This window comes from Streptomyces sp. NPDC046909 (assembly GCF_040644695.1).
Classification (GTDB): domain Bacteria; phylum Actinomycetota; class Actinomycetes; order Streptomycetales; family Streptomycetaceae; genus Streptomyces.
The window spans coordinates 621,544-736,886 of the sequence record NZ_JBEYXC010000005.1; the positions used below are offsets into that span (position 1 = coordinate 621,544).

The 115,343-nt window shown below is 68.3% G+C and carries 89 protein-coding genes and 12 pseudogenes (1 of these 101 running past the window's edge); 47 read left to right on the forward strand and 54 right to left on the reverse strand.

Annotated features, from left to right (window positions below):
- The 7 genes from ABZ928_RS19900 to ABZ928_RS19930 form a co-directional block, all read right to left on the reverse strand.
- Positions 1-255, reverse strand: the beginning of a protein-coding gene (locus ABZ928_RS19900; RefSeq protein ID WP_361520288.1) for an alpha/beta hydrolase. The gene continues 543 nt to the left of window position 1, outside the view; only the first 255 of its 798 coding nucleotides appear in the window; the start codon lies at positions 253-255; its stop codon lies beyond the left edge, outside the window.
- Positions 252-1,850 carry a glycoside hydrolase family 43 protein gene (locus ABZ928_RS19905; protein WP_361520291.1) on the reverse strand — a complete coding sequence of 533 codons (1,599 nt, stop codon included), beginning with the start codon at positions 1,848-1,850 and terminating at the stop codon, positions 252-254. Before ABZ928_RS19905 ends, ABZ928_RS19900 begins: the two co-directional genes overlap by 4 nt.
- 11 nt (positions 1,851-1,861) lie before the next feature.
- Positions 1,862-3,010 (reverse strand): alginate lyase family protein, encoded by a 1,149-nt coding sequence (locus ABZ928_RS19910; protein WP_361520294.1) that lies wholly within the window; start codon positions 3,008-3,010, stop codon positions 1,862-1,864.
- A 98-nt stretch (positions 3,011-3,108) separates the two neighbouring features.
- Positions 3,109-6,063 carry a Tat pathway signal sequence domain protein gene (locus ABZ928_RS19915; protein ID WP_361520297.1) on the reverse strand — a complete coding sequence of 985 codons (2,955 nt, stop codon included), beginning with the start codon at positions 6,061-6,063 and terminating at the stop codon, positions 3,109-3,111.
- A gap of 10 nt (positions 6,064-6,073) precedes the next feature.
- Positions 6,074-6,940: a carbohydrate ABC transporter permease gene (locus ABZ928_RS19920; RefSeq protein ID WP_361520300.1), complete on the reverse strand. Its 867-nt coding sequence runs from the start codon at positions 6,938-6,940 to the stop codon at positions 6,074-6,076.
- The gene (locus tag ABZ928_RS19925; RefSeq protein WP_361520303.1) at positions 6,937-7,890 is read right to left on the reverse strand and encodes a sugar ABC transporter permease; all 954 of its coding nucleotides are present in this window, start codon (positions 7,888-7,890) and stop codon (positions 6,937-6,939) included. The genes ABZ928_RS19920 and ABZ928_RS19925 overlap by 4 nt, the downstream gene beginning before the upstream one ends.
- A gap of 73 nt (positions 7,891-7,963) precedes the next feature.
- The gene (locus ABZ928_RS19930; RefSeq protein WP_361520306.1) at positions 7,964-9,292 is read right to left on the reverse strand and encodes an extracellular solute-binding protein; all 1,329 of its coding nucleotides are present in this window, start codon (positions 9,290-9,292) and stop codon (positions 7,964-7,966) included.
- A gap of 363 nt (positions 9,293-9,655) precedes the next feature.
- Between ABZ928_RS19930 and ABZ928_RS19935 the strand changes: the two genes are divergently transcribed.
- Entirely contained in the window at positions 9,656-10,669 is a 1,014-nt protein-coding gene (locus ABZ928_RS19935; protein ID WP_361520309.1) for a hydroxyacid dehydrogenase, read from the forward strand.
- Positions 10,670-10,756: 87 nt separating this feature from the next.
- Positions 10,757-12,712, forward strand: coding sequence for a beta-L-arabinofuranosidase domain-containing protein (locus ABZ928_RS19940; RefSeq protein WP_361520721.1), 1,956 nt, complete (start codon positions 10,757-10,759; stop codon positions 12,710-12,712).
- Positions 12,713-12,928: 216 nt separating this feature from the next.
- Here the strand turns inward: ABZ928_RS19940 and ABZ928_RS19945 are convergent, their stop codons facing one another.
- On the reverse strand, positions 12,929-13,063 hold the full coding sequence (locus ABZ928_RS19945; protein WP_361520312.1) for a hypothetical protein: 135 nt from the start codon (positions 13,061-13,063) through the stop codon (positions 12,929-12,931).
- A gap of 341 nt (positions 13,064-13,404) precedes the next feature.
- Here ABZ928_RS19945 and ABZ928_RS19950 point away from each other — a divergent pair, with 341 nt between their 5' ends.
- The 9 genes and pseudogenes from ABZ928_RS19950 to ABZ928_RS19990 all read left to right on the forward strand — a co-directional run.
- Positions 13,405-14,424 carry a LacI family DNA-binding transcriptional regulator gene (locus tag ABZ928_RS19950; protein WP_361520723.1) on the forward strand — a complete coding sequence of 340 codons (1,020 nt, stop codon included), beginning with the start codon at positions 13,405-13,407 and terminating at the stop codon, positions 14,422-14,424.
- Positions 14,425-14,556: 132 nt separating this feature from the next.
- On the forward strand, positions 14,557-15,534 hold the full coding sequence (locus ABZ928_RS19955) for a WYL domain-containing protein (protein WP_361520315.1): 978 nt from the start codon (positions 14,557-14,559) through the stop codon (positions 15,532-15,534).
- Positions 15,535-15,749: 215 nt separating this feature from the next.
- Positions 15,750-16,703: a PDR/VanB family oxidoreductase gene (locus ABZ928_RS19960; protein ID WP_361520318.1), complete on the forward strand. Its 954-nt coding sequence runs from the start codon at positions 15,750-15,752 to the stop codon at positions 16,701-16,703.
- 30 nt (positions 16,704-16,733) lie between these two features.
- Positions 16,734-17,492, forward strand: a complete 759-nt coding sequence (locus tag ABZ928_RS19965) for a dienelactone hydrolase family protein (protein ID WP_361520321.1) — start codon at positions 16,734-16,736, stop codon at positions 17,490-17,492.
- The gene (locus ABZ928_RS19970) at positions 17,489-18,445 is read left to right on the forward strand and encodes an MBL fold metallo-hydrolase (protein WP_361520324.1); all 957 of its coding nucleotides are present in this window, start codon (positions 17,489-17,491) and stop codon (positions 18,443-18,445) included. Before ABZ928_RS19965 ends, ABZ928_RS19970 begins: the two co-directional genes overlap by 4 nt.
- Before the next feature lie 135 nt (positions 18,446-18,580).
- Complete coding sequence (locus tag ABZ928_RS19975) at positions 18,581-19,966, forward strand: DHA2 family efflux MFS transporter permease subunit (protein WP_361520726.1); 1,386 nt, start codon at positions 18,581-18,583, stop codon at positions 19,964-19,966.
- Positions 19,967-20,036: 70 nt separating this feature from the next.
- Positions 20,037-20,534: an EVE domain-containing protein gene (locus ABZ928_RS19980; RefSeq protein WP_361520327.1), complete on the forward strand. Its 498-nt coding sequence runs from the start codon at positions 20,037-20,039 to the stop codon at positions 20,532-20,534.
- 143 nt (positions 20,535-20,677) lie between these two features.
- The gene (gene uvrA / locus ABZ928_RS19985) at positions 20,678-23,530 is read left to right on the forward strand and encodes an excinuclease ABC subunit UvrA (protein WP_361520330.1); all 2,853 of its coding nucleotides are present in this window, start codon (positions 20,678-20,680) and stop codon (positions 23,528-23,530) included.
- A gap of 47 nt (positions 23,531-23,577) precedes the next feature.
- A pseudogene (locus ABZ928_RS19990) lies at positions 23,578-24,531 on the forward strand (RNA polymerase sigma factor); the annotation flags it as partial.
- Positions 24,532-24,556: 25 nt separating this feature from the next.
- Here the strand turns inward: ABZ928_RS19990 and ABZ928_RS19995 are convergent.
- Positions 24,557-25,558 carry an AraC family transcriptional regulator gene (locus tag ABZ928_RS19995; RefSeq protein WP_361520333.1) on the reverse strand — a complete coding sequence of 334 codons (1,002 nt, stop codon included), beginning with the start codon at positions 25,556-25,558 and terminating at the stop codon, positions 24,557-24,559.
- Between the two features lie 284 nt (positions 25,559-25,842).
- Between ABZ928_RS19995 and ABZ928_RS20000 the strand changes: the two genes are divergently transcribed.
- From ABZ928_RS20000 to ABZ928_RS20010, 3 genes are read left to right on the forward strand one after another with little or no spacing between them, the layout of a single operon-like run.
- Positions 25,843-26,826 carry an AraC family transcriptional regulator gene (locus ABZ928_RS20000; RefSeq protein ID WP_361520336.1) on the forward strand — a complete coding sequence of 328 codons (984 nt, stop codon included), beginning with the start codon at positions 25,843-25,845 and terminating at the stop codon, positions 26,824-26,826.
- Positions 26,827-26,880: 54 nt separating this feature from the next.
- Positions 26,881-28,113, forward strand: a complete 1,233-nt coding sequence (locus ABZ928_RS20005) for a CoA transferase (RefSeq protein ID WP_361520339.1) — start codon at positions 26,881-26,883, stop codon at positions 28,111-28,113.
- A 22-nt stretch (positions 28,114-28,135) separates the two neighbouring features.
- The gene (locus ABZ928_RS20010; protein ID WP_361520342.1) at positions 28,136-29,065 is read left to right on the forward strand and encodes a hydroxymethylglutaryl-CoA lyase; all 930 of its coding nucleotides are present in this window, start codon (positions 28,136-28,138) and stop codon (positions 29,063-29,065) included.
- Positions 29,066-29,209: 144 nt separating this feature from the next.
- Here ABZ928_RS20010 and ABZ928_RS20015 read toward each other — a convergent pair whose 3' ends face one another.
- Entirely contained in the window at positions 29,210-29,752 is a 543-nt protein-coding gene (locus ABZ928_RS20015) for an NAD(P)H-dependent oxidoreductase (RefSeq protein ID WP_361520345.1), read from the reverse strand.
- Positions 29,753-30,054: 302 nt separating this feature from the next.
- Here ABZ928_RS20015 and ABZ928_RS20020 point away from each other — a divergent pair, with 302 nt between their 5' ends.
- Complete coding sequence (locus ABZ928_RS20020) at positions 30,055-31,533, forward strand: aldehyde dehydrogenase (RefSeq protein ID WP_361520348.1); 1,479 nt, start codon at positions 30,055-30,057, stop codon at positions 31,531-31,533.
- Between the two features lie 111 nt (positions 31,534-31,644).
- On the opposite strand, the gene ABZ928_RS20025 is transcribed toward ABZ928_RS20020, so the two are convergent.
- From ABZ928_RS20025 to ABZ928_RS20035, 3 genes are all read right to left on the reverse strand, one after another.
- Positions 31,645-32,097 carry an ATP-binding protein gene (locus tag ABZ928_RS20025; RefSeq protein WP_361520351.1) on the reverse strand — a complete coding sequence of 151 codons (453 nt, stop codon included), beginning with the start codon at positions 32,095-32,097 and terminating at the stop codon, positions 31,645-31,647.
- 384 nt (positions 32,098-32,481) lie between these two features.
- Positions 32,482-33,747 carry a low temperature requirement protein A gene (locus tag ABZ928_RS20030; RefSeq protein ID WP_361520354.1) on the reverse strand — a complete coding sequence of 422 codons (1,266 nt, stop codon included), beginning with the start codon at positions 33,745-33,747 and terminating at the stop codon, positions 32,482-32,484.
- A 251-nt stretch (positions 33,748-33,998) separates the two neighbouring features.
- On the reverse strand, positions 33,999-34,130 hold the full coding sequence (locus ABZ928_RS20035) for a hypothetical protein (RefSeq protein ID WP_361520357.1): 132 nt from the start codon (positions 34,128-34,130) through the stop codon (positions 33,999-34,001).
- A gap of 288 nt (positions 34,131-34,418) precedes the next feature.
- Between ABZ928_RS20035 and ABZ928_RS20040 the strand changes: the two genes are divergently transcribed.
- The 4 genes from ABZ928_RS20040 (at position 34,419) to ABZ928_RS20055 (ending at position 39,732) form a co-directional block, all read left to right on the forward strand.
- Positions 34,419-35,294: an NAD(P)-dependent oxidoreductase gene (locus ABZ928_RS20040; protein ID WP_361520359.1), complete on the forward strand. Its 876-nt coding sequence runs from the start codon at positions 34,419-34,421 to the stop codon at positions 35,292-35,294.
- A 227-nt stretch (positions 35,295-35,521) separates the two neighbouring features.
- Positions 35,522-36,082 carry a flavin reductase family protein gene (locus ABZ928_RS20045; protein ID WP_361520362.1) on the forward strand — a complete coding sequence of 187 codons (561 nt, stop codon included), beginning with the start codon at positions 35,522-35,524 and terminating at the stop codon, positions 36,080-36,082.
- A 68-nt stretch (positions 36,083-36,150) separates the two neighbouring features.
- Positions 36,151-38,451 carry a pyruvate dehydrogenase gene (locus ABZ928_RS20050; protein WP_361520729.1) on the forward strand — a complete coding sequence of 767 codons (2,301 nt, stop codon included), beginning with the start codon at positions 36,151-36,153 and terminating at the stop codon, positions 38,449-38,451.
- 153 nt (positions 38,452-38,604) lie between these two features.
- Positions 38,605-39,732 carry an LLM class flavin-dependent oxidoreductase gene (locus ABZ928_RS20055; RefSeq protein ID WP_361520731.1) on the forward strand — a complete coding sequence of 376 codons (1,128 nt, stop codon included), beginning with the start codon at positions 38,605-38,607 and terminating at the stop codon, positions 39,730-39,732.
- 361 nt (positions 39,733-40,093) lie between these two features.
- Here the strand turns inward: ABZ928_RS20055 and ABZ928_RS20060 are convergent, their stop codons facing one another.
- Positions 40,094-41,332, reverse strand: coding sequence for a helix-turn-helix domain-containing protein (locus tag ABZ928_RS20060; RefSeq protein WP_361520365.1), 1,239 nt, complete (start codon positions 41,330-41,332; stop codon positions 40,094-40,096).
- Between the two features lie 689 nt (positions 41,333-42,021).
- Here ABZ928_RS20060 and ABZ928_RS20065 point away from each other — a divergent pair.
- The 5 genes from ABZ928_RS20065 (at position 42,022) to ABZ928_RS20085 (ending at position 47,020) form a co-directional block, all read left to right on the forward strand.
- The gene (locus ABZ928_RS20065; protein WP_361520368.1) at positions 42,022-43,161 is read left to right on the forward strand and encodes an ABC transporter substrate-binding protein; all 1,140 of its coding nucleotides are present in this window, start codon (positions 42,022-42,024) and stop codon (positions 43,159-43,161) included.
- A 249-nt stretch (positions 43,162-43,410) separates the two neighbouring features.
- Positions 43,411-44,082 carry an aquaporin gene (locus ABZ928_RS20070; protein ID WP_361520371.1) on the forward strand — a complete coding sequence of 224 codons (672 nt, stop codon included), beginning with the start codon at positions 43,411-43,413 and terminating at the stop codon, positions 44,080-44,082.
- 612 nt (positions 44,083-44,694) lie between these two features.
- Positions 44,695-45,705, forward strand: a complete 1,011-nt coding sequence (locus tag ABZ928_RS20075) for a zinc-dependent alcohol dehydrogenase family protein (RefSeq protein WP_361520374.1) — start codon at positions 44,695-44,697, stop codon at positions 45,703-45,705.
- Positions 45,702-46,532, forward strand: coding sequence for an LLM class F420-dependent oxidoreductase (locus ABZ928_RS20080; RefSeq protein WP_361520377.1), 831 nt, complete (start codon positions 45,702-45,704; stop codon positions 46,530-46,532). Before ABZ928_RS20075 ends, ABZ928_RS20080 begins: the two co-directional genes overlap by 4 nt.
- Before the next feature lie 164 nt (positions 46,533-46,696).
- Positions 46,697-47,020 (forward strand): EthD family reductase, encoded by a 324-nt coding sequence (locus tag ABZ928_RS20085; RefSeq protein ID WP_361520380.1) that lies wholly within the window; start codon positions 46,697-46,699, stop codon positions 47,018-47,020.
- Positions 47,021-47,192: 172 nt separating this feature from the next.
- Here the strand turns inward: ABZ928_RS20085 and ABZ928_RS20090 are convergent, their stop codons facing one another.
- The 4 genes from ABZ928_RS20090 to ABZ928_RS20105 all read right to left on the reverse strand — a co-directional run bounded on the left by ABZ928_RS20090 (position 47,193) and on the right by ABZ928_RS20105 (position 52,021).
- Positions 47,193-47,768, reverse strand: a complete 576-nt coding sequence (locus ABZ928_RS20090; protein WP_361520734.1) for an MBL fold metallo-hydrolase — start codon at positions 47,766-47,768, stop codon at positions 47,193-47,195.
- 90 nt (positions 47,769-47,858) lie between these two features.
- Complete coding sequence (locus ABZ928_RS20095; protein WP_361520383.1) at positions 47,859-48,863, reverse strand: zinc-dependent alcohol dehydrogenase family protein; 1,005 nt, start codon at positions 48,861-48,863, stop codon at positions 47,859-47,861.
- 478 nt (positions 48,864-49,341) lie between these two features.
- Positions 49,342-50,316, reverse strand: a complete 975-nt coding sequence (locus ABZ928_RS20100) for an Lrp/AsnC family transcriptional regulator (protein WP_361520736.1) — start codon at positions 50,314-50,316, stop codon at positions 49,342-49,344.
- A 127-nt stretch (positions 50,317-50,443) separates the two neighbouring features.
- Positions 50,444-52,021 (reverse strand): MFS transporter, encoded by a 1,578-nt coding sequence (locus ABZ928_RS20105; RefSeq protein ID WP_361520739.1) that lies wholly within the window; start codon positions 52,019-52,021, stop codon positions 50,444-50,446.
- A gap of 600 nt (positions 52,022-52,621) precedes the next feature.
- Between ABZ928_RS20105 and ABZ928_RS20110 the strand changes: the two genes are divergently transcribed.
- The 6 genes and pseudogenes from ABZ928_RS20110 (at position 52,622) to ABZ928_RS20135 (ending at position 57,499) form a co-directional block, all read left to right on the forward strand.
- Positions 52,622-54,169 (forward strand): NAD(P)/FAD-dependent oxidoreductase, encoded by a 1,548-nt coding sequence (locus ABZ928_RS20110; RefSeq protein WP_361520386.1) that lies wholly within the window; start codon positions 52,622-52,624, stop codon positions 54,167-54,169.
- Between the two features lie 110 nt (positions 54,170-54,279).
- A complete protein-coding gene (locus ABZ928_RS20115; protein WP_361520389.1) occupies positions 54,280-55,101 on the forward strand; it encodes an alpha/beta hydrolase in 822 nt (273 codons plus the stop codon).
- Positions 55,098-55,952 carry an SDR family NAD(P)-dependent oxidoreductase gene (locus tag ABZ928_RS20120; RefSeq protein ID WP_361520392.1) on the forward strand — a complete coding sequence of 285 codons (855 nt, stop codon included), beginning with the start codon at positions 55,098-55,100 and terminating at the stop codon, positions 55,950-55,952. Before ABZ928_RS20115 ends, ABZ928_RS20120 begins: the two co-directional genes overlap by 4 nt.
- Positions 55,953-56,018: 66 nt before the next feature.
- Positions 56,019-56,861, forward strand: coding sequence for an SDR family NAD(P)-dependent oxidoreductase (locus ABZ928_RS20125; protein ID WP_361520395.1), 843 nt, complete (start codon positions 56,019-56,021; stop codon positions 56,859-56,861).
- Between the two features lie 15 nt (positions 56,862-56,876).
- Positions 56,877-57,134 (forward strand): annotated as a pseudogene (locus ABZ928_RS20130) (glycoside hydrolase family 3 C-terminal domain-containing protein); the annotation flags it as partial.
- Positions 57,131-57,499, forward strand: a complete 369-nt coding sequence (locus tag ABZ928_RS20135; protein WP_361520742.1) for a fibronectin type III-like domain-contianing protein — start codon at positions 57,131-57,133, stop codon at positions 57,497-57,499. The pseudogene ABZ928_RS20130 and the gene ABZ928_RS20135, both read left to right, overlap by 4 nt.
- 84 nt (positions 57,500-57,583) lie before the next feature.
- Here the strand turns inward: ABZ928_RS20135 and ABZ928_RS20140 are convergent, their stop codons facing one another.
- Both ABZ928_RS20140 and ABZ928_RS20145 read right to left on the reverse strand, forming a co-directional pair.
- On the reverse strand, positions 57,584-59,023 hold the full coding sequence (locus ABZ928_RS20140; protein ID WP_361520398.1) for an aldehyde dehydrogenase family protein: 1,440 nt from the start codon (positions 59,021-59,023) through the stop codon (positions 57,584-57,586).
- The gene (locus ABZ928_RS20145; RefSeq protein WP_361520401.1) at positions 59,020-60,555 is read right to left on the reverse strand and encodes a GMC family oxidoreductase N-terminal domain-containing protein; all 1,536 of its coding nucleotides are present in this window, start codon (positions 60,553-60,555) and stop codon (positions 59,020-59,022) included. The genes ABZ928_RS20140 and ABZ928_RS20145 overlap by 4 nt, the downstream gene beginning before the upstream one ends.
- 180 nt (positions 60,556-60,735) lie before the next feature.
- Between ABZ928_RS20145 and ABZ928_RS20150 the strand changes: the two genes are divergently transcribed.
- On the forward strand, positions 60,736-60,963 hold the full coding sequence (locus ABZ928_RS20150) for a hexameric tyrosine-coordinated heme protein (RefSeq protein ID WP_361520403.1): 228 nt from the start codon (positions 60,736-60,738) through the stop codon (positions 60,961-60,963).
- Here the strand turns inward: ABZ928_RS20150 and ABZ928_RS20155 are convergent.
- The gene (locus ABZ928_RS20155; protein ID WP_361520406.1) at positions 60,951-61,907 is read right to left on the reverse strand and encodes a helix-turn-helix domain-containing protein; all 957 of its coding nucleotides are present in this window, start codon (positions 61,905-61,907) and stop codon (positions 60,951-60,953) included. The two genes, ABZ928_RS20150 and ABZ928_RS20155, sit on opposite strands and share 13 nt — an antisense overlap.
- A gap of 130 nt (positions 61,908-62,037) precedes the next feature.
- On the opposite strand from ABZ928_RS20155, the gene ABZ928_RS20160 reads away from it, so the two are divergent.
- On the forward strand, positions 62,038-63,297 hold the full coding sequence (locus tag ABZ928_RS20160) for an acyl-CoA dehydrogenase family protein (protein WP_361520408.1): 1,260 nt from the start codon (positions 62,038-62,040) through the stop codon (positions 63,295-63,297).
- A gap of 329 nt (positions 63,298-63,626) precedes the next feature.
- Here the strand turns inward: ABZ928_RS20160 and ABZ928_RS20165 are convergent, their stop codons facing one another.
- From ABZ928_RS20165 to ABZ928_RS20210, 10 genes are all read right to left on the reverse strand, one after another.
- Positions 63,627-64,379 (reverse strand): VOC family protein, encoded by a 753-nt coding sequence (locus ABZ928_RS20165; RefSeq protein WP_361520411.1) that lies wholly within the window; start codon positions 64,377-64,379, stop codon positions 63,627-63,629.
- Between the two features lie 86 nt (positions 64,380-64,465).
- Positions 64,466-64,774 carry a putative quinol monooxygenase gene (locus ABZ928_RS20170; protein WP_361520413.1) on the reverse strand — a complete coding sequence of 103 codons (309 nt, stop codon included), beginning with the start codon at positions 64,772-64,774 and terminating at the stop codon, positions 64,466-64,468.
- Positions 64,775-64,818: 44 nt separating this feature from the next.
- Entirely contained in the window at positions 64,819-65,127 is a 309-nt protein-coding gene (locus tag ABZ928_RS20175) for a putative quinol monooxygenase (protein ID WP_361520416.1), read from the reverse strand.
- Between the two features lie 499 nt (positions 65,128-65,626).
- Complete coding sequence (locus ABZ928_RS20180) at positions 65,627-66,574, reverse strand: helix-turn-helix domain-containing protein (protein ID WP_361520419.1); 948 nt, start codon at positions 66,572-66,574, stop codon at positions 65,627-65,629.
- 36 nt (positions 66,575-66,610) lie between these two features.
- The gene (gene hpaD, locus ABZ928_RS20185) at positions 66,611-67,606 is read right to left on the reverse strand and encodes a 3,4-dihydroxyphenylacetate 2,3-dioxygenase (protein ID WP_361520422.1); all 996 of its coding nucleotides are present in this window, start codon (positions 67,604-67,606) and stop codon (positions 66,611-66,613) included.
- Positions 67,603-69,084, reverse strand: coding sequence for a 5-carboxymethyl-2-hydroxymuconate semialdehyde dehydrogenase (hpaE, locus tag ABZ928_RS20190; RefSeq protein WP_361520425.1), 1,482 nt, complete (start codon positions 69,082-69,084; stop codon positions 67,603-67,605). The genes hpaD and hpaE overlap by 4 nt, the downstream gene beginning before the upstream one ends.
- Positions 69,081-70,013, reverse strand: a complete 933-nt coding sequence (gene dapA / locus ABZ928_RS20195) for a 4-hydroxy-tetrahydrodipicolinate synthase (RefSeq protein WP_361520428.1) — start codon at positions 70,011-70,013, stop codon at positions 69,081-69,083. The genes hpaE and dapA overlap by 4 nt, the downstream gene beginning before the upstream one ends.
- Entirely contained in the window at positions 70,010-71,443 is a 1,434-nt protein-coding gene (locus ABZ928_RS20200) for a fumarylacetoacetate hydrolase family protein (protein WP_361520430.1), read from the reverse strand. Before ABZ928_RS20200 ends, dapA begins: the two co-directional genes overlap by 4 nt.
- A complete protein-coding gene (gene hpaB, locus ABZ928_RS20205; protein WP_361520433.1) occupies positions 71,443-72,894 on the reverse strand; it encodes a 4-hydroxyphenylacetate 3-monooxygenase, oxygenase component in 1,452 nt (483 codons plus the stop codon). The genes ABZ928_RS20200 and hpaB overlap by 1 nt, the downstream gene beginning before the upstream one ends.
- Before the next feature lie 30 nt (positions 72,895-72,924).
- Positions 72,925-73,428 (reverse strand): flavin reductase family protein, encoded by a 504-nt coding sequence (locus ABZ928_RS20210; protein WP_361520436.1) that lies wholly within the window; start codon positions 73,426-73,428, stop codon positions 72,925-72,927.
- 169 nt (positions 73,429-73,597) lie between these two features.
- Here ABZ928_RS20210 and ABZ928_RS20215 point away from each other — a divergent pair.
- The 3 genes and pseudogenes from ABZ928_RS20215 to ABZ928_RS20225 all read left to right on the forward strand — a co-directional run bounded on the left by ABZ928_RS20215 (position 73,598) and on the right by ABZ928_RS20225 (position 75,922).
- A pseudogene (locus ABZ928_RS20215) lies at positions 73,598-74,741 on the forward strand (adenosine deaminase).
- A 61-nt stretch (positions 74,742-74,802) separates the two neighbouring features.
- Positions 74,803-74,937 (forward strand): annotated as a pseudogene (locus ABZ928_RS20220) (glycerophosphodiester phosphodiesterase family protein); the annotation flags it as partial.
- 445 nt (positions 74,938-75,382) lie between these two features.
- The gene (locus ABZ928_RS20225) at positions 75,383-75,922 is read left to right on the forward strand and encodes a MarR family transcriptional regulator (protein ID WP_361520439.1); all 540 of its coding nucleotides are present in this window, start codon (positions 75,383-75,385) and stop codon (positions 75,920-75,922) included.
- Between the two features lie 176 nt (positions 75,923-76,098).
- Here ABZ928_RS20225 and ABZ928_RS20230 read toward each other — a convergent pair whose 3' ends face one another.
- Positions 76,099-76,710, reverse strand: a complete 612-nt coding sequence (locus ABZ928_RS20230) for an NAD(P)H-binding protein (protein WP_361520442.1) — start codon at positions 76,708-76,710, stop codon at positions 76,099-76,101.
- Between the two features lie 95 nt (positions 76,711-76,805).
- Here ABZ928_RS20230 and ABZ928_RS20235 point away from each other — a divergent pair, with 95 nt between their 5' ends.
- The gene (locus tag ABZ928_RS20235; RefSeq protein WP_361520445.1) at positions 76,806-77,225 is read left to right on the forward strand and encodes a helix-turn-helix domain-containing protein; all 420 of its coding nucleotides are present in this window, start codon (positions 76,806-76,808) and stop codon (positions 77,223-77,225) included.
- A 116-nt stretch (positions 77,226-77,341) separates the two neighbouring features.
- On the opposite strand, the gene ABZ928_RS20240 is transcribed toward ABZ928_RS20235, so the two are convergent.
- From ABZ928_RS20240 to ABZ928_RS20265, 6 genes and pseudogenes are all read right to left on the reverse strand, one after another.
- The gene (locus tag ABZ928_RS20240; RefSeq protein ID WP_361520448.1) at positions 77,342-78,577 is read right to left on the reverse strand and encodes an FAD-dependent monooxygenase; all 1,236 of its coding nucleotides are present in this window, start codon (positions 78,575-78,577) and stop codon (positions 77,342-77,344) included.
- A gap of 17 nt (positions 78,578-78,594) precedes the next feature.
- Entirely contained in the window at positions 78,595-80,472 is a 1,878-nt protein-coding gene (locus ABZ928_RS20245; RefSeq protein WP_361520451.1) for a SpoIIE family protein phosphatase, read from the reverse strand.
- A 193-nt stretch (positions 80,473-80,665) separates the two neighbouring features.
- A pseudogene (locus ABZ928_RS20250) lies at positions 80,666-80,962 on the reverse strand (PAS domain S-box protein); the annotation flags it as partial.
- Positions 80,963-81,102: 140 nt separating this feature from the next.
- Positions 81,103-81,651 carry a MerR family transcriptional regulator gene (locus ABZ928_RS20255; RefSeq protein WP_361520453.1) on the reverse strand — a complete coding sequence of 183 codons (549 nt, stop codon included), beginning with the start codon at positions 81,649-81,651 and terminating at the stop codon, positions 81,103-81,105.
- 109 nt (positions 81,652-81,760) lie between these two features.
- On the reverse strand, positions 81,761-82,531 hold the full coding sequence (locus tag ABZ928_RS20260) for an SDR family oxidoreductase (protein ID WP_361520455.1): 771 nt from the start codon (positions 82,529-82,531) through the stop codon (positions 81,761-81,763).
- Between the two features lie 27 nt (positions 82,532-82,558).
- Positions 82,559-83,968, reverse strand: a complete 1,410-nt coding sequence (locus tag ABZ928_RS20265; protein ID WP_361520458.1) for an FAD-binding oxidoreductase — start codon at positions 83,966-83,968, stop codon at positions 82,559-82,561.
- 410 nt (positions 83,969-84,378) lie between these two features.
- Between ABZ928_RS20265 and ABZ928_RS20270 the strand changes: the two are divergent.
- A pseudogene (locus tag ABZ928_RS20270) lies at positions 84,379-84,648 on the forward strand (aldolase/citrate lyase family protein); the annotation flags it as partial.
- A 382-nt stretch (positions 84,649-85,030) separates the two neighbouring features.
- Here ABZ928_RS20270 and ABZ928_RS20275 read toward each other — a convergent pair.
- Both ABZ928_RS20275 and ABZ928_RS20280 read right to left on the reverse strand, forming a co-directional pair.
- A complete protein-coding gene (locus tag ABZ928_RS20275; RefSeq protein ID WP_361520745.1) occupies positions 85,031-85,345 on the reverse strand; it encodes a helix-turn-helix domain-containing protein in 315 nt (104 codons plus the stop codon).
- 170 nt (positions 85,346-85,515) lie between these two features.
- Complete coding sequence (locus ABZ928_RS20280) at positions 85,516-86,511, reverse strand: zinc-dependent alcohol dehydrogenase family protein (protein ID WP_361520461.1); 996 nt, start codon at positions 86,509-86,511, stop codon at positions 85,516-85,518.
- Positions 86,512-86,706: 195 nt separating this feature from the next.
- On the opposite strand from ABZ928_RS20280, the gene ABZ928_RS20285 reads away from it, so the two are divergent.
- Both ABZ928_RS20285 and gndA read left to right on the forward strand, forming a co-directional pair.
- On the forward strand, positions 86,707-87,705 hold the full coding sequence (locus tag ABZ928_RS20285) for a TIGR03571 family LLM class oxidoreductase (RefSeq protein ID WP_361520464.1): 999 nt from the start codon (positions 86,707-86,709) through the stop codon (positions 87,703-87,705).
- 146 nt (positions 87,706-87,851) lie between these two features.
- Entirely contained in the window at positions 87,852-89,291 is a 1,440-nt protein-coding gene (gene gndA / locus ABZ928_RS20290; protein WP_361520467.1) for an NADP-dependent phosphogluconate dehydrogenase, read from the forward strand.
- 582 nt (positions 89,292-89,873) lie between these two features.
- Here gndA and ABZ928_RS20295 read toward each other — a convergent pair.
- Both ABZ928_RS20295 and ABZ928_RS20300 read right to left on the reverse strand, forming a co-directional pair.
- Positions 89,874-89,990, reverse strand: a pseudogene (locus ABZ928_RS20295) (IS5/IS1182 family transposase); the annotation flags it as partial.
- 106 nt (positions 89,991-90,096) lie between these two features.
- On the reverse strand, positions 90,097-90,747 hold the full coding sequence (locus tag ABZ928_RS20300) for a YbhB/YbcL family Raf kinase inhibitor-like protein (RefSeq protein WP_361520469.1): 651 nt from the start codon (positions 90,745-90,747) through the stop codon (positions 90,097-90,099).
- A 147-nt stretch (positions 90,748-90,894) separates the two neighbouring features.
- Between ABZ928_RS20300 and ABZ928_RS20305 the strand changes: the two genes are divergently transcribed.
- A complete protein-coding gene (locus ABZ928_RS20305) occupies positions 90,895-91,746 on the forward strand; it encodes a helix-turn-helix transcriptional regulator (protein WP_361520472.1) in 852 nt (283 codons plus the stop codon).
- Between the two features lie 264 nt (positions 91,747-92,010).
- Here the strand turns inward: ABZ928_RS20305 and ABZ928_RS20310 are convergent, their stop codons facing one another.
- Positions 92,011-92,847, reverse strand: coding sequence for an aldo/keto reductase (locus ABZ928_RS20310; protein ID WP_361520474.1), 837 nt, complete (start codon positions 92,845-92,847; stop codon positions 92,011-92,013).
- Between the two features lie 418 nt (positions 92,848-93,265).
- On the opposite strand from ABZ928_RS20310, the pseudogene ABZ928_RS20315 reads away from it, so the two are divergent.
- Positions 93,266-93,490 (forward strand): annotated as a pseudogene (locus ABZ928_RS20315) (transposase); the annotation flags it as partial.
- 695 nt (positions 93,491-94,185) lie between these two features.
- On the opposite strand, the gene istB reads toward ABZ928_RS20315, so the two are convergent.
- Positions 94,186-94,977 (reverse strand): IS21-like element helper ATPase IstB, encoded by a 792-nt coding sequence (gene istB, locus ABZ928_RS20320; protein ID WP_361520477.1) that lies wholly within the window; start codon positions 94,975-94,977, stop codon positions 94,186-94,188.
- Complete coding sequence (locus ABZ928_RS20325) at positions 94,974-95,849, reverse strand: hypothetical protein (RefSeq protein ID WP_361520480.1); 876 nt, start codon at positions 95,847-95,849, stop codon at positions 94,974-94,976. Before ABZ928_RS20325 ends, istB begins: the two co-directional genes overlap by 4 nt.
- A gap of 269 nt (positions 95,850-96,118) precedes the next feature.
- Here ABZ928_RS20325 and ABZ928_RS20330 point away from each other — a divergent pair, with 269 nt between their 5' ends.
- Entirely contained in the window at positions 96,119-96,946 is an 828-nt protein-coding gene (locus ABZ928_RS20330) for an acyl-CoA thioester hydrolase/BAAT C-terminal domain-containing protein (protein WP_361520483.1), read from the forward strand.
- Positions 96,947-97,276: 330 nt separating this feature from the next.
- Entirely contained in the window at positions 97,277-98,548 is a 1,272-nt protein-coding gene (locus ABZ928_RS20335) for a tyrosine-type recombinase/integrase (RefSeq protein WP_361520486.1), read from the forward strand.
- A gap of 217 nt (positions 98,549-98,765) precedes the next feature.
- Here ABZ928_RS20335 and ABZ928_RS20340 read toward each other — a convergent pair whose 3' ends face one another.
- From ABZ928_RS20340 to ABZ928_RS20350, 3 genes and pseudogenes are all read right to left on the reverse strand, one after another.
- Positions 98,766-99,788, reverse strand: coding sequence for a tyrosine-type recombinase/integrase (locus ABZ928_RS20340; RefSeq protein ID WP_361520489.1), 1,023 nt, complete (start codon positions 99,786-99,788; stop codon positions 98,766-98,768).
- Between the two features lie 816 nt (positions 99,789-100,604).
- A complete protein-coding gene (locus ABZ928_RS20345) occupies positions 100,605-100,895 on the reverse strand; it encodes a hypothetical protein (RefSeq protein ID WP_361520492.1) in 291 nt (96 codons plus the stop codon).
- A 250-nt stretch (positions 100,896-101,145) separates the two neighbouring features.
- A pseudogene (locus ABZ928_RS20350) lies at positions 101,146-101,334 on the reverse strand (IS5/IS1182 family transposase); the annotation flags it as partial.
- 13 nt (positions 101,335-101,347) lie between these two features.
- On the opposite strand from ABZ928_RS20350, the pseudogene ABZ928_RS20355 reads away from it, so the two are divergent.
- Positions 101,348-101,815, forward strand: a pseudogene (locus tag ABZ928_RS20355) (transposase family protein); the annotation flags it as partial.
- A 108-nt stretch (positions 101,816-101,923) separates the two neighbouring features.
- On the opposite strand, the gene ABZ928_RS20360 reads toward ABZ928_RS20355, so the two are convergent.
- Positions 101,924-102,469 carry a YbhB/YbcL family Raf kinase inhibitor-like protein gene (locus ABZ928_RS20360; RefSeq protein ID WP_361520495.1) on the reverse strand — a complete coding sequence of 182 codons (546 nt, stop codon included), beginning with the start codon at positions 102,467-102,469 and terminating at the stop codon, positions 101,924-101,926.
- Positions 102,470-102,600: 131 nt separating this feature from the next.
- Between ABZ928_RS20360 and ABZ928_RS20365 the strand changes: the two genes are divergently transcribed.
- Positions 102,601-103,464, forward strand: a complete 864-nt coding sequence (locus ABZ928_RS20365) for a helix-turn-helix transcriptional regulator (protein WP_361520747.1) — start codon at positions 102,601-102,603, stop codon at positions 103,462-103,464.
- Positions 103,465-103,716: 252 nt separating this feature from the next.
- On the opposite strand, the gene ABZ928_RS20370 is transcribed toward ABZ928_RS20365, so the two are convergent.
- The 3 genes and pseudogenes from ABZ928_RS20370 to ABZ928_RS20380 all read right to left on the reverse strand — a co-directional run.
- Positions 103,717-104,691 carry an Lrp/AsnC family transcriptional regulator gene (locus tag ABZ928_RS20370; RefSeq protein ID WP_361520497.1) on the reverse strand — a complete coding sequence of 325 codons (975 nt, stop codon included), beginning with the start codon at positions 104,689-104,691 and terminating at the stop codon, positions 103,717-103,719.
- Between the two features lie 203 nt (positions 104,692-104,894).
- Positions 104,895-106,475, reverse strand: coding sequence for an MFS transporter (locus ABZ928_RS20375; protein WP_361520750.1), 1,581 nt, complete (start codon positions 106,473-106,475; stop codon positions 104,895-104,897).
- Between the two features lie 318 nt (positions 106,476-106,793).
- Positions 106,794-107,325: pseudogene (locus ABZ928_RS20380) on the reverse strand (ISKra4 family transposase); the annotation flags it as partial.
- Positions 107,326-107,724: 399 nt separating this feature from the next.
- Between ABZ928_RS20380 and ABZ928_RS20385 the strand changes: the two are divergent.
- Positions 107,725-108,961, forward strand: a pseudogene (locus ABZ928_RS20385) (transposase).
- 91 nt (positions 108,962-109,052) lie between these two features.
- Here ABZ928_RS20385 and ABZ928_RS20390 read toward each other — a convergent pair.
- Both ABZ928_RS20390 and ABZ928_RS20395 read right to left on the reverse strand, forming a co-directional pair.
- A complete protein-coding gene (locus ABZ928_RS20390; protein ID WP_361520500.1) occupies positions 109,053-109,343 on the reverse strand; it encodes a DUF4193 domain-containing protein in 291 nt (96 codons plus the stop codon).
- Between the two features lie 78 nt (positions 109,344-109,421).
- Entirely contained in the window at positions 109,422-111,578 is a 2,157-nt protein-coding gene (locus tag ABZ928_RS20395) for an AAA family ATPase (RefSeq protein ID WP_361520503.1), read from the reverse strand.
- 803 nt (positions 111,579-112,381) lie between these two features.
- Between ABZ928_RS20395 and ABZ928_RS20400 the strand changes: the two genes are divergently transcribed.
- A complete protein-coding gene (locus tag ABZ928_RS20400; RefSeq protein WP_361520505.1) occupies positions 112,382-113,857 on the forward strand; it encodes a M4 family metallopeptidase in 1,476 nt (491 codons plus the stop codon).
- Positions 113,858-115,343: the final 1,486 nt, after the last annotated feature.

The window sequence follows — 115,343 nt, forward strand, 5'->3', positions numbered from 1 at the left end:
GCCCAGGCACCCCAGCAGCGAGGCAAGGTCGTCGGCCATCTCCACCGGGGTGTTGCCTTCATCGGGTACTTCCGAGCGGCCGTGTCCGCGCAGGTCGGGGACGATCACTCGGAACCGGTCGGCCAGGGTTTCGGCGTGTACGGACCATTCCCGTCCGTCTCCGCCCCAGCCGTGCACGAGGAGCAGCGGGGCCGCCTGGTCGGGTCCGAGGACGGTGCAGAAGAGGCGGATACGTTCCAGGTCGATGAGCATCATGCCAGGCCGCCCGGGTTGGTCTGGTACGTGGCGTAGGCGAAGTCCGCGTGGACACCGGAGCCGTCGAGGTCCTGCGCCCACAGTCCCAGCATGGCTCCGGTGAAACCGAGAACCCGCAACTGCCCGTCGTGGAATTCGTCGGCGTGTTCGTCCGAGAGGACGGTGGCGTCGAGTTCGACCGGCAGCTCTCGCATCCCCCGGCCGGTGTCGTACGAGAAGCGCAGGACGGGCACGTCGAGTTCGGCGTGCAGGAGGACCGGGTGTCCGGGCTCGAGTGGGATCGTGGGCTGGTGCGCGATGAGGCGGCCGGCTTCGCAGCTCATGGCTCGCAGGAGGGGGGAGCCGTCGTCCTCGGCGGTGACGTACAGGTAGTGCCAGTTGCGGGTGTTGTAGTAGGCGGCGAGTCCGGCCAGGTGGTCGGGGGTGCGGGGGGCGAAGGTAAGACTGGTTTCGAAGGAGCAGCGTGTGGCGGTCATCCGCCGGGCGAGCAGGCTGGGGGCACGGCGGCCGACCGGTGACTGGCCGCCGCGGATGCGCAGCCGTCCGGGCGCCGGTGCGATCCAGTCCTCTGAGGCCGGGCGGCGCAGCGTGGACCAGTCGGGACCGAGGGTGGGACCCTCGAAGAGGTCGGTCGCCTGCGGGTGAAGAACGGGTGCGGGCGGGAGGGCGGGTGCCGGTACGGTGGCGGCGGGGACGGCTCCGGCGATGCGGGGCCAGCCGTCTTCGGTCCAGGCCACGGGCTGCAGCGCGGTTTCCCGGCCGAGCACGCACCGGCCCCGCTCGGTGTGCGGGCGGGCAACGATGTGGGCGGCGTACCACTGACCCGACGGCGTCTGGACCAGGGAACAGTGCCCGGCCTTCTGCAGTTCCAGGGACGGGTCGTGCCGGGAGGTCAGCAGTGGGCCGGCCGGGTCGGCTTCGTACGGGCCGTGCAGGTTCCGGGAGCGGGCCACCGCCGCGCCGTGTTCGTAGCCGGTGCCGCCTTCCGCGTGCACCAGGTAGTACCAGTGGTCCCGCCGGTAGAGGTGCGGGCCTTCCGCGACTCCGGCGGCTGTCCCGGTGGAGATGGTGCGGGGCTCGCCGAGCAGGGTGCAGGTCTTGCGGTCGTATTCCTGGATCTCGATCCCTGCGAAGCCCTCATGGTCCGGGCGCCAGTCGAAGCGCATGTTCAGCAGCCAGCTTCGTCCGTCACCGTCCTCGTCGTGGAACAGGGACACGTCGAAGCCCCGGCTGTGCAGGGGGACCGGGTCGGACCACGGGCCCTCGATCGAGGGGGCGGTGGTGACGTAGTTGGGGAGGTCCTTCCAGCCCTCCGCGTAGGTGTCGACGACGGTGAACACGAGGTGGAACAGGCCGTCCGTGTAGGACAGTCCAGGGGCCCAGATCCCGCCGGAGTCCGGGACACCCGTGAGGTCGAGCAGCCTGAGACTGTCCAGAACCCCGCCCAGCGGCCGCCAGTTGACCAGATCCCTGGAGTGGTGGATCCGGACGCCCGGATACCACTCGAAGGTGGAGGCGGCGATGTAGAAGTCGGCGCCGACCCGCAGGATCACGGGATCGGGTTCGAAGCCGCGCAGGACGGGGTTGTGGATCACGGATACTCCGCTCAGAGGGTGAACAGCAGGGTGCCGAAGCCCACGTGGTCGCACTGGAATCCGGCGCCTTCCGGCTGCAGGCGCTGGACAGCGGTATAGGTCCAGGGAGTGGGCAGGCTGCGGCGCTTGACGTAGTGGTTGAAGGCCATCTCGTAGATCGGGCGCAGGTTGCCGCGCTCGATGGTGGAGATCGAGTTGAAGGTGAGTTTGCAGGAGCCCCACACGGTGTACGGGACGTCGTTTCCGGTGTTGTACTTCGCGGTGTACTCGAAGCCGGCCAGCAGCCGGTTGCCGGAGGCGCTGTAGAGGTCCTGGCCCTGGACCCAGGCGATCTCGCAGGCCTCGGCCATGCTGCCCAGGATGAGCTGGGTGTGGGCCTGGTCACGGCCGCTGTCCACGCACTGGCCGGTGTCCATGAGCACCCTGCTGATCCTGCAGCAGGTGTGGTTGTAGAAGGCGTCGACGGCGGCGTTGTAGACGGACGTGTCGTTGGTGAACACCCCCATGGCCATCATGGCCTTGATGCAGTTGGTGCCCCATCCGGCGTCGCCGAATGTGTTGATCAGCGGGATGAAGACGTTCTTGAACAGGTTCTCGGTCTGGGTGATCTCGGCCGCCGACCAGCTGCCGGCCGGCGCGGTGTAGCGCATCAGCTCGGCAGCTGCCGCGAGCTTGAACCCGTAGATGGAGGCGGCGAGTTGGGCGTCCTTGCCGGTGATGGAGGTGAGGGTGGAGGACCAGGCCTTGATGATCTGCAGGGCCTTGGTGGCGTGTGCGGTCGTCCCGGTCAGGTTCCACATGAGGGCGTTCTGGTAGGCCGCGTTGCAGTCGTTCCAGAACTCCCAGTTGTGCACCTCGGTGGTGCCCCGGTCGACCGAGGCGAACGGGCCCAGCATCGTGTACGTCGACTGAGAGTACTGGTCGGCCTTGAACACATTCCAGCCGCTCAGCCAGGGCTCGGTGCCGGCCGCGATCCGGGTCTTCATGCGCTGGATGTCGGAGAGCTTGTGCAGCACACCGGGGTGGATGACGGAGGTGATGGCGTCGGCCTCGGGGGTGAGGGCGACGCCCGTCGCAGCGGCTGCGGTGCCTATGGCGGTGATCTGCAGGAAGCGACGGCGGCTGGGGGAGCCGGGCGTGGGGGAGTGCGGCTCGGTCATGCGTTTTCCTCTTTCACTCGTCGTTGAGTGGCGGTGGGGGGAGAGCGCGCGTAGTGGCGGGTGGGGGAGCCGTGCGGTCGTCCGGCTCCCCCTTCAGATCAGTCGCCCTTTCGACGGCCCCGGTAGAGCACGAGCGTGCTGAGCGGGCCGACCGTGGGGCGCTGTCCGGCGCCGATCGTCTTTCCCGTGGCCAGGTCGCGAGCCGGTCCGAAGTCCTGGCGGGCGGGCATGGTGAAGGTCCTGTCCGTGCTGGTATTCATGGCGATCAGGTAGTCGCCGTACTCGCACAGGTAGAAGGGCGCACGGCCGACGAGCATGGTCTCCACGCCCTCGAAGTGCACGCCCAGCGCCGGGTCCGGCACGTCGGCGGGGACGGGGGCGAGGTGGTAGACGTCGCCCTCCTGCGACTGGTGGACGGTGTCACCCGGCGGCGGGAAGCCGCCCGGCGGGATGTGCCCGGCCCCGGGGTCGTTGATGGCGTAGTCCCACAGGATCCAGTCCTTCGCGGTGAAGGTGTCGTCGGTGGTGCCGGCGGAACGCTGGCGGACCGTCGCGGAGCGCTGGTCGGTGGGGGTGAGGTGGTGGATGCGGGCGTAGTTGTTGACGCCCTGGCGGGCCCGCCAGTAGAGGGAGGCGAAGAGGACTTCCTGGCCGTTCTTGACGGCGAGGCAGCCGTTCTCCTCGTCGGTGAGGACGAAGTCGGGCTGGTCCCATGCCGTGGGTATGCGGCCGGGGCGGCTCGGGAGGGACTGGTAGGTGTCCCAGTCGCGAGAGGCCAGGCGCAGGGCTGCGAGCCCGACCCGGGTCCACGTGTGGTTGATGAGCAGGTCCAGCTGCCGGTAGAACTGGCCGTCGGCGACCATCTCCTGGGTCCAGCCGATGATGTCGGGGTCCTTGAAGACTGCGGCCGACATCACGGGGTGGGAGTCCCAGGCGGTGCGGGAGGCGTAGGCGACCTCTCCGGGGTAGACCTCGTTGCGCCAGCCGATGACGGTCTCGATGCGGGAGATGCGGGCGCCGGTCTCGTCGACGTCGACCACCCGGAAGCTGCCGCGCGCCTTGATCATCTTGACCATCTGCTCGCGCAGTTCGGGCGCGTCCTGGCCCTTGTAGCCGCGGGTGACGGACTCGTACATCATGACCAGCCAGTCGATGACCTCGCCGTAGTTGCCCACGTATCCGAGCTCACGGGTGAGACCGGCCTTGGTGACTTGGCGGTAGCTCTCGCCCAGCGGCTTGGTCGGGTTGCCGTCCTTGTCCTCGGGGCCGAGGTAGGGCGTCATGCCGAGCGACTGGTACATGTAGCTGCGGGCCTTGTCCTCCGGCAGGGCCTGGTCCGGGGCGAGCAGGCTCAGGCCGCGGTTGGCCTGGTAGATGCCGATGGCGCAGATCTGCGTCTGGTTGCTGTAGTGCGGGAAGTGCTGGCGCCAGTAGTCCCGGCTGGACGTCAGCATGTCGATGTAGGCGTCGCGGCGGAGGGGCTGCACGGGCGTGCCGTTGCCCGCCGGCACGACGACGGTGACGTCGTCGAACCAGGCCGTGCCGGGGCCGGACAGGCGCAGGTGCATCTCCATCTGGGTGGCGCCGTCGGGGACGGTCAGGTCGATGGAGACGTAACTCCAGTCGTGGGTGCCGGTGGCGGCGAACTGGCGGTGGTCGCTGCCGACGAGCTTGCCGCTCGAGTCGAAGAACAGCGGGTCGATATGGGCGCCGGTCCCGGTGACGCTGTCGGTTTTGATCCAGGCGCCGAAGGTGTACGTGCCCTTGCCGACACGGGTCTTGGGGGAGGAGAAGACGGTGATGAAGCCGTTGGAAGCGGTCGCGGAGACCTTCAGGGAGGCCGATCCGGAGCGGGCGACGGTGGTGTCCCGGGACCAGTTGGCGTCAGCTGTCCTTCCCCAGCCCGGCACCTCCCAGCCTATGGGGGTGCTCGCGCCCTCCTCGAAACTGGGGTTGCTGATGTCGTACGGCGACCCGGTCACCTTCTGGTCCAGTCGGTTGCCCAGGCGCTCCCAGAGCAGCGCCAGCACCAGGCCGGCCCGGCCCAGGCCCTGCCACTGCTGGTCGGAGCCGGTCAGGACGGTGGAGTTCGCCTTCCAGGCCGTGTAGCGGCCGTCGAGGGCGCGCAGCACCCGTTCCAGGGCCGCGGGGTTCTGGTAGGCGGGGCTGCCGGACCAGAGGTAGCCCTCGGCGAGGGACTGGATGGCCCAGAAGTCCATGCTGGCGGGGTTGGCGGTGGTCAGGTAGTAGTTCTGGTCCTTGGCGACGCGCTTGCGCACGGCGTCGAGCACGTCGGGTCCTTCCACCGTGCGGGGCACCGGTGTCGGGGCCGGGCCCTGCGCCTCGCCCTTGGGCGGGATGAAGTACGGCTCGGTGTGTGTGTAGAGCCGGTAGATGCCGCGCGAGGGCGTCGTCATCTTGTAGAAGAGCTGGGCCTGGTTCTGGCCGTAGGACCAGATGCGGCCCATCGACCGGATCTCCAGCGTCACCGTCTTCTTGCCGGCCGTCATCTTCTCCGGCAGCGGCAGGGTGTGGAAGAAGAACCGGCCGGGCGTGCGCGGGGCGGTGTCGAGGATGTCGAGGGAGTCGACGGCGCCCTCGTCCTGGTAGCCGATCTGCAGTCCGTCGCAGAACAGCTGGAGCCGCCACATGTTCGTGCCGGAGCCCGCGCTCGGCGAGGTCGGGTCGTGGTCGTCGCCCCACAGCCGCACGGTGACGTAGGTGGTGCCGGTCGGGCTGACGGCGACGTCGAACTTCAGGGTGCCGCCCCAGTAGGTCGCCGGCTCCGTCGGGTTGAGGATCCTCGCCTTCTGGCCCAGCCCGCCGGTGACGGTGTCGGAGAGGGCAGCGGTGAGATGGTGCGCCGTCTCCGACTCGTCGTTACCGAAGACAACGATGTCCAAAGGCTTGCAGACGCTCTCCTGCCACGAGGCGCCGTCGGGCGTTTCCGCCGCGGCGGCGGAAGGGAAGTTCAGCAGGCCGAGGCCGGCTGCGGCGACACCGGTGGTCCCGGCGTACTTGAGAACGTCACGTCTTCTGGGTGCGTTGGGCACGGCTGTTCCTTTACTTGAGGCTGCCCATGAGGATTCCGCTGCGCCAGTACTTCTGGAGCGCGAACATGAAGACCGCGAGCGGAACGATCGACAGCAGGGACCCGGTGAGGACGAGGGTGTTCATGTCGCGGGCGGTCTGGGCCTGCTGGAGCCAGGAGTACAGACCCAGACTCACGGGGAAGGTCCGCTCGCCGGTGAGCATGAACAGCGGGAGGAAGAAGTTGTTCCAGATGTCGATGAAGACGAGCATGAAGATGGTGATGCCGCCGGTCCGCATCAGACGCAGCGCGACCGACCAGAAGATCCGCAGTTCACCGGCGCCGTCGAGACGAGCCGCCTCCATCAGTTCGCTGGGGATGGAGCTGTCTGCGTACACCTTGCCCAGGTAGACCCCGAACGGATTGATGAAGTAGGGGACGAGCACCGACCAGATGGTGTTGGTCAGGCCGATCTGGGCGAAGACGAGATAGAGCGGGAAGGCCAGCAAGGTGCTCGGCAGCAGCGAGGCACCGACGATGACCGCGAAGAGAGCGCCCCGGCCTCGGAAGTCGAACTTCGACAGTCCGTAGCCGGCGGCGAGCGAGACCAGGGTGGATCCGGCCGCGCCGAGAGTGGAGTAGAGGATCGAGTTGCCGATCCAGCGGGCGAACACTCCGTCGTGGTAGGTCCAGATGCCCTGGAGGTTGTCCATCAGATGGTTGGCGGAGAACCACAGACCGAAGGTGGAGTACAAGTCCGTTTGATTCTTGGTCGCGGAGACGATCAGGAACCAGGTCGGGGCGAGCGCGTAGATCAGGAAGAGAACCAGCATGCCGGTGGTGAGCACCACGGCGCGGCGAGTGGGGCGCACGCCGCCCCCGGAAGCGACAGCGCTCATGACATCTTCCTGTTCGTGACACGGTAGAAGACGAAGGCGAGGATCCCGGTGACCACGGCCAGGACCAGCGATTCGGCGGCGGCGTACTGGTAGTCGCCGGTCTTGAACGCCTTGTCGTAGATTTCCATCATCGGAGTGAAGTCGGTGTTGATCGACTCCGGCGCGATCTGCCGGAGCATGAGCGGTTCGGCGAACAGCTGGAGCCTGCCGATCAGGGAGAACATGCCGGTCAGCACCAGGATCCCGGTGATGTTGGGAACCTTGATCGACCAGGCGATCCGCCACTCTCTCGCCCCGTCCAACCGGGCCGCCTCGTACAGCTCGCGAGGTAGCGCCTGCAGCGAGGCGGAGATCAAGATCATGTTGAAGCCGATTCCCTGCCAGGTCAGCAGGTTGCCCAGCGAGAGATAAGTGTTCAGACCGCCGAAGAACTCGACGTCTGTGCCTGCCCGCTGCGCGAGGTCGAGCAGCGGGCTGCCGGTCGGGCTGTACAGGAACAGCCACATCACGGTGGACACCACTGCGGGCACCACGTAAGGGATGAGAAGCGCCGCTCGGAAGAACCGGACCGCGCGGGCGGCCACTCCGTCAAGGAGCAGAGCGAGAAACAGGGCCAAGCCCAGCATCACCATGATCTGCGCCGTACCGAACAACAGGGTGCGCAGCATGCTCGACCAGAAGTCGCTGTCACCGAGGATGGAGGAGAAGTTGGAGAAGCCGGTGAAGACGACCCGAGTGGGGCCGAAGCCCAGACCGCTGCTCTTCTTCTCCCGCAGGCTCTGGCTGAACGCGTAGCCGATCGGTACGACATAGGTGGCCAGGAAGCCCAGCAGGAAGGGGAGTGCGAACAGCACTCCCTTGTGGGCTCCCCGGCTCCCGGCCCGGCGGGGGGAGGACCGCCGGGCCGGGGAGTCGGAGGCGACCTTGCGCGGTCGCGTCAGGGTGGACACGGGATGACTCCAGGTGAGGTGTGCCGGCAGTCTCCGTCCGGGCCGGACGTCGTTGCCGAAAGATCGGCCGGGGTCAGCGGCCGGCGACGGCCTTGATGCCCTTGTGGTTGAGGTCGTCCAGGGTCCACTTCTGCAGCGAGGCCAGCATGTCCTTGACCGTCAGCTCCTTCTTCATGACCTGACCCCACTGCTTCTGCATCTCGGAGTACATGGCCGCGTAGTTCGGGCCGTACTGCCACTGCTCGCCGACCCGGGAGGCCGCGGTCGTGATCACCTGTGCGCTGTCGGATTTCCCGTTGAACATTTCCGTCGGGATGATCTTGTCGACATACGGCGAGACATCTTTGACCGCCGGGAACAGACCCGACTTGGACGCCGGGTCGGTCAGCGCTGTGAGCGACTCCTTGCTGCTGGACAGCCAGGCGGCGAACTCGGCCGCCCGGTCGGGGTACTTGCAGCCCTTGAGAACGCCGGTGACGTCGAAGTTGCTGGAGGTCTGCGGCTTGGCGGGGTCGAATGCCGGTGAATCGGCGAGCTGCCACTTGCCCTTGGACTTGGGGAAGTTGGTGTTGTAGATCGGCAGCTGCCAGGTGGAGGTGGTCATCGCGATGGTCTTGCCGAGGTCCCAGGTCTTGAAGACGCCTGGGTCGGCGTACGAGGCGTTGGAGGCAAGGTTGTTGTCGACGAGCTGCTGAACGACATCGCCAGCCTTGAGGGCCTCGGGGGAGGTGAAGTCGATGACCCAGTGGTCGCCTTCCACCTTGTACCACTGTGCGCCGGCCTCCCAGGACAGGTCGACCAGGGTGCTCGGGTCCTCACCCGCCATGTTGTAAATCTTGACGTTCCTGTCCTCCTGCTGGATCTTCTTGCCGGCGGTGATCAGGTCGTCCCAGGTCTTCGGGGCCTCGATCCCATACTTCTGAAACAGGTCCGCGCGGTAAGCGGTGAACAGCGGCGACGATCCCATCGGGATGCCGAAGGTGGCACCGCCGGGGCTGACCGCGTTCCAGGCGGCGGTCGTGTAGGCGTCCTTGTACTTGGCCGCGTCCTTGCTGATGTCGGTCAGCAGCCCGTCCGCGGCGAAGTTCGCCAGGTTCATCCCGTCCATCTTCGACAGACATGGCGCGGTGCCCGCGTTCACCGCGGCCCGCAGCTTCTGGTACGCGGTGTCCCCGGCGACGTTGACGAACTTGACCTGAGTGTCGGGGTGCTCCCTGTTCCACGCCTTGGTCTGGGCCTCGATACCGTCCGTCCAGCTCCAGAACTCCAGGGAGATCTTTCCCTTCGTCTTCGAAGCGGCCGCCGTGTCGTCGCCGTTCGAACAGGCGGCCAGCAACAGGGACAGGGACGCAGCGGCAGCCACGGGGACAAAGGCTCTGGTGCGGATGCGGGACTTGGACATCGGTCCTCCACGAGGGAAACGAGACGGCGCCTGCCGCGGGGGAGACGGCGCGGTCGGGGCGGCGCAAAGAGGAAGAGAAACCGGCACTGCTCAAGAATCGGCAGTAATCGTTTGTCGTGGACGGTACGGTCCGAGCAGTCGAGTCCACAAGGGGGAAGTGTCGGATTGTTTCGCCAAACTTTCAAAAGCGTTACCAGAAGAGCCCTCTGACCTGCACTCTTCGGCTTGCTGTAGGCATCCTGGGACTCTGTGTCACGGCGATGTGTCGCCGATACGTCCATTGACCTGATCGGATAGCGCTTCTAGCTTGGAATACGTTTACTGTCCTCAGCGTCCCTGCTCTGCCCTTGCCCCAGGAGCGTCATGCCCACGTCGCCGCCGCCGGTTGCCCTCTTCGCCATGAATCCTGTGCACCTGCCGGAGCTGTTCCCATCTCGGTTGATGAGACGTCTCCAGCAGCTCGTGCAGGTCGATCCAGCACTCGTTGTCCAGGACTTCTCCGACCCCGCCGCGGTCGAGGTCCTGGGCCGGGCCGAGGTCCTGGTCACCGGCTGGGGCTGCCCGCACATCGGTGAGTCGGTGCTGACAGCGGCGCCGCGACTGCGTGCCGTCCTGCACACCGGCGGCAGCGTCCGCCACCTCGTCGGCGAGCCGTTCTGGGAGCGCGGCCTCACCATCTCCAGCGCGGTGCAGGCCAACGCCCTGCCCGTGGCGGAGTACACGCTCGCCTCGATCCTGCTGGCCGGCAAGGACGCTTTCGGGCTGCGTGAACGCTTCCGGGCGGAGCACGCGTACCCCGCGCCCGCCGAGTACGCGGCGGTGGGCAACCTCGGCCGCAGAGTCGGTCTGATCGGTGCCTCCCGAGTGGGCCGCCGGGTGCTGGAGCTGCTGCGGCCGTTCGATCTGTCGGTGAGTCTGTACGACCCCTACGTCAGTGCGGCCGAGGCCGCGGAACTCGGTGCCGTGCCGCTGGAGTTGGAGGAACTGCTGCGCACCAGCGACATCGTCAGCGTGCACGCTCCCGACACCCCGCAGACCCACCGGATGCTCGACCGTGAACGGCTGGCGCTCATCCCCGACGGGGGTGTACTGATCAACACCTCACGAGGCGCCCTTATCGACCACACGGTGCTCACCGAGGAGCTGGTCAGCGGCCGCATCGGCGCGGTGCTCGACGTCACCGACCCCGAACCGCTGCCCGCCGACTCTCCGCTCTACCGCCTCCCGAACGTGTTCCTCACCCCGCACATCGCCGGTTCACTGGGCAATGAACTGGCCCGCCTGGGCGGCACTGTCGTGGCCGAACTGGAACGCCTCACCAGTGGCCTGCCGCCCGCCCACCCGGTGCACCGGGACGCACTCGCCATCAGCGCGTGATCGCCCCACTCCTCGTCGCCACGGCGCCCGGGCGCCTCCCCTCCCCGATCACCCCACCGTCCATATCTCCTGCATCCGGAGGCTCCACTGAACACCGCGTATTTCGGTCCGGTCCGCCCCTCCCCGGGGGCCGTCTCCCCGCTGCGTCCCGCCGCCGTGGCCCGTATCGACGGCGGCTTCTGGGCCGAGCGTCGCCGGGTCAACGCCGAGGTTTCCCTCGCCGAGGGCCCGGCGCGGCTCGAAGCGGCCGGAAACCTCGCCAACCTCCGCGCCGCCGCGCTTCCGAGCACCCAGGGCGGAGATCTCCCCTCGGGCTTCTCCGGTGACTTCCAGTTCCAGGACTCCGACGTCTACAAATGGCTGGAGGCCGCCTGCTGGCAGCTGGCACAGACCTCCGACGAGAATCTCGCCGTGGAGGTGGAAGCCGTCGTCGATCTGATCGCCGCCGCTCAGCGCGAAGATGGCTACCTGCAGACGTACTACCAGCTCGGCGGCGGTGAACCCTGGACCGAACTCGGCTGGGGACACGAGCTGTACTGTGCGGGCCACCTGATGCAGGCGGCCGTCGCCCACCACCGGGCCACCGGCTCCGACCGGCTGCTGGACGTCGCACGCCGACTGGCCGACCACATCGAGTCCGTCTTCGGCCCCGGCAAGCAGGTGGACACGGTGTGCGGTCACCCGGAGGTGGAGACCGCACTCATCGAGCTCTACCGGACGACCCAGGAGAAGCGTTACCTGGACCTCGCCCGCTACTTCCTCGAGCGGCGCGGTCACGGCAGCCTGTCCTCGGGCGCCGACCGGGGCCACGACCGCGACCCTGGGCCGGAGTACTGGCAGGACCACATGCCCGTCCGCGAAGCGGACGAGGTCACCGGTCACTCCGTGCGCCAGCTCTATCTGCTCGCCGGAGCCGCCGACCTGGCAGCGGAGAGCGCCGACACCGAGCTGCGCGCGGCGCTGGAGCGGCTGTGGCAGGACATGGTGACCACCAAGACCTATCTCACCGGAGCCGTCGGCTCCCGGCACGACTGGGAGTCCTTCGGCGACGCCCACGAACTGCCCGCCGACCGCGCCTACGCCGAGACCTGCGCAGCCATCGCCTCGGTCCACTTCTCCTGGCGCATGGCCCTGCTCACCGGCCAGGCCCGCTACGCCGACCTGATCGAGCGCACCCTGTTCAACGGCTTCCTCGCCGGCGTCGCTCTGGATGGAAAGACCTGGCTGTACGTCAACCCACTGCACCTGCGTGCGCGCTCGCACGAACGCCCCGGAGACCAGACCGCGCACCGCACTCCGTGGTTCCGCTGCGCGTGCTGTCCGCCGAACGTGATGCGCCTGCTCGCCAGCCTGCCGCACTACGTCGCCACGACCGACGACAGCGGGCTGCAACTGCATCAGTACGCCTCAGGGGTCTACGGTGGCGACGGCCTCACCCTGCGCGTGGCGACCGAGTACCCGTGGGACGGCATGGTGACGGTGACCGTCGAGGATGCCCCGGCAGCCTTGCCCCGCACCGTCCGCCTGCGCCTGCCGGCCTGGTGCACGCAGCACACCCTGACCGTGAACGGAGCGACGGCCGACGGTGAGGCACAAGGCGGCTGGCTGCAGGTCACCCGTGAGTTCGCCCCCGGCGACATCATCCGCCTCGACCTCGCGATGCCGCCCCGGCTCACTGTCCCTTCTGTGCGTGTCGACGCTGCCCGAGGCTGCGCCGCCATCGAGCGCGGCCCGCTGGTGTACTGCCTGGAGCAGACCGACCAGCCCGGCGGCCTTGACCCGGACTCACTCGCCCTGGTGGCGGATGCACCGCTGATCGCGGGCAGTCGGCCCGAGCTGCTCGGCGGGGTGAGCGCCGTGACCTCTGTGGGACAACTCCTGCCCGTCGACGAGCCCGCCGACTGGCCCTACCTGCCGCACGGGGCAAAGGCCGCCCGCGAGCCGGGGGAGGCCGTCGAACTGACAGCGGTGCCGTACTACGCCTGGGCCAACCGTGAGCCGGGGGCGATGCGGGTCTGGCTGCCGCTGGCCGACCGCAGATAGCCGCCGACACGGCGGTCATAGAAGGGGCATGGATCCGAAGGCAAGGAGCACCGCCGACCGGTTCGGCCGGAGGGTCGCCCTCAGGGCGCGCTCTCGGCCGTCCCATGTGTACTGCGGCGGTGCGGAGCGCAGTGGCCTGGGTCGCCGTGATGCGTTGTTGATGGTGAGCATCGGCCCATGGACCGTCTCGGGCAGCATGGCAGGTGCCGTGGCCGCTCACCGCAGCGTGACCGCGTTCAGCGCCTGCTGGGAGGGAAGGATCACGAACTGGGCTGCCTTCGCACGCGGCTCGCTCAGCAGCTCTGAGCCGTACGTCGGATCCGGCATCGGTTCCTCGGCGGGCTGATCCACCGGAACCCTCTCTGGCGCCCTGTCGTCGGCCGCTGGAGTGGGTTCGGTCGCCTGGCCGGGCTTGCCAACCCGGCCAGGCACGGCGACCGCCGGCCATACCGCTTTGCGCATGGGCACAGCGGCGGCTGCCCCCGCGGCCAGCAGCCGCGCAGGCTCCTGAAGTGAGGTAAACGATTACTAGTGGCGGGGCGCTAACCCGCCGCCTTAGAGCCCTACAAGCGCTCCGTATGCAGTAACGTCGGGGTGTGACGGTGAACGGGAAGGGCTCCCCTGCGGGTAGCGGGCCCAAGGCTGCCAAGCGTCGACGCAACACCTCCGCCGGTGGCGACGGCCCGAGCACGATTCGTGACGTCGCCGAGAAGGCGGGTGTTTCGGTAGCAACCGTTTCCAGGACGCTGGCGGGCAACTACCCCGTCTCCGCCGCCACCCGCGAACGGGTCATGGCCGCCGTGGAGGCGTTGCACTATGTGGTGAACGTCCACGCCAAGGCCCTGTCCGGCAGGGTCGCCGGCCCCATCGCCCTGGTGCTGAGAGACATCACCGGGCCCTCGCTGGCCAATGTCGCCGCCGGAGTGGAGCAAGAGGCGGCGCTGCGGGGCCGGCTGAGCCTGGTCTGCGCCACGCACGGGGACACCGAGCGCGAGGACGACCTGGTACAGCTGATGCGGGAACAGCACGCGGCCGCGGTCGTCCTGGTCGGCGGGGCTGTGCAGGACGACACGTACTTCCGGCGGATGGCCGAGTACGCGCGCGCCCTGGACGCTGCCGGTTCCCGTCTGGTGCTGGTCGGTCGTCCGTCGCTTCCCGAGGATCTCCCGGTGACCGTCGTGGACTACGACAACCGCGGAGGTTCCTTCCAGGCCGCGGACCATCTCTTCGTCAAGGGCCATCAGCGGGTCCTCTTCCTGGGCGGCGAGCCCGAGCTGAGCACCGGGGAGCAGCGCAGGGAGGGCTATCTGCATGCCCTGCGCGCGCACGGACTGCCCTACGCGGCGGAACTCGACGTACCCGGTCCCTATACGCGCGTCTCGGGCTACCAGCGCACGCGGGATGCGCTGAAGGCAGGACTGGACTTCACCGGTGTCGTCGCGGGCACCGACATGGTGGCGCTCGGCGTACTGGCCGCGCTCCGCGACGCGGGACTGGACGTCCCCAAAGACATCTCGGTGGTCGGCTTCGACGACGTCCCCTTCGCCGCGGATCTCAGCCCGTCGCTGACCTCGATCCGGGTGCCTTACGAGGACCTGGGCCGCACCGCCGTACGGCTTGCTCTGGAGCGCAACGAGCGCATCTCCGGCGACGATCACGTGGTCCTGAGCACGCAGCTGGTGATCCGCCAGTCGGTACGCGAGCGGCGGTGATCCGCCCTGCTCGACGTGCCCGGAGGCCGGCGCGATGCTTGTCTCGTCGGCGGCGTCGAGTCACGAGAGGCGTATGGTGACGCAGTCGCATACATGTCGGCTTGTGTCATGTATGTCGGCGATCCTTGAACCATGAAGTCCGACCGTCTCCTGGCCCTTCTCCTGCTGCTGCAGTCGCACGGCCGGTTGTCGGCCACCGATCTCGCCGCACGGTTGGAGGTGTCCGTCCGCACGGTGTTCCGCGATGTGGAGGCGCTGTCCGCCGCGGGCGTCCCGGTGTACACCGAGCGGGGCCGCAACGGCGGCATCGCGCTCGTGCCCGGCTATCGCACCGACGTCACCGGACTGACGGCTGACGAAGCCCGCGCCCTCTTCGTGCTCCTCGCCGACCGCACCCATGCGGACCTGGGCCTGGGGCAGGCCATCGGCTCGGCTCTGCGCAAGGTCATGGCCGCGCTGCCCGAGTCCCAGCGGAGCGCCGCCGACCTGGTCAGCCGACGCATTCTGGTCGACTCGGTGCGATGGCGCACCGGGCCGGTGCCTCCGGTTGATCTCGGCATCATGCAGGAGGCCGTGTTCACCGACCGCCGTCTGCGTCTGCGCTACCGGCGGGGCGAGGACGGCCGGGTGCGCAGCTACACCCTCGACCCGTACGGCCTGGTCGACAAGGCCGGTGTCTGGTACCTGGTGGCCGACCACCGGGGTGCACCCAGGATGTTCCGCGCCGATCGCGTGCTCTGGGCCCGTGTCACCGACGAGCCGGTCCAGCGCCGTAAGAGCGTGGAACTGGCCGATGTCTGGGACGAATTGAAGCGGGGGATCGACGAGGCTCCGGCAGACGTCGCAGTGGTGGTCCGTGTCCGCCATCGGATCCTGGGTTGGTTTCTGCGTCTTCACCAAGCGGACCTGGCAGGCCCGCCGCCGAGCGCCGCTTCGGGTGAGAGCGACGCCGAGGAGTGGGTGGAACTGGAGCTGCGCTTCCGGGTCCTCGGCGCGGCCCGTCCGCTGCTTGCCTTCGGCACCGACGTCGAGGTGCTCTCCCCGCCGCAACTGCGCACAGAACTTGCCCGCGTCGCGCGGGACATCGCCGGACTTTACGACCTCGATTGACTGGCTGGAATGCGCTTCCTGTACCCCCACTCAAGATCACAATTTGGTAACCCATAGCGGGGGTACACGCTAGGGTTCGAATCGGAAACGTCGTCCGTCGCCTCGCCTTCCGTCGCACGCTCCATGACCTAACCGTTCTGCGTTACGTCGTGCGTCGGTACTTGTGGCCGGTGATCTACGTGACGCACCGTTTCCTGTGAAAGCGGGCTTCCCCCTTGAGCGCATCCTCCACTGCGTACGAGCAACGTCTTGTCGTCGCCGAAAGGGCCCAAGTAGCCAGCCACGTTGTATCCCTGACGCTCCGTCACCCCCACGATGAACTGCTGCCGGACTGGCAGCCGGGCGCACACATCGAGCTCCTCCTCGACGACGAACTCGTGCGCACGTATTCGCTGTGCGGCGATCCGGCCGACCGTACGGCCTGGCGCATCGCCGTGCTGCGGACCGCTGACAGCCGCGGTGGTTCGCAGTACGTCCACGACAAGCTTCACCCCGGCGTCCGCCTCGACGTGCGCGGCCCCCGGAACAACTTTCCCCTCCGCCCGGCCCGCCGCTACCTGTTCGTGGCCGGCGGCATCGGTATCACGCCTCTGCTGCCGATGACCGCTGCCGCAGAGGCAGCGGGCGCCCAGTGGCGGCTGCTGTACGGCGGGCGGTCCCGGCCATCGATGGCGTTCGCCGACCAACTGGCCGCATACGGGTCACGGGTGCTGGTCCGCCCGCAGGACGAGCACGGGCTCCTGGACCTGGACGCGTTCCTGGGCGAGCCCGACGAGGACACCCTGGTGTACTGCTGCGGCCCCGAGCCCCTGCTCGCCGCCGTCGAGCAACGCTGCCGTGTCTGGCGGGCGGATGCGCTTCAGGTGGAGCGGTTCAGAGCGCAGGAGTCGCAGGCGCCCAGACCGGCCTTCGAGGTGGTGTGCGCCGGGAGCGGCATCACCGTCCAGGTGCCCCCGGAGCACAGCGTGCTGTCGGCGGTCCGGGCCGCGGGGATCGACGCCCCGTTCTCCTGTGCCGAGGGCATCTGCGGCACCTGCGAGACGGAAGTGCTGGAGGGAGAGCCCGACCATCGAGACTCCGTGCTCAGCGCCGAGGAGCAGGAAGCGGGGGAGACGATGATGATCTGCGTCTCCCGTGCCCGCGGCCCCCGTCTCGTTCTTGACCTGTGACCCCGTCACCCGCCGTTCGGGAGAAGGCCCATGCCCCCTGTCGAATCCATTGACCTCAGCAGCCTGAGCGCGCCGGCCGGCGGCTCGTCGCGGCTGACCGGCCACCTCGCCCGGCCCGAGGGACCAGGTCCCTGGCCCGGTGTGGTCGTCGTACATGAAGCGCTCGGCGTCGACGACGTGATGCTCCGGCAGGTGGAACACCTGGCCCGGGCCGGATACCTGGCGCTGATGCCCGACCTCTTCACCCAGGGCGGCACCCGCCGCTGCCTGATCCCGACGATGCGGGCGGCACTGTCCGGCACCGGCCGCGCCTACCACGACATCGAGGCCGCCCGCTCCCACCTGCTGGCCCTGCCCGCGTGCACCGGCGCGGTCGGCATCATCGGCTTCTGCATGGGCGGTTCCTTCGCCCTGATGACGGCCGGACGCGGCGCCTTCCAGGCGGCTGCCGCCAACTACGGAATGCTCCCGAAGGACCTGGACACCCTGGCCGGCGCCTGCCCCGTCGTCGCGAGCTACGGCGGCAAGGACCGAGCCCTGAAGGGAGCGGCCACCCGTCTGCGCGGCAGCCTGCACCGCCACGGAGTCGTGCACGACGTCCACGAGTACCCGGACGCCGGCCACTCCTTCCTCAACGACGCCGAGGTCGGCCCCCGGCCGCTTCGCCCCCTGTTCCGTGTCATGGGCATGGGCCCGCACCCGGAAGCCGCCGCCGACGCCTGGCGGCGCATCGAGACCTTCTTCGCAACCCATCTGAACGCCCCCCACACCGAGAAAGCGGAGTCATGAGCACCACCGAGACTGAGACCCCCGCCCAGACCGAGGCCTCCACCTCGTCCGAGACTCGCCCCCAAGACGGCTGGTACGTCGATGAGCGCTGCCTGAACTGCAACATCGCCCGCCACACCGCGCCCGGCCTGATCGGCACCGAGCCCGGTGGGGACTACGGCGGCGTCCGCTCCGTCGTCCTGCGCCAGCCCGAGACCGATGCCGAGACCGAGCAGCTCTACATGGCGGCTCACGCCTGCCCCACCCGCTCCATCCACCCGCCCGCCGACCAGTGGGCGCCGGACTCGGACCCGTACCCGAAGGCCCTGGACGAGAACGTCTACCTGTGCGGTCACTCCTCCCCGCAGACCTACGGGGCGACCTCCTTCCTGCTGCGCCGCCCTGACGGCACCGCGATGATGATCGATACCCCGCGCTGGCGGCCGGCCCTCGCCCGTCGCTTCGAGAAGGAGGTCGGCACGATCACTGACGTGCTCCTCACCCACCTCGACCATGTCGCGCACGGCCGCAAGTACGCCGACGCTTTCGGCGCCCGGCTCTGGATCCACGAGGGCGACTTGCACTCCCGCCCCGACGCGGACCAGGTCATCCGGGGCCTGGAACCGGTGGAGATCGGACCTGGCGTGGTCGCCTACCCGTTCCCCGGACACACCCCGGGCAGCGTTCTGTTCGTGGCCGACGACAAGTACTGCTTCACCGGGGACGCCTTCTACTGGTCGCACACCACCAAAGCCCTGGATGTGTTCGAGAGCGTCGTCTACGACTCGATCAAGACCACTGCCGTCTCCCTGGCCCGCGCCGCGGAGGAGCTGACCTTCGAGTGGGTTCTGCCGGGCCACGGCGACTTCAAACGCCTTCCGGCCGACGAGATGCGGCAGCGGATGCGGGCGCTGGCCGAGCGCGTCAGGTCGTACCCCGAGATGGAAGTTCACTACGGCAAGGTCCGCTGGTGACCGGCTGACAGCGGTTCCAAGTCGCCGCAGGCCCGGGGTGAGCCCCGGCCCCGGGCCTGTGGCATGCCCACATCACCTCCACCAGCAGCTTCCGTAAAAGCCCGGCCGAAGTGAGCCATGACCAGGACAGCACAGATGCCGACCCGCCAGCGGGGGACCTCCCCCACCAATCCATGGGCGGCACTCGGCGCCCTTTGCATGGGACTCTTCATGATCGTCGTTGACACGTCCATCGTGTCGGTGGCGGTCCCTGCCATGGTCCACGACCTGCACACGAGCCTCAACGCCGTCGTCTGGGTCACGAGTGTCTACCTTCTCACCTACGCCGTTCCCATGCTCTTCACCAGCCGCCTCGGCGACCGCTACGGCCCCAAGCGCCTCTTCGTCGCTGGGCTCGCGGTCTTCACGGTGGCTTCCCTCGGCGCGGCGACGGCTACCAACATCCAGGTGCTCATCGCCGCGCGGGCGCTGGAGGGGCTGGGTGCGGCCCTGCTCACCCCGCAGACCCTCACCCTTGTCACTCACCTGTTCCCCGACGGGGAACGCGGGCGAGCGATGGGCGTGTTGGGCGCCACGTCGGGGCTGGCCACCATCACCGGCCCGCTGCTCGGCGGCCTCCTGGTGGACCATCTCGGATGGGAGTGGATCTTCTACGTCAACATGGTCCTCGGCGCAGCCGCTCTGGGCTTGAGCCTGCGGGTGATCCCCGACTGGCGCCCAGGCCATGCGCGCCGCATCGACCCACTCGGCATCCTGCTTTCCAGCACGGGTCTGGCTCTGATCGTGTTCGGCGTACAGAACGGCAAGTCCTACGACTGGGGTGAGATCGCCGGCCCGGTCACGGTGCCTCGGGTCATCGCCGCTGGGCTGATCCTGCTCGGTGCCTTCGTACTGATGCAGGCATCCACACGAAGCGAGCCCCTGCTCCCCCTGCGGGTCTTCCGCGACCGCAACTTCTCGGCGGCCACGGTGGTCACGGCTGCCCTGGGCTTCTCAATGACAGGCATGTTTCTGCCGCTGGTCCTCCACCTCCAGACCTCCCTCGGTCTCAGCCCCACCAAAGCCGGGTTGCTCACCGCGCCCATGGCTCTGCTCTCCGCCGTCATGGGTCCCTTCACCGGCCGTCTCTCCGACCGTATGAACACCAAACACCTCGTGCTGTCCGGCCTGGTGGGCATGGCCGGCGGTCTGGCTCTCGTCGCCGCGCGGACCACCCCCGGCGCTTCTGCGTGGCAATGCGTTCCGGGTCTCCTTGCCTGCGGCCTCGGCATGGGCCTGGTCCTCGTCCCGCTCAACAGCACGGCGATGGGAACCGTCCAGCCGGAACTGCGCGGCACAGCGTCCGGCCTCTACTTCACCGCCCGCCAACTGGGCGCGGTTCTGGGGAGCGCGACGACTAGCGCGGTCGCGTTCAGCAAGGGCACCCGTGCCGCCTACTTGCCACTGATCCTCGTCCTGCTCCTGGGGGCCGCGGCTGCGACGGCGATACGCCGAACCAGAAAAACCGAGCTGAATACATGACGCTCTGTGTCAGGTATCCGATGGAGAATGGAGTCCGTCCGAAGACGGACCCACACCTCCAGGGGAGCCCATGAGTAGCCAACCGACCCTCTTCCCCGCAGAAAACGAAGAGTCCCCGCGAAATACCCACGGCTCGCCCGGGCGTGCCTGGCTCGGCGTGGTCTCGGCCGAGCATGCCCGCTATGCGGCCCGACACGGCTGGATTCAGCTGAACAACGGTGACCGCCGCAACCTCGCGCGAATGAGCCGGGGGGACGGCTTCGTCTACTATTCGCCCACCGAGCGCATGGGCGACAGGGCCAAGCTGCGCTCCTTCACAGCGCTCGGAGTCATTGCCGACGATGAGCCCCATCTTGCCGATGAGGTGATGGACATGGGCGCCAAGGGAACACTGCGACCGTGGCGCCGCGCCATCGAATTCGAGGATGTCCACGCCGTTGATCTTCGGACGGTGACCGGCGGGCTCGTCCTGACACAACAGCCGAACTGGGGGTACGGGCTGCGTTTCGGCCTTGTGTCGCTGGCGATCGAGGACTTCGAACTGCTCCGCGCCACGATGACGCGCTGAGATGTAGCAGCAAACCAGCGTATTTCTCTTCCGATTCCTTTGCGCACACACCGGAAAGACCTGTCAAGCGCGATGTTCATCACACGAAAAAGAGGCGACGCGGCGGCCTTACCCGGTGGTTTCACGATGGTAGCCTCAAGTAAATGAGCAATCGAATTGTCGTCAAAGGGGCCCGTCAGCACAATCTCCGTGATGTGTCCGTAGAGTTGCCCAGGGACTCGCTCACCGTGTTTACGGGTGTTTCCGGGTCGGGAAAGTCCAGCTTGGCATTCGATACCATTTTCGCGGAAGGTCAGCGACGTTATGTGGAGTCTTTGTCCGCATACGCGCGACAATTTCTGGGACAGCTCGACAAACCCGATGTCGACGCCATAGAAGGCCTGTCGCCGGCGATCGCCATCGACCAGAAGACGACCGGACGCAACCCGCGCTCCACGGTTGGCACCATCACGGAGGTGTACGACCATCTCCGCCTGCTGTACGCCCGCATCGGCCGGCCGCACTGCCCCGAGTGCGGCGAGCCGGTCAGCCGGCAGACCCCGCAGCGCATAGTCGACCACCTGCTGGATGCCCCAGAGGGCACCCGCTTCCAGCTGCTCGCCCCTGTCATACGCGACCGCAGGGGCGAACACACCGAAGTATTCCGGCAGTTGAGCGCCGATGGCTTCAGCCGCGTCCGGGTCGACGGAGCGGTCCTGCCGCTCACCGCCCCGCCAGCGCTGGATCCGTGCAAGCGGCACACCGTCGACGTGGTGGTGGACCGATTGGTCATCAAGCCGGGGGCACGGCAGCGGCTGACCGAGTCCGTGGAGACCGCGCTGGGACTGGCCGGCGGTGTCGTACGGGTGGAGTTTGTGGACCGCGACCCCGCCGATCCCGGCAGGGAGCTGACGTTCTCCGAGCAGATGGCCTGCCCCCGTTCTCATGACATCGGCCTGCCCTCGCTCGAACCCCGGCTCTTCTCGTTCAACGCCCCCTGGGGTGCCTGCCCGGCATGCTCCGGACTCGGCTCCCGCACCGAGGTCGACCCGTCTCTGGTCGTCCCGGACGACACCAGGTCGCTGGCCGACGGCGCCATCGCCCCGTGGACGAACACCAGTGGCGCCGACTACTTCACCCGCCTGCTCGAAGCCCTGGCCACCGAGGTCGGCTTCAGCACCTCCACTCCCTGGCGCGAACTGCCCGTCGGCATCCGGGAGACGGTACTGCACGGAGCCGACCGTCGGCTCCACCTGGCCTACCGCAACCGCTTCGGCCGCGAACGATCCCACCTCACCCGCTTCGAGGGCGTGATCCCGCACATCGAACGCCGACACATCGAGGCCACTGAGTCCGGAACCTCCCAGAGCCGGTTCACCGGGTACATGCGCGAGGTGCCCTGTGCCGCCTGCGCCGGCGCCCGCCTCGGCCCCGGCGTCCTGGCCGTCACCGTGGGCGGCCGGAACATCGCCGAGGCGGCCGCCCTCTCACTCGACCAACTCGATTCCTTCACCGCTACGTTGCAGCTGACGCAGAGCGAGCGGCGGATCGCCGAGGCGGTTCTCGCGGAGATCGGGGAAAGGCTGAGGTTCCTGCTCGATGTCGGCCTCGAATACCTCTCCCTCGACCGTCCGGCCGCCTCGCTGTCCGGCGGCGAGGCTCAGCGGATCCGGCTGGCCACCCAGATCGGGGCCGGGCTGACCGGGGTGCTCTATGTCCTGGACGAGCCGTCCATCGGGCTGCACCAGCGCGACAACCAGCGGCTGATCGAGACACTGAAGCGGCTGCGGGACCGCGGCAACACGGTGATCGTCGTCGAGCACGACGAGGAGACCCTGCGCGTAGCCGACTGGGTCGTCGACATCGGACCGGGCGCGGGAACGCGTGGCGGGCGCATCGTGTGCTCCGGCACGGTTGGCGAGCTCATGGAGCACCCCGAGTCGCTGACCGGTGCCTACCTGTCAGGCCGGCGCGCCATACCCGTGCCCGCCCGGCGCCGGGCACGAGAGGAGGGGCGTGTACTCACCGTGCACGAGGCCACCGAACACAACCTGCGCGAGGTGACCGTCTCCTTTCCGCTGGGCCTGTTCACCGCGGTTACCGGTGTCTCCGGCTCCGGGAAGTCCACCCTGGTCAACGACATCCTGTACACCGCGCTGGCCCGGCAGCTGCACCGCGCGCACCGCGCCCCGGGCCGCCACCGCGCCCTCACCGGCACCGAGCACATCGACAAGGTCGTCCAGGTCGACCAGGCGCCGATCGGACGCAGCCCCCGCTCCAACCCCGCCACCTACACCGGAGTCTTCGACCACCTGCGCAAACTGTTCGCGCAGACCCCCGAGGCCAGGACACGCGGCTACCAGCCAGGCCGGTTCTCCTTCAACATCAAGGGCGGCCGCTGCGAACACTGCTACGGCGACGGCACCATCAAGGTGGAGATGAACTTCCTGCCGGACGTGTACGTGCCGTGCGAGGTCTGCCAGGGAGCCCAGTACAACCGCGAGACCCTCGAGGTGCACTACAAGGGCCGCTCCATCGCCGACGTCCTCGCCATGACCGTGGCCGAGAGCCTCGACTTCTTCGACGGCCACCAGATCATCTCCCGCCATCTGCGCACCCTGCACGACGTGGGACTCGGCTACGTCAAACTCGGCCAGCCGGCCACCACCCTCTCCGGCGGTGAGGCCCAGCGGGTCAAGCTCGCCGCCGAGCTGCAACGCCGTGCCCGCGGCCACACCCTCTACGTGCTCGACGAGCCCACCACCGGACTCCACGTCGCCGACGTGGAGCAGCTACTGACGGCTCTGCAGCGGCTGGTCGACGGCGGGAACTCCGTCGTCGTCATCGAACACAACCTCGACGTGATCAAGGCAGCCGACTGGCTGATCGACATGGGACCGGAAGGCGGCCGGGGAGGCGGACAGGTGATTGCCGAGGGCACCCCGGAACAGATCGCGGCACACTCGGGATCACACACCGGACGGTTCCTGAAGGCGCTGCGGACGGAGGACACATGAGCGTGATCCAGAGAGGCACCGAAGCAGCGCAGACGACGTCACCGCACGACGACGACACCGACGGCCCCCGACCACAGCTGTCGGGACACGGCGGCACAACCGACCCCGTCAAGGACTACCTTCGCCTCATCGCCCGTGTCCGGCTGCTCACCGCGGAACAGGAAGTGGACCTCGCCAAACGCATCGAGGCCGGTCTCTACGCCGAGCAGTTGCTGGCGGAGGCACAGACCCGGCACCGCAGCGGAGAGCTGGCTGTCCTCGTTGAGGACGGCCACCGGGCCAAGGCCCACCTCACCGAGGCCAATCTCCGCCTGGTCGTCTCGGTGGCCAAGCGCTTCACCGGCAGGGGACTGGACTTCCTCGACCTCGTCCAGGAGGGCAACGCCGGCCTCATCCGGGCAGTGGAGAAGTTCGACTACGCCAAGGGCTTCAAGTTCTCCACCTATGCCACCTGGTGGATCAAACAGGCCGTCACCCGGGCTCTCGCCGATCAGAGCCGCACCATCCGGATCCCCGTCCACACCGTGGAGGTCATCAACCGTGTGGCACGGGCCCGCCGGGAGCTGATGCAGGGCATGAGCACCGTGCCGACCCCGGAAGAGATCGCCGCGAAGGCGGAGATTCCGGTGGAACGGCTCATCGAACTCGATGCCTACACCAAAGAGCCCGTCTCCCTGCACACCGCCCTGGGCGAGGAGGGCGACGGCGAGTTCGGTGACCTCATCGAGGACACCGACGCGCCCGCCCCCTGGGAGGCCGCCACCCACTTCTTCCTCCAGGACACCATCCGGTACCTGCTCACCGGCATGACCGCCCGCGAGGCCGGCATCATCTCCCTGCGCTACGGACTCACCGACGGCCGCCCACGGACCCTGGAGGAGATCGGGCACGTCTACGGCGTGACCCGCGAACGCATCCGCCAGATCGAGGCCAAGGCGATGACCAAGCTCCGTCACCCGTCCCGCTCCCAGATGCTGCGGGACTACCTCGACGACCAATGACGGCCGACCACGGCCTCGGAAGAGGTCAGGGGCCGTAGAGCCGTGCGCGGCGTGCCGTCTCCGACGGCAGAACCCCGAACCGGTCCTTGTACTGCTGGGCGAACCGGCCGAGGTGGAAGAAGCCCCAGCGCATCGCGATGTCCGTGACAGAGGCCCGGTCGGCTTCGGTCATCAGATCCTGGTGCACGCGCTCCAGCCGCACGGCCCGCACATAGGCCGTCGGCGACATGCCCACGACTTCCTTGAAGCCTCGCTGCAGTGCTCTCGTGGTGCAGCCCACGCTCTCGGCCAGGTCGGCCAGGCACAGGCCCTCGTCCGGCTGTTCCTCGATCAACTCGATGGCTGCCCGGATCTTGTTGCGACGTGCCGGTGGGTCCGGTGCCTGGAGCAGGTTGCTGTAGTCGTTCGGAACCGTGGCGAGAATCTGGGTCAGGACCAGCGACTCCAACTGGTCGCGGGCCATGGGCATGGTGGAGATGCCGCCGGGCCGGAGGAGTTCGCTGCGCAGGAAATGCACGGCCGAGAGCAGGGACTGCCCGGCCCCCGAGGTCAGGTCGAATCCGAGGTCGAACGACACAGGATCCTCGACCCGCCGATTGATCAGCTTGCTGAGGTGGGTTTCAAGGGACCGCCGCGGAATCTTGATCGCATATTGCACAGCTTCCGGGCTCCACCGCACGGTGAACGGGTCTGTCGGCGAGAACAGAACTCCGCTCTGTCCCGCCTGGGTCGACGCCCGCGCACGCTTCTGGGCGACCACTGTCTGGCCGTGCAGGGTGAGGTTCATGTGATAGCAGTCGGTCATCGGCGGCACGATGAGCTCGGCGTCGGCGCCGTACACCAGGTGCCCGATGGTGAGCCGCTCGGAGGCCAGATAGCGCAGCTTGAAGTCCAGCTCGTGCCCGTCCCTGGTCTTCAGGTCATGCGGGATGTAGACGTCCGTGATGTATTGGCGAGCCTCGCCGAGGTCGTGGGTGAGGAGGACGGGAGAACGGGTGGGCATCCTCTCGTCTGCGTCGAGCCCCATAGCAGCCTCCCGGTCTTCGTACCGTGCGGCGGATCAGGCCCTCAGCGGCTTGACTGCTCCGTCGCAGTGAGCCGACACGCTAGGTCAGGAGCGGTGCTGCGGCCATCCGCACACAACGCCAATTATCCGCCAAACGACAGTCCGGATCCAGACAGCAGAGGTGTCGCAACCCGGATAGCGACCCGTGCTCCGGCTCAGTACATTCGAGCTCCAGACCTGATTGTGATGGAGCGCCTACCGTGGTTGCAGCCGATCCGACCGAGCCCTTGAACCGGTTCCGCCGCATGCGCACACACGATGTCGCCGAGGCCGAGCACATCGTGTCCGATACGTATGTTCCGCACAGTCTTTCCGCCGATGCCGAGCTCGACGCCCGGCTCAATGTGGCCGACGGACGGCGTATCACGTTCGGCTACCTGGCATACGGAGCCGAAACGGAACTCGCTGTGCCCCCCATGGTCGACTTCTTCCACGTCAACCTCACCCTGCGGGGCAGGACCGCTGTCCGTCAGGGGCGGGCCTCGGCGCAGACAGTCGCCCTGCACGAGGGCGTGGTCCTGTCTCCTGCCGAGCACAGCACGCTGCGTTGGTCTGCGGATGCCGCACAGTTCGCGATCAAGATTCCGGTGCGGACGCTGAAGGACCACCTCTCGGCTCTGCTGCACGAGGCCGTGCCCGAACCCCCGCGTTTCGCCCTGTCCGTCGACCTGTCGGCCCCGGCCGGGATGGGGCTCCTCCTGGCGGCCAACTTCCTGGCCGAACAGGCGAACAGTCCCCATCCACCCAGTGACCTGGTGTGCGAGCAGCTCGAGTCCTACCTGCTGACGCAGGTACTGCTCAGCGTCGAGAACACCTACAGCGGGCAGCTGGCCGCACCGGCGGGCCCCATAGGCCGGTTCCAGCTGGAAGAAGCCGTCGAGTACATCGAGGCCCATCCGGAGCGTCCCCTCGACGGGGCCGAACTCGCCGCCGTGACGGCCACTGAGGCGTCAGCGCTGCGCATGGCGTTCGAGGAGGAACTCGGCATCACCCCGGAGCGCTTCGTCAGTGGTGTGCGCCTCAGGAGAGCCCATGCCGAGCTCCGGTCCGGTGACCCCTCCCACGGCTCCATGACCGCCATCGCCCGCCGTTGGGGCTTCGCCCACCTGGACCGCTTCGTCTCCGACTACCGTGCGCAATACGGCGAACACCCCTCCCGCGTTCTGCGCCGTGCCCGCAACGGCACACGGACGGCCCGGGCCTGGGCACTGCCGCCGTTTCGCGGATAGTCATCGCCTCCGGGCGGATAGCCCGGCTCAGTGGGCATTCCTAGCATCGAGGACGTGTCTTTCCATGACAATCCTCCTATTCCCGCCCTTACCGGTATCCGGGTGCTGGAACTCGGCACTTTGATCGCCGGGCCGTTCTGCGGCAGGCTGCTCGCCGACCACGGTGCCGACGTCATCAAGATCGAGGCACCGGACCGCCCAGACCCCTTGCGCGACTGGGGCCAGGCCGAGCAGGACGGACACCACTTCTTCTGGACGGTGCACGCGCGCAACAAACGCTGCATCACCCTGGACCTCCGTCAGGCGCGCGGCCAGGACCTCTTTCTGCAGCTGGTGGAGAAGGCCGACGCCGTAGTCGAGAGCTTCCGCCCCGGCACTCTGGAAAAATGGGGGCTCGGCTACGACGAACTACGCAGAAGGAATCCCGGCCTGGTGCTGGCCCGTGTATCCGGGTACGGCCAGACCGGTCCGTACAGTCGCCGTCCCGGCTACGCCTCGGTCGCCGAAGCCGTCAGCGGCATGCGCCACCTCAACGGCTTTCCGGGAGGACCGCCGCCGCGCATCGCTCTGTCCGTCGGCGACTCACTCGGCGGAATGTTCGCCGCACAAGGAGTACTGACCGCGCTGCTGGCCCGCGACCGTCACGGCCCCCACCACGGCCGCGGCCAGGTGGTCGACATCGCCCTGTCCGAGTCCTGCCTCGCGCTCCTCGAATCCACGATCCCCGACTACGACCGCACGGGCCTCGTCCGCGCGCCCTCCGGTACCCGCCTGGACGGCATCGCCCCGTCCAACCTGTACCGCTCCGCCGACCACCGCTGGCTGATCATCGCCGCGAATCAGGACACCGTCTTCGAACGGCTCTGCATGGCCATGGGACGCCCCGAACTCGCCGCCGACCCCCGTTTTGCCACCCACGTTGCACGGGGACGTCATCAGGACGAGATCGACGACATCGTCGCCGCATGGGCTGCCCGCCACGACGCCGCGGCCCTGACCAAAATCCTCGAAGAGGCCGGCGTGGTGGTCGGCCCGGTCAGCACCGTCGCCGACGTGGTTGCCGACGAGCAGTTCCGCGCCCGCGACATGCTCGTGGCGCACCACGACGAACGCGTCGACGCCGACGTACTGGGACCCGGCGTCGTCCCGAAGCTCGACAGCACACCGGGAAGCGTCCGCTGGGCCGGCCCACCCCGGCCGGGTACGCACAACACCGAAATCTACAGCGACCTGCTGAAACTGCCGGCCGACGAACTGGACCGCCTGTCTGCCGCCCATGTCATCTGAACCACCCCCTGAGGGAGTCGCCATGCCGTATCTGCCTTTGCCACGCGCCGTAGACCTGCGCGAGGTCGGTCTGCGTGACGGCCTGCAGCTGGAGAAGCCGATCCCGTTGGAGGAGAAGCTGGAACTGCTCGGTGCCGTCGTCGCAACAGGCGTCCGCAGGGTGGAGGCCACCTCCTTCGTCTCTCCGAAGGCCGTACCGGCTCTGGCGGACGCGGAACAGGTCGTCGACGAACTCAAACAGTGGCCCGACGTCCACTTCTCGGCTCTCGTCGCCGGGCTCGGCGGTGCGCGACGCGCGGTCGCGGCCGGGATGCCCGAACTGGAGTACGTCATCTCCGCGTCCGACGGACACAGCCTGGCCAACGCCCGCCGGACCTCCGCCCAGGCTGTGGACGCGGTCGCTGACATCGCCGCCCTGGCCCACGAGGCGGGCGGAGCATGCGAGGCCATCATCGCCGTGGCCTGGGACTGCCCCTTCGACGGGCGCACACCCGCCGACCACGTGGTGGACATCGCCCGCAAGGCGGTCGACCTCGGCGCGGACCGGCTCTGCCTGGGAGACACGATCGGCACGACCACGCCCGGCCGCGTCGTCGAACTCGTCGAGGCCGTCCGAGCTGCCTGCCCGGGCAGAGACGTCGGGGTGCACTTCCACAACACACGCGGGGCGGGCCTGGCCTGTGTGCTGGCCGCCGCCCAGATCGGCGTCACGCAGATCGACGCCTCCGTCGGAGGGCTGGGGGGATGCCCCTTCGCCCCCGGAGCCAGCGGCAACATCGCTACCGAGGAGGTCGTCTACCTGCTGGAGGAGTCCGGTGTCTCCACGGGGATCGACCTCGACCGGGTCCTTGAGGCCGCTGCCGTGGCCGAGCGAGCGGTGGGCCACGCACTCTCCAGCAACCTCTACCGAGCCGGCGGGCGACTGCAGCCCCGCCCCCGCCGAACCGACTGACCGCGCAGCGGCTGCCGGCCCACCACATGGCGGGCCGGCAGCCGCACTGAGAGCAGAAGCGCCGCCGACCCTCGTCCGCGGGCAGGAAGGGCAAGGACAGCTACGGACAAAGGCCGGCGGCGCTGCTTGTGGGTGGGGGAGGGATCAGACCTGCGGGGTGAGCGCGCTCAGCGCCTTGGAACCGCGAACGGCCGCCGCCAGGGCGGTCAGCGCAGCTCCGTGGGCGGCGGCAAGGGCGGCACTGTCCGGTGCGAGAGTGGTGCGGTCGAGGAAGCCGGCCTGGTCCAGGTAGAGCCCGGGGGACAGGACCTGGACGGCGAAGAAGCCGGCCAGCACGTTGCGCAGGTCGTTCTGGGCGAGGAAATGATGTCCGCTTGCGCCGGTGAGTACGACGGCTGCGGCCTTGCCTCGCAGCGGGGCGCTCGTTTCCCCCCACATGCCACGCTCGGTTGTTTCCAGCACCTGCTTCAGGAGCGCGCTGTAGGTGGCGCGGTAGACCGGGCTGCCGAACACCACGGCATCCGCCGCCTCGATCGCGGCCGTCACCTGCTCGGAGCTTGTCTCACTCAGTTCCACCAGCGACGTCATGGCGCCCGCATTCGTCGCACCGGCCAGCACACCGGACACGGCGGCACAGGTCCGCCCGCCTGGGGCAGGGCCGCCGACCAGGCCGAGCACACTCGTCATCGGCGTCTCCTCCTTGTCGGTGATCGCACGGCCTCAGTGGCCGTGTATGCGTCAGCAAGGACACGCTGCAGCCTAGGGACACCCATCGTGTGTTGATATCCGCACAGGGGCACGGAGACGTCCGTAAAACGACAGGGCTGATGCCTTTCGAGGGACGACAGACCGGCACAGGTCGTCTTGGGGATGTCGGCGGCACAAACCGGATAGCCCGCCGATCCCCATGCTCATAGCGTCGTCCTCCACCGGGAGCGGCCCGCCATCACCGCACCCAGTGGAACACCGGCGTCGAGGAGGACGGGCACATGACGGCAGGGCTGGAACAATTCCGGATGCTCATCGGTGGCAAGGCGGCCGACGCGATCTCCGGTCGGACCTTCGAGTCGCAGAATCCGTACACCGGTCGGCCGTGGGCCGTGGTGCCGGACGGAGGGCCGCAGGACGTCGATGCGGCGGTCCGGGCCGCGCGGGCCGCTCTCGAGGGGGAGTGGGGCGACGTGACCGGGTTCGCCCGGGCAGCCCTCCTGCGACGACTGGGCGACCTGATCGGTGAGAACGCCGAGCGGCTGGCCCGGTTCGAGGTCAACGACTCGGGCAAGCTCTACCGGGAGATGATCGGGCAGTTGACGGCCTTGGGAGGCTGGTACCACTACTACGCCGGGCTGGCCGACAAGATCGAAGGCAAGCAGATCCCGACGCCCAACCCCGACTACCTCGTCTACACCCGGCGTGAGCCGGTCGGCGTGGTCGCGATGATCACGCCGTGGAACTCGCCGCTGATGCTGCTGACTTGGAAACTGGCGCCGGCACTGGCCGCGGGCTGCACCGTGGTTGTCAAGCCGTCCGAGCATTCCCCCGCCTCCACCCTGGCGTTCGCGGAACTCTTCGAACAGGCGGGCTTCCCGCCCGGGGTGATGAACGTGGTCTCCGGCCTGTCGCGGGAGACGGGCGAGGCCCTGGCCGGTCACCCGGGTGTGGACAAGGTGGCCTTCACCGGTTCCACGGCCACTGGCCGAGCCGTCGCCACGGCCGCGGCGCAGAACCTCAACCGGGTCACTCTCGAACTCGGCGGCAAGTCACCGCAGATCGTCTTCCCCGACGCGGACCTGAGTGCGGCGGCCAACGGGATCGTGGCCGGCGTGTTCGCGGCGACGGGCCAGACCTGCATGGCTGGATCCCGGCTGATCGTGCACGAGTCGGTCCATGACGAACTCGTGGACCTGGTCGCCCGGCGTGCCGCCCGGATCCGGCTGGGCGACCCACAGGACCCGGCGACCGAGATGGGACCCGTCGCCAACGCGCCGCAGTACGAGAAGGTCGTGCACTACCTGCGCACCGCCCAGGCCGAGGGCGCCACCGTGGCCTACGGCGGGACGGCCGACTCCTCCCTGGGCGGCTACTTCGTCAAACCCACCGTGCTGACCGGGGTGAGCCCGGAGTCGACCGTTGTCCGCGAGGAGGTGTTCGGTCCCGTCCTGTCCGCCTACACCTTCACCGACGAGACGCAGGCACTCACGCTCGCCAACGACACGCCCTACGGTCTCGCCGGCGCCATTTGGACCAAGGATGTGCACCGAGCCCACCGGGTCGCCGCCCGGCTCCGGGCCGGAACCGTGTGGATCAATGCCTACCGGGTCGTCGCGCCGAGCGTGCCGTTCGGCGGATACGGCGATTCCGGTCTCGGCCGCGAGAACGGTCTCGCCGCCATCGAGGAGTACACCGAGAACAAGTCGGTCTGGGTGGAGCTGACCGGGGGCACCCGCGACCCCTTCACCCTCGGCTGACACGGCGCAAGGCGCCACCTGCGGAACGAGGGTTTTCGCCGTGAGGGCGGCCGCCCGCCTGGTCTCACACCAGGCGGGCGACGATGTGGTGGGAGAAGATGAGCCTCGAGTTCATACTGCGGGCAGGTCAGCCCACCGAGTGACCCTGGCCGCACTACTGGCTCGGGTGCCACGCCGTGCGGACAGGGCGGCGACGATGCCCGTGCCGCGGCCGTACTCCTCGATGGGGAGACGGTGGGAGTGCCGGCGGGACCTCAGGGCCGGGCCCGAGTCGGTGACCTCGATGTGCACCACCCGGCGCCGCCCCTCCGACCAGGTCCAGGACAACCCGACATCGGCAGGAGGACGGGCGTGGACGAGCACGTTGGTGGCCAGCTCCGAGACCACCAGCGCGGCGTCATCGACGGTCTCGGGGGGAAACCCCCAGGCGGCAAGGCGGGCCTGTACCTGCCTGCGGATCGCGCTGACGGCGTCGGAGACGGGCAGCAGGGGCCAGATGCACTCACTGCTCGTGGACAGAGCCTGATCCGTGCCGACCAGCTTTGCCGTGGTTGCTGAACTCATGATGTCACTGCCTTGGCCTTGGTCGGCCGGGGCGACTCGTCACTTCCGCGAGCCACCTGTCCGACCTTGCATGGAACGTATGCCGCGGGGGCCGCCCTCGCTATCCGCCTGTCACCGCAGCATCCGCAAAACGACAGCCCCGTGCATCGCAGAAGATGATCTACACCTGCGTCTCCGCCACCGAGCGGATGCCCCTCCTGTAGGTCCACCGCCTGGTCTCCGGCACCCCCGAACATCTGTCGCGCCGGTGCCGCCCGCGCTCTGCGACATCCACGGCTGCTGCCCACCGAGCTGATCGCCATCTCGGCCTGGGACTTGACCGCCCGGCGGGCCGTCGTCGACGAGAACGCGCCGATCGAAGAGTGTCGCATCCGCGAAACGTCCTCAGCTTTCCGGTGACGGCTCGAGTCCAGAGAATCCGCGCCGTTGCCCGTACTCGCCCAGGCTCACCGCGACAACGCAGCAGAGCCCTGCCAGGAACACGGCATAGCTGTCCGCGAACGTGCACAGCAGCACGGCCACGGCCGCACCCGGCATGATCGCCTGAGCCGGACCCTTCTTGAAATGCCGCCCCTGCAGGATCCAGACCACGAACAGGAAGATCGCCGTCGGCACGGTCACGCCGGCAGCGGCGAGCCGTGCCGAGATCTCCACGCGCCCGGTGGTGAACGCGGCGGAGACCTGGGCCCCCGCGCCGATCGCCGCGGCCGAGCCGAACACGAGGTAGTGCCCGTAGCCCCACGGGAACGGCGACGACTGAGTGGCCAGCAGGTCCCCGACCTTGTGCGCGAAGTAGATCCACCAGGCCGCGAAGACGATCAGGAGCCCGCCGAGCGCGAGCAGCACCAGCTCCCCGACGTTCTCGTGCCCGGTCGCCGCCTCCTGGAACGCGACCGTGGCTGCCAAGACGGTCTCGCCGAGCACGATCAGTGTGAACAGGCCGTACCGCTCGGCGATGTGATGCGGATGGTACGACAGCCGCCCGGTCTTCGCGGCCCAGTAGGGCACCGCCAGTTCGACGGCGACCAACACGGCATATCCGACCTTGTATTCGGTGCTCGAGTGCACCAGCTGCAGCAGGACCCATAGCAGTTGGACCGCGAGCACGCCGCCGCCCCAGCGCACCGCGAGCCCGCGCAAGTCCGGGTTGTCCCGGTACACGCGGATCCACTGCGACGCGAAGGCCAGCCGGACGATGACGTACCCGATGACGGCGACCGTGTAGTCGCGGTGCTCGAACAAGCGCGGCACCCCGGCGGCGATCACGAGCGACCCGGCGATCTGCGCCAAGGTGGCGAGCCGGAACGGGACGTCGTCCGGATCGAAGGCTGAGGCGAACCATGAGTAGTTGTTCCAGGGCCACCAAACGGTGAAGAACGCCGAGAGATACGCGGCTATCCCGTGCGCGACATGCCCGGTCTGGATCGCCTTCGCCAGTTCGTGCCCGGCCTGTCCGACTGCGATCACGAAGCAGAGGTCGAAGAAGAGCTCCAGCGGCGTGGAGGCGCGGTGGTGCTCATCCGCGGCACGTGCGGCGATCGCGCCCTTGGGCCTCAGGCGGAAGATCGCGCCGTCCAGCGCACCAGGTGCGGGGAGTCGGCGGGCGTCGGCCTGCTCGTCAGTGGTGTGCCGCAGATGCAAGCGGGTCACGTTTCGCCTCCTTCGTGGCTGGTGGGGGGATCGGATCGCGACAGTGGGGGGAATGGGAAGCGCAAATGACGAGGGGACCGGTGGCACCGGTGCGCCTCAACGCATGAAGCAGAGGCAGCCGAGGAGGGGACTCCCGCTCTTCGCCCAGACACGTCAGGGCGAAGACGAAGACCTCATGGATAAGGCGAGTCCTGCCGGTACCGCTTCCGCCCGGCGGGCGCTGCCCCTCAGGTGGACTACAAGCTGTGCGGTCAGGCCTGGCGCTTCGGTGCAGGCCTGGGCGATGACGGGTGCGTCATCTCCCGGGATGACCAGGCCTGTTGGGGAGTGATCGCGGCGCACTGGGCGCGCAGGAAGTCCGCGATCTCCTTGCTACGGTGCATGGCCTCATTCTGAGTGCACTTACGCGCGCTTCAAACCTCCAAACTGGCCCTGCCAGTACCAGCCTGAGCAGGGTCAGCTACGCCCCACATGACAGGCGTGCGGGCCTGGTGTGCTGGATGTGGCGGCCGGGGGAGCCCCTGCCGCTCCGCCGCCCCGGGTGAACCTCGGCAGGGCACCATCCTGTCCATAGCCCAGGCCGGCTGACATCTCGGTCAACGGGTGCGACCCGCCCCACGGCGGGCACCGTTCGATCTCACGGAAAAGCAGCAAGGGAACAGTGATCGGCTATGGCTCAGCGTGTTGCGGTGACAGGGGCGAGCGGAAAGCTCGGCCGCGCCGCCGTCAGGGAGATGCTCGCGCACGGCTGGGAGGTCATGGCGCTCGACACGAACCAGCCGGCCGAGTCGCTGTGTCCGTTCATCCGCGTGGACCTGACCGACTTCGGGCAGACCGTGGAGGCACTGACCGCGGTCGACGACCGCCATGCGGGTGTGGATGCGGTAGTGCACCTGGCGGCGATCCCTGGTCCCGGCGTGGCCCCTAATGCGACCACCTTCGCCAACAACACCCTCTGCGCGTACAACGTCTTCTCCGCCGCGCGCACGGCCGGTGTGCGCAACCTGGTGTGGGCCTCCAGCGAAACCCTGTTGGGTATCCCGTTCGAGACGCCGCCGCCGTACCTTCCGGTCGACGAGGAGTACCCGGCCCGTCCGGAGACGGTCTACTCCCTGGCCAAGAGCGTGGAAGAGCACATCGCCGCCCAGTTCTGCCGCTGGGAACCTGAGATGAAGATGATCGGGCTGCGGTTCTCCAACGTCATGGAGGAAAGCGACTACTCCCGGTTCCCGGACTTCCAGGCCGAGCCCGAGCTGCGGAAGTGGAACCTTTGGTCGTACATCGACGCCCGCGACGGCGCTCAGGCCATTCGGCTGGCTCTGGGACACGAGGCCACCGGCGTGGACGTTTTCGTCATCGCCAGCGCAGACACCGTCATGCAGACGCCTACGAAGGAGCTGGCAGCGCGGGTGTTCCCCGGCGTCGAGGTGCGGCGCCCGCTGCCCGGCCACCAGTCCCTTCTGTCCAGTGACAAGGCTCGCCGTGTCCTTGGTTACGCCCCCACGTACAGCTGGCGTGACTACGTCCCCGCCACGGAGGAGAGCTGATCGGCGGGATGGCGCGCCGGGGCAGTCCGACGCCGGTCCTGGGCTCCATGAGTCATGTCGTTTGCGGAGGGCGGCCCCGACTTTTCGGATGCGCTGGCGGTCTTTTCCTGGTGCTTCCGTACGGGCGCTTCGCACCCGCATACCGAGTCCACGGAGCGGCGTTTGGCGGCTACTGCGTGGCACTGAACGGATAGTGGTCGGGACTGTTTCTTTCCTAGCCTCGGAATATGTCCTCGATAACGACACCCCAGGCAGACGGCGTTGATTCGGGCGAATGCTCCATGGTGGCCGGCGACAGCATGCGCAAGGTCATGGGGCATTTCTGCTCCGGCCTCGTCGTGATCACCGCGCACGGTCCGGACGGTCCGCTGGGCTTCACGTGCCAGTCCTTCGCGTCGCTCTCGCTGGACCCGCCGCTGGTCAGTTTCAGCCCGGCCCGTACCTCCAGCACCTGGCCCCGCATTCGCGAAGCGCAGTCCTTCTGCGTCAACGTCCTGGCCGAGGATCAGCAGCATCTCAGCAACGGCTTCGCCCGCTCCGGCGCGGACAAGTTCGCCGGGGTGAGCTGGTCTCCGAGTCCCTCGGGCGCGCCGGTGCTCGCCGGAACCGCGGCCTGGGCGGAGTGTGTGTTGTGGGCCGAGTACGACGGTGGTGACCACACCATCGTCGCCGGCGAGGTCCGCTCCCTGGGCTGCGACGACCACAAGCGGCCCCTCCTGTTCTACCGGGGCGCCTACGGGATCTCGCCGCCCAAGGCGCCTGCCCAGCAGCCCGGACGGCCGTCATGACAGCCTCCGAGACGTCTGAGCCGGAGCCCGTCGTTTCCACCAGCTCGCCGACGCCCGGCCCGCCGGTGATGACCAGCGACCTGCTGGCGACACTGGAGGCCGTCGAGCGCCGCGTGCTGTGGCTGTCCACCGCAACCGTCGACCACGCCAACCGGGTACGCCCCAACCCCTCGGGGCTGAAGGTCGGTGGCCACCAGGCGTCCAGTGCCTCGATGACCTCGATCATGACCGCCCTGTGGTTCCACACACTGACCGCGCACGACCGGGTCTCGGTGAAACCGCACGCATCCCCGGTGCTGCACGCCGTCAATCATCTGCTGGGCGAGCTGGACTCCTCGTACCTGGAGACACTCCGCTCCTTCGGCGGCCTGCAGAGTTATCCCAGCCGCTCCAAGGACCCCGATCCCGTCGACTACTCCACCGGATCGGTCGGCATCGGAGCCACCGCCCCGATCTGGGGAGCCATTGCCCGGCGCTATGTCGAGACCCGCTTCGGCGGCGCGGGCACGGGACGGCAGTACTCGCTGCTGGGCGACGCGGAACTGGACGAGGGCGCGATCTGGGAGGCGCTCCAGGACCCGATGGTGCCGGGCCTCGGCGAGATCGTATGGATCGTCGACCTGAACCGTCAGTCCCTGGACCGTGTGGTGCCCGGAATTGCCGCGGAGCGACTGCAGGGCATGTTCGCCGCGGCCGACTGGCAGGTGCTCACCCTCAAGTACGGGCGCGTGCTGCAGGAGCTGTTCACCCGGTCCGGCGGCGACGCCCTGCGCACCCGTATCGACGCCATGGGCAACCCCGAATACCAGCGGCTGCTGCGCTGCACCCCCGCTCAACTGCGTGAACGGCTACCGGGCAGCGGGTCCACCGCCGGGCCCATCACCAAGCTCATCGCGCAGGTGGACGACAGCGACCTCCTGACGGCCGTGCGCAACCTCGGCGGCCACGACCTCGGCGCACTGATCGAGGCGTACGACACCATCGACGACACCCGTCCGACCGTGATCTTCGCGTACACGGTGAAGGGCCACGGGCTGCCGACCGAAGGCCATCCGCAAAACCACTCCTCGCTGCTCACCGCCGATCAGATGCGCCGGCTCGCCGCACGCCTGGGTACCGACCTGGACCAGCCCTGGCAGCCGTTTCCCGCGGGCAGTGCCGAGGCACTGCTGTGCGCGAGGGCCGCCGACCGACTGCGCAGGCCCCAGGCCGAGGCTCAGCAGCCGCCCGCGATTCCGGCCGATCTCGGCCGCCCGGCGCCGACCGGCACCGGCAATACCCAGCAAGCCCTCGGCCGGGTGCTGCTCGACCTCACCCGTCAGGCACCCCGGGCCGCGGGGCGGATCGTCACTGTCAGCCCGGACGTCAGCTCCTCGACCAACCTCGGGGGCTGGCTGAACAAGGTCGGCATCTGGTCGTCGACCGAGCGCACCGACTGGTTCGCCGATGACGCCGAGACCATCCTGCACTGGCGGGAGCGTCCCGCAGGACAGCATCTGGAGCTGGGCATCGCCGAGACCAACCTGGTCGGACTGCTCGGCGAGCTCGGTGCCACCTGGAGCCGCTGGGGACAGCCACTGCTGCCGATCGGCGTGGTCTACGACCCCTTCGTCAACCGGGCCCTGGAACCCTGGTCCTTCGGCATCTACGCCGGCGGCCAGTCCATCCTCGTCGGCACGCCCTCCGGCGTCACCCTCGCTCCCGAAGGCGGGGCCCACCAGTCGATCACCACCCCTTCCCTGGGCGTCGAACAGCCCGGATGCCTCTTCTACGAGCCCGCCTTTGCGCTCGACACCGAGTGGTGTCTGCTCGCAGCCCTGGGCCGGCTCGGCAAACCGGACGGCAGCTCGGCCTATCTGCGCCTGTCCACCCGCAGGGTGGAGCAGCCACTGGCCGCAGTCCCCACCGACCCGGCCGCCCGCGAGCGGCGCCGCCGCCAGGTCGTGGCCGGCGCGTACACGCTGCGCCGCACCGAGCGCCCCCTGGTCACCATCGCCGCGATGGGCGCCATGGTGACGGAGGCCCTCGTGGCCGCCGACCGGCTGGCCGCACTCGGATTCGCCGCCGACGTGGTCTGTGTCACCAGCCCCGACCTGCTCTTCCGCGCCATCCAGGCGCGGCGCGGGCTGCACGACGGCCCGCACTGGATCCTCGACCAGATCTTCCCTTCGACCCGTGCGGCCCCGCTGGTCACCCTGGTCGACGGTCACCCTCACACGCTGGCGTTCCTGGCCACCATCCATCAGGTGCCACTGACCGCGCTCGGCGTCACGCGGTTCGGGCAGTCCGGTGCCCTCGAAGACGTTTATCGCCACCACGGCATCGACACCGACAGCGTGGTCGAGGCCGCGCTGCACCTCGTCAGCTGAAGACGCGCCGCCTCACGGACACTGGCGGTCGCCTGGCGGATAGCCGGTGCGGACAACGCCGCCTATTTTACGAACAACTTATTCCGCCGATCCCGAATAAGCGGCGGAATTTTATCCCATCAATGACGACGGAGGGCTGCCGTGACCTTTTCCATGCACGAGGCCGAAGGACTCCTGGGCAAAACGAAAAGCATCCGAGAGAATCCGCTTTTCAATGACCAGAAGTTCAAGCTGGGCGTCTTCTCGGCGAACTGCAGCGGCGGTCTCATCATGAGCGATGCACCGACCGGGTTCCGCGTGACATGGGATCAGCAGCTGGAGATCGCGCGCACCGCGGACCGGCTTGGCCTGGAGGCCATGGTCCCGGTCGGCCGGTGGATCGGCTTCGGCGGCAACACCAACTTCAACGGTGTTTGCTTCGAGACCTACACCTGGGCCGCCGGACTGGCTCAGGCCACGGAGAACATCGGCGTCTTCACCACCACGCACCTGCCCACCGTGCACCCCGTCGTCGCGGCCAAGATGGCCGCGACCATCGACCACATCTCCGGCGGCCGGTTCGGCATGAATCTGGTGATGGGCTGGTTCACCCCCGAGATGGAGCTGTTCGGCAGCGAGCAGCTGGAGCACGACCGGCGCTACGCGTTCGGGCAGGAGTGGCTGGACTTCGCGAACCAGCTGTGGAACGACCCCGGCACGTTCGACTTCTCCGGGGAGTTCTTCCAGGCCAAGGGAGCCAGCTCCTATCCCAAGCCGGTACAGGACCCCCGGCCCGCACTGATCAACGCAGGCGCCTCCGAGGCCGGCCAGGAGTTCTCGGCCCGCAACGTCGACATCAACCTCATCGCGCTGCCCACCGAGGAGGTCCCGGCCTACGTCAAGAAGATCAAAAACCTCGCGAACACCAAGTACGAACGCGACATCGACGTATGGACCTACTGCCTCGTCATCTGCCGCGAGACCGAGAAGGAGGCCAAGGCGGCCTACCAGGCGATCATCGACGCCGGTGACTGGCCCGGGGCGCAGAACATCATGGACGTCCTGGGCGTCCAGAGCCAGTCCTTCGGCACGCAGATCAAGAAGTTCCAGGAACGCTTCATCGCCGGCTGGGGCGGCCCCACTCTCATGGGCACCCCCGAGCAGGTCACCGAGCAGTTCGCCGAACTGAGCGAGGCCGGCATGAGCGGCGCCATCTTCGGCTTCCACGACTACGCCACGGAACTCAAGGACTTCGGCCACGAAGTCCTGCCCCTGATGCGCAGGCACGGCCTCCGCCACTGAGAACCCATGGCTGTCATGCGGTAGGCATTCATGGCGTCACGGCGGGGCACGGCTGGCCGCGGCGCCGGCCGCCGCCTGTGCCGCGCGGGGAGCCCGGGGCCACCCATCCGCCGCAGCACTTCGCTGCGCCGGGTCGCCGGCGGGCGGCCTCGCCGCCGACCGGAGCCAGCCGTGCTTCGCCGGCATCGGAACCTGCCGCTACGCGATAGCTCGGTGGCCATGAGGCAATTCTCGAGACGGTGTCCGGGGCCGTTGATGGAGATCACTCCCGCGTGCCACCGGGCCTGGCAATGGACCAACCCCGAGAGCCGCGCGCCCCGATATGCGAGCCTGCGCAGCAGTGGTTAAGAAAGCGATCCCCTCAGCTGGATACGGTCCGCAGTCGTACCACTTCGAGGGCGGCAGCAATGTCGACGACGTTCTCCGCCAGTGGCCGGGGGAGGAGCGCGTCGGCCCGGTCCAGCCTGCGAATCACTGTGTTGCGGTGTGTGAAGAGCATGCGGGCCGCCTCCGAGGTGTTGCATTGGGCACGGATATAGGTCGACACGGTGTCGCGGATCTCGGTGTCGGCGGCCGCGAGGGCCCCGAGCGTGTCGGTGACGAACTCGTCGGCGCGCGTCATATCAGCCGTCAGGAGAGAGACGAGCTGGATATCTCGATAGAGGGCGACCTGTTGCGATGAGGCGATCCGCGAGATCATCCGCTGTGCGGTCGTCGCGTCGAGGTGGCTTCGGCGGAACCCGTCCAGATCCCGACCGCTGCGGCCAATGGCGATGCGAACCTCGGGCATTCCGGCTATCCGGCTCTTGAGGTCGTCCTCCCGGACAGTGCGGGCGGTCGGCAGCCAGATCCACAGCGACGTGGCGCCCGAGACCACGGTCAGCCGTCGCGGGGCACCGACGGCCTGCATGAGTGCATCTGCAGCCCTCTCCAAGGACGTCGCGGGGCCATGCGGGTCCGAACGCTTGCCGTCTGCGGTCGTGTCGGCCCAGATGACCGCGGCCGTGTGATCGCCCGTCAGCGCATAGCCGAGCCGGACCTCTGCTCGCTGCCGGGGGATGGGTGCCCCTTCCAGGAGAAGCGTGACTGCGGCCATACGTTCGGCGTGGGTTCCTCTCGTCAACTCCTCGCGTTCGTCGTCGACCCGGGCCGAGACGGCCTGGACGGAATCGTCGATGAAAGCGGAAATGGATAGAGAGGACACCTCCAGCAAGCCCTGCAGTTCGGCCGAGTCCGTGGACAGGGCGAAACAGATATCCATCCAGAGCCGCCACGCCACGTTCTGAGAGGTTCGGTAGGAATTCAGGGCCCGGTCGTCAAGACCCCGCCGGACCAACTCGCGGGCCACTTCCAGAACCTCGGGGCCGAGATATGGCGGAACTCGTTCTCCAGGGTTGTGCACATTGAACGCCGCCCACTGGCGCAGGTTCGCCGCGTTGGCGCGTCTCGTTGCCTCGACGAGTGTCGAGTCCTCGACGATCAGCCGGGAACCGAGGCCGTCGAGGGTCGCGGCATGAAGCTCGTCGACGGCCTCACTGGGCATGGCGAGTACGGCCTTCGCGCCATCACGGAACAGCTCTCGAACACGTTGCGACGGCATGGGCCAAGGGGTCCTCATGGTGTGCACTGTGCACCCTGGGCGGAACGTCAGTCGAGGCGGTGCGCCCTGGCCGGAGGGGGCTGACGATGTGGCACGGCTGAGGTCGTCACCGCCCTCGATCGCATCCCCACCGCCATACCCCAGCCCAGGTCGGCCGACGCGGAAACCTTCATGTCCTCACGGCCGGAGAGCGTCTTTGAGAATGGTGCCGGGTGGCACCTGAGACCTGTCACCGCGCCAGACATCGAGAGACAACTCGCTTGAGTGGCACGGCTTCGGCCTGGTTCTGGTCAGGAGCGGCAGCATCTACCGCGAGCGCTGTCGGTGCGGCCCCCGGTGCGTGCCTGCCGAGGCTCATCGTGGAGGTTGGCGGCCGCAGTCACATGCGCGGAGAAGAGTAGCGCTCCGAGTGAGAGCCGCCTCGGCACACCGATCGAGACCACCGAGCCGGCCAGTGAGACGCCCGGCAAGGGCGGGACAGTCCTGAAGGAGCGTTTGCACCCGGACACGTCGCCAGGACCCGCGGTCAAGGCAACGCCGACCTCAAACACCCTTCCCGAAGCATCTTCGACTGCTGTCGTAATACTACCGAGATCGAAATAATCTTGCCGGCCTGCGGTGCTCCCGCTTACGGTCAACATCGTTTAACTCTCAAATACCCCCCTCTGGGGCCCCTCGAAGGAACTGCCATGAGATTCACCCGTAAGGCATGGGCCGGAGCCGCCGCCCTCGGTGTTCTGGCCGCGACCGGCGCCACGGTCGCCGGCGCGAGCCCCTCCGTGCAGGAGACGCCCGGGACCACGAGTGAACAGTCCCAGCTGCAGAAACTCTATAAAGAGGCCGTTGCCGAAGGCGGCCGACTGGTCGTCTACGCCGGCGGTGACAAGCCCGGCCAGGCGGACTACCTCAAGAACGCCTTCGTCAAGCAGTTCCCCAAGATGAAGGTCGACATCGTTGTCGATTTCAGCAAGAACCATGACGCCCGCATCGACAACCAGGTCGCCGAGCACCACGTGGTCGCCGATGTCGTCCACCTCCAGACCCTTGACGACTTCCCGCGCTGGAAGAAGGAAGGCGTTCTGGAGAAGTACAAGCCGGTCGGCTGGAACAAGGTCTACCCGCAGATCAAGGACAAGGACGGTTACTACACCGGCCTGTTCTTCTTCGCCTTCGCCAACAACACCGCTGTCACGCTGGGCGACAACGCTCCCGTCGAGGCGAAGGACTTCCTGAAGCCCGAGTTCAAGAACAAGCTCGTCTTCACCTACCCGAACGACGACGACGCTGTCCTCTTCTACTTCAAGCAGCTCACCGACAAGTACGGCTCTGGCTACCTGAGGAAGCTGCTCGCTCAGAATCCCAAGTTCGTCCGCGGCACCCAGGACTCCGCCGACCTCGTCGGCACCGACGGGTACGTGGCCAACTTCGGCAGTGCCGGCAGCTTCACCGGTCTGTCGAAGTCCAGCATCCCCGAGAAGTCCCCCTGGGTGGCATGGCCGCAGACCGGCGCCATCCTGAAGAACGCCCCGCACAAGGCCGCCGCCAAGCTCTACTTGAGCTGGCTGCTGTCCAAGGACGCTCAGCAGGACTCCATCGGCACCTGGAGCGCCCGCACCGACGTGGCTGCCCCGGCCGGTCGCAAGGGCATCTTCGACTACAGCAACATGAATCCGCTCGGACTCGGCAAGTTCATGAGCGATCGCACTGCCCTCGACCGCTACAAGGCCTTCATCAACCTGTATGTGGGTGACGTCCAGGGGGTGGACCCTTCTGACCCGGAGGGCGTTCTCGGCCTCTACCCCGTCAACCAGGATGGTTCACAGGGCTAGAGCCCAACCCGCCGCCGGACACGGTCTTCGGGCGTGCACCTCGGATCGCTTGAAGCGGTGCAGGATGCCCGCGCACCGCACCTCAGTGCCATCCCAGCCGACACCGAGAACCTTTTCGAATTCTCAAATGATGATCGGCAGAGGTTCTCGCTCAGCCGAACGCGGCCGTTGACCGTAGTCCGACGGCGTTTGCCCGGGCGCCTGTTGGGGTGGCCCGCGAAACACCACACATCTCCAAGGGGTGCTCCCATGCCCATTGTCGAGGACCAGACCAGCGTGAGTGAACCGCTGCACGCCGTAGAGCCGTCCTATCCTCTGTTCGAGTTCGCCCTGACAGGCGTGCTCCTGTTCTTCGTAGTGACGGGGATCCGCTGGTTCGTTGCACCGTCCTCACCGTTCGCCCCCGAAGGGACGGACCGGGCGATCGCTGTCGTGGCCACTCTGACCGGGATGGTTCTCCTCCTGCCTTGTGGTGAGTCCATGGGCCGCCGCTCGGGCGGTCACATGAACCCGGCTGTTTCCGTCGCCCTATGGCTCATGGGGGTATTTCCCGGAGCTGCCGTTGTCCCGTACATGCTTGCCCAACTGGCCGGCTCCGTGGCTGGAACCGCTCTGGCTTACCTCGTCTGGGGTGGAGTCGTCACACAACCGCCGGTGGAGTTCGCCGTAGTCCATGCCGCTACGAACTGGCGGGCACCCGATGTGTTCGTCGCAGAGGTGGCATGCCTCATCGTGGTGACGCTGCTGGTGGGCTTCTTCCTCGCTCACCCGGCCGCGGCCGCGAGACTGCCCGTGACGCTCGCCTCGGCTACGGTGGTGATCGTTGCCGTTCTGGGCCCACGCAGCGGGGGCTCGACCAACCCCGCCCGCGCATTCGGCCCTGCGCTCCTAGTCGGCGATTTCGGCAACCTGGCTGTCTAACTCCTCGCGCCGGTGTTGGGGGCAGCGCTCGGTGCAGCAATTCACAGGCTTCTGGTGCGCTGGACTGCCGTATCCAGGCGGACATGGCCCGGCAGCCGGCTCGGGCGGCGGAGAACGTCGGTGCGTCCAGGGCGCGGTCGTCGGTATCGTCCACCGGCAGGGGCCGTACCTACTCGCCGTCGTGATCTCGGCGAGGCACTGTCCGAGCCCCTGCACCGCCGGTCACCGCCACGACCGTCCGATCGGGTTCGGCTTGCGACACCCCCCAAGGCAGCCTGGTATCCGAAGCCGATGGGCCCAGGCAACCGGACATCAGGGCCACACCGGGCCGCGGTGCGGCGTGGCCGCACCAGGCCATCGCCGAAGGTACGCAAACGGCGGGGGTGAGGTCTCCTGCCGTGAGGCGGGCATCGCCTCACCAGGTGCGCCTCGTTGGCCCGTGATGCAGCCCACCTGCTCCATAAGTTCGACAGGCGTCAAATTTCGACTATTGTCGACGTTGGACGGCTCGAGTGGGCTGCGTCTGTGTCCACGCGTGGCACGCGCCTGGCTGATCTCCGACCTCTGACGTCCTACGTTCCCGAACGAACAATCCGCCTGGAGGAGAGATCTGTGGCACGTGTGGTGCGTTTCCATGAGCTGGGCGGGCCTGAAGTCCTGCGACTGGAGGAGCACGACCTGGGCATGCCGGGCACGGGTGAGGTACTGGTCGATGTGGAGGCGATCGGACTGAACCGGTCCGAGGCCAATTTCCGTCGCGACCGCTACCTCGACCGTGTCGCCGCCCTGCCGTCCGGGCTCGGCTACGAGGCCGCAGGCCGCGTCCGCGCGGTCGGGCCGGAGGTGAGCGGACTCGCCCCTGGCGACCTGGTCAGCATCCTGCCGGTCTTCCCGCAGTCCCGATACCCCGTCTACGGTGAGCAGGCGATCGTTCCGGCCGATGCGCTGGTCCAGCGTCCCTCCGCCGTCGATGCGACCACCGCGGCCGCCTCCTGGATGGCGTTCCTCACCGCCTACGGCGCGCTCGTCGACATTGCCCGCCTTCGGCCGGGCGAGGCGGTCGTGATCACGGCCGCCTCCTCCAGTGTGGGCCTGGCCGCCATCCACACCGCCCTGCGCATCGGTGCTGTCCCTGTCGCCACCACCAACGACCCGGGCAAGGAAGGGCGCCTGCTGCAGGCGGGCGCCGCGCGGGTGGTGGTCAACGGCCGCGACGACCTGGCGGAGGTGGTCCGGGAGGTGACCGGCGGCACCGGGGCTCGCCTGGCGTTCGACGCCGTCGCCGGTCCCTCGATCGAGGAACTCGCACGCGTCATGGCATCGGACGCGCTCATCCTCGTCCACGGCTCGCTGTCGGGTCGGCCCACTCCGCTCCCCGGACTGGACCGGATGCTGCCGGTGTGCACCCGCCCTTACACGCTCTTCGAGGTCACCGGCGATCCCGAGCGCTTCGCCCGGGCCAAGCACTACATCACCACCGGACTCGCCTCCGGGTCGCTGGCACCGGTGATCGACCGCACCTTCCACCTGAACGACATCGTCGCCGCACACCGCTACCTGGAGGCGGGAGCCCAGGTCGGCAAGATCGTCGTCACCGTGAACTCCCAGGAGGACCCGTCGTGAAGTTCGGCTTCATCATGTTCCCCACCAAGGACGCCATCCCGCCGGGTGACTTCGGCCAGCTCCTGGAGGACCGCGGCTTCGAGTCGCTGTTCATGCCCGACCACACCCACATCCCCGCCGTCACCCCCGAGCGCTACGACGTCCTGAATCTCGCCCCGGAGTTCAAGAACGGCATGGACGCCTTCGTCGCCCTCGGCGCCATCGCCCAGGCCACGACCACCCTGCAGATCGGCACGGCCGTGCTGCTGGTCACCGAGCGGGACCCGATCGTCACCGCCAAGGAGGTTGCCTCCGTCGATGTCCTGTCCGGCGGGCGCATGAACTTCGGCGTCGGCCCAGGCTGGATCAACCAGGAGATGCGCAACCACGGAACCGACCCGAGCGACCGCTGGAAGGTCATGCGGGAACGGGTCGAGGCCATGCAGCAGATCTGGGCCCACGACGTCGCCTCCTACCACGGCGACTTCGTCGACTTCGAGCACGTCACCTCCTGGCCCAAGCCTCTCCAGCGGCCCCGCCCGCCGATCCTTGTGGCCGGCAACGGCCCCAACGTCGCCAAGCGGGTCATCGCCTACGGCGACGAATGGATCCCGATGCTGCGGCCCAACGTCCTCGAAGAGATCACCCACTTCAAGAAGACCGCCCGGAAGCCGGGCAGCGAGGAACCTCTCCCGGTCACCCTCTTCGGCGGCGAACTCGAAGACGTCGACGCCTACGCGGCCGCGGGAGTCGACCGCGTCCTGTTCTGGGTGCGTCCGCTCGACACCGCCGCGATGACCGACACCGTCGACCAGATCGCACTCCACCTGGGCAAACGCCTGGGCTGACTTCCCTCAAGCCCTCTTCGGGTTCCCGGGGCCCCGGGAACCCGAAGGGCACAACCAGCAATAACCCGGGTGCGGAGGCGGACCACCTCCGGCCGGGGGCCGCGACGCGACCCTCGCCCGCGACGATCCTGCCCGCTCGCACCCGCCCACCAGAAGGAATGACCATGATCAAGGCCACGATCGGATACCCGTTCACCGAAGGTGCCCGTTTTGACCACGACTACTACCAGAACAGCCACCTGCCCATGGTGAAGGCCACTCTCAGCCCCCGACTGCGACGCCTCGCGGTGGACAGAGGCCTGGTCGGCGGTGAGCCCGGCAGCAACCCTCCGTACATCATCGTCGGCCACCTGTACTTCGACTCGCTCGAGTCCATGACCGAGGCGTACACCGACGACGCCCGTACCAAGATCTTCAACGACATCCCGAACTTCACCGACATCCACCCCGTCCTGATGATCTCAGAGGTCGTCATCGACGAGGTCTGACGATCCTCTGAGGTCCGCGACTGACGCACTTCGGGTCGCACCACCTGTCGGGCCGCTCCCCGTGGACTGCCCGACGGGTGTGCCCTGGGGGACGGCCGGGAGCGTGACGAGGTGTGAACGGCCGAGTGCACTGACCCGGCCGTTCACAGGCGGGGAGGTGGTGTTGCCGGCCTCAGATCTCGACCGATTCGCCGACGGCCAGCCTGGCGTAGCTCATCCCCGGTACGAGGGTGGCGAACAAGCCACCGGCGATGCCGCGGCCGACGTCGTTCAGCAGCCTGTCGTGCGTACTGAACGCGCGGCCCGCACCGACGGCATGGGCGAAGCCGAAGATCTGCGTGGAGTTCGCCCACGGGACATGGGACGGCAGGAGCAGCGTGTCGACCTTCCGTTCCGGGACGGTGAAGGCGTCTCCGGGGTAGAAGAGCTTGCCGTCGTCGACGGCGAAGCCGATGTTACGTTCGGATGGCAGTTCAGGGTGGATCGGCGCGTGCCATTGGACCTCGACCTCGAAACCGGCTGCGGTGAAGGTGTCGCCTCGTATCACCGCCATGACTCGCCCGGCTCCCAGTCCTTCCAACTGCCTGGCGACGTCCGGGTTGGTCCAGATCCGCAGGGCCGGGTTGGCCTCTGCGGCGGCGCGCAGCACCGCAGCGTCGAAGTGGTCGAAGTGCTCGTGGGTCACCAGGACGGCGTCGGCACCGTCCAGGGCCTCCGGCTCACTGAGCGTGCCGGGATCGATGACCAGACGCCGGCCGCCCTTTTTCCAGGCGGACGGCTGCGTGGCCGAACTTGGTCAGGCGCACAACGCTCCCTCCGGGCTGCGGTGCATGCGGGTTCAGGAGGCGTCGTCGTGGGCGACGGTGACGACGATCTTGCCGACCTGGCCGTTGGCTGCCATGTAGCGGTGCGCGTCGGCGATGTCCGCCAGGTCGAAGGTGTGATCGACGACCGGGGTGAAGGACCCCGAGGCGAGACCCGCGTTGACGAATGCGACCGCCCGGCTCAGCCGCTCGGGATTCGTGGTGATCTCGAAGAGCGTGTAGGTGCTGCTGGTCAGCGCCGGGAACGACAGTGCGTTGGGCAGCGGGGTGGGGCGAGAGTCGAGGGCGCCGTAGACGACCAGGCTGCCGCCGGGAGCGATGCCCTGGGCGATCGTCTCGACTCCCGGGCCGGCGATCGGGTCGAAAGCCAGACGGACGCCTTCACCACCGGTGATCTCCTTGATGCGGGCGGGCAGGTCCTCTTCGTCGGTGACGATGACATGGGCCGCGCCGGCGTCCAGGAGACGCTGCTTCTTGGCGGCGCCGCGCGTGGTGGCGATCGGGATCGCGCCGACGTGACGGGCGACCTGGATGGCGGCCAGGCCGACGCTGCTGGAGGCCGCGGTGATCAGTACGTAGTCACCCGGCCGTACCTGTCCGCTCTCGACGAAAGGGCCGTAGGCAGTGATGTAGGCCATCCATACGGCCGCGGCCTGGACGGGGTCGACGTTCGCGGGGCGGGGGACGACTGCCGTGGCCGGGATGATGACGTGGTCGCCGTAGGTGCCGTACTCGCTCTGCAGGAACGCGGGGACGACAGCGACCAGGTCGCCCTCGGCGAAGCCGTCCACACCCTCGCCGACCGCCTCGATCGCGCCAGCGGCTTCGTAGCCGAGCGTGGAGGGGAAGACCGGCTCGTAGAAGTAGCCGCCCTCGCGGTACATGATCTCGGCCCGGTTCAGGCCAATCGCGTCCACCCGGATCCGCACCTCTCCCGTACCCGGGGCGCCCACCTCGACGTTGCGGAGGGTCAGGACCTCAGGGCCGCCGAGCCGGTCGAACTGTACGAGCCTTGCCATGGGGAATCCGTCCTTGAAGTTGGGGTCAATGGGGTGCACCGAGTTGATCCGGCGTCTGATCACCCTTGCCTAATGTTTGATGGCTGTCAAATTTTGACTTGCGTCGAAATTATGCGCGGCTGTGGAGGCCGTGGGGTGGGACGACGGCGACGGCGACGGTGTCGGCAGCCGGGGCCGCTGTCGAAGTCGGCAGGGTTCACGGTTCGCGACGGCCGCGCTCCCCGAGGTGTGGCCGCCTCTGCTCGCTTCCGGCTGTCGGGTCCCGGACCTCCCTTGGTGCCGCAGGTGTGACACCAATCACGTCCGCGTTCCGTCGGGTGGTGCGGAGGTCTGCGCTGCCCGGTAGGACCCTGCTGTCGCGCCGACCGGACAGGTGGCCGGCGGCGCGTTTGCGGCGCCCGTCCCGTCGGCCGGGTCACTGTGAACGCGCCGAGGCGGGACGTCGGGCCGCGTCGCGATCGACCGGTCATCCGGGTGGTCAGCGCGTGGGTTCGTAACTGAGCTGCTTGACCTGTCGGAGGGTCAGCACCGTCTCGGCGGAGTGGACCCCGTCAAGGGCGCCGATCTTGTCGCTGAGATAGGTGTAGAGATCACCGCTGCTGCGGTGCAGGGTCGCGGCGAAGATGTTGGCCTGGCCGGTGGTGGCGGCGGCATAGCTGACTTCGGGATGATCCGCGAGGGCCTGTCCGATGCCGGCCAGAGCGGAGGGGGCCACGGTGAGCCAGAGCATCGCCTCCACGTCGTGGCCGAGGGGAGCGGGATCGTGCTGGATGTCGAAATACAGCACACCGGTGGAGCGCATGCGTTCCAGGCGCCGCTTGACCGTGGATTCCGTCTGGCCAGTGGCGGTCTGGAGTTCGGTGAGCGTGGCGCGTCCGTCCGTCCGGAGAACGGTGAGCAGTGACTCGTCGATGGCGTCCAGGTTGAAAGGGCCGGCGATCGGTTCGTAGGGCGGCGGGCGCAGAGCCGTCTCCTCCTCGGAGGAAAGGGCGTCGATCTTGCTGAGCCAGCCGAGCGCGCCGCCGTAGAAGTTGTGGAGTAGGCAGTGCGCGGTCACGGACGTGACATGGGGGGTGCGCTGAAGCCGATCGAACAGCAGCTCGTCCCTGGCTTTGCGGTCGCGGGGCTTCATCGAGCACATCACCTCGGTGCCCCCTGAGTTCAGGCTGACGTACGAGGTGTCGGCACGCCGGGCGAGCGCTCCCGCCAGTTGCTCCGCCACATCCGGGGTGCAGCGCAGTCTCACCAGCCAGTTGCTGCGGCCGAGTCGGTTCTCGTCGGCCGCGCCGAGCACCCGCAGTCCCGCCCCGGCGCGCAGGCGCCGGTAGCGGCGCGCGACAGTCTGGTCGGAGACTCCGAGCACCTGCGCGATCCGGCTGAAGGGTGCCCGCCCGTCGAGCTGCAGCGCCTGCAACAGCTTGAGGTCAAGTGGATCGAAGCCACCCGGTTCCATCACGACTCCATCCTCTGCGACGTCGTACACCTTCATGGCGCGACAGGGCGAGGCCCGAAGCCGTGACACGGCTCCGGGCCCCATCGGAGCGCCCGCTCCCGTCCCGACGGAGGGTGCTCGGTACCGGTCAGGCCTCCGCAGCCCTTGACCCGGCACCCGCCGACGAACCGTCACCGGCCGATACACTCGCCCGATCGCGCTGACCGGGCTCCGCAGCGGCGGCCGGAACGGTGTGGCGACGGGGAGCGCGCAGCAGTACGACGCCCACGGCGGCGGCGATGAGGGTCAGCGCGGCGGCGATGACCAGGCACAGATGCAGGCCGTCGAGGAAGGCCTCCGACAGTGCCCCGAGGGCCCGCCCCCGGTCCGGGCCCAGGTTCATGCGCGCCACGGCGCCCAGGCCGCCTTCGTCCACCGCCGCGCCGATGCGGCGCACCGTCTGGGCGGACAGGCCGGCGTCCGTGAGGTGTCCGGGCAGGGCGTTCGCCGCCTTGGTGCTGAGGATGGCGCCGAGGACGGCGGGGCCGAGCGCGCCGCCGACCTGGCGGAAGGCGTTGTTGCCGGCCGCGGCCATGCCGGCCAGGTGGTGCGGCACCGCGGCGACGGCGGTGGCGGTCATGGGCGTGATGACGAAGCCGAGACCGAAGCCGAGCAGGACCAGCCGCCAGGCCAACGACAGGAACGAGGTGTGTACGTCGATGCTGGTCAGCACCAGCAGGGCGCCCGCGGTCACCAGCAGGCCGCCGGTGATCAGGATGCGGGGGGACCAGCGGTGCATCAGACGGGCCGCGGGCTGCGAGACGAGGATCGACGCCAGGCTGATGAGGATCAGCCGCCAGGCGGCCTGAAGGGTGTCGAGCTGCTGAACCATCCCGAAGTACAGGCTGAGGGAAAAGAAGAACCCGATCAGCCCCAGGAAACTGATCATGGCGATGAGGGTCGTGGCGGTGAACGCGGGACTGCGGAAGAGCGTGAGGTCCAGCATCGGGCTGCTGCTGCGCCGTTCCGCGATGACGAACCCGATCGCCCCCGCGGCCGCGAGTGCCAGGGCGACGATCACACGGACCTCGGAGAAGGAACCCGCGCCGCCCTCGATGACGCCGTAGACCAGGGCGGTGATGGTGAGCGCGGCCGTGATCTGGCCGGACCAGTCCAGTCGGCGGGAGCCGGGTGCCCGCGAGTCGGTCACGAACCGGACCGCGACGGCCATGGCGATGAGCGAAACGGGCACGGACAGCAGATAGATCCAGCGCCAGGCGAAGTGGTCGAGGATGAGACCGGCGATGACGGGGCCGACGGCCAGCGCGCCCATGAGCGCCGTCGCCCACAGGCCGACGTACTTGCCGCGCTCGCGCGGGTCCGGTACGGCGTGGCTGATGAGCGCCAAAGTGGTGGGCAGCAGGGCCGCGGCTCCGAGGCCGGAGACGGCCTGACCGATCCAGACGACCTCGATCGACCGCGCGCACAGGGCGATGAGGGCGCCCAGGCCGCTGAAGGCGAGCCCGGCCTGGTAGACCTTCTTACGGCCGTGAACGTCACCGAACACCCCGGCGGTCAGGATGAGCGCGGCCATGGGCAGCACGAACGCGTCGGTGACCCAGGACAGTTCGGCGGTCGACGCACCCAGGGCCCGCTGGATGGCGGGCAGGCTCACCGAGACGGTGGTCACCGGAAGGTAGGCGACGAATACACCCACGCAGGCCATGACGAGCGTCGCAGCCCGGTTTTCCCGCTGGGCGCTCGGAGTTATGACGTTCACGAGTAACTCTCCCTTGCGGTGCTGTGCACCGCGCTCGGTTGATGCGTTGACCACTTTCCGGCCTGCCTCGGAGCTCGCCCAGCCACGGGGGTGGAAGTACGGGAAAACCGACATCGGATGAGCGATGCCGTGGGACTTCCGACAGCGGCCTGGCGCAGCTCTCACGCCGGGAAACGAGCCGTCCGGCCCGATCGTGAGCGTGCCGGTGTGCCCGGCGGCCATGGCGGTGAGCGCCGCTGAGAAGGCCTCGCACCGCTCGTCCCCCGCACGCAGGAGCATGACCAGGACGTGGAGAGAGCCACCAGAGTCAGCTGGCGGAAGCCACGGGAAGTGCGTATGGCCAGGTCCCCCGCACGCAAAGCCGTCCTCGGGAGTGGAGCGGCATCCAATAGCAGGATTCCACTCCAGGGGTGAGATTCGTGGTCTCCGGGTGGTGCGGTCTGCACCATGAAGCCGGTCAGGTGTGTGCGAACAGCCCTTCAGGGCTGTCTCGTTGGTCCGTCAGGATTGTCAACGACATCACTGTTCACCAATCAGAAGGCGACCATGAGCACAACGTCCCAGGCATCAACCGGCGCCAAAGAAGTCGACGTCCTGATCGTCGGGGCCGGCCTTTCCGGGATCGGTGCGGCACGCTATCTGCGGGTTCACCACGCGAAGAAGTCGTTTGCGATCTTGGAGTCGCGGAGTGCTTCCGGTGGCACATGGGATCTGTTTCGCTACCCCGGCATCCGCTCCGACTCCGACTTGAACACGTTTGGCTACGAGTTCAAGCCGTGGCGGGACAAGGACGCGATCGCTGACGGTTCCAAGATCGTGTCCTATATCCGTGAAGCGGCCGAAGAGAACGGCATCGAGCCGTACATCCGCTACCGCCACCGTGTGGCGAGCGCGGAGTGGTCAAGCCCGGCCGCACGCTGGACGGTCCACGTCGAGACCAGCGTCGACGGCGAGCCCATCACGGTCACGTTCACTGCGAAGTGGCTGTTCTGCGCGAGCGGTTACTACCGCTATGACGAGGGCTACACACCGCAGTTCCCAGGCAGCGAGGACTTCGGGGGCCGGATCGTCCATCCTCAGCACTGGCCCGAAGAGCTGGACTACACGGACAAAAAGGTAGTCGTGATCGGCAGCGGCGCCACTGCCATGACGCTGCTGTCGGCGATGGCGGCCGGTCCGGGTGCGGCCGCGCACGTCACGATGCTGCAGCGCACGCCGACCTATGTGATGCCACTGCCGCGTGAGGACAAGGTCGCGAACCTGCTGCGTAGGACGCTGGGGGACGAGCGTGCGTACCCGCTGATCCGCCGCAAGAACATCACGCTGAGCCAGTGGGTGTGGAAGTTCAGCCGGAAGCATCCGAAGCACATGAGGAACTTCATCCGTAGGGCGAACGCCAAATTGCTGCCGGAGGGCTATGACGTCCACCGGCACTTCAACCCGCCTTACGAGCCATGGGACCAGCGGTTGTGCCTGGTGCCAGATGGCGACCTCTTCAGGGCCATCCGTGAGGGGAAAGCGTCGGTGGTCACCGACCGGATCGACACCTTCACCAGGACGGGCATCCGCCTGGAGTCAGGGCAAGAACTGGAAGCCGACATCATCGTCACCGCGACGGGCCTCAATCTCCAGATACTGGGTGGCATGGGCCTGGTCGTCGATGGCAAACCGGTCTCGCTACCGGACACCATCGCCTACCGCGGGATGATGCTCAGCGAAGTACCGAACCTGGCCTTCGCGATCGGCTACACGAACTCCTCGTGGACATTGAAGATTGGCCTGCTCAGCGAGTACTTCTGTCGTCTGCTGTCCTACATGGACGAGCACCGGTACGACATCGCGGTCGCCGTTCCCGACGAGGGGACCCGAACCCGCGCACTGCTCGACTTCGCGGCCGGTTATGTCCAGCGCTCCCTCGCCCAACTGCCCAGGCAGGGCACACAGGCGCCATGGCTCATGTCGATGAGCTACCACCACGACCGCAGACTGCTGCGCGACGGTGAGGTCGCCGACCGCTTTCTGCGCTTCTCCTCGGCCGCACCTCTCACGCCACAGGCGGTATCCCGCAGGAGCACGGAGGGGAGGGAATCGTGACGGGCCCTCGGTCTCCGGATGCCGCTCTGGACGACTCCTCCCTTGAGGCGTTCGCTCACCTGCCCAGCGGCATCAAGCTCTGTTACCACGAGTCAGGCGAATCCGACGCGATGCCGGTGCTGTTGGTTGCAGGGCTGATGGAGGACCTGACCGGGTGGCCGACGGCGTTCGTGACTGGGCTCGCAGAGCGCGGGTTCCGGGTCATCCGGTTCGACAACCGGGACGTCGGCCGCTCCTCAAGTATGTCAGCATCCCCTCCCTCGCTCGCACGGCAGTTCTTTGCCCGGCCACGACCAGACGCCTACACGCTGGAGGACATGGCAGCCGACGCCGTCGGTCTGCTTGACCATCTCGGCATCAGACGCGCCCATGTCATCGGCCGTTCGATGGGCGGAATGATCGCCCAGGCCATCGCCGCCGAACACCCGGGACGAGTACTGACGCTGACCTCGTTCTACTCCACTACCGGCAACCGACGGGTCGGAAAGGCCGCCCTCTCGACCAAGGTCAAGCTGATCGCGAAGCCACCCACGACGCTGGACGGCTACATCGCACGCCACCTCGACCTCGTCGCGCACCTTGCGGGGCGTGACCACCCCTACGACGAAGCAGACGAGATCACCCACGCCCGCGCTGCCTGGCGGCGTGCCACCGGCAATGCGGGCCGCGCCGGGGCTGCCCGCCAGATACAGGCGATCGCCGCCTCCGGGGACCGTACGCCACGACTGCGCACTATCCGCGTTCCCACCCTCGTCATCAACGGCGATCGCGACCTCATCGTCCATCCCAGTGGAGGGACCGCCACGGCCAGGGCCATCCCAGGTGCCCGGCACATCGTCATACCCGGTATGGGTCACCATCTTCCGCCCAGTCTCATCGACATCGTGCTGGGCCATATCACCTGGCACACCCGACAAGGAGCAGCGTCATGAGCCGACCTTCGAAACTGGCGGGCAAGGTCACCGTGGTAACAGGGGCCGGCAGCGGCATCGGCCGGGCCGTCGCGCTCGGGCTCGCCCGGCGCGGCGCTCGACTGGCGATCAGCGACGTGAATGAGACCGGACTCGCCGAAACCACCGAACAAGTCAAGGCCACCGGCGCCGAATTCCACTCGGCGACCCTCAATGTCGTCGATCGCGCCGCAGTAAAGGCGTACGCCACGACCGTGCGCGAGCACTACGGCGTCGTGCACCAGATCTACAACAACGCCGGTGTCGCCGGGGAACGCGACCTGCTCGACCCCGGCAACTACGCCAATCTTCAACGGATCATCGACGTCAACCTCTGGGGAGTCATCAACGGCACCGTCGAGTTCCTGCCCCACCTCATCGCCTCAGGCGACGGCCACCTGGTCAATGTATCCAGCCTCAACGGTCTGGTCGCCACGCCACTCCAGGCCGGCTACTGCGCCTCCAAATTCGGTGTACGAGGCTTCACCGAGGGCGTGTACTGCGACATCCTCTTCGACCAACACCCCGTGAAGGTCACCGTGGTCTACCCGGCAGGTATTGCCACGAACATCGCCACGTCGGGCCTGCGCGACGCAGTCGGAGCAACCGAGAAGGACCAAGAGCGCGCGAGGATCCTCAACGAGAAGTTTCTGACGATGGACGTCAACCAAGCAGCAAGCATCATCCTGAAGGGCGTTGAGAAGAAGAAACCGCGCGTCAGAGTCGGCATGCAAGCAGTCCTCCTGGACGCCTTTGTACGAGCCGTTCCTTCCCGCTACCTCGATCTCCTCGCACGACCCAGCCGCCGGATGTTCGCCCCGACGGTCGGTTGACCCACAGCGAGCGCAGCAAACGACGTCCACAGCAGTCACTGAGAGATTGAGGAAGGCGACGACAACATGGCCAGCCACAAGAGATCACACGAAGCTAGCGCCGTAGTCACGGGCGCCGGCAGCGGAATCGGCCGCGCCTTCGCGCTGGAGTTGGCCAAGCGCGGTGGGCAGGTGGTGGCGGCGGACATCGACCCTGACGCTGCCGCCGAGACCGTCAGCCAGATCGAAGCGACCGGTGGCCGCGCGTTGGCAGTGGTCACCGACGTCTCACGCGAAACATCGGTCCGCGAGCTCGCCGACGCCGCCACATCCTGGTTCGGTCTGCCCAGCCTGGTCATCAACAACGCCGGCATCGGCACCGGCGGAGGCCTCATCGGTGACGGCAAACTCCGAGCCTGGCGACGTGCGATCGACGTGAACTTGTGGGGCGTGATCTACGGCGCCGACGTGTTCACGCCGTTGCTTCGCCAAGGCGGCCGCGGCGGCATCATCAACACCGCCTCGGCCGCAGGCTTCGCCGCAGCTCCCGGCATGGCTCCATACAACGTCAGCAAGGCCGGAGTCATCACCTTGTCGGAAACCCTGGCCGCCGAACTGCAGCGAACCAGCATCACGGTCACTGTGTTGTGCCCCACGTTCGTGCCGACGAATATATTCGACGGCGAGCTCATCGACGCAGCGTCTGCGGCCAAGGGCAAGCGTCTGGCAGAGAAAAGCAAGCTCACAGCCGAAGACATAGCGATCAAGACTCTGGATGCACATGACCGTGGGCGCCTCTACGTCCTGCCCCAGCTAGACGCCAAGATCGTGTGGCGAGCCAAGCGCCTCCTGCCGGTTGCCTATATGAAAGCCGCCGGACGCATGATCAAGACTTCGGCCACCGGCACCGCAAGCCACGCGGTGCGGTGACCCGGTCTGGTTGTCATCGAGTCGCATGGAAGCCTTCGGCCCGTCGGCACGACCCTCGCCCGGACCCTCTTCGGAGACACCCACCCCAGCGGCCGCCTCCCGGTCACCTTCCCAGCCTCGGACGCCCAGGGTCCGGCGGCGGCGAACACGCCGCTGACCCACCTGGGCGTCGTCCCGCCCACGGGACCGTCCCAGTCGTACGGCGAAGGTATCTACGTCGGCTACCGCTGGTACCAGAAGACGGGCCAGAAACTCCTCTTTCCGTTCGGATACGGCCTGTCCTACAGCCACTTCACCACACATGGCGACGTCGTTTCCGGCGGGGCGGGGGACACGGTAGGTCGGCTGCGCGTGAAGGTGACGAACCACGGCAGGCGCACCGGCCGGGCCGTCGTCCAGGCCTACATCGGCCGCCTGCTCACCGCGGTCGACCCCCGACCCGGCAGCTGGCGGGCATCGCCGGCATCCAACTCAGGCCCGGCCAGGGCGGATACGTCACCGTGCGGATCGACCGGCGCTCGGTGTCGTACGTCGACGAGGGACGAGACGCCTGGGTCACTTCGAAGGGAAGGATGCCCGTGGACGTGGGAACCTCCGCCGACGACACGCGGTTCGCCGGCTGGCTCAGCGTCCGTTGAACACCGCCTGGCGGGCAGGAGCTCGTACGGCTCCTGCCCGCCGGATCTGACGGTCCAGCGGCAATGGGGCCACCGGCCGCGTGCTCAGCCCAGCGACGTCCACACGCTCTTGACCTCGGTGTACAGCTCGATCGCCCCGCTGCCCATCTCCCTGCCCCAGCCACTGGCCCCGTAGCCGCCCCAGGGCGCCGAGGCGTCCACCGGGTTGGGCATGTTGACGAACACCGTTCCCGCGCGCACCGCGCCCGCCACCCGGTGGGCCGCGGACACGTCCCGGGTCCACACGGCGGCCGCCAGACCGTACTCGGTGTCGTTGGCGCGGGCGACGGCCTCGTCCTCCTCGTCGTAGGGCATGACCGCGAGCACCGGGCCGAAGATCTCCTCACGGGCGATACGCATGTCGTCGAGGACGCCGGAGAAGACCGTGGGCTGGTAGAAGTAGCCGGGCAGGTCGGCCGCTGGGGAGCCGCCGGTCACAAGGTTCGCGCCCTCCTGGAGGCCGCTGCGGACCAGGGCGTCGACGTGCGCGAGATGGTCCGCGGTCACCAGCGGGCCGAGTTCGGTCTCGGGCGCGTTGCCCGGGCCCAGGCGCATCTGCGCGGCGCCCTTGGCGCAGCGCTCGGCGAACTCGTCGGCCAGGGAGCGGTGGACGAGGAAGCGGGTGTACGCGGCGCACACCTGCCCGCTGTTGAGCAGCGAGCCCTGCAGGCAGCCGGCGACGGCCGCGTCGAGGTCGGCGTCGGGCAGCACGATGCTCGGCGCCTTTCCGCCCAGCTCCAGCGAGACCCGCTTCAGGTTCCCCGCCGACACCTGGACGATGGCCCGGCCGGTCTCCGTGGACCCGGTGAAGGAGACCTTGTCGACCCCCGGATGCTCGACCAGGGCGCGGCCTGCCTCCGGGCCGCCGGTGAGCAGGTTCACCACCCCGGCCGGGACGCCCGCCCGACGGCACAGCTCCACCAGCCGGACCGTGGTCATGGGCGTCTGCTCGGCCGGCTTCACAACGACCGTGTTGCCGCACGTCAGCGCCGGCGCGATCTTCCAACTCGCGATCATCAGCGGGAAGTTCCACGGCGTGATGAGCGCGCACACGCCCACCGGCTCCCGTTTGGTGTACTGCAGCACGTTCGGGAAGGACACCGGAGCGGTCTCGCCGTACAGCTTGGTGACCCATCCCGCGTAGTACCGGAAGTGCTCCGCCGCGGCTCGCACGCTCACCATCCGTGAGATGCCGATCGGCTGGCCCTGGTCGAGGGTCTCCAACTGGGCGAGTTCCTCGGCGTGTTCGTCGATCAGGTCACCGACCCGCCACAGCATGCGGGCTCGTTCGGCCGGTACGAGTCCGGCCCAGGCGGGGTCGGTGAGCGCGGCGCGGGCGGCAGCGACGGCGTTGTCCACGTCGAGCGGGCCGGCGTCGGCGCAGCGGGCGTGCGGCTGTCCGGTCGCCGGATCGGTCGTCTCGAACTCGGCGCCGGAAGCGGCCGGTTGCCAGCTGCCGTCGATGAAGAGAGTGCTGGTGCTCACGGGTGTCCTCCCAGGACGAAGTCGGCACACCGTTCGCCGATCATCACGGCGGGCGCATGGGTGTTACCGGAGGTGACGGCAGGTATGACGGAGGCGTCGGCGACCCGCAGGCCCGCGACGCCGTACACAGACAGACGAGGGTCGACGACCGCTTCGGGACCGGAGCCCATACGGCAGGTGCCGACCTGGTGGTGGTAGCTGAGCAGGTTGCGCTTGAGGTAGGCGGCGATCTCACCGTCCGCACGGACGCCGGGGCCCGGGGCGATCTCCCTGGACCGCCAGCCCTCCAGTGCCCGCTGTGATCCGATCTCCCGGACCTGCTTGACGGCCTCGACCATCGCCGCGAGGTCGGAGGGCTCGGCGAAGTGGTTCGGGTCGAGAGCCGGCGCCTGCGCCGGATCGGCCGAGCGCAGCCACAGCCGACCCCGGCTGAGCGGGCGGATGGTGCCCGCCAGCACGGTGTACCCATGGCCCTCGTCCGGCACTGTCTGTCCCGCGACCGGCAGCGGCACGTGCGACATCAGCGGCTGGAGATCGGGTGCGGAGAGGGCCGGGTCGGTCTTGGCGAAGTAGTGGGCCTCCAGCTTGTTCGCCGTGCCCGCAGGTATGTCCCGAACCGACTCCCACACCACCGGGGTCAGGGTGTGGTCGTGCAGGTTGCGGCCCACGCCGGGAAGGTCCGCTGTGACTCCGATACCGAGGGCGCGCAGCTCGTCGGCCGGGCCGATGCCACTGAGCAGCAGGATCTGGGCGGAGCCGATGGTGCCGGCGGACAGGATCACATCCCCCGAACAGCGGACGGTCTCCGTACGGCCCCCGCGCAGCAGCTCGACACCGACCGCACGGCCCCCCTCGACGAGGACCCGGGTCACCAGCGCCCCGGTACGCACCGTGAGGCGTGGGCTGGCGCGGACCGGCTCGACGAAGGCCGTCCAGGAGCTGACCCGCCGACCGTCGCGGATCGTGCGGTGCAGGAGGTTCACGCCGAGGATCTCCTCGGCGTTGCAATCGTCGTTGTAGGGGATCCCGTACTCCTCGCAGGCCGCCATGAACGCGCTGGTGACGGGGTTGGGATCGTGGTTGCGGGTGACGGGCAGCGGGCCGTCGGCGCCATGGAAGTCGGAGGGGCCGTCCTCGAAGTCCTCCGAGCGTTTGAAGTACGGCAGGACCTCGTCGTACGACCAGCCCTTGGCGCCGTACCGATCGGCCCAGCCGTCGTAGTCGGAGCAGTGGCCCCGGACGTAGATCATGCCGTTGAGGGCGCTGGAGCCGCCGAGGACCTTGCCACGCGGCCAGAGCACCTGGGTCTCGTCCGCGTGGCGCTGGGGTTCGGTGATGTAGGCGTGGTCCTGCGGGGAGTTCCACAGTTCCCACAGGCGGCCGGGATCGTGGATGGCCGGATTGTCGTCCCGGCCGCCGGTTTCGACCAGCAGAACGCTTCGGCCGGCGTCGACGAGTCTGCGCGTCACGGCGCAACCCGCGGACCCGGCGCCCACCACGATGTGGTTGTAGACAGAATGTGCGGCTCGCATGGCGCGAGCCTCGCCCTACCTGCCCGGGCCCGGCTTGTCGCGGCGTGCACGACGTCTTGCGGTGACGGGCACGAAAGACCTGGCAGGGCGCGCTCGACGGGCATCACCGGACGTGCCGGGCGAGGATTGCGGTGCACGTCCCACCCGTCGCGTTCGGACATCGACGCAAGGAGTCACGCCATGGCACTCGTCCCGGACAACACCCTGATCACCGCCACCCCCGAGGAGGGCCGGGCACTCGCCCTGAAGATGGCGCGGCTGGTGATCAAGGCGACTCAGCCGGACGACGACGTGCGCGGCAAGCTGCGCCCGGAATACGCCGGGAACCCTGACTCGCTCATCGCCGTCGCGCACGTGGTGGCTGTGGAGTTCGCCACCATCGCGGCGGCCAACGACTACTGGCGCTGAGCCGCCTCCCGTGCCTCGCGCGGGCTCATGCCGTACGCCGCCCTGAAGGCGTGGCTGAAGTGGGCCGCGTCGGGAAAGCCCCAGCGGCCCCCGATCGCGGCGACGGACAGCCGGGCCAGTGCGGGGTCGGCCAGATCGCGCTGGCACTGCGCGAGGCGGTGTTCGCGGATCCAGCCGGAGACGGTGTGCCCCTGTGCCGCGAGCAGTTTGTAGAGGTAGCGGCGGGAGACATGGTGAGCGGCGGCGATCTGGTCGGGACCCAGCCGCGGGTCGCCGAGCCGCTGCTCCATGTACGTGAGGACCCTCCGGGTGAGCGCATCGCGTCCGTCGTCGCCGGCGTCCGGCGCCGACGCGCCGTCCGGTGCCAGGAGCGCTCTTAGCAGGTCGGCCACGGTGTCGGCCAGTCGTGGCGGAGCCACCGATTCCAGCTCGTCCACCTGGTCCGCCAGCCCCTTGAGGAAGGGCACCACGACCGGGCCCAGTCCTGCCTGGCACGGCACCGGGACGGCCGTGACCCGCTCCAGCCCCCGCTCGGGCAGCCGCAGCAAGGGCCTGGGCAGCATCACCACGAGCATGCGGTAGGTGTCGTCGAAGTCGAGGGTGTACGGAAAGCGGGTGTCGTACAGGGCCAGCCCGCCCGGCCGCAGCAGCACCTGCCGATCCTTCTGCGTCAGGACGCAGGTGCCGCGAAGCTGGAGGCTCACCTTGACGAAGTCGGGCTGGTCGGAGGCGAGATGGCGCCGGGTTCGGGCCACACCGTGCGGGTCCGCCTCGACGACCGACACCTGCACCGGTCCGAGCCGGGCGCTGCGCAGCCGGGCCCGGAAGTCGGGTGTCTCGTGGGGCAGCGCCTCCAACGGCACGAAACTGTCGCCGATGAGGGCCCGCCAGAAGTCGAAACGGCCTGCGGGGCTCTCGTCGGGGGGCGTGATCGTCGTGGGCACGGCCGTCTCCTTCCGCCGATGTGTGCACCGTACGACAAACGCCCGTGCCACGGCAGACAACCACCGCACGCCCCTTGGGCCGGACAGTGTCCGCACGCACCCGCCGCATACCCCGAGGAAGGCATCGACGATGGCCATCGACTTCACCCTCAGCCCCGAGCAGCGGGAGCTGCAACTGCATGCCCGGAAGATCGCCGGGGAGGTGCTCGGCGGGGTCCGGGAGGCCGTGGCGGGCCTTGCCACGCCCGAAGAGCGGTTCGCCGCCACCCGGCCCCGCTACCGTGACCTGGTGCGCGCCGGACTACTGCGCAAGCAGGTCCCGCCCCCCTTCGGCGGCACCATGACCAGCCTGCTGGATCTCGCGCTGGTGGCCGAGGAGTTGTGGGCGGTCGACCCCGACGTACCGCTGTCGCTGTTCTCCACTGGCCTCGGCCTGATGCCGCTGCTCATGTTCGGCACGCCGGAGCAGCAGGAGAGGCTGCTGCCGCCGTTCGTCGGTGACGAGGGCGAACCGCTGGCCGCGCTGGCGTTCAGCGAGCCGGGCGGCTCCGCCAACTTCCAGTCGGCCTGTCCCGGTACCGGGATCGGCACGGTGGCCCGCAGGGACGGTGACGAGTGGGTGATCAGCGGCGAGAAGCAGTTCCTCCCGCACGCCTCCGGCTGGGACGGCGAGGGCGCCGACCTGTACGCGGTCGCGGCCCGCACGGATCCGGATGGGCCGCCGCAGGAGTCCCTCGCCGTCTTCCTGGTGCCCCGCCCCAAGCAGGGCCTGACCGTGCTGGGCTCGATGGAGACCGTCGGCCATCGTGCCGCGCTGGTGTCACGGGTCCGCTTCGACGAGGTGCGCGTCCCCGCCGGCAACATCCTCGGCGCGCCCGGCGACGGCATCCGCATCCTGGAGACCGCCTTCAGCGCGACCGCCGGCCTGGTCGGCGCCTTCTCCGTCGGCGTAATGCGGGCGGCGTTCCAGACCGTCCTCGACTTCGCCCGCACGGAGCGGCGCGGCGGGGCCGTCCCGGTCATCGAGCACCAGAACGTGGGCACCCTGCTCGCCGACATGAAGGCCCGCCTCGAGGCGTGCCGCTACCTGACATGGAAGGCCTGCGACCACTTCGACAAGACCGGCGGCCGCGGTACCGAACTCTCCCTCGCCACCAAGGTGTTCGCCTCGGAGACCGCCGTACAGGTCGTCTACGACGGAATGCGCGCGGTGGGAGCCGAGGCGTACACGACGGCCCGCCCGCTGGCCGGACTGCTCCTGGACGCCTTGGCCTACCCGCTGTTCGACGGCGGCAACGTCGGCGTGCGACGGCCGCAGCTGCAGCGGCTGTTCGCCGAGCCCGGCTACGACCAGCTGGCGGCGGCCGAGGGACGCGCACCCGGCGAGTGACCACGGCATCGGCCCTCGGTTCCACCTGTGACACCAGGTGGAACCGAGGGCCGACCGCATGACCCGGATCAGGCGACGCCGCAGTGGTCTCGCTCAATCCCGGCGACAGTAGGACGACGACCACCGCGCCCGCCGCCGAGATGTACATCGCGGCCCGCAGCACCATGTCCGACGCCCCGCCGCCGATCACCGGGGCGGGCGAGTGGCGCTCAGGTGGCTCCTGTTCGGGCAAATCCCCTGGGGCGCCAAACTTGCTGGACAGAGGACCCGAGTCAGGCGTCGGCCCGTCTGTCCCGGACGATTGTCCGGGACAGACGGGCCGGTTGGGGTCAGGCCGAGACGGCCTGGGCCAGCTCGATGACGTTGCCGCTGTTGTCCTTGATCATCGCCAGGCGCTGGCCGATCGGGTCGACCACGAACGGCTCGGCGAAGATGGTGACGTCGCGGCTGCGCAGTTCCTCGACGGTCTTGTCCAGGTCGGCCACGCGCAGGCACAGGTGGATGTAACCGTTGCGGCTGAGGTGGTCGCCGACGTCCTTCTGCTCGACGGCCGGGGCGAGCTCTCCGTCGCCGATCAGCTCGATCTCGAACTCGCCCAGTCGTACGTAGGCGAACCGCAGGCCGGGCGCCGCGTCGCCGAGCGTCCACTCCTTGACCAGCTCGAAGCCGAGCTTCTCGGTGTAGAACGCGATCGACTCGTCGTAGTTGCCGACACGCAGCGCGACGTGGTCCGCGTAGCGGAACGCCAGAGCGCTGTCACCAACGATGGCCGGCGCCTCGGTCGGGTCCTCGACGCGGTTGCCGCGGATGAGCCAGGTCGGCTCGCCGCCCTCGACCAGCGGGACGATGGTCTCGAAGAACTGCTGGAAGTACGGGCCGGCGGCGTGAGTGTTGAACGCCTCGAGGCTCTCGTAGCCCTCGTTGAGGTAGTACCGGTTCGGCTTCTCCTCGTCCTGGATGAGCTCGAACCGCAGCGTGCCCGGCTCGTTGGCGTTGGACTCGCGGCCGTCCAGGAGCGAGGCCGCGATGAACTCGTCGACCTTCCCGGGCTTGACGTCGAAGTAGACAGCAACGTGGTACATGGTTGCTCCAGATCAGTGGGAGGGGAGGGGCGGGGAGTGGTCGGGCGCTCGCTCGGCGTGTGCGCCGCGCCGGGCGAGCGCCCCGCTCAGTTGCCTGCCTCGTCGGGCAGGTCGGTGAGCCGACGCAGACCGAACGGCTCGGCCAGGATGGTTGCGAGCGCGTCGTTGATCCGCTTGAAGTGCGGCGTCGTGAAGTGGTACTGGAGTGCGGCTTCGTCAACCCACTCCTCCAGGCACACCATCGCGCCCGGGCGATTCGGGTCCGACATCGGCCGGTAGCCGAGGCAGCCTTCCTCGGCCTCCGACGGCTCGATCATGGCGGTGAGCTCATCGCGCAGCTGGTCTTCATAGCCGGGCTTGGCCTGGAAGCTGGCGATCAGCATGAGTGTGGACATGACTGCTCCTGACTGGTGAGACCGGCGGGCTGGGGCGTGTGCCGTCAGGCCGACGGGTCCTCGACGCGGTTGCCGCGGATGAGCCAGGTCGGCTCGCCGCCCTCGACCAGCGGGACGATGGTGTCGAAGAACTGCTTGAAGTACGGGCCGGCGGCGTGGGTGTTGAACGCCTCAAGGCTTTCGTAGCCCTCGTTGAGGTAGAACCGGTTCGGCTTCTCCTCGTCCTGGATGAGCTCGAACCGCAGCGTGCCCGGCTCGTTGGCGTTGGACTCGCGGCCGTCCAGGTGCGAGGCCGCGATGAACTCGTCGACCTTCCCGGGCTTGACATCGAAGTAGACAGCAACGTGATACATCGCGAACACTCCTCGAGGATTCTTCACGGAAGACGGATTCAAATACCGCGATCGGTATTCATGTGGCTTTCCGCCCTCCTCTTAGCTAGGAGCAATTCCATCAGAGGGGAAGAGTCTGTGGACCGGCTTACCAGGCCCCCTTGTAACTAGTACTCGCAGGGCTACCCTGGTTTGACCACGCATCTGACCAGCAAGAACGCGAGGTGTGTAATTGTTACCGCCGGTTACTCCATTTGGGTTGCACCTTTGCGAACGGCGTATCTAAAGATCTTTGGGTGCGTTGTCGCGGATACGCGAAGGTGAGACGCCGAGCGACCCGAGTTGGTGATGTTGATTCGACGGCGGTGGGACGCGGCGGCCAAGTTTCCTTTAGCGCGACGAGCTGGGATGTGACAAGAACGCTCAGACGCGGATGCATCGCGGATTGCGCGGTGCAACTGGCTTTCCGGATGGCGTCGGTGACCCGCCGCCGGGTGGTCGGCTCGCCGATGCACAACACTTACCCGGCATCGCGTGCCTCGCGCGGGCTCATGCCATACGCCGCCTTGAAGGCGTGACTGAAGTGGGCCGGGTCGGGGAAGCCCCAGCGGCTGCCCACGGCACCCACGGGGAGGTGGATGAAGACCGGATCGACAAGGTCACGGCGGCACTGAGTGAGGCGCCGCTCCCGGATCCACCCCGAGACGGTGTGGCCCTGTTCGGCCAGCAGCTTGTAGAGGTAGCGGCGCGAGATGTGGTGGGCTGCCGCGATCCGGTCCGGGCCCAGTTCGGGATCGGAGAGCCGCTGTTCCATGTAGGTGAGGATGCGCTGTCTGAGCACCTCCCGCCCGTCATCCTCCTTGTGTGCGGCCGCGCTGCCATGCTGCGTAAGCAGGGCGCCCAGGAGATCGAGCGCACTGTCCGCGAGCCGGTGCGCGCCCACGCGGTCCAGCTCCCGCACCTGACGGGCCAGTCCGCGCAGGAACGGCTGGACGACCGGCCCCAGTCCCTCCCGGCACGCGATGGCCGTCGCGTTGACCCGCCTCAGATCCTGCTCCGTCAGCCGCAGCAGAGGGCGCGGGAACATCAGCACGAGCATGCGGTACGGCAGGTCGAAGTCGAGCGTGTACGGGCGGCGCGTGTCGTAGAGTGCCAGCTCACCGGGGGCCAGCAGGGCCTGGCGATCCGCCTGGGCCAGCCGACAGCGGCCGGCCAGTTGCAGACTCACCTTGACGAAGTCGGGCTGGTCGGCGGCGATGTGTCGCGGGGTGTGGGTGACGCCGTGCGGCTGTGCGGCCACGACGGAGACCTGCACGGCACCGAGCTGGGAGGTGTGCAGGGACGCGTGGAAGTCGGAAGCCTGGCCCGGTACGGCCTCCAGGGGGACGAAGCTGCGGCGGACCGTCTCCCGCCAGAACTCGAATCGGGCGTCGGACGTGTCGTCCCGTGATGTCGTCACCGAGGGCATGGTGCTCTCCTCTGCGGAACGGGGCCCCGGGGTGACTCAGCCGAGTCCGTCCGCGCCGACCTGCACGGCCGACTCGTCCAGCAGGGCGTCGGAGACGGGCTGCTGCCGTCCGTCGAGGTCGAGGACCGAGGTGGCCTCCTTGTACCAGGATTCGATCACGGCGTTGCCCCAGAAGTCCCGGCGGCGGTCGTCGTGCACGTTCCAGCGGTACGTCTCGTGGTCCGGGTCGCCGGTGTAGTAGTCCGAGGTGTAGATCTCCACCCGGTGGCCGTCGGGATCGCGCAGGTACAGGTAGAAGGCGTTGGAGACGCCATGTCGGCCCGGCCCTCGCTCGATGTGGTGTTCCTTGCGCAGCGAGCCGAAGATGTCGGCGCAGCGCAGCACCTGGTGCGACTCGTGGGTAGCGACGCCCAGGTGGTGCAGACGGGGCCCCGCGCCGCCGGTGAAGGCCACGTCGTGGACGGTCTGTTTGCGGTACATCCAGGCCGCGTACAGCTCGTGCTCGTCGCCCTCGATGGTCTCCGAGCAGCCGAATCCGAGGGACCTGTAGTGGGCGTAGGCGGCCGGGATGTCGGGGGTGCAGATGTTGAAGTGGTCCAGGCGGGCGATCTCGGCGCCGCGGCGCAGGTCATAGCGCTGTATGAGGCGCTCGGCGCGTTCGATCTCGTGGAAGAACTCCACCGGGAAGCCGAGAGGGTCGATGACGCGTACCGCGTCCCCGACACCGTGGGCGCCCTCGCCCTTCTTCAACCGCTTGACCGGGCGGCCGAGTTGGCGGAAGAACTTCTCCGCCTTGTCGACGTCCTCGGGGGTGCGGACCCGGTAGGCGATGTGGTCGAGGGCCGCGGTCTCGCCCTTGCGCAGCACCAGTGAGTGGTGGGTGAGCTCGTCGGTGCCGCGCAGGTAGAGAGAGCCGGTGTCCTCGTACTGGATGTGGAAACCGAGCATGTCGACCCAGAACCAGCGAGCAGCGCCGAGGTCGGTGACCGCCAGTTGGGCGTAGGCGGAGCGGATCACGTCGGGGGCGTTCATGAGGCGGCTCCGAAGCGGGGGGTGTGGACGTCGCCGAGAGCGACGTGGATGATCTTTGACTCCGTGTAGAAGTCGATCGAGTGCGCACCGCCCTCGCGGCCGACACCGGAGGCCTTGACGCCTCCGAAGGGCGTGCGCAGGTCGCGGATGTTGTGGGAGTTGAGCCAAATCATCCCGGACTCGACGGCGTGCGCGATGCGGTGGCCGCGCTTGAGGTCCGAGGTCCAGATGTAGGCGGCCAGGCCGTACTGAGTGGCGTTGGCCAGCTCGATCGCCTCGTCCTCGGTGTCAAAGGGCGCGACGGCGACGACCGGGCCGAAGATCTCCTCCTGGAAGATCCGGGCGTCGCGCTCGACGTCGGCGAAGACCGCAGGCTGCAGATAGTTGCCGGCCGCCAGATGCGACGGCCTTTCGCCGCCCGCGACCAGGCGGGCCTCCTTCCTGCCGATCTCGATGTAGTTGCGCACGTGTTCGTAGTGCTCGGGGTGGACCAGCGCGCCGACCTCGGTAGCCGGATCGGAGGGCGGACCGACCCGGACGTTGGCGGCCCGTTGGGCCAGGCGGCTGGTGAACTCCTCGTACAGTGGGCGCTCGACCAGTACACGTGAACCCGCCGTGCAGCGCTCGCCGTTGAGGGAGAACACCCCGAACATGACCGAGTCCAGGGCGGCTTCGAGGTCGGCGTCGGCGAAGACGACGGCCGGGGACTTACCGCCCAGCTCCATCGACGTGGCCTTCAGGTGCTGCGCCGAGGAGCGGATGATGTGGCGGCCTGTGTCCGTCGATCCCGTGAAGGAGATCAGCGGCACGTCGGGATGGTCGACCAGTGCCTGGCCGGCTTCCTCGCCGATGCCGTGCACGATGTTGACCACGCTGGCCGGCACCCCGGCCTCCGCGAAGATCTCCGGCCACAGCGAGGCGGACAGTGGGGTCCACTCGGCAGGCTTGAGGATGAGCGTGCAGCCCGAGGCGAGGGCCGGCGCGAGCTTCCAGCTCTCCAGCATGAACGGGGTGTTCCAGGGAGTGATCAGTCCGGCGACGCCGACCGGCTTGCGTACGACGTAGGAGAACTGATCCTCGCCCTGCCGGAAGGCCTCCTCGCCGAGGGCGGCGATCACGTCGGCGAAGTAGCGGAAGTTCTCGGCGGCACGGCGGGCCTGGCCGCGGGCCTGGGTGATGGGCAATCCGGTGTCGTACGTCTCGAAGGCGGCGAGGCGGTCGTGGCGGGCTTCGACCGCGTCTGCGATCCGGTACAGGATGGTCGTGCGGGCCCGGTTGGACAGGCCCGCCCAGCCGGGAAAGGCCGTGCGGGCGGCGGCCACCGCCCGGTCGACGTCCGCCGACGTTCCGCGCGCGGCCTGGGCGTATACGGTGTTGGAGACGGGGTCGGACACGTCGAACGTACGGCCGTCGGCGGCGTCGACGAGTTCGCCGCCGATCCAGTGCCGGATGACCGAAGGCAGGTTCTCAGGACTCACTTGTCTGTTCCGATCTGCGCGGTGAGGTCGCCGCCCTCGGCGAGCAGCGCGCGGATCCTCGCCAGGCCGGCCTCGGTGGGGGAGACCAGTGGCGGGCGGACGAAGCCCGAGGAGATCCGGCCCTGCTGGGCGAGGACCCACTTGGCCGGGGCCGGGTTGGTCTCGACGAACAGCAGGTCGACCAGTGGGTGCAGCGCGTAGTGCAGGTTGCGGGCGGCGTCGAAGTCACCGGCCTCCCACAGCTCGTACATTCGCGCCACGGCGTTCGGGGCGAGGTTGGCGACGGCGGAGACGAACCCGGCGCCACCCAGTGCCAGCAGCGGCAGGCACAGCAGCTCGATGCCGGACCAGACCAGCAGCGACCGGCCGCAGGCGTGCAGCACCCGCGAGAAGTGCTCGAAGTCCTTCGTCGTCTCCTTCACCCCGACGAAGTTGTCGAAGTCGCCGAACAGCCGCCGTACGGTCTCCGGCTCGATGTCGACGGCGGTGCGCGAGGGCACGTTGTAGGCGACGACCGGCAGGTCGGGGAACTCCCGGGCCACCGTCGCGTACCACTGGTACAGCGCCTCCTGGGTGGGCCGGGCATAGTACGGGGTGATGACGAGAGCCGCGTCCGCCCCCAACTCCTTTGCCGCCGCAGTGAGTTCGAGGGTCTCGTCGAGCTTGTGCGAACCGGTGCCGGGCAGGAAGGGCACCCGGTCGCCGATCTCCTCCACCGCCGTGCGCATCCCGGCGATCCGCTCGGCGACAGACTGGGCGCTGGGCTCACCGGTGGACCCGCCGAGCGAGATGCCGTGCGAGCCGGATTCCAGCTGGAAGCGGATCAGCGCGCGCAGGCTCTCGTGGTCGACGGCGCCGTCCGCGGTGAACGGTGTGACCACCGGGGCGATGGACCCGCGGATGGCCGACGGGTCGCTGCGGAACTTCACTGTGACTCTCCCTTGCACCAGTTCTCATAGGCGTCCCGCCAGTTCGACCCCAGCGGATACAGGCCCTCGACGCTCTCGCCCGCCGCCACCTGCTCGGCGATGAACCGCTCCTGCCGCTCCTGCTCCCGGCAGTCGGCGACCAGTTCGTCGGCGAGCTCGGGCGGTACGACGACCACGCCGTCCGCGTCGCCGACGATGAGATCGCCCGGTTGGACCAGGGCCCCGCCGCAGGCGATCGGCACCCCGGTGTCCCAGGGGACGTGCCGGCGACCGAGGACGGAGGGGTGGCTGCCCGCCGCGTACACCGGAAGGCCCAGTTCCGCGACGGCGGCGCTGTCGCGGACCGCGCCGTCCGTGACGACCCCGGCCGCGCCCCGCGTCCTGGCCCGCAGGGCGAGGATGTCGCCGAGCGTGCCGGCGCTCGCGTCGCGGCGGGCGTCCATCACCAGCACATGTCCTGGGCGCAGTTCCTCGATCGCCCGCTTCTGGGCATTCATGCCGGTGCCGTGGCGCTTGAACAGGTCCTCGCGCAGCGGCAGATAGCGCAGCGTGTGGGCGACCCCCACCATTGCCCTGCCGTCCGTACTCATCGGCCCCACGCCGTCGATCGACATGTGCGGCAGTCCGCGCGAGCGCAGCTGGGCGCTGAGCGTGGCCACGGAGACCGAGCGCAGCTCTTCCGCGAGACGTGGGTGGAGCAGCGGCTCCGGCTCGTACGCCGCTCCGTACGCGGCCTCGCGCTCGGCCGGGCTGGCCTTCGGCATCGCGCCGTAGGCCTTGAGGGCGGGCCCGTCGGCGATGGGGTTGCGCAGCCGTCCGGTCGACAGTTCGTCAGAGCTGACCTCGACCTCGACGAGGTCACCGGGTGAGACGACCGAGGCGCCCGCAGGGGTGCCGGTCAGGATCACATCACCCGGCTCCAGGGTGACCAGCCGTGACAGATCGGCGACCAGTTGCCCGAAGGGGAAGAGAAGCGTGTCCGTGGTGTCGTCCTGCACCAGCTCGCCGTTCACCCAGGTCCGCAGCCGCAGCGCGGCCGGGGCGAGCCGACGGGCGTCCAGCAGACGCGGACCGAGCGGGGTGAAGCTGTCGGCCCCCTTCGAGCGGAGGTTGGAACCCCGGTCGGCGTAGCGCAGGTCGTACACGCCCGCGTCGTTGGCGGCCGTCACCCAGCGGACGTACGACCAGCCGTCCTCGGGCGCCACCCGCTGTGCGCGGGAGCCGATGACGAGTGCGATCTCGCCCTCGAATCCGAGGAGTTCGCAGCCGGCCGGCCGGACGATCGCCTCCTTGGTGCCCGCCAGCGACGACGGCGGCTTGAGAAAGTACGACGGCTGTGCGGGCAGCCGTCCCCGCTCCTGGGCCCGACTGGGATAGTTCAGGTGCACCGCGACGATCTTCGTCGGCGGGTTGCCGAGCGGGTGTGTCATCAGGAACGCTCCAGGAACGCCTGCACCCGAGCCTTGTAGGGCTCGCGGTCGTACGACTTGACGTACGCGCCCGCCATGCGGACCGGGTCGCCGAAGAAGTAGTACTCGTACAGCGCCTGGCGGCTGGAGAAGGCAGAGATGCAGGTGTCCCACACCAGGCGGAAGAGCTTGACGCGCTCGGCGCCGGTCAGGGTCGCGGATTGCAGGTAGGCCTCGATGTCGGTGGCGGCGGGGCCGGTGATGTCGAGTTCGGTTGGGGTGGCCATCAGGCCGGAGGCGCCGAGCTTGCGCAGGATTTGCGGGAAGCGCTGGTAGAGCTTGGGGTAGAGATTGCGGGCGGCGTTGAGCGGGGCGAAGGCGGGGGTGAGGACGCCGTATTCGTTGACCTCTGCGTCGGCCTCTGCGGCACGCAGGAAGGCGCGCAGCATCTCCAGGGTGGCGATGATCTCGGCGATGTCTTCCTGGACATGCTGGAACTGCTCGATGCCGATGGCCTCGGTCAGCAGCGACACCAGGCCGAGGATGTACTCGGTCTTCGCGGTGGTGCGGGTGACGACCTGGTGGGTCATGTGCACGACGGACGAGGTCTGCGAGTAGAAGCCGTTGCACAGCTCCGCGTCGCCGAGCGCGAAACAGCGCTCGTAGGGCACGTGCACGTCGTCGAAGACGACCACACAGTCCGACTCCTCGAAGCGGGAGGCGAGGGGGTGGTCATGGCGTGGTCGGTCGTAGTCGAGAGGCTCACGGGCGATGTAGCGCAGTCCCGGGGTGTCGTTGGGGATGGCGAAGGCGTAGGAGTACGGCTTGTCCTCCGGGGTGCCGCGCAGCACGGTCGAGGGGAAGACCAGCATCTCGTCGGCGAACGGCGCGATCGTGGCGAGCATGCGCGCACCGCGGATGACGACGCCGTTGTCGTCCTCCTTCACGATCCGCGCCGCCAGCTTGCCGCCGGCCTGCTGGGTGCCGGCAACGGACCGGTTGACCTGCGGCGGGATCAGCGTGTGGGTGCACAGCAGATCCTCTTCACGGACCTTCTCGTAGTAGCGACGGATGTTCTCGCCGAAGGCCGGGTTGGCCTGGGCGAACCAGTCGGCAGCGGAGGCCAGCGCCATCAGCGAGCTGTTCATGTAGTCGCCGGTGCGGCCGAGCATGCCGTTGCTGTGGTCGGCCCACACCTTGAACGCCTTGCGGCGCTTGACCAGGTCGTCCGGGGTCGTCGGGGTGAGGAAGGAGGTGCCGACCGGCTCACCGGACGTGGGGGAGGTGTAGGTCAGTGTGTCCTTGTGCTCGGCGCTGTGCTGGAGGTCGTACAGCTCGGCGTACGTGCGGACCACGTTGCGGAAGGCCGGGTGGTCCTGGATGTCTTCGGTGACGGTCTCGCCCTGGATGTGGACGGTGGGGCGGGAGGCGGAGAGACGTTCCAGGTATTCCTTGCCGGTGCGTGCGGCCATGGTGGTGCTCCTGAGGAGAGGTGAGGGGCGTCAGATGAGGTGTTCGATGCCGTCGGTCGACTCGACCGCCGTGCCGAAGCGGCTCCAGGCATAGGTCAGGGCGTCGCCGTCGCGGTGACCGAGGTCGGTGACCCGTCCGAGGACGAGGGTGTGGTCACCGCCGTCGTACGCGCCCCACGGCTCACACTCGACCCAGCCGAGCGGATGGGCGAGGCGCGGCACCCGGGCGCCGACCACCCAGCGGGGCTCGGCCGCGGCCGGTGCTCCGGCGAACTGCCGGGCCAGCGGCTCCTGTTCGGCGCCGAGGACGTTCACACAGAACGGCCGGTCGAGCAACTGGTCATGGCACCGGGCCCGCCGCGCGACGCTGATCAGCACCAGCGGCGGATCGGTGGAGACGGACGTGAAGGAGTTCATGGTGGCCCCTCGCGGGCCGTCATCTCCGGCGTACGTCACGACGGTGACACCGGTGACGAAGCGTGACATGGCGGCGCGCAGGGCGCCGGGGTTGGGCGGGGCGAGGGCTTGGGACACGAGTGACTCCGTTGGCCGGGAAGATCTGTGCCTTCCTGCCGGAAGGGCAGACGATGGCTAGAGGTGCAGAGCAGCTCATATATGGATCAAAGCATGTAATCAAAGCTTTGATTAATTGGGGACCGTACTCCGTCGATCACGGCTTGGGAACCCCTTGGCAGGAAAGTTCTTGAGCGCTGCCTATCATGTCCGCACCGATCAGCCGATCACCGCGCCGCACACCACCGCACGCTGGGGTTGTGCCGGGCGCCCAGCAAGGGGAGGCCCCCATGACGACGACACCTGACCACCTGCACACCTTCATCGCCGACTTGCCCAAGGCGGAACTCCACGTCCACCACGTCGGCTCCGCCTCCCCGCGCATCGTCTCCGAACTCGCCGCCCGCCACCCCGACTCCAAGGTCCCCACCGACCCCGAAGCCCTCGTGGACTACTTCACGTTCACGGACTTCGCGCACTTCATCGACGTGTACCTCAGCGTCGTGGACCTGATCCGCACCCCCGAGGACGTTCGGCTGCTGACCTTCGAGGTCGCCAGGGACCTCGCCCGCCAGCAGGTCCGCTACGCCGAGCTGACCATCACGCCGTTCTCCTCGACCCGCCGCGGTATCGACGAGAAGGCGTTCATGGAGGCGATCGAGGACGCCCGCAAGGCAGCGGAGTCAGAGTTCGGCACGGTGCTGCGCTGGTGCTTCGACATCCCGGGCGAGGCGGGTCTGGAGGCGGCCGAGGAGACATCGCGGCTCGCCACCGACGACCGGTTGCGCCCCGAGGGGCTGGTCTCGTTCGGGCTCGGCGGGCCCGAGATCGGCGTCCCGCGCCCGCAGTTCAAGCCGTATTTCGACCAGGCGATCGCGGCCGGCCTGCACTCCGTCCCGCACGCCGGTGAGACGACCGGCCCGGAGACGGTCTGGGACGCCCTCACCCACCTCCGCGCCGAGCGCATCGGACACGGCACGAACTCCTTCCAGGACCCGAAGCTTCTCGCCCACCTCGCCGAGCACCGCATCCCGCTGGAGGTGTGCCCCACCTCCAACATCGCAACCCGAGCCGTCCGCACGCTCGACGAGCACCCGATCAAGGAGTTCGTGAAGGCGGGGATCATCGTCACGATCAACTCCGACGACCCGCCCATGTTCGGCACCGACCTCAACAGCGAGTATGCGGTGGCCGCAAGGCTTCTCGGCCTCGACGAACGGGGCCTGGCGGAACTCGCGAAGAACGCCGTCGACGCGTCCTTCCTCGACGGACCCGGCAAGATCAGGATCAAGAACGAGATCGACAGCTACACCGCCGCCAGGCTCGCTCCCTGAGCCCACCACCACGGGCGCATGCAGAAGCCGGCGGCCGTGGTGCCGCGGCGATTCCTGCCGCATCCGTGAGGAGACGAGCGGCTCCCTGCGCTCCGCGCTCGAACTGGGCCCGGACGCGGTGAAGATCGACATGCGGATCACCAAGGACGACGTGCCGGTCCTGCTGCACGACGACACCCTGTCGCGGCTGTGGGGCAGGACCGGCCGCTGTTCGGGCTGTCGGCGGCCGAGATACGGGGGGCTGACACTCGCATAGGCATTGCGTGCCACGGATTGATCCCGGGCGGCCCCGCAGGTGGCCGGACCGAGTGCGAGTCGGCATGGCGTACGACTCTCGCGGTAAGCGGGCTTACCGCGAAGACGCCGAATAAGGCGACCAGACCGGGCCATGCCCACACGTGGATGCGATGGCCTCACCTCGACCGGCTCGGCATGCCCCGCCGATGCCGGGGTGCCAGACCTACCGGTCCCGCACCCATGTCGCTGTCGTATCGACATGAGTCGCTCGCCCGTACGACCTGTCGGCTGAATACCGTCCCGCACACGCTCCGGCTGAAGCGGCGGAGCAGGGGCGTTTGGGCTCCTTCTGAGGGAGCTACGTGCTGGAGTCGACCTGTTGGCCTTCGGCCTACACTCCGGATGTGACCCAGGAACACCCCGAAGCCGAACACCTGCACTTCTGGTCTTTCATCGACCACGCGGTCTCTCGCGCCGGCCGGGAACTGCCAGGAGTCGACCCGCTTGCCATGCGCTTGGTGCTCACCCTTCATCGGGCCGCCAACATGCTCGTATACGACCTGGAGTCCACGGTGCACCGTCCGCGCGGTTGGTCCTGGCCGGGTTTCCGCGTGCTGTTCGCGGTCTGGCTCTCGGGCCCGGTCGAGGCGAAGAAGGTCGCCGAACTGTCCGGTATGAGCAGAGCAGCTGTGTCGGCTCTGGTGAACACCCTCGAACGGGACGGCCTCGTCAGTAAGGAGCGCGCACCCTACGACGGGCGTGCGGTGCAGCTCACTTTGACCGAGGCGGGCCGTGCGGCGATCGCCTCCGCCTTTCGGGCGCACAACGAGCGGGAGCAGGAGTGGGCATCCTCGCTGAGCGAGGAGGAACAGCACACGCTCATCGACCTGCTGGGCAAACTCACCGCCCACTCGACTCACTTCCAGGCCAGGCATCGCCTGTGACGCCTCTGGGGTTCACCGCCAAGAGCGGGGCTCGGTGCGGATGAGATGGACGGCGCCCTCGGGACGGTCCGCAGACGGGCGGGACCCATGTCGGGGCAAAGGCCCTCGGCCGGATGTCTCCCGCCGAGGCCGGCAGCTTCTTCGGCCGGCGGGAGACGTCCGCCCGTGTCGCCGTCTCAGTGGGCGACGGTGAACCTGCGGAGGCGGTGAGCGGGCTTCTCGATCTCGTCGAGCAGGGCAACCGCGTAGTCCTCGGCGGAGATCGAGTCGCCGGCCGGGGAGTCCTCCCCGAGGTTGTAGGTCCCGGTGCGCTCGCCCGGCTGGATCACCGGAGCGGGGGACAGGAACGTCCAGTCCGCGCCGTCGCCCAGAGCGCGCAGGTATTCGAGAGCCTCCGCTCCGATGAGTGCCTCGGCGTGGTAGATCTCGGGAAAGGCCGGGTGATCGAGCAACGGCTTTCCGTCCACGAGCAGCGATCCGGCACCCCCCACGACCACGATGCGCGTGCCGCCCAGTGTCTGGACGATGTTGCGCAGCTGCTCCAGGTACTCCCGCATCACGCCGCCGGTGCGGCTCGGGCCGATCGCCGACACCACGACGTCCACCTCACCTGCGATGCCCGTGGTCAACTCGCTGTCACCAGCGTCGCCGCGCACCGTACGCACACCGGCCTGGGGCTGCCCACCGCCGGACCGGCTGACACCGACGACCTCATGCCCCCGCGACAGCGCCTCGGCCACGACCCGGCTGCCGATCATGCCTGTTGCCCCGTAGACCGCGATCTTCATGGTCGTGACTCCTTCGCCAACAGCCGGACCGTCCGGCCACGCAGCCAGAAGGTAACCAATGGATACTGAGTACTTCAACGTGCTATAGATACCTCATGGTTACTATTGCTCCGCCTCGTCTGGTCGACCGTCTCCGGGCCAGCCGGACGCAGGCCTACCAGGGCGACCTCTTCGACCCCGATTGTCCGACCAGGCGTGTACTCGACCGGATCGGTGACAAGTGGACGGTGCTCGTCGTACTGCTGCTGACCGACGGCCCGATGCGGTTCTCGGAGCTGCGCGACCACCTCGGCCGTGTCGCACCCAAGGTGCTGACCCAGACGCTGCGCCGGATGGAACGCGACGGCCTGCTTACCCGCCAGGTCTTCGCCGAAGTTCCGCCCCGGGTCGAATACACCCTTACCGACCTCGGCCACTCCCTCAGCGAGCCGATCGCCATCATCGGCGACTGGGCCGAAGTCAACGTCCACCGGATCACCAGCGCTCAGGCGGCCTACGACGCCAATGATGAGTAGGCGTGCAACGTGTGTCTGACAGCTGGAAGAGGCGCTCGCCAGACCAGCATGGGCGTATTCGGCGAGAAGCGCACTCGTGAACTCTCAAGCGCTGGGCCGGGCAGCCGCCGCGGGCATCAGTGCGCCAGAACGAGATGGCCATAGTCGGGCAACGTGAGGTTGTTGACCGCTCGCTGCATCTCGCCGAAGGTCTTGAACGGCAGATAGGGCAGGGAGGCGATCGCCGCGTACTGCATCACGACCCCGAGCCGACTGCGGGCCGTGGAAGTGCGTTCGAAGCTCTGACCGACCGCCTGGTTGCTGGCGGCGTAGGCACGCAACCGTGCCTGGTAAGAGGGGAAGGCCACTGTGTGGTCGCCGCCGGCCGCGGCGAGTTCCCCGGCGAGGACGAAGGCACCGACCACGGCGAGACTCGTGCCCTGCCCGGACAGTGAGGAGGGGCCGTATGCCGCATCGCCGACGAAAGCGGTCCGGCCCCGCCACCAGTGGGGAAGGTGGATCTGGGCGGCCGCGGCGAAGTAGAAATCCGGCGCGGAATCCAGACGGCTCAACAACCAGCGCGTCTCCCAGCCCGCATCGGCAAAGCGCTCGTGAATGAGTGCTTTCTGGGCGTCCAGGTCGTGGTGGTCGTAGTCGAACTCGGGGGAGCGCAAAGTCAGGAACGCCATCGCCTCACGGTTGTCGTGAATGCTGCGGATGGCCACAGTGCGGCCGGGTTCCGCGTAGACGCGCATCCAGCGATTCAGGCCGAGGTGATTGGGCACGGTGAAGAAGCAGACGTAGTGGCCGAGGTGATGCCGGTACCGGGCCTCCTCGCCGAAGACGAGCGACCGGGTGTCAGAGTGCTGCCCGTCAGCGCCCACCACCAGATCGAAGTCTCGCGTCTTTCCGCTCGCGAAGCGTACAGAGACGCCGTCAGGGCCCTCCTCGAGCGCCTCGATGCGATCCCCGAACACGTACTCCGTACGGTCCTTCGCCGCGTCGTGGAAGACCTCGGCGAGATCGCCGCGCAGGATTTCGAGGTCGGCGATCAGGCCGTCTCCGTCAAACTGGTCGGCGCGGAGGGTGGCGACCTTCCGGCCGGAGCGTGTCACGAAGGAGGCGCCGTCGGTCTCCGTGCGCGCCGCGCGTACCTCCTCCTCCAACCCGATCCGGCGCACCGCTTCCTTGGCGACACCGCGCAGATCGACGGCCTGGCCGCCGGGCCGCAGCCCGGGCCAGCGCTCCACGACCGTTACTTGGAAGCCGTACAGGTTCAGGCAATGGGCGAGTGCGTTTCCGGCGACGCTCGCGCCGGAGACGAGGACGCGCTTGTGTGAACTGCCCTTGCGCTCGGTGGTGTAGCTGCTCATGCGAAGAGCCTGGCTTCTCAAGTGCGCTTGAGCGCAAGCTCCAGTAGTGCTTGGGCAGGCCCATGCGGCGATGGTGGGTCTCTGCTCGATCGAGGCGGGGAGTTGACCAGTGCCGGTGGGGCGGGATCTGTCTGTGGACCCAACTGCTGGAGGGGCACCGCAAATCGGTGGAGCCGATGGCCTCGCGGCTGGGGATGGACGGCAACTCGGAGGCCTGCGGGAGACGGAAGGCTCTGCTCCGCCCAGATGTTCTTTCCGGATGCGGCATACCTGGTTCCCCAGCGGTGAGTGAGCTGCGCGACCAGAAACAACCCGCGTCCCCCCTCGTCGGTGGTGCGGGCGTGGCGCAGGCGGGGCGAGGTACTACTGCCATCGGACACCTCGCAGATGAGCACCGCTGCTTCTCGTATCAGGCGCAACTGGATGGGACCGCTGCCGTAGCGGATGGCATTAGTCACCAGTTCACTCACCACCAGTTCGGTGGTGAACTGAAGTTCATCCAGACCCCATTCCGTCAGCTTGCCTGCCACGAGAGCCCGCGCCTCCGGGACGGCGGACGGATCGGAGGCCACATCCCAGAGCGCGACTTGGTCCGCGTCCAGAGAGTGCGCACGTACAAGGAGCAGCGCGACGTCATCGCGTGGCGGGCTGGTGAGCAGGGCGGATGTCAGCCGGTCACAGAGCTCCTCCAGGGTTGGCGCAGGCCGGGCGGCCATGGTGGCGAGACGCGCCAGGCCGACGTCCGCGTCGGCCTGGCCAGCCTGGATCAGGCCATTGGTGAACAGTGCGCGGAGTGTGCCATCGGGCATGTCCACCTCGACGGACTCGAACGGCAGGATTCCGAGGCCGAGGGGCGGTCCGGCCGGCAGGCCGGGGAAGGTGACCACCCCCGCGGGACTGACGACCGCCGGGGGCAGATGACCCGCGCGGGCCAGGGTGCACCGGTGGGTGACTGGATCGTAGACGGCGTACAGGCAGGTGGCCCCGAGTGCAGAGGTGCCGGCATCCTCGTGGATTTCCCCGGCCGCTTCTTCGGTGTCTTCCTGCTCCAGGAGGCTGATGACGAAGTCGTCCAGGTGGGCAAGGAGTTCGTCCGGCGGTATGTCCAGATCGGCGAGCGTGCGGACCGCCGCGCGCAGCCGGCCCATGGTGACCGCGGCATTCATCCCACGGCCTGCCACATCCCCTACGACAAGGGCGACACGCGCTCCGGACAGTCGGATCACGTCGAACCAGTCACCGCCGACAGGGTTCGGGATGTCCGCCGGGAAGTAGCGTGACGCCACGTCCAGGCAGGTCCCGCTGGCCAGTCCACGAGGCAGCAGGCTCTGCTGGAGAGCCAGGGCCGCATGGTGCTCACGGGTGAAACGACGCGCGTTGTCGATGCACACGCTGGCCCGGGCCAGGAGTTCCTCGGCCAGACTGACATCGTCCCGGTCGAAGTCGTCGGGCCGCTGGGACCGCGCGAAGGTTACGATCCCCAGCCGGACGCCCCGCGCTTGCAGGGGCACCACAAGCACCGAGTGGATGCCGAAATTCTGGACTCTGTCCACCCGGTGCGGGTCCTCAGCGATCCATGCGCTGTCGGTCAGGTCGACGAGTGATTCCAGCACCGGCACGCCCTCGTTCAGGCAGCGGCCAGAGGGCGAGTCGGGAAAGCGATGCATCACGTCTCCGACCGAGACGGTCGACTCCGGGCAACCCGGGTGAATCGACTGCTGACTCACACGGCGCAGAGCGGGCCGGTTGCCGACCGGGCCAGGGGGAGGTTCGTTTCCATGGAGCACCGGCTCCAGCAGATCGACGCCTACGGCGTCGGCGAAACGCGGCACCGCGACCTCGGCAAGTTCCTCGGCAGTCCGCAGGACGTCCAATGTGCTGCCGATGCGGCGCACCTCCGTAGGTGAGCACGTCGTTCACCCAGACGTACCTCAGGTCTGTGTCCAGCACGACCACACCCACCGGCGCGTAGGTGAGCAGCGGCTCCAGCATCATCCGGCTCAGTTCCATGTCCGGGGTACGGCGGGCGTCCTGGGCCAGCACGGCCCACTCCATGCCCCCGTCCGAATCACGCAGGGTTATGACTCGTACGGCAAGCGTCACCAGCCTGCCCTCGCGGTGCCTTATGGTCACCAGGCCGCTCCAGCCGCCCTGGGCACGGCACGACTCGATCACGGCCGCCGCGTCCCGCGGATCCTCGACATGATCGAGCAGGGTGGCCGCAGGCCTGCTCAGCACGTCGTCCCTCAGGTAGCCGACAAGCTTTTGCGCAGCGCGGGTCCAGCCGGTGAACACCCCCTGCTCATCCAGCAGGGCAAGGCCGATGTCCGCCACCTCGAACGGGCTCACCAGCTCGCCGGAACCAGTCGTCTCTGGGACTCGCATGGTCGGCCGTCCGACATCCGTGCTTGGCGCTCTTCCCCATCATCTGCCGGACGTCTCAGGGCCGCCAGAAGGCCCGACGCCCAGACCGCCGGTGCGCATATTCTCCAGGCATATGCGCCGGGCGCGATCTCAGGCTCAGCTCACCGGGAGGAGGGGCGGCCGTCCTGGGGGCTCGTCCGCCCATCCACGTCGAGAGGGCCCAGCATCGACTCGGCAACGAGTCGCAGCTCCGGCCAGGCGCGCTCCGGCATCACCGCCCCACGGTGCTCCAGCGGGCCCTCGAGCGCCATCAGGATCCTCCGGTCCAGGTATGCGGTGATCACCGGGCAGTTGGTGTAGTCGTCCTCGCGGCATTCCAGGATGTGCGACAGGAGGTCGTGGGCCTCCTGTAACTGTCGGATATGGGAGGCGAGTTCGTTCCGGCTCTGACGCAGGAGTGCGTTGCGGAGCTCGTGACCCTCGCTCTTCACGACGGCGGCGGTGTCCCGGATGCCGAGCGCACCGTCCTGCCGCCACAGGTGGACGAGGACCAGCCGGCGCAACGCCGGATGATCGTAGTGCCGAATCCGGGAACGGCGGCACGACGCCGGAACGAGGCCGATGTCGTCGTAGTACCTGAGTGTGGACACGGGAGTCGCGAACGCCTTGGACACCTCGGTGATCGAGTACAGCCCTTCTGCGACGGTCATGTGCTCCGCTTCCTCGTTGTCGGCCTTGGCGCTTCAGGTGTCAGCCGTGGGCGCGGCGTCCCGGTCGGCACTTCGCTGTGGCGCAGATGCCGACCGGGACGTCAACGGGTCACCAGGGCAGGGTGGTTCCCTCTTCGGTGGCGTCGGAGCAGGTGAAGGTGCCGGTCGGGCCGTCGTCGGGCAGGGTGGCCATCCGGACCGGCATGCGGGCGCCCTGTTCCAGACTGAGGATTCCGGTGTTGCCGTTGGCGTCCGTCGGGACCCAGTTAGGGGAGACGGCGTTGACGAGGATGCCCTCGGCGCGCAGTTCGTTGGCGTACATGACGGTGAGGGAGTTCACCGCGGTCTTCGACATGCTGTGGCTGAGGATCACGGGGAACTGGCCGTCGGGGAAGGCGCCGGTGGGGTCGTGGTTCTCGGCGGCGGCGGTCAGGGATCCGATCACGCTGCTGATGTTCACGATGCGGGCCGCGTCGGAGCGGCGTAGGAGGGGCAGCATTGCGTTGGTGACTCGGACGTAGCCGAAGACGTTGGTCTCGAAGGTGGCCCGGAGGTCGTCGATCGGGGTCTGGCTCGGGGTGTGCCAGGCCAGGCTGATGCCGGCGTTGTTGACGAGCGCGTCGAGACGGCCGCTTTCCTGCTCGATCTGCTTGGCGGCCAGGGCGATGCTCGCCTCGTCGGTGACGTCGAGCGGTGCGAAGCGTACGTCGTGGCCTAGGGCGCGCAGTTCGCTCGCGGCCTGGCGGCCGCGTTCGCCGTCGCGCGCGCCGAGCCATACGGTCGTGCCGAGTTCGGCGAGCTGGTGGGCGATGGCGCGGCCGACGCCCTTGTTGGCGCCGGTGACGAGCGCGATGCGGCCGGTGTGAGTGCTGGAGGTCATGCCATATGCCTTACGTGGGAGAGGGGTTCAGGCCGCGGGGGCGATGTTCTTGTTGAAGCGGAGCAGGTTGTGCGGGTCCCATGCGGCCTTGACCCGCTGGAGACGGCGGAACGTGGCCTCGCTGCCCCATACATTGCGCCGCCAGTCCTCGCCCTGGTCGGTGGTGAGGTTGACGTAGCCGGTCGGCAAGGTATGCGGGGCCAGGGCCGAGGTGGCGTCGGCGGCCCACTGGTCGTAGCCGGCGTCCTGGTCGGGGGAGTCCCACAAGGCGACGGCCTGCCAGACCCATGCGGCACCGGCACGGGGGAAGGCGGTGGCGTCTTCGGGGACGTCCTCGGTGATGGCGCCGCCCATGGCGATGAGGTTGAGGGTGCCGCCCCATCCGGGTGTGGCGGCCGTGGCGCTGTCCAGGACGGCTGCCGCGGCCGCACCGGTGATTGCGGGCAGGTAGCCGCTGCGGGAAGCGGCACGTTTCCCGTAGGGGGCAGTGGCGTCGAGCATGCTGTTGGCCTGCCGCCAGGTGGTGGGCTGGATGAGGTTGACCAGCGGGGTGCCCAGGCCGAGCAGCGGCTTGAGGACGTCGTCGGCGGTTGCTGGGTCGCCGGTGTAGACGGGGGTGAGGATCAGTACCGGGCGGCCGTGCGCCTGTTCCGGGATCATGGGCAGGGGCGGGGCCGGCGTGACGGTGGCGACCAGACCGAGTTCGCGTGGGGCGGCGGCCATGACCTCGTCAAGGGCGGTCAGGATGCCTGGGACGTCGTGCAGGCCGTAGACGGCGAACCCGGCCACGGCGTCCGTGCCCATCGGATGGGCCCGGTACTCGAAGCTCGTGACGACGCCGAAGTTGCCGCCGCCTCCACGCAGTGCCCAGAACAGCTCTTCTTGGGTGCCGGCATCGACGCGGACGCGGCGTCCGTCGACGGTGACCATGTCGCAGGCGAGCAGGTTGTCGACGGTGGCGCCGTAGCGGCGCATCAGGTGGCCGATGCCGCCGCCGAGGGTGAGGCCGGCGATGCCGGTGGAGGTGACGGTGCCGGAGGGCACGACCAGGCCGTGTTCCTGGGTCGCTGCGTCCAGCTCGCCGAGGGTGACCCCAGCCTGGGCCCGCACGACCCGCGTCTGCGGGTCGACGGTGACGGCGCGCAGCAGGGACAGATCGACAACCAGGGCGCCCCCGGGCATGGCGTAGCCGTCGTAGCCGTGGCCGCCCCCGCGTACCGCGACAGGCGTCTTGATGGCCGATGCGTAGCGCAGTGCGGTGACCACGTCGTCCTCGTCCAGACAGCGGGCGATCAGAGTGGGACCCTCGTCGTTGGCTCGCTCGTTGTTCACCCGCCTGGCCTCGTCGTAACCGGTGTCACCGGGACGCAGGACTTCCCCTCGAAACTCCGCCGGGAAATCCGCGAATGCACCATGGGTGGCGCTTGCGCTCGTCATGTTTCTTCACTCCTGCAGTGGGGATGGACGAGCGCCAGTCTTCCGAGCCATACATGTCATAGAGCGTCATGTATTACAGGTCACATCGAGTTGCACGGCTCGGAGCCCGCGGCAGGGCATGGAGAGTTCTGAGTGGGGCCTGGACAGGCGGTCGGTCATGAGGGCAGTGGCAGTTGAGCCCAGATGATCTTGCGCCTGCTCGACCGCGTACTCGCCCAGCTCGGAGAGCAGACCGTCCACGTCGTCTTGGTCGACGACGTACTTCACACACACGACGACCCTCGTCGCTTAGAGGTCGTTGTCTCCCACTGTTTCATCCCGGAGTGCGTATTTAATCCGCTTATATCAGGTCTCGCCAGGTCTGTCCTGTAGTGATCTCCAAGTGTGCGGACCCGGCTGTCGTGACCGACGTGGTCTCGCGTACGGCTGGTCGCTGCGCGGTCGTCATCCTTGTCGAGACCGCGCTGGGCATAGAACAGGCCACTCTGCTCTGCCGGACGCCCGGAGTGATCCGTGCAGCCCTGGGCAACGTGGACCTGGCGACCGAGTTGGGCGTGGACCCCGCCGACCATCTCGCTCTCGCCTACGCGCGCAGCCGCTTGGTGGCAGCTTGCGCTGCAGCGGGCATCGCCCCGCCACTGGACGGGGTGACGACCCGGCTCGACGCACCTGAGGTGCTGGCTGCGGACGTCGCGCACGCCCGCCGGCTCGGATTCAGCGGCAAGCTGTGCATTCACCCGGCGCAACTTGCCGCCGTGGCAGGCGGATTCGCCCCCACTGCGGAGGAACTGGCGTGGGCGCGCTCAGTGCTGTCCGCCGTCGAGGGCGCATCGCGGTCGGTGGGGAGATGGTCGACCCGCCGGTATTGGAGCGCGCTCGACGCCTACTGCCTGATACACGCACTGGAGCAACGGGAATCACAAGTTCTTCGGTCTTGCGGGTTCGGCGGGCTTCTGCGCCTCAGCCCCGCGGGCCAGGCCAATCTCGACCTCGGCTCCGACTACCTGGAGCTGAGCACCGCCGCCACCGAGGTCGGCGAAACCTCGCGGGAAGGGGGCTGCGTCAGCCGACTGCGTGGAGGGGCGCGTCGGTCTCCGCGACCGACGCGGCCATCATCGCGGAGAGCAGTCCGGGGAAGCGCTCCTCCATGTCCTCGGTGCGCAGCGAGTTCATCTTCGTCGTCCCCACGTAGTACTGCCGGATCACTCCGGCCTCCCGCAGCACGTTGAAATGGTGGGTCAGGGTCGACCTTGACACCGGGGTGTCGAACGTGCCGCAGCTCTTGTCCTGGTTCGCCTGGGCCAGCTGCGCCACCACCGCACGGCGTACCGGGTCCACGAGTGCCTCCAGCACCTGCTGCAGCGAGACCTCCGCCATGGCGGGATGTTCCAGCGTCCGGGGGGCGGTGCGGGGGCGGGCCACGATGACTCCTTCTGGCCTGTTCGATGTGACAGACCATGGTACGACCCTTGTCGAATTTGATGGGGTGCGCGGCGCCAGCCGCACACCGTGCGGGCAACCAGGCGCCGAATGCTGCGGTCGTCAGGTCACTCGGGAATCGTGACGACGATCTTGCCGACCTGGGAGCCGGCCTCCAGGTAGCGGTGCGCGTCGGCGATTTCGTCGAGCACGAAGGTCCGGTCGATCACCGGGTGCAGCAACCCGCGGGAGAGACCGTCGAGGACGAACTCGACTGCGGCGCCGCGACGCTCGTCGTCCTGGGTGACTTCGAAGAGTTCGTAGCCGCGCAGGGTCAGGTGCTTGCCGAGAACATCCATGACCGGCAGGGCCATGTCGCGCGGGTCCAGAGCTCCGTAGTTGACGATGATGCCGTGCGGTGCGGTGGCTGCGGCCAACTGCGCCACGCCGGGCCCGCCCACCGGGTCGAAGACGACGCGCGCGCCGTGGCCGTCCGTGAGCTCACGGACACGGGCGACGATGTCCTCTTCCTGGGTGGCGATGACCTCGGACGCGCCGGCCTCCAGGAGCTGGTCGCGCTTGCCGCTTGTGCGGCTGAGGGCGATCGGCGTCGCCCCGACCATGCGGGCGACCTGGATGGAGGCGAGGCCGACGCTGCTGGAGGCGGCGGGCAGGAGGACAGTGTCGCCGGCCTGCAGTTGGGCGATGTCGATCAGTCCGCCGTAGGCGGTGATGTACTGCATCCACACCGCCGCCGCTTCCTCCCACGACAGTGAGGCCGGGTGCTTCACCACCGCGGAGGCGGGCGCGAGGACGAGCTCGCCGTGAACGCCGTAGTCGGTCATCGCGAACGCCGGCACGACGCTGACCGCGTCACCGACGGACACGTGCTCGACGCCCGGGCCGACTGAGTCGACGATGCCGGAAGCTTCGTAGCCGATGGAGGACGGGAACGCCGGATCGACCACGTACTCGCCCGTCCGGAACATCACTTCGGCACGGTTCAAGCCGAGAGCACGTGCGCGGATGCGTACCTCGTCCTTCCCGGGAGCCGGCACGTCGACGTGATCGAGGTGCAGCACGTCTGCGTCGCCGGTCGCGTGGAAGCGCACGTTCCTGCTCATGGGAGAACTCCAAAGGGGTGAGGGAGGCCGGCCGAGAACTCACGACAGGTGACGTCTGTGTTGTCGGCCGTGAGGTGTTCCAGTACGACATAAAATTCGATGGCTGTCAAAATTTGATGAGGGTGAAAGTTTGACGCTTGTCAAAACATGTGTTTGGGTGGACCACCTCGGACATCGATCACCCGTGGAAGCACTGTGAGCAACGCACTGGCCCGTCTCCTGCACCCGGACGGCACCCTCACCCTTGGCCTCGAGCTGCCCCTCGACAACGACTGGGGACCAACTCGACTCCTGAGGGATCATTCCGCAGGGCATCCCCGCGGGGTTCCTGACCTGGACTCGCACACAGAACGCGCACAGCTGGCTGACCGCTTGGGCTTCGCCGCGCTTTGGGTGAGGGACGTACCCCTGTTCGACCCGGTGGACTTCGGCGATGCCGGCACCGTGTTCGAGACCTTCACTCACCTCGGACACCTGGCGGCAGTGACCGAACGCGCCGTACTCGGCACCGCTGCTGTCGTCCTTCCCCTGCGGAAACCGCTGCTCGTGGCCAAGGCGGCCGCTACCGTCGACTATCTCTCGGGCGGCAGGTTCGTTCTGGGGCTTGCCGGCGGGGATCGCCCGGTGGAGTATCCGCTGTTCCGCGAGGACTTCGAGCAACGAGCTGCCACATTTCGCGAAAACCTCGCCATCCTGCGGCAGGCATGGGCCGTGCCGGCTGCTGGTAGCGGCATCACAGTGCCTGCACTCGGGCTCAAGGCCGAACGGAAACTGAACGTCCTTCCCAAGCCCGGTGGCGGAAGTGTGCCCGTAGTGGTGGCGGGCCGGGCTGGGCAGGACCTCGACTGGCTCGCTGCTCACGTCGACGGATGGTTCAACTACCCGCGAGACCTGCAGGTCGCAGCCAAACACCTTGCGGACTGGGGAGCGCATACCAAGGCTCTGGGGAATCCGAAGCCCTATCTCGCGCCCATGCTGCTCGACCTGACCGAAGACCCGAGCACCCCCCGCAGCCCCATCCGGCTGGGCCTGCGTACCGGCCGTAAAGCCCTACTCGAACACATACACGCCCTTAACGACCTGGGTGTGGCGCATCTGACCCTCAACCTGCGCCCGGGGGATCGCCCTGTCGAGGAAGTGCTGCACGAACTCGCCGAAGAGGTTCTGCCGCACTTCCCGACACCTCAGGCGTGAATGCCGCAGTCCGCCCGGAAACGCTCGCTCACAGCGTCGGCAGCCCACTTGCCCCAATTGACGACCGCGGCACCGCTCCCCTGCGGTCACCCGACCGCAGGGACGAGAGACGTCGACGTCACCGACTCGGAGAACAGGTACTACTCATGAACGCAACCGCAGCCATCGGCGTGACCGGCCTGGGTGTGATGGGCCGCAACCTGGCGCGGAACTTCGCCCGCAATGGCTACACCGTCGCCGTCCACAACCGGACGGCGGCGCGCACGCGCGCGCTGATGGAGACGTACGGCGGCGAAGGCACGTTCGTGGCCGCCGAGACCGCCGAGGAGTTCGTCGCCGCCCTCGAACGCCCGCGTCGCCTCATGATCATGGTGCAGGCGGGTGCCGCGACCGACGCCGTCATCGAGGAGTTCGCCCCGCTCCTCGAACCCGGCGACATGATCATCGACGGCGGCAACGCCCACTTCGCCGACACCCGCCGCCGCGAGGCCGCCCTGCGCGAACGCGGCATCCACTTCGTAGGCACCGGCGTCTCCGGCGGTGAGGAAGGTGCCCTCGAAGGCCCCTCGATCATGGTCGGCGGCTCGGCGGAGGCGTACGACGCCCTCGGCTCGATGTTCGAGACCATCAGCGCCAAGGTCGACGGCGAGCCTTGCGCCGCGCACATCGGCAGCGACGGCGCCGGGCACTTCGTGAAGATGGTCCATAACGGCATCGAGTACGCCGACATGCAGCTCATCGCGGAGGCGTACGACCTGCTGCGGCAGGTTGCCGGCTATCACCCGGCCGAGATCGCCGACATCTTCCGCCGATGGAACGAAGGCCGGCTCGGCTCCTACCTGATCGAGATCACCGCCGAGGTCCTCGCCCACACCGACCCTTTCACCGGACAGCCGTTCGTCGACATCGTCGCGGACGCCGCAGGTCAGAAGGGCACCGGCCGCTGGACCGTGCAAACTGCACTCGACCTGGGCTCGCCGGTCACCGCCATCGCCCAGGCCACCTTCGCCCGCGCGGCCTCCGGCCAGCGCGACCTGCGCGCCGCCTACTCTGGCATGCCCGGCGGCACCACACCGCCGCTCAGCAGCACCGAGGCCGAACGCTTCGCCTCCCAGGTCGAGCACGCCTTGTACGCCTCCAAGGTCATCGCCTACGACCAGGGCTGGAAGATGATCCAGGACGCGGCCACCGAATTCGGCTGGAAGATCGATCTCGGCGCGGTCGCAAAGATCTGGCGCGGCGGCTGCATCATCCGTGCCTCCTTCCTCGACCGCATCCGTGCCGCGCACGCTGCCGACCGCGAACTGGTCAGCCTGCTGGGAGAGAAGGAGTTCGGGCAGGAGATCACGGAGGCGCAGGTGCCCTGGCGGGAGACGGTCGCCTCCGCCGCCCGGCGCGGCATCCCCGTCCCGGCCATCTCCGCCGCCCTCGCCCACTACGACACCTTGCGGGCCGACCGTCTGCCCGCCGCCCTCCTGCAGGGCCAGCGCGACTACTTCGGCGCCCACACCTACCAGCGCACCGACCGTCCCGGTGTCTTCCACACTCACTGGTCGGCCCCGGACCGCCCAGAGACGCAGGCATAGAGGCCGTCCGGGGGCGCAAGCCCCCGGACGACGTCTCCCCAGGAGCCGTGGCCACTCTTTCCCCGTCCGGTGGTCGGTCGGGGCCCTGTCCGTGTACTGCGCGAAGAAGCCGATACGGCCGAAGTTCTGCGGGCGTCGGCCTACCTCAGAGGTCACCTCGCCCTGGGCTGTTGAGTAGCCTGCTGGCCTGGGAAATCGAATTGAACACGGACGGCTGGTTGGAAGACACACGGACGTCCTATGACACCGTCGCCGAGAGCTATGCACACCAGGCGCGTAACCTCCTGGACGAAACACCCGAGGAGCGCGCAGTCCTAGTGCTGTTCGCCGATCTGGTGAGGTCCCGCGGTGGGGGGTCGGTCGCAGACGTGGGATGTGGTCTGGGGCGGATTACCGCTCACTTGCGCCAGCTGGGCGTAGACGCGTTCGTCCACGTCCCATCGTCGCCGACGCAGCCAGATGATCGGCCGGCTCAACGAAGCCGGCTTCACCGTGGACGGACACAGGACGCGCACCTCGGCCGAGAGCCCCCTTGGGGGAATCATCCTCGCCCGCCGCCAGCGTGACATCCAGTGAGATCCCTCAACTCGTAAGCCGCCGGTAGCAGAAGAGTGTGGTGGCGATGCAGGCGAAAGCAAGGACGTGCTCGGCATTGCGCTCGCAGCGACGGTGCAGTCGTCGGCATCCGGCGAGCCAGGAGGTTGGGTCGGCCGCGTGGCGAGGTGTCTGCCGTGGCAGCTCCCTTTCCTCACGCAGACGGCGGGCGGCCACGGAAACTTCCGAGCCGCCCGCCGTCTCCGGGGAGCTACCTGCGGGCGATCGCCGTCAGTGTGGCGGTTCCGATCACGTGTCCCGACATGGTGAACGTCGTGACCGCCGCGGGTGTGGCAGCCGGCAAGTCCAGGCTGGGGGTGTCCAGTGCGTACACGGTGATCACGTAATGGTGGGCGATGTCGCCGGCCGGCGGGCAGGGGCCCAGGTAGCCGGTCCGTCCGGCATCGTCCGTACCGGCTACCGTGCCCGCGGGCAGCGCGCTGCCCAGGCTGCTGGCCGTGGCCGGGATGTCCCAGGTCACCCAGTGCCAGAAACCGCTGCCGCTGGGGGCGTCGGGGTCGAACATGGTCACCGCATAGCTCCGGGTGCCCTTCGGCGCGCCGTGCCAGTTCAGCCGGACCTGCTTGTTAGGGGTCGTGCAACCGAACGCGTCGGCGTAGGCGTCCGCCGGGAAGGTTCCGCCGTCGCGGACGTCCGGGCTGGTGACGGAGAACTGGGCGGCCGAGTCCGGGACGTTCCCACGGATCCGGTTGTACTTGTAACCCCCGTAATGGCCGGAGGCCTCGCTGTAGCTGGAAGCCTCGTGGTGCCCGCCGCGGGTGTCGGCGCTCGCCGTAGTGACGCCTGCCGCCACCGCGGCGACCGCGGCCAGCGCGGCGGCGGCCCGTACCGTCTTCTTCATTATTGTGCCCTCCTGGGCAGGTCAAGTGGGTAGGTGCCTCCACGATCAAGGTCACGGACGCCCTGGGGAAGGCGCTCCGGATCCTGGCATCCCGAATGCCAGGATCCGCACTCGACAGCGTCCACGCAGGTGGGGAGGATGGAGGGCATGGCGAGCGACAGATCACCGAGACGCACGGAGCTGGGGGAGTTCCTGCGCGCGATGCGGTCCCGGCTCCAGCCCGTGGACGTCGGGCTTTCGGACGGGTCCCGCCGCCGTACGCCGGGGCTGCGCCGCCAAGAGGTCGCCCAGCTCGCAGCCGTCAGCATCGACTGGTACATCCGGCTCGAACAGGGCCGGGTCGGTACCCCCGGCGCCGCCGTCCTGGACGCCGTGGCGCAGGCGCTGCGGCTGACGCCGCCCGAGCGCCGCCATCTGCATCTGATCGCCCGCGGCGAGACCCCGCTGACCAGGCCCCCGGCCGCCCCGGTCAGCGACTCCCTGCGGGTGCTGCTGGCCGGGATGCCACTGATCCCCGCCTACATCGTCGACTTCCGCTTCGATGTGCTGGCCCACAACAACGCGGCGGAGGCGCTGTTCGGCCCGAACTTCGGGTCCGGGGATTCTGCCAACTTCGCCCAGCTGATGTTCCTGCCGCCGCAGATCCGCGAGACCCAGCTGGACTGGGTGCGGGTGGCCCGTGAAACGGTCGGAAACCTGCGCGCCAACCTCGCCCGCCACCCCGACGATCCCCGACTGCGCGAAGTGATCGCCGAACTGCGCGCGCGCAGCACCGAGTTCGCCGGCTGGTGGGACGACCACATGGTGCAGCAGCGCATCCACGGCTGGAAGCGCATCCTGCATCCGGTCGCAGGCGAACTGACCCTCTGTTACGACTACCTGGCCACCCCGGACGACTCCGATCAATGCCTTGTCGCGGTCACCCCCGCGGACCAGGCCACCGAGGACGCCATTCACAGACTCATGACGGGCCCCGGTTTGCACGCCGTCGGTGCCTGAAGAGCGCGGCGAGCGTCATTACTCCCGGCCGGCGGGGTTGTGGGCCGCAGCTGGTGTACACGCTCGCCTCGACAGCTGTGAGTGACTTGCCTCAGACGACCGACGAGACGAAGACGTACGGCCGCTCTCGTCGCGAGATTTGAGGTCTGCGACCGATCGCGTGACCACCCCGGACGCACGAGACCGCCCGTCGGCATCGTCCGACGGGCGGTCTCCACGCTTCGACAGCACGTGTCAGTCAGGTGCGCTGTTTCGGGCTCGGGCTCAGACCAAGTTGAAGGTAGCCGGATCCGGACCGAGGCGCCGGTCCTCGTTCAGCGCGCTGATTGCGGCGATGTCGTCAGCGTCCAGGGAGAAGTCGAAGACCTCGATGTTCTCCTTGATACGTGACGGGGTCACGGACTTGGGGATCACGATGTTGCCCAGCTGGAGGTGCCAGCGCAGCACCACCTGGGCCGGGGTGCGGCCGTGCTTCTGCGCGATGGCGGTGATCGCCGGGACTTCGAGGAGCCCCTGACCTCGGCCGAGCGGCGACCACGCCTCAATGGCGATGCCCCGCTCCGCGTTGTACTTGCGGTCGGGGAGCTGCTGGAGAAACGGGTGGAGTTCGATCTGGTTGACCGCGGGAACGACGTTCGTAGCGCCGGACAGCTCGTCGAGATGTTCCGGAAGGAAGTTGCAGACGCCGATGGCCTTCGCACGGCCGTCCGAGTAGATCGTCTCGAACGCCTTGTACGTCTCCACGAATGTGCCCCGGGCGGGCAGCGGCCAGTGGATCAGATACAGGTCCACGTAGTCCAGGCCGAGCCTGTCCAGGGACTCGTCGAAGGCGCGGAGGGTGGAGTCATAGCCCTGATCGGTGTTCCACAGCTTAGTGGTGATGAAGAGGTCCTGACGTGCGACACCCGACTTGGCGAGGGCCTTGCCGGTGCCCTCTTCGTTGCCGTAGGCCGCGGCCGTGTCGATGCTGCGGTAACCCGCTTCCAGCGCGGTGGCGACGGCCTGCTCGGCCTCGTCGTTGGGGACCTGCCACACGCCGAAGCCCAGCTGGGGCATCTCGACGCCGTTGTTCAGGATGATCGGGGGGACCTTGCTGCTCACGAGCGTTGCCGATCCTTCGAGTCGTTGGGGAGGGTACTGCCCACTGTCTACGGCCATGGCCTGCGATGCATTTCTGACCTGACCGCTCCATGCCGGAAACACCACCCGGAAAGCGCAGGTCACATAGGCCTGACCCGCCAGGATTGCGCGGTGCAACCCCAGAGGGTGCTGCTGTGGCCCTAGGCATAGGCCGTCGACGATGCCCTCGCCGCACGCGGCATCCTGCCGAGCACGGTTCGAGCTAACCGCCATGACGCGGCACGTATCCAGCACACCAGGCCCTGGCCTCCTTCGGGGGGTCATAAATGGTCCTGCTGAGGCAGGTACCGTCAGGGCCACATCACCTATGTGACCCTCCCCTGGGACGTCAGCCAGCGGCATCCGCGCGGACTGGGAGGAACAGCAGGGCTGGTACTGCGCCAACGCCGGGCTGGCGCCGGCAACCCGCAGCTCGGGTTCCTCGATCCGCGGTGAACAGCCCTCCCGACGAGGAAACAAGCAGCTCAAGCGGGCCTTCTTCCTGTCCGCGTTCGCGGCCTTGGCCGACCCGGTCTCGCGGGCCTACTACGACAAGAAGATCGCTCAGGGAAAGCACCACACCCAAGCCCTCCTGTGCCTCGCGCGACGACGAGCCGACGCGGTGCCCCACCTCCAGGCGGGTGCGTCCGGCGAACACGGTCGCGCGGGCGGGCGCTGCCATCGCCTGCAACCGTGTCTCCTCCCGGCTCGCGCGGAGATCGAGGTGGGCCTGCAGCAGCAGCCGGGCCAGCTCCCGGCCCTGCCCGGCGGCCATCTCCTCCACGTCGTGGTGGGGCGCGGTCATGGTGTCGGGGCCGGAGAGGTCGGCGACCAGGCGTGTGAAGAAAGAAACCGCGGCGGCAAACGGGGCAGCCATCGCAGCGTGCTCGTAGTCTTCCATCGGGCTCTCGATCCTCGGCGATCGGATGGTTTCGTCGCCCTCGACGCTAGGACCGGGAGCCCTCCCCATCACCGGCGCGACGCGAGGCCACAGGATCGCTGCCGTGCCCTGGCGCACGCTCCGCCGCGGCCGCGTCGCGGGAGGCGAACAGGCCCGGTGACACCTCCGCGATCCTTCCCCGCTCCGTGAGTCGCTTCAGCTTCGAACGAAACCCCTCCACCTTCGACTTGTCCGTCGACAGCCCCAGCACCGAGCACAACTGATGCGCCCGCAACGGGTGGCTTTAACGGCTGGTAGCGGCTCCACTCTTCCGGTCTGACTTGGCTCCAGTTGAAGATCGAATGGGCGGAAGTTCCGGTTTGAATCGGCTCCGGTCTCCGGGACCGGGTGGCCCCGGAGTGTCCGATCCGGGGCGGGTGTTATGTGCCGTTCTTCTTCTGCTGCTTGGCCCTGGTCTGTGCCAGCCGGTAGGACTCGGTGCCGGTTTCGATGATCGCTCCGTTGAAGGTGAGCCGGTCGACAATGGCCGCGCAGAGCCTGGGATCGGTGAAGGTCCGAGTCCAGCCGCCGAACGATTCGTTCGAGGCGATGGCGACACTGCTCTTTTCCTCGCGCTCGGTCAGAACCTGGAAGAGCATCTCGGCTCCGCGGCGGTCGAGTTCGAGATATCCCAGCTCATCGATGCAGAGCAGGTCGACGCGTCCGTAACGGGCGATGGTCTTGGTCAGTTGTTTCTCATCGGCGGCCTCGACGAGTTCGTTCACCAGCTTGGCGGCCAAGGCATAGCGGACCCTGAAGCCGGCCATGGCGGCAGCGGTGCCGAGGCCGATCAGCAAGTGGGACTTGCCTGTTCCGGAGTCACCGATCAGACACAAGGGCTCGCCCTTCTTGACCCATTCGCAGGTGGCGAGGTTGTTGATCACTGCGGGGGTGACGTTGGGGTTGGCGTTGTAGTCGAAGTCCGAGAGCCATTTCTGGCGGGGGAAGCCCGCCGTGCGGATGCGTCGTTCCGATCGGCGGCGGTCACGGTCCTCGCACTCGGCCATGAGCAACTCGGCGAGAAAGCCCCGGTAGGACAGGCGCTCGCGTTCGGCGCGGGCGACGGTGTCGGGGAACTGGGCCCGCATCGTGGGCAGCCGCAGCACGCGGCAGGCAGTGTCGATCGCGGCATCCGAGGCGGGTTCGGTCAGGGTGTGGTGCGGGCCGGTCATGGCGATTCCTTCCTCGGACGGTTCAGCAGCTGGTCCCAGTTGCCCAGCGCGGGCAGTGGCCGCTGGTCAACGGGCAAGCGGGCAGCCCGGTGCAAGGTCAGGCTGGTGACCTGCGGGTCCGTCAGCTCGGGCGGGACAGGGGAAGCAACGGTGCTGGTGACGGTCGGTGAGCGGCCGTCGGTCTGGGCCGCCTTGCGGGCCTCAAGCGCGACCATGTCGGCGGTGCAGGCGCCCACCGCCAGAGCGGCCCGGATCCCGGCGACCACGTCGCGATGTTCAAGATGCCGGTGCAGCAGCAGGACGTGGACCAACTCGGTGGTGCCCCCGGTGTCTCCCAACGAGGTCTTCGCCGCTGCCCAGAACGCCTCGTGCGCCGCCGTGAAAGTGCCCTGGTGGCGGGCCTGGTCCAGCGCCTCGGAGCCGGCCAGCGCACCCGGCTTGGCCAGCAGTACTTCCAGGAAGTGGTCGAGCACGATGCGCTCGGCGCCCTTGACCGTCAACCGCGGGTGCCGGGCGATCTCGGTGCGGCCGTGGAAGACGACCAGCTCGCTGGAGCGGAGCATGACGCGGACGGTGCGGCCGATGAAACGGGCCGGAACCGAGTAGCGGCAGACCCTGACGGCGATCATTCCATAGCGATCGACCCGCGGCGTGAAGACGATGCCCGTCTCGAACGGCGCCTCGGGCAGGGGCAGCAGAAGCGGTGCCTCGCTCGCGAAGTCCTGGCCGATCGTGCGGATCCGCATGCCGATCCGCCGGTCTTCCTCCAGCCGCTCGAACTCCGTGAAGGCCGCGTTCAGGTCCTCCAGCGAGTTCACCCGCGGGACCGGAGTGAGGTAGTTGCGGCGGAAGTATCCGACCTGGCCTTCCACTCCGCCTTTCTCATGTGCCCCGCGCAGTCCCGGCTCGCAGTAGAAGGGAACGAAGGCGAAGTGCCGCCTGAAGTCAGCCCACTTGGGGTGCTCTTCCCGCGACCGGCTCTTGTGGATCACCCGAGAAACAGCAGGGGACAGGTTGTCGTAGCGGATCTGACCGCCCGGGACTCCTCTAATATGCGGGTCTCGATGTCAAGTCTCCGGCTGCGTTTGAGAAGCTGTCCAGGACACTCTTGTTGACCGCGAAGCGCCGAGCTGGGGAGCCCGTGGAGATTGTTGAGCACGAGCTGAACCATCCCTGGGAAGGCGTTCTCGCCGCTCCCGCCGACGGCAGTGACGTCGGCGTCCTGGTCCTGGCCGGTTCCAGCGGACGCATCGAACGCGAGCGAGCACGCATCCTCGCTCAGCAGGGCATCGCGGCTCTGTCCATCCGCTGGTTCGGCGGACCGGGGCAGTCTCCGGGAATCTGTGAGATCCCCCTGGAAACCTTCACCGGTGCGGTGGACTTCCTCACCACGACCGGGGCCCGACGCATCGGAATCCTCGGTGTCTCCAAGGGCGCTGAAGCAGCTCTGCTCACGGCCGTGCACGACCCGCGCGTGGGCGTTGTCATCGCACTGTCGCCCACCTCGCGGGTCTGGTGCAATGTGGGTCCGGGCCTCGATGGGGAACAGCGCCCGTTTCGGTCTTCCTGGACCTGGCAGGGGCGCCCCTTGCCTTTTGTCCCGATGGATGACTCCTGGACCCCTGTCAACCACAGTGGCGGTCCGGTCGCCATCCGCGGCTGGTACGAACTCAGCGAGCGGAGCTTCGCTCACCTGCTCCCTCGGGCAGAGATCGCTGTCGACAAGGCCCGGGCCGACCTGCTGCTCGTCGCTGGCGGCGACGACGCGATGTGGCCTTCTCTCCGCTTCGCCGAACAACTGGCAGAACGCCGACGCTCAGCCGGGACCACCGTGCATCTCATCGCCCGCCATGAGCCCGGGCCCTGCTTGCCGCGGTGCCCGACCTGGCCGACTTCTCTCGCCTGCCGCTGGACCGGCAGCTCGCCTTCAACCACGAGACCCACCGGTTCATCAGCTGGCTTGCGGTGACCGGACGGATGCAACCGGGCGCCGACTACCTGGTCGCCCGCCGTCCGCGCCTGGGCATCGTGCTCGCGCGAACGGAGCCGGAACTGCACCTGCGGTTCATGGAGACCGCCCGCACCCTCGGCTTCCGCGACACCGTGGCCATGACCCCAGTTCAACCTGCTGGGCCACTTCATCGCGCTGTTCGGCAAAGGGCCGGACCAGCTGCAGCAGAGTGACTGGGACGAGGGACGCCGCCTGCTGCTGGAGGCCGCCCGCCGCATCCCCAACCGCGGCGTCAAGGCCCTGTCCACCGCGCTGTTCAACCTGGAAGCGACGCTGTTCCACTGCGAGTTGACCGACCAGCTCCCACGCCGGCGCTCCCCGGACCACGCCGACGTCCGGGCCAAGGAGTGGGCCCAGGTCCCGCCCGGGATGACGGACACGATGCAGCACTACCTGCGGCAGATCGCCGGCACCCTGCGGCCGGGCACGGTGAAGAACGCCGAGCTGACGCTGCGGGAGTTCGCTCTGCTGGCCGCCACCGAGGACACGGCTGTGACCTGCGTCGCCCAGCTCAAGCGGCGGCACGTCGAACGCTACCGGCAGTGGCTGCTGGAACGGCCGGCCGCCCGCGGCGGCCCGCTGCACCGGCACACCGTCCGCGACCGCCTCAGCAAACTCCGCGGCTTCTTCCGCCGCTTGGACGAGTGGGACGCCGCCGACCGGCCGCCCCGCCAGCTGATCTTCGACAGCGACTTCCCGATCGCGGACGAACCACTGCCCCGCTTCCTCGACGACGCCGCGGCCGCCAAACTTCTGGCCGCCGCCCGCCAGGATCCCGATCCGTTCGCCCGGCTAGCCATCGAGATCCTGGCCCGCACCGGGATGCGCCGCAGCGAGATGCTCGGCCTCACCATCGACGCGGTCGTGCAGATTGGCTCCGCCTACTGGCTCCGCGTCCCGGTCGGCAAGATGCACACCGACCGCTACGTTCCCCTGCACCCGCAACTGAAGACGCTGCTGGACGACTGGCTGTTGCACCGGCCCGAGGGCCTGCGCTCGAACCTGCTGTTCACCGACCACGGTCGCCCCGTCAACGCCTCCCGCATTGAGGCCGCGGTCCGCAAGGCAGCCGAGCGGGCGGGTCTCGGCCGGGTCACCCCGCACCAGCTCCGCCATACTCTGGCCACCCAGGCGATCAACCGGGGCATGTCCCTGGAAGCCATCGCGGCTTTGCTCGGCCACCGGTCGTTGTCCATGACACGTGTTTACGCCCGGATCGCGGACCGGACGGTGGCCGACGAGTACTTCGCCGTCTCGGAAAAGGTCGAGGCACTCTACGACGCCCCGCGCCAGCTGCCCGCCGACGCCGAAGGCTCGGAGATGGCCAAGCTCCGCCGGGAGATGCACCGCCGGATGCTCGGCAACGGCTACTGCGCTCGCCCCGTCGAGATGGACTGCCACTTCGAGTCGATCTGCGAGTCCTGCACATTCTTCGTCACCACGATCGAGTTCCACCCCACCCTCGAACGCCAGCGGGACGACGCGGCGGCCAAAGGACAGATCGCCCGGGAGCAGATCTTCGACGGACTCCTCAGCCGGCTCGACGAAGAAGCCTCCTGAAGGCGGTCAGCAACTGAAGGGAGCTGTTCTGGCGAGCTTGTCGAGGATGTGCGGCCACGCAGCCTCTCCCAGGAGCGCGTCAGCTTGGGGCGTTCCTCCGTACAGGAAGTGCGGAGAGGCAGCCGCCGGACTCTCGCCTGCGCAGCCCGGTGGGCGAGGTAGAACTCGACAAGGTCCGGACGCACGACCGGCAGCGCCGCAGCGCGGGCCCGGCGCATCAGCTGTCCGCCCGGTCGGCATCGATGGCGGCACTCGCCTGCAGGTATTGCTCGACGAGCCAGCCGTTCGCCAGATGGATGTAGAGGCGGGTCGATTCGATGGAGCGGTGTCCGGCCTGGGCCTGTACCGCCTCCAGGGCCATGCCCGCCTCCCGCAGTCGGGTCAGGCAGGTGTGGCGGAGCTGGTGGCAGGTCAACTTCGGCAGGCCGGTCCGTTTCCGTACGCCGTCGAGGATCTCGTCCAGGCCGTCGGCCGAGAACGGCCGGCCGCGGGTCGGCCCGCGCAGGACGACGAACAGCCGGTCGTGGTCGACTGGCGGACGCTCACGATCCAGGTAGTCGCCGACCGCAGTGAAGAACTGCGCGGAGACGGGTATCAGACGCTGGTGCCCGCCCTTGCCCTCGCTGATGAAGACCCGACGCTCCCCCGGAGAGAGGTCACCCAGCTTCAGGCCGAGGACCTCGCAGCGGCGCAGTCCGCCCAGCAGCATCGCGAGAATCATGGCCCTGTCCCGCGCTGTGTTCACCGTGCCGAGCACCGCATCGACCTCGCCCGGGCCGAGGACCCGCGGAAGGGTGCGGGGCGTGCGCAGGAGCGGGGCTCCACGGGTGCCGCTGCGGCGGCGGTTGGCCAGCCCCGTCGGTACCGGGTTGCGGTCGATGGCGAGGTCGTCGCGGGTCATCAGGTAGCCGAACAGCCCCGAGATGCTGGCGAGCCGGCGCTTGATGGTGCGGGCCGAGAGCCCCGCTTCCCCGTCTTCGAGCCGAACGACCTTCGGTCCTCGCCGCGGCTTCTTCTGCGCGGTGATGAAAGCGAAGATGTCCGCGGTGACGACGTCGGCCGGCTCCTTGGGCACCACCGAGAAGAAGACCTTCAGGTCATAAGCAGTGGCCAGCAGGGTGTTCGGCCGGCAGCGTGCCGCCACGAACTCCAGGTAGTCGTCGACCAAGGCGTGTCCGAGCGATGCCGCGGGGTTTCCCGCGGCATCGACGCGTCGTACCAACTGCGGCTGCCAGGCCATCCGAGCTCCTCGACGGGAGCGACCATCCTGACCGGGCACACGAGATCGCGGAAGAGTTGTCACCCACATAACCGCCCAGCATCCCAAACGCGTGAACATGGCCGTCCAGGAAGGCTTCCTGCCCGCACGAAGTGGTGATGCGGTGCACCGCCTTGCCCGAGTAGGCCAGACGGAACGCGAACACGTAACACTTCGTCCGCTGATCAGCCAGATCCACCCATGCCTCGCCGAAATCGACCTCCGCGTCCATGCCCGGCCGGTTATGCCGGACCACGAACCCGGCAGCCGGTGTCGCCCGAGCAGCCTCGGCCATCTCGCGCCGGCGCCGGGACACGTAGTCCCAGACCGTGGTGTAAGCGACCTCGGCCCCCAGTTCCCGCTGCAGCCGAGTCAAGATCCGCTTCACGGTGTGACGCTGCTTCGGCGGCGCATCCAGGTCCTGCAGAAGCCACTCGTCGATCGTCTTCTTGAACGGCTCCAGCCGCGGCGACTGCCGTACCGGCGTCTTGCGCGGCCTGGGCGACGGCGAGACCAACGCCTCCCGCACCAGCCGACGATGCACCCCGTACTTGCGCGCCAAGGCCCGGATCGACAGACCCTCCTGCCACGAATCACGACGGATACGCAGGAACAACTCGTCCTTCGACAGGTCCACCGGCCTCGCCCCCTCGTGGCGACCCGATGCAACAGTCCCACCGCACCAAAGAGGGTGGGGCCAACTCACCCCGGAACAACCCCTCAACGCCCCCGAGCGCCCCACCACTGGAGCCAAGTCAGACCGGAAGAGTGGAGCCGCTACCAGCCGTTAAAGCCAGATCAGCCAACGGTCAAGCGCCGCGGGGTGCGGCCTGAGAGGGTGGAAAGTGACTCGATGTCCGGTCCGCCGTTGCGATTGTCGTAGAGGTGCAGGTCGCGGGTTCGCGTGAGGTGTCGCTGGCCGGGCCGGGTGAACAGTCCCGGCTCGGTCTCGACCAGGATCTTGAGGGCGACCAGGCGTTTGAGCTTTGGGCGGAGGTTGTTTACGGAGCTGGGCGTGATCGGCAGATCGATCGCCTCGCACACAGCCCGGGCGCGCACGGGACCTTCAACCTCGGCGAACGCGGCCATGATCTGGTGGTAGACGGGACTGTCGGGCAGCGTCGGGGGCCGGTGGTGAGGGGGCGGGCGATGCCTGCTGGGGTAGTTCCACCAACGTCTTGCGGGTAGTGGCGAGGTGCTCGGCGGCGGTGTCCGGTTCGGCCGGCAGCGCCGTCAGCTCCGTGAGCTTCTCGCGGATGGCGTCTGCTTGCGCGGTGCTGCTGCTGCCGCTGGTCCAGCATTGCGAGTATGGAGCCCAGGGTCTGCTGCTGGTCGCTGCTCATGCGGTGCGCCAGGACGGGCGGGCGGCGCCGGGCAGGCGACGGGACATCACATCGCTCATGGCCCAGGACACCCGTGACTCCGACGTCGAGGGCCGGTGTTCATAGTCCCTGGTCAGTCGCCGGAACAGCATCAAGATCGCGTTGGTCTGCTCGACGGTCCACCGCTTGGCCTGCGGAACGAAGCCGCTGCGGTCCGCCCTCTCAGTTGGCACCGCGCACGCCTACACGACCGCGGTCATCAATCTTCTGGCCGCCCGCGCGCCCGGTCTGCTGCGCGCTTTGCGCGAGGCAGATCCCGAGTTCGTCCTGCTCGACGGCACCCTGGCTGAGTGCGACCGCCTCGGCGACGGCCCCGCCGGCTACTCGGCCAAGCAGCGCCGCCACGGGGTTGACGTGCAGGTGGTCACGGATCCCAACGGCGAGGTGCTGTGGCTGTCACCGGCCCTGCCGGGGCTGCCATGACCTGATCGCAGCCCGCGCCCATTGGATCATCAGGATCTGCGGGCGCCAATGCTTACCGATCCTGGCCGACCGTGCACCTACATCGGTGCCGGTGCGTGGGTGACGGCACCGGCCAGACGGCCTGCCGGTGGCGAGCTGTCGCTCATCCAACAGACCGTCAACCGGGCGCTATCGAGGGCGCGGGCCCCCGTTGAAGGCGGCGTCGGCCTGTTACCTCGGCCGAGTCGTCGAGCGTGGCAGCCGTGCCTTGCCGTGCTGAGACTCCTTCCCGTCGCCCCTGCTTTTCCAGGTCGAGGGGCCGTGGGATGTCTTTCAGGTGGCGGGGGTCTCGGCGGTGGCCACGATGGTGGCGCGGGCCAGGGTGTGGCTGGCCATGGTGAAGGTCAGGTAGGCAGGGGTGCCGTCGGAGGGCACGCCGAGGTCCTCGACGTCGAGGGCGTGCACGGTGATGAAGTAGCGGTGCTCGCCGTGTCCGGCGGGCGGAGCCGCGCCGATGTACTGCGGCAGGCGGGCGTCGTTGGGCAGTTGGGTAGCGCCCTGCGGGAGCCCGGAACCGGCGGCGTCACCGGCTCCGGCGGACAGGGCGGCCACGGTGGCGGGAATGTTGAAGACGGCCCAGTGCCAGAAACCCGACATCGACGGCGCGTCGGCGTCGAACACGGTCACCGCGAAGCTCTTCGTGCCCTCGGGCGCACCGGACCAGCTCAGGTCCGGGGAGATGTCCTGGCCGCCGGGGACGCCGAAGACGCCGGAGTGCTGGGCCGGCAGCAGGGCCTCATTGTGGGCGACCGCGGTGCTCTTGACCTCGAAGCCAGGCACCTGCGGGAGGAGGGCGAAGGGGTTGTTGTCGGCAGTCATGGTGTGTGCGCTCCTGTTCAGCGGTGTACTGCGAACACCGAGAAGACTGCGACCCGCGACGACAGCCGGGGAGATCTTGGGCATCCTGGTGCCCGGAGTGCCACCTTCACCGGATGACGCACGGCTGCGCGATGCCGCAGACTGGGTGCGTGCCAGCGCCCCGAGCCACGAACCGGCCTGAATTGTCAGCTTTCCTGCGAGCGATGCGGGAGCGCGTACGGCCGCAGGACGTGGGCCTGCCGGAGTTCGGCCAGCGCCGCACGCCCGGGCTGCGACGCCAGGAAGTCGCGCAGCTCGCCGCCGTCAGCATCGACTGGTACATCCGTCTCGAACAGGGCCGCGTCGGTGTACCCGGAACTGCTGTGCTGGACGCGGTGGCTCAGGCGCTGAGGCTGTCCGAGGCCGAACGTCACCATCTGCACCTGATCGCGCGGGGCGAGGCCCCGCCTGCCCGGCATGTGCCGGCCCCGGCGAGCCAGTCGTTGCGGAAACTGCTGGAGAGCATGTCGGCGACTCCGGCCTGGATCGTGGACTTCCGGTTCGATGTCCTCGCGCACAACGCGGCGGCCGTGGCCCTGTTCGGTCCCGGCTTCGCGGTCGGCACCAACACGGCGGAACCCTTGTTCCTCGACCCCGGTGCCCGAGACTTCCAGCTGGACTGGGATCGAATCGCCCGCGAGCACGTCGGCAACCTGCGCGCCAACCTGGCCCGGCACCCGGACGACCCGCGCCTCCTCCGCCTGATCACCGACCTGCGCCGCGCAAGCAGCGACTTCACGGCCTGGTGGGACGACCACACCGTGCAGCAACGCACCAACGGCACCAAACGCGTCCTGCACCCGGCCGCCGGAGTGATGACGTTGCACTACGACGTGCTGGCCGTCCAGGACGGCTCCGAACAACGCCTCTGCGTCGTCACCCCGGCCGATGCTCACACAGAAGAGACGCTGCGCTCGCTCGTCTTCCAGCAGACCAAGCTGCGAGCGGTGAACTGAGCCACCGTCAAATCGTGCGCCGAGGACGGCATACGCTCCTCCGGCGCCGCTATCCGTGACGGAGCGTCACCGACGCAGCATGTGGGTGCCGGTGACGGTTTCCTGTTCGCTCGTGCACCCATCGGAGTTTTGCCAGTTCTTGGACAGTCATGAGTCGGTGAGCGCCGTCCGGGCTTCGTCGTGTCAGACGATGAACCACACCTCCCGGCCGCTGGGATGGCGGACGAAGTGAACGGGTCCCTGCTCGCGCAGTCAGCGGCCTGGCGCGTACATGAGTTGCTTGACCTGTCGCAGGATGAAGGCGGTCTCGACGGATCGGATGCCGTCGAGAATGCCGATCTTGTCGTTGAGATAGGCGTAGACGTGTTCGGGGCTGCGGAAAAGACCGAAGGCGACGAGGTTGGCGAGGCCGGTCGTGGCGGAGGCGAACTGCACTTCGGGATGGTCGGCCAGGGCTCGTCCGACTGCGGCGGTGGCGTGCGGGGCGACGGTGAGCCAGAGCATGGCCTGCACGTCGTGGCCCATGGTCGCGTGGTCGTATTGGACCCCGAAGTAGAGGACCCCTGTGGATCGCAGGCGGTCCAGCCGCCGCTTGACGGCGGATTCCGGCTGGCCGGTGGCGGTTTGCAGGACGCTGAGCGTGGTGCGGCCGTCCCGGCCCAAGAGGGCCAGGAGTTCGTCGTCCGCGGCGTCGAGCGGGACCGGGGCTTCGAGGGGCGCAGGTGTGGGCAGGCGGAGGGCTTCCTGCTGCCCTGGGTCGAGTGCTTCGATCTTGGTGAGCCAGCCGAGCGGGCCGCCGTAGAAACGGTGCAGCAGGCAGTGGGCCATCACGGAACCGACGTGCGGGGTGCGGGGCAGCCGTTCGAGGAGGAGTTCGTCGCGTTCGCGGGTGTTGCGTGGCTTCATCCCGCAGATGATCTCGGTGCCGCCGGACATGAGGGCGACATAGAGCGTGTCGGGGCGTTTGGCCAGTGCGTCGGCGAGCCGTTCGGCTACGTCCGGTGAGCAGTGCAGGCGGGCGAGCCAGTTCTGCCGGCCGAGCCGGGTGCCGTCCGTCATGCCCAGGACGCGGAGGTTGACGGTGGTGGTCAGACGCCGGTAACGCCGGGCCACGGTCTGGTCGGAGACGTCGAGCACGGCCGCGATCCGGTTGAAGGGGGCGCGTCCGTCCAGTTGCAGTGCCTGCAGGAGCTTCAGGCCGAGGGAATCGAGCGTGGGCGAGGGCACCGGTGCTCCTGTCGGGCTGACTCGGGGTGGGCTGTGAGGTCGGGCAGGCAGCCCGTGGGGGCTCCAGGATGGAGTCGGTTCGGACCGTAGCGGTCGATTGCGGCTCTGTGTCGGCAGGGGGGAGGCCGGGAGCGGGCAGATCCGTTCACGGCCTCGCTTGGTGTCCCGCCGTCCCCACAGGGCACACACGACCCCGGGGGCCGTCAGACTGCTGGGTGCCTTGCGGAAAGGTCGGTCTGCGACGGCACATCAGCGGCCTCCCGGGCCGGTCGATGCTGATCACCCTGGATGGCCGGTGTGGCGGGCGTCGAGTGCTGTTGTGGCGGGCGCAGCAGCACAGCGCCGACCAGTGCGGCGAGGAGGACCAGAGCCGCAGCGACGGTCAGACACTGGTGAATTCCGTCGAGGAAGGAGTCGCTCACGGCGTTCAGCGCACGGCCTCGGGCGGTTCCCAAATCCATCTGAGCCACCACCCCCAGACCGTTGCTGTCCACGGCCGAAGTGATCCGGGCCGTTGTCGCTTCCGGCAGTCCGGCACTGGTCAGGTGGCCGGGCAGCGCGTGGGAGGCCTTGGTGGTCAGCAAGGCGCCGAGGATCGCGGGTCCGAGTGCGCCGCCGATCTGGCGGAAGGCGTTGTTGCCGGCGGCGGCCATGCCCGCGAGGTGGTGCGGGACCGATGCGACCGCAGTGGCCGTCATCGGCGTCATGACCGCGCCCAGGCCGCCGCCGAGCAGGGCCAGCCGCCAGGCCAGAGATCCGAAGGAGGTGTCGGCGTCGAGGGTGGTGAGTGACAGCAGGGCTGCTGCCGTGATGAGCAGTCCGCTGGTGATGAGCAGACGTGCCGACAGCCGGTGCATCAGGCGTCCGGCCGGGATTCCGACCACGATGGCCATCAGGGTGATGATGAGGAAGCGGTAGCCGGCGGCGAGCGTGTCCAGTTGCTGCACGAGGCCGAAGTACAGGCTCAGGACGAAGAAGAAGCCGATCAGCCCGAGGAAGGTGATCGTCGCGATCAGGGTCGTCGCGGTGAACGCCGGGCTGCGGAACAGGGACAGGTCCACCATGGGACTGCTGCTGCGGCGCTCCGCCACCACGAAGGCGACGGCGCTGAGCGCGGCCACGACCAGCGACACGACCACCCGGGTGTCCGTGAAAGAGGCGGCGCCGCCCTCGATGACGCCGTAGACGAGGGCGGTGATGGCGAGGGCTGCGGTGATCTGGCCGGGCCAGTCCAGGCGCCGTGAGCCCGGTGCACGGGAGTCGCCCACCAGCCTGGTGGCGGCCGCCATGGTGATGAGGCAGGCGGGGATGGGCAGGAGGTAGATCCAGCGCCAGGTGGCGTGGTGGAGGATGACGCCGGCTATCAGGGGGCCGACGGCAAGGGCGGCCAGGAGCGCGGTGGCCCACAGGCCGACGTACTTGCCGCGTTCGCGCGGGTCGGGGACCGCGTGACTGATCAGTGCCAGCGTGGTGGGCAGCAGGGCGGCCGCGCCGAGCCCGGCGACCGCCTGGCCGGCCCACAGTACCTGCACGGACTGGGCGCACAAGACGATGGCGGCGCCGACGGCGGCGAAGGCGAGGCCGGCCTGGAAGACCTTCTTGCGGCCGTGGACGTCACCGAAGACCCCGGCGGTCAGGATCAGCGCGGCCATGGGCAGGACGAAGGCGTCCGAGACCCAGGACAGTTCGGCTGTCGTGGTGTGCAGGGCCCTTTGAATGGCCGGCAGGCTCACTGCGACTGTGGTCACTGGCAGATAGGCGACGAACACGCCGACGCAGGCCATCACGAGTGTGGCCGTTCGCTGTTGTGTCGGCGGGTGCGCTGGGGTGGGGGTGTTCACAGAGCTCTCCCTTGCGGCGCGGACCGCCGCGATCAGATGTTTCCGGCCGTCACCCTCGAACAGGTACAGCTCCACGGCCAGCCATCGGCTCGATCCGCCGAGAAAGCGACACGGACGTCGAGATCTTTGAGGATTTCCGACACCTGCCCCCGTGTCGGCCGATCCGCAGCGAGCGTGGAACCGACCGCCCAGCAGGCGCAGGAGAGCGGCGGTCGCATGCTTGAGGTAGGGAGTCGGACCGGTTGAAGTGAAGGTCCTGGATCAGGCGGTCGGTGTGTATCCGGCCTGGTCGGGGGTGGGGTAGAGCCGCTGGTGTTCGCGCTGGGTGGGGAAGGTCCCGTAGGCGTCGAGGTCGTTGTTGGCGGTGAGGGCGCGGAGGCGGAGGACGGCTTCGACTCCTCCGAGTCCCCAGCGGGCGCCGGTGATGTCGAGGCGGTCGCCGATGAGGTGGCGGCAGGCGCCTTCGATGGCGCCGGTGGCGATGGGCCGGCCGACTTCGAGTGCGGTGTCGTAGTGGAGATGGTCGAGATGGCCGGTGAGGTAGCGGCGGCATGCGGTGACAGCGTGGCGGCGTGAGCCGGGCAGGCGTTCACGGTCGGCCTGGGTCAGCATCTCGTCGGCGGCGCGGAGGGCTTGGCCTGCGAGGATCGTGGTGAGATGGTCGACGGCCCATGTCTCGGCCTCACGGCTGCCGGGGGCGTGGAAGGCGTGTGCGGCGGGCCCAGACGTACTCCGTGACGAAGACGGAGTCGAGCAGGACGTGGACGGTGATGTTGCGGCGTCCTGCACCCGACCACGCGCGGGCTGACGTGGGTTCGCGTGCTTTGGGGTGCGCGTCGGCCCGGCCGCTAGGACCTACTTTTCGGTGGAGGTGCCCGCAACGCCCCCGATGAGGCCACAGTGACCGGCTGGGTGAAGGACACGTGGGCCAAGCGGCAGCGCCGGTTCTGTGTCGCAGACTTCAGCCTGCTCTTGCGAGGAACCCCAGGGCTTCCGCCCTGGGAGGAATCGCATCCTCGTGGGCGCGGCGCGGAGCGCCGCGGTATCGCCCGTGGATGCTCGGCCGCGAAGCGGCCGGGTGTCGTGTCCGGCGGAGTAGGTGCTGCGTCCATGTGGTGGTGGGTTCACTCGGTCGGGTGATGCATGGCGAACGCACGGTGGGCAGTTGTACACACATGTAGATTCCGTGATCGTGAAGCTGGTGGTGCAATGCAGGCTGTCGCCGACGCCGGAGCAGGCGGCGGCACTTGAGGCGACCCTGCGCGCCTGCAACGAGGCGGCCACCTGGGCCAGCACCATCGCGTTCGAGAAGGATGTGAAGCGGAGCTTCGCGCTGCGCGAGCACACCTACGGTGAGATCAAGGCTCGCTGGGGACTGGGCGCGCAGGCCGCCCAGCACGTCGTGAAGAAGACGTGCGATGCGTACGCCACGCTCAAGGCCAACCTCAAGGCCGGGAACCTCGGCACGCGCGGCTCGAAGCGCTACCGTCGGGCCACCGGGAAACCGATCGCCTTCCGTCCGCACGGGGCGCAGCCGTACGACGACCGGATGCTGTCCTGGCAGGTTCCCGAGCGGCGGATCTCGATCTGGACGACTGCCGGGCGCGCCAAGGACGTCGCGTTCACCGCTTCACCGGAGCAGCTGGCCACCTTGGCCCTGTACCGCAAGGGCGAATCGGACCTGCTGTACCGGGACGGCATGTGGTTCCTGAACGCCACCTGCGAGGTGCCCGAAGCCCCGCTGAACACCGAACCGCGTGACTTCCTCGGCATCGACCTGGGCATCGTCAACATCGCCACCACCTCCGACGGCGAGATCATGGCCGGACGCGGGCTCAACCGCATCCGCGCCCGGGAACGGACTCTGCGGGGCAAGCTGCAGAAGAAGAACACCCCGTCCGCCAGGCGCCGCCTGAAGAAACGGCGCCGCAAGGAAGCACGGCGGGCCAAGGACATCAACCACAAGATCGCGAAGCATGTGGTGGCCGAGGCAGAACGCACCGGTCGCGGGATCGCCCTGGAGAACCTGACGGGCATCCGTGAACGGGTACGGCTTCGCAAGCCCCAACGGGCCACACGCTCCGGCTGGGCCTTCGCCCAGCTGGGGCAGTTCATCGCGTACAAGGCCCGTAAAGCGGGGGTGCCGGTGGTGCACGTCGACCCGGCGTACACCTCGCGCACCTGCGCCGAGCGGGCACGTCGACAAGGCGAACCGGGTCTCCCAGGCCTGGTTCGCGTGCCGGTCCTGCGGATTCGTTGATCACGCGGACCGCAACGGCTCCCGCAACATCCGCGCCAGAGCGTGGGAGTTGTGGCGACGCGGGGCGCAGTCAACCGCCCCAGGCCCACCCCCAGAACCGAGGCGTGGGACAGGACGCAAACGCAGCGCCACAGCCAGTGGCGCCCGTTGTGCAAGCCCAGGACTTTAGTCCCGGGTCGTTGACAAGATCCCATACCGATCCCCATCGACAACTACCTCGCCGCGACTGACCTCCCAGGGACGACATCACGCGCGCACGGTCAGACGTCACAGTCGCGGCAGACGGGAGGGCCGCTGTCCGCATCGGCCAGTTGGCTGCGGTGGTGCACGAGGAAGCAGACCTTACAGAAGAATTCGTTGTCCAGTTGCGGAAGCACGTGGATTGTCAGCTCCTCGCCCGAAAGATCGGCACCGGGCAGTTCGAGGCCCTCGGCGGCCTCGGACTCGTCCATGTCGATGGCAAGAGTGGATTTGCTGGTGCTCCGGGTGTTGAGCTCCTCAAGGTTGTCGATGATGCCGTCGTTGCGTGGGGTGTCGAAGTCCTTCGCCATCTTGCCTTCTCTGTCTTGGTGTTTGCCGTGCTCGCGTATGTCTGCGCCGTCTGAGCGGTGGGAAGCGGACGGAGTGTGTCAGGCGGGCTGGACGGTGATCGTGCAGAGCCGCTTGGTCGCCCGGGTCAGAGCGACGTACAGGTCCCTCTCCCCGCCGGGGCGCGCCGTGGTGATCTCTTCGGGGCTGATGACGACGACTCCGTCGAACTCCAGCCCGCGCGCTTCGGATGCTGGAACGATGCGTGCGTGCTGTGCGATGCCAAGGGCCGTCAGCTCGCCCACCCTCGCCTCTGCGCAGATGACCCCGAGGAGTTCGCCCGGGTACGCGGAGCTCTGGGTGCGAAGTTCCTGGACGACGGTGGCGACCAGCTTCTCAGCAGGTGTGGTCACGGTGCGGGGAGTCTCGCCAGTGCGCAGTGACCGTGTCGGCTTCTGGTCCGGAGCGATCCGGGCGAGCAGTTGTCGGGTACTCGCGAGAATCTCCTGTGTGGTGCGGTAACTGACCGTCAGACTGTGCAGCTGGAACCGCGGGCCGACATGCGGACTCAACGCCTCCTTCCAGTCATGCGCCGTCGCGACCGGACCCGCCTGGGCGAAGTCGCCCACCAGCGTCATGGCTTTTGCCGGGCATCGGCGGACGATCATCCGCCACTGCATGGCGGTCAATTCCTGTGCCTCGTCGACGACGACGTGCCCGTACACGCGCTCCGGCGGGCCGTCGACCAAGTGAGCCGCCTCGTCCAGCAGTGCTACATCGGCTTCGGTCCACGGCGCGTCCGGGGCACGCAGCAGACGCGACCGCTCGTCCGGTGCCAGCCGGGGAAGGTACTCGGCGAGAGTGCCGAGGTCTGCCAGGAGTGCCCGCACGAGGCCATCGGGTGTCTGCCGCGGCCACAGTGTCTCCACGGCCTGGTCGACGTGGGGGTCGTCGAGGAGCTCGGCCCGGACGGCGTCCGCGTCGAAAAGGGCGGCCGATCCCGAGGCGGCTGCATCGTCGGGGCCGGGGTGGTGCAGGTCCGCCGCCGTGAATCGGTCGAGGTTCCGGCCCGTAAGCTGGGCCACCTCGTTGTCGATCTGCTCCAAGAGGTCACCCGTATTGCGTTCCAGCGTCTCGGTGAGGGCGTCGACCAGAAGCTCCTTGAACACCTGGCGCGCTGGATTGTGTCCCAGCCCGGTCGCCACGGCGGCGTCGCGTGCGGTGCGGACGGTGGCTTCCGCAAGGTGAACCACGTCCTGCCCGACCCGCAAGGTGAGGTCGCCGTGCGGACTTTGCTGGGCGCGCAGCAGGTCGGCAAGTGCGTCAGCGAGAGCGGAACTGCCCTTGAGGCGCGCGGTGTCGAACGACTCCACCGCGGTGGGGACCACTCCGGCCAGTTCCTGGCATGTCGCCAGCACGACGTCGTTCTCGCCGAGCGAGGGCAGGACCTGGGATATGTAGTCGAGGAACCGCGCGTTGGGCCCGACCACCAGGACGCCTTCCTTCGCGGCGCGCGGGAACGCGTACATGACATACGCCGCCCGGTGCAGCGCGACCACCGTCTTGCCCGTCCCGGGCCCGCCCTGCACCACCATCACGCCGCGGTGCGCGGAGCGGACGATCTTGTCCTGCTCGGTCTGCAGCGTTGCGACGGCTGCGTGCATTCGGCCCGTACGCCGTGCCGAAAGGGCCTCGGTCAACGGGCCGTCGCCCACGACGTCCTCGGTGGTCGGGGCGGAGCCGTCCAGCAGCTCGTCGCTCACCGAGACCACCGCGCGCCCGTCCAGGCGCAGGTGCCGGCGTCGCCGCAGGTTCATCGGGTGAACCGGCGTGGCCTCATAGAAGGGCCGCGTCTCCGACCGCGGCTTCTCCAGCTGCAAACGAACTGGCCGGACGCGAAAACGGTCTGCGGATTCCAGAGCCGGCTCGCCAAGGAAGACCTTGCCGTCGCCATGAACTTCAACCATGCCCAGAAGGTCGCGACAGCACACGCCATCACCGACTTCCTCGCCGCCAACGGGGTCGATACCCGCGATGATCTCCGTACATGGCTGGACCAGCAGGCCAACCGCGCCGCTCTGCGCACGGTGAAGGGCGTCGGCCCGAAGAGCATCGACTACATCGGCAACCTTGTTGGCCGTTCGCAGATCGCCGTCGACGTACATCTGCGCGCCTTCGCCGCAGATGCCGGCGTTCCGGATCTTCCCTACGCGCAACTGCGCGGAGTGTACGAGGAAGCCGCCGGATTTCTTGGGCACGACAGAGGCGGACTGGAACATGCGGTGTGGCGGTACAAGTCGAACGCCGCGTAGCCCGCACTTCCACGGCCACCGACGACTGCTCAGCACGGCGTGCTCCGTCGGACCTGGCCCTCCATGAGTTGAGTGCCCTGGTCGCGTTCGGTGATGCGGGCCTCGCCCTCCACGCGGCCGGTCCGCTCATGCGCAGCGAGCAAAATCTCCTCACGTCGCAACGCCGCACCGGACTGATGCGAGCGACCGTCACTCTGCGTCATGCGTGGGTGCGTGCTCAGCAGTTCCGAGGCCGTAGTAAAAGGGCGAAGGCCTGTCAATTCCCGCCCGCTCCAGGAACAGCCCCTCGTAGTGCTGTAGCAGCTCCATGTTGAAGTCGACCTCTGGGGCCCTCCCGCAACAGCCTGTTCACCGACCCGGATGACAACCAGGGCATCCGCACCCTGATCGGGCAGGTTCAGGTGGGCGCCGCCTGGCACCCCGGACCCTGATCCGCACCGATGAGAGGGCGCAGGCTGTCCTGCGAGCAACCGCGCTGTCCGGCCAGGGACTGGGAGTTCGGTGTTTATACCTTGCTCGCGACCACCATGTAGTTCTCGGCCTCAAGATTGAACGTGCTCAGTTCCGTCTGGAGTCCGGCCCGGTGCAGCTCGACTTCGAGTTCCTCGTACCGGTAGGGCCAGCAGGACAGCAGTTCCGAGCGTGCCGGCTGCCCTCGTACGCGGGGCGGCCGGGATTCGCCGACTCATTGGCGCCGGAGGCCGCGTCGGGGAAGATGTGGTGACTGAAGTCCAGCGGGGGTGGGGGACATGGACATCACCTTGATCTCCACGCTGCTGGGCGTGGCCGGCGGTGCTCTGGCGACGGGAGCTGGGGCAGTTCTGCGCACGCGGCACAGCGTCCGCACGGCCGCCCGGCTGATTTACGCCGAGCTCAGGCGGGAGGCGACCGCGGTGACGTACTTCCGCAAGTACGGGCACTGGGCGGCCGCCACGCCCAGCCGTGATGCATGGGACACCAACAGCGCTGTGCTGGCGCGACGGCGAGCCAGCGCGACCTTCGAGGCCGTCGTCGAGGGCTACGAGGCGCTGGAATCCATGCCTTTCATGGTCGGAGACGCCCTGCCGCCAGGGCGCCGCGAGCCGTTCATGCGTGACGTGGTCAAGGCGCTGGTCGTGGCCCTCACTGACATTGGGCGCGTGGCTGGCATTCCCGCCGCGCAACTCAAGGCCGTGACGGAGCCCTTGAAGAACGCGCAGCCGCTCGCGCGCACCGGGGCCCCGACCGCGGCGGGGACGATTCCCTCGTTCCTTCGCCGCCGTATGGCCACTGACGACGGCTATGTCCCGCTGGCCTTGCCCTTCTCCGGGGTCCGCTTGTGGGCAGGGCGCGTAGTGATCAGTGACGGCAGTGCCACGGTCGAGCAGACCAAGTATGTGGTCTTCGATGCTCAAGGCAGCGATGAGCTGGAGGGGCACCCCGTGGCGCGACTGGCCGGCGGTGCTGCGACCGGCGACGCGGCCGTGGATGAGGCCTACGACGGACTCGTGGCAACCGCAACCTTCCTGGCGGAGGTGTTCGGGCGGAATCACCTCCATGAGCCTGGGACACCCTTTGCCGCGGTCGTGCACTACGGAACCAATTACAATAACGCCTTCGTTCGCGACGAGGTGATGTACCTGGGCGATGGCGACGACCGGTACTTCACGCGGTTCACCCACATCGACGTGATCGCGGTGGAGCTGTGCAAGGGGCTGCCCGAGTTGTGGTCCATGGCCGGTCACGGACAGAACGGTGCGCTGCGCGGTTCGATCCGTGACGTCCTGGGTGTGCTGGTCAAGCAATACGCTCACCAGTGCACGGTCGAGGACGCCGACTGGCTGCTGGGCGCAGGCCTCCTCGCCCCCGGCATCGACGGCGTTGCCCTGCGGTCTATCAAGGCCCCCGGCACCGCCTACGACGACCCGGACCTCGGGAAGGATCCGCAGCCCAGTAAGATGGCCGACTACGTTCACACCGACGACGACAACGGCGGCATCCACATCAACTCGGGGATTCCGAGCCGCGCCTTCTACCTGCTGGCCGAGCAGCTCGGTGGAAGAGCCTGGGAGCGCGCCGGTCAGATCTGGTGGGACGTGCTGACCAGTGGGCAACTGGACTCAACCACCCAGTTCGCGGACTTCGCTCGGCTTACCACCGCTGCCGCCCTTGAGCGGTACGGCGATGGTGAGGAACACCGCGCCGTTCGGGCGGCATGGAACGGCGTGGGCCTCTCCAGCACCTGAGGCCGCACAGCAGCCAACGCCTCGTGTACCGAATCGCGGCGAAGAACCGACGACACGGAAACTGCTGTAGCAGATGCCGCGGCCGTGCGTGATCATCGTGCTCCGGCGACGAGTCCGGGGCCATGCCGGGTGGGGTGGGTTGTCGTTCTCGGACGGCGGATCACCCTGGCGTTGGCGGGAGTGAGCCGTCGGCCGGGTTCGGGTAGGGCTCACCGTCCCGTGTTCCGTGTCGGCGCGGAGGTGAACCGGTGCGGGCCGCGCTTTGTCGGCACGACGTGGTGTGCCCTCTGAGTCGGGTCTTCGGTCTCGTCCGGGGGCGGGAATGCCTCACTCTCGCCTCGACCGGTTCAAGTACCGACTCGCCGCCTGGTCCTTGGACTTCCCGGGGCCGGGGCTCCACCCTTTCTGCACCCTTTCGGGTGGGTGTGTGTTCGGGGGTGGTTGTGGTTGGTGTGGTGGGGGGTTCTGGGTGAGGGTGTGTCGGCGTCGTTCGAATTGGGGGGTTTGTTGGGTGATGTAGGTGGGGGTGATGGGGCGGTTGTATTGGCCGGTGATGTGGTGGGCGGCGCATTGGCGGGCGATGTTGTCGGGGGAGGGGGTGTCGTTGGGTGTGCACTGTGCGGCCCAGAGGTTGTAGATGCGCCAGTGTAGGAAGTGGCGGCGGAGGTTGGAGGGGCTGATCGGATTGCCGTTTCGTCCGAGGAGCCCTTGGGCGGCGAGGTGGGTGGAGAGTTGTTCGGGGGTGGGCTCGGATCCGTGTTCGGTTTGGTAGTTCATCCATTCCTGGTAGTAGCGGTCAGTGAGGGTGAGCCGGGAGTCCGTGGCTGCCTGGAGCGGGGAGGCTCGGTCGTGGCCGCGTGGCTGCGGGGCCTGGTGTTCCGTCGGGGTCGTCGGTGACGTGCCGTCAATCGGTGGGGCGGTGTGCGGCGCCGGCGGCTTGAGGTTGTTGCTCGTGCCGGCCTGCTGCGCTGATGGGGGCGCTGTGGAGGCGGTCTGGGAACGCGGGGCAGGGGAGTATCTGGCCGTGGGCTCCCTGGGGGTGCCGCCGGTTGGCGGATGGTCTTGCGGCGCGGGTTCGGGGTCGCCTATCGGAGCGGCGGGCGCGGGGTGAGTGGTGTCCGGGGGCGTGCGTTTCAGGGGCTGTTCAGGCGGGGTGCCCATGGTGGGGTCGGTTTGCTGGTGTGTTTCGGGGTTGGTGGCTTGGCCGGTGTGTGAGGTGTCGGGTGTCGCGGAGTCGTCGCGGGCGCCGTGAGCTGTTGTCTGTGCCTGGCTGCTGAAGCGTGTGCCGTCGTCGGGCTGCAGGGCGTGGCTGGTCTGTGGGTCCAACCGGGCCCAGTGCGTGGGCGTGAGCGTGGTCGGGGCCTGGATGGTGAATGCCCGGTAGGCCGCGTGGAGTTGCCGCGTAATGAGGGTGGCCGGGTCGGGTGGCCGGTTGGCGCGGGCGGGGTGGGATGTATGAGTGGATGCCGGTGGTGGGGGAGGGTCC

Excerpts from the sequence above, each read along its gene's own strand:
- ABZ928_RS19910 (WP_361520294.1), bottom strand. The coding sequence starts at position 3,010 with ATGACCGAGCCGCACTCCCCCACGCCCGGCTCCCCCAGCCGCCGTCGC.
- ABZ928_RS19920 (WP_361520300.1), bottom strand. The coding sequence starts at position 6,940 with ATGAGCGCTGTCGCTTCCGGGGGCGGCGTGCGCCCCACTCGCCGCGCC.
- ABZ928_RS19930 (WP_361520306.1), bottom strand. The coding sequence starts at position 9,292 with ATGTCCAAGTCCCGCATCCGCACCAGAGCCTTTGTCCCCGTGGCTGCC.
- ABZ928_RS19935 (WP_361520309.1), top strand. The coding sequence starts at position 9,656 with ATGCCCACGTCGCCGCCGCCGGTTGCCCTCTTCGCCATGAATCCTGTG.
- ABZ928_RS19955 (WP_361520315.1), top strand. The coding sequence starts at position 14,557 with ATGAAGTCCGACCGTCTCCTGGCCCTTCTCCTGCTGCTGCAGTCGCAC.
- ABZ928_RS19965 (WP_361520321.1), top strand. The coding sequence starts at position 16,734 with ATGCCCCCTGTCGAATCCATTGACCTCAGCAGCCTGAGCGCGCCGGCC.
- ABZ928_RS19970 (WP_361520324.1), top strand. The coding sequence starts at position 17,489 with ATGAGCACCACCGAGACTGAGACCCCCGCCCAGACCGAGGCCTCCACC.
- ABZ928_RS19975 (WP_361520726.1), top strand. The coding sequence starts at position 18,581 with ATGCCGACCCGCCAGCGGGGGACCTCCCCCACCAATCCATGGGCGGCA.
- ABZ928_RS19980 (WP_361520327.1), top strand. The coding sequence starts at position 20,037 with ATGAGTAGCCAACCGACCCTCTTCCCCGCAGAAAACGAAGAGTCCCCG.
- uvrA (WP_361520330.1), top strand. The coding sequence starts at position 20,678 with ATGAGCAATCGAATTGTCGTCAAAGGGGCCCGTCAGCACAATCTCCGT.
- ABZ928_RS19995 (WP_361520333.1), bottom strand. The coding sequence starts at position 25,558 with ATGGGGCTCGACGCAGACGAGAGGATGCCCACCCGTTCTCCCGTCCTC.
- ABZ928_RS20000 (WP_361520336.1), top strand. The coding sequence starts at position 25,843 with ATGCGCACACACGATGTCGCCGAGGCCGAGCACATCGTGTCCGATACG.
- ABZ928_RS20010 (WP_361520342.1), top strand. The coding sequence starts at position 28,136 with ATGCCGTATCTGCCTTTGCCACGCGCCGTAGACCTGCGCGAGGTCGGT.
- ABZ928_RS20015 (WP_361520345.1), bottom strand. The coding sequence starts at position 29,752 with ATGACGAGTGTGCTCGGCCTGGTCGGCGGCCCTGCCCCAGGCGGGCGG.
- ABZ928_RS20020 (WP_361520348.1), top strand. The coding sequence starts at position 30,055 with ATGACGGCAGGGCTGGAACAATTCCGGATGCTCATCGGTGGCAAGGCG.
- ABZ928_RS20025 (WP_361520351.1), bottom strand. The coding sequence starts at position 32,097 with ATGAGTTCAGCAACCACGGCAAAGCTGGTCGGCACGGATCAGGCTCTG.
- ABZ928_RS20035 (WP_361520357.1), bottom strand. The coding sequence starts at position 34,130 with ATGCACCGTAGCAAGGAGATCGCGGACTTCCTGCGCGCCCAGTGCGCC.
- ABZ928_RS20040 (WP_361520359.1), top strand. The coding sequence starts at position 34,419 with ATGGCTCAGCGTGTTGCGGTGACAGGGGCGAGCGGAAAGCTCGGCCGC.
- ABZ928_RS20045 (WP_361520362.1), top strand. The coding sequence starts at position 35,522 with ATGTCCTCGATAACGACACCCCAGGCAGACGGCGTTGATTCGGGCGAA.
- ABZ928_RS20050 (WP_361520729.1), top strand. The coding sequence starts at position 36,151 with ATGACCAGCGACCTGCTGGCGACACTGGAGGCCGTCGAGCGCCGCGTG.
- ABZ928_RS20055 (WP_361520731.1), top strand. The coding sequence starts at position 38,605 with ATGCACGAGGCCGAAGGACTCCTGGGCAAAACGAAAAGCATCCGAGAG.
- ABZ928_RS20060 (WP_361520365.1), bottom strand. The coding sequence starts at position 41,332 with ATGCCGTCGCAACGTGTTCGAGAGCTGTTCCGTGATGGCGCGAAGGCC.
- ABZ928_RS20065 (WP_361520368.1), top strand. The coding sequence starts at position 42,022 with ATGAGATTCACCCGTAAGGCATGGGCCGGAGCCGCCGCCCTCGGTGTT.
- ABZ928_RS20070 (WP_361520371.1), top strand. The coding sequence starts at position 43,411 with ATGCCCATTGTCGAGGACCAGACCAGCGTGAGTGAACCGCTGCACGCC.
- ABZ928_RS20085 (WP_361520380.1), top strand. The coding sequence starts at position 46,697 with ATGATCAAGGCCACGATCGGATACCCGTTCACCGAAGGTGCCCGTTTT.
- ABZ928_RS20095 (WP_361520383.1), bottom strand. The coding sequence starts at position 48,863 with ATGGCAAGGCTCGTACAGTTCGACCGGCTCGGCGGCCCTGAGGTCCTG.
- ABZ928_RS20100 (WP_361520736.1), bottom strand. The coding sequence starts at position 50,316 with ATGGAACCGGGTGGCTTCGATCCACTTGACCTCAAGCTGTTGCAGGCG.
- ABZ928_RS20105 (WP_361520739.1), bottom strand. The coding sequence starts at position 52,021 with ATGGCCTGCGTGGGTGTATTCGTCGCCTACCTTCCGGTGACCACCGTC.
- ABZ928_RS20110 (WP_361520386.1), top strand. The coding sequence starts at position 52,622 with ATGAGCACAACGTCCCAGGCATCAACCGGCGCCAAAGAAGTCGACGTC.
- ABZ928_RS20115 (WP_361520389.1), top strand. The coding sequence starts at position 54,280 with ATGCCGGTGCTGTTGGTTGCAGGGCTGATGGAGGACCTGACCGGGTGG.
- ABZ928_RS20120 (WP_361520392.1), top strand. The coding sequence starts at position 55,098 with ATGAGCCGACCTTCGAAACTGGCGGGCAAGGTCACCGTGGTAACAGGG.
- ABZ928_RS20125 (WP_361520395.1), top strand. The coding sequence starts at position 56,019 with ATGGCCAGCCACAAGAGATCACACGAAGCTAGCGCCGTAGTCACGGGC.
- ABZ928_RS20145 (WP_361520401.1), bottom strand. The coding sequence starts at position 60,555 with ATGCGAGCCGCACATTCTGTCTACAACCACATCGTGGTGGGCGCCGGG.
- ABZ928_RS20150 (WP_361520403.1), top strand. The coding sequence starts at position 60,736 with ATGGCACTCGTCCCGGACAACACCCTGATCACCGCCACCCCCGAGGAG.
- ABZ928_RS20160 (WP_361520408.1), top strand. The coding sequence starts at position 62,038 with ATGGCCATCGACTTCACCCTCAGCCCCGAGCAGCGGGAGCTGCAACTG.
- ABZ928_RS20165 (WP_361520411.1), bottom strand. The coding sequence starts at position 64,379 with ATGTACCACGTTGCTGTCTACTTCGACGTCAAGCCCGGGAAGGTCGAC.
- ABZ928_RS20170 (WP_361520413.1), bottom strand. The coding sequence starts at position 64,774 with ATGTCCACACTCATGCTGATCGCCAGCTTCCAGGCCAAGCCCGGCTAT.
- ABZ928_RS20175 (WP_361520416.1), bottom strand. The coding sequence starts at position 65,127 with ATGTATCACGTTGCTGTCTACTTCGATGTCAAGCCCGGGAAGGTCGAC.
- ABZ928_RS20180 (WP_361520419.1), bottom strand. The coding sequence starts at position 66,574 with ATGCCCTCGGTGACGACATCACGGGACGACACGTCCGACGCCCGATTC.
- hpaD (WP_361520422.1), bottom strand. The coding sequence starts at position 67,606 with ATGAACGCCCCCGACGTGATCCGCTCCGCCTACGCCCAACTGGCGGTC.
- ABZ928_RS20200 (WP_361520430.1), bottom strand. The coding sequence starts at position 71,443 with ATGACACACCCGCTCGGCAACCCGCCGACGAAGATCGTCGCGGTGCAC.
- hpaB (WP_361520433.1), bottom strand. The coding sequence starts at position 72,894 with ATGGCCGCACGCACCGGCAAGGAATACCTGGAACGTCTCTCCGCCTCC.
- ABZ928_RS20230 (WP_361520442.1), bottom strand. The coding sequence starts at position 76,710 with ATGAAGATCGCGGTCTACGGGGCAACAGGCATGATCGGCAGCCGGGTC.
- ABZ928_RS20235 (WP_361520445.1), top strand. The coding sequence starts at position 76,806 with ATGGTTACTATTGCTCCGCCTCGTCTGGTCGACCGTCTCCGGGCCAGC.
- ABZ928_RS20240 (WP_361520448.1), bottom strand. The coding sequence starts at position 78,577 with ATGAGCAGCTACACCACCGAGCGCAAGGGCAGTTCACACAAGCGCGTC.
- ABZ928_RS20255 (WP_361520453.1), bottom strand. The coding sequence starts at position 81,651 with ATGACCGTCGCAGAAGGGCTGTACTCGATCACCGAGGTGTCCAAGGCG.
- ABZ928_RS20260 (WP_361520455.1), bottom strand. The coding sequence starts at position 82,531 with ATGACCTCCAGCACTCACACCGGCCGCATCGCGCTCGTCACCGGCGCC.
- ABZ928_RS20265 (WP_361520458.1), bottom strand. The coding sequence starts at position 83,968 with ATGACGAGCGCAAGCGCCACCCATGGTGCATTCGCGGATTTCCCGGCG.
- ABZ928_RS20275 (WP_361520745.1), bottom strand. The coding sequence starts at position 85,345 with ATGGCGGAGGTCTCGCTGCAGCAGGTGCTGGAGGCACTCGTGGACCCG.
- ABZ928_RS20280 (WP_361520461.1), bottom strand. The coding sequence starts at position 86,511 with ATGAGCAGGAACGTGCGCTTCCACGCGACCGGCGACGCAGACGTGCTG.
- gndA (WP_361520467.1), top strand. The coding sequence starts at position 87,852 with ATGAACGCAACCGCAGCCATCGGCGTGACCGGCCTGGGTGTGATGGGC.
- ABZ928_RS20300 (WP_361520469.1), bottom strand. The coding sequence starts at position 90,747 with ATGAAGAAGACGGTACGGGCCGCCGCCGCGCTGGCCGCGGTCGCCGCG.
- ABZ928_RS20305 (WP_361520472.1), top strand. The coding sequence starts at position 90,895 with ATGGCGAGCGACAGATCACCGAGACGCACGGAGCTGGGGGAGTTCCTG.
- istB (WP_361520477.1), bottom strand. The coding sequence starts at position 94,977 with ATGACCGGCCCGCACCACACCCTGACCGAACCCGCCTCGGATGCCGCG.
- ABZ928_RS20340 (WP_361520489.1), bottom strand. The coding sequence starts at position 99,788 with ATGGCCTGGCAGCCGCAGTTGGTACGACGCGTCGATGCCGCGGGAAAC.
- ABZ928_RS20345 (WP_361520492.1), bottom strand. The coding sequence starts at position 100,895 with ATGGCCGCGTTCGCCGAGGTTGAAGGTCCCGTGCGCGCCCGGGCTGTG.
- ABZ928_RS20360 (WP_361520495.1), bottom strand. The coding sequence starts at position 102,469 with ATGACTGCCGACAACAACCCCTTCGCCCTCCTCCCGCAGGTGCCTGGC.
- ABZ928_RS20365 (WP_361520747.1), top strand. The coding sequence starts at position 102,601 with ATGCCGCAGACTGGGTGCGTGCCAGCGCCCCGAGCCACGAACCGGCCT.
- ABZ928_RS20375 (WP_361520750.1), bottom strand. The coding sequence starts at position 106,475 with ATGGCCTGCGTCGGCGTGTTCGTCGCCTATCTGCCAGTGACCACAGTC.
- ABZ928_RS20390 (WP_361520500.1), bottom strand. The coding sequence starts at position 109,343 with ATGGCGAAGGACTTCGACACCCCACGCAACGACGGCATCATCGACAAC.
- ABZ928_RS20400 (WP_361520505.1), top strand. The coding sequence starts at position 112,382 with ATGGACATCACCTTGATCTCCACGCTGCTGGGCGTGGCCGGCGGTGCT.